A 111,874-nucleotide genomic window follows, 5' to 3' on the forward strand; every position below is an offset into this window, starting at 1 on the left:
CGCTTCCTGTTAGAAGGCTTTGTATTAGTGCGTACGCATGTTGATTTACCCGCACATGAGCGTATTGAAGACATGCTGAATTCGTTCGCACAAGCAGTGGATACCCATCGCAGCTATATCACTATTTGGTTGGAGTGGAGCGGTTTTACCAAGGGCTTTATTTGGGAGCTGTATCAGGAATTCTATACTGCGACAGTGTTGGCGCTGCGCAAACTACTATTAGAGGGCCGTGCTGACAATTCAATATCACCAAATTTGCAAGCCGCCGACGCCGCCAGAGTAGTGCTGGGTATGGCGCATACGATCGCGCATATGCGCTTTTGTGGCAGCGCGCCGAAAACTGTTCACAAAACTATTCACTCTTTGGTTTCCGGTTATATCGCCCCTTAATTTCTTTGACCTTAGCTGTTGTGTTTGCGCGGGCGCTGTTAAGTACGTCTAGCGCTTAACGGTGCGCTATTTCCTATCAGCCCCGGCCCGTCTGCGCTTCATTTAAAATGATAATGAAGCCTCGCGGCGGCGATCTTGCCGCCGGATCTAAATACCGATGTGCTGCGTACCCCCTATTAATCCGAATTAACTGCTATCTTTAGCTTGGATTGATATTCCTTGCCCGAATTACCGAGTTATTAATGAAAACAAAAATACTACTCTTGTGCTTGATTGTGTTGGGTGTTGTCGGCTTTTTTGCTGCCGATGTTGATCGCTACCTGAGTTTGGAGGGCATAAAGCCTATTCAGGCCGAGATTGCCGCACTGCGCCTAGACCGGCCGCTAGTGTTGGCAGCGGGACTGTTTGGAGCATATGTTGCGATTGCTGCATTGTCGCTGCCTGGCGCGGCGGTGATGACGCTTTTGGTGGGCGCCAGTTTTGGCTTAGGCTGGGGAATGCTGATCGCCTCCTTTGCCTCGAGTGTTGGTGCGACACTGGCCTTTTTGATGACGCGCTATATCCTGCGCGACAGCGTGCAAAAACGCTTCGGTGATCGCTTAAAAGCGATCAATGATGGTGTTGAGCGCGACGGTATTTTCTATTTGTTTAGCTTGCGCCTGGTGCCGGTTTTCCCTTTCTTTCTCATAAATATGTTGATGGCGCTAAGCCCAATTAAGGGCCGCCATTTTTATTGGGTTAGCCAGCTGGGTATGTTGCCAGGCACCTTGGTGTATGTGAATGCGGGGAGCCAGCTTAGCGACTTAAAAAGTTTGTCAGGTATTTTGTCGCCGGCATTGCTCGGCTCGTTTGTGCTGCTGGGGGTGTTTCCGTTCATTGCCAAGTGGATTTTGGATTTTATTAAAGCGCGACGGGTTTACGCGCGCTGGACGCGACCCGCGCATTTTGATCGCAACTTGATTGTGATTGGTGGTGGCGCGGCAGGCTTGGTTAGCGCCTATATTGGCGCAGCAGTAAAGGCTAGGGTGACCTTGATCGAAGCACATAAACTGGGCGGTGACTGTCTAAATTACGGCTGTGTGCCAAGTAAGGCTCTCATTAAAACCGCCAAGCTAGTTAATCAGCGGCGTCACGGCGAAATTTATGGCCTTGGTAGTGATGTGCCCGTTGTTGATTTTCGCAAGGTCATGGCCAGAATTAAAAACGTGATCGCGCAAATTGAGCCCCACGACAGTGTTGAGCGCTACACCGAGTTAGGGGTGGAGGTTATTGCTGGTTATGCCAGCTTAGTGGATCCGTGGACGGTCGATATTGCTCTAACCACCGGCGGTAGTCAGCGACTCACATCCCGTTCAATTATTATTGCCGCCGGTGCCCAGCCGGCTGTGCCGCCGCTGCCAGGGCTTGATGAGGTCGGCTATTTGAGCAGTGATACATTGTGGGATGCACTGGCCGATCAAGCTGAGCCACCGCGGCGTTTAGTGGTGCTAGGCGGTGGCCCAATTGGTTGTGAATTGGCCCAGGCCTTTGCGCGGTTGGGCTCGGCGGTGACGCAAGTGGAGATGTTACCAAGATTAATGATCCGTGAGGACGACGAGGTGGCGGCGGCAGTGGCCCGCTCGCTCGTCGCTGATGGCGTTGAGGTGCGCTGCAATAGCAAGGCGCTGCGCTGTGAACAAGACAATGGCGTAAAACAGCTCGTAGTACTGAATTCCGGCGGCGAAGAAGAGGCGATAGCCTTTGATACCCTAATTTGCGCGGTTGGCCGCAGTGCCCGCCTGACTGGCTATGGTTTGGAGGCATTGGGTATTGATACTGCGCGCACCGTTAAAACCAATGCCTACTTAGAAACCATCTACCCCAATATTCTCGCTGCGGGCGATGTGGCAGGGCCGTATCAGTTTACCCATGTCGCTGCGCACCAAGCGTGGTACGCGGCGGTAAATGGCCTGTTTGGCGGGTTTAAGAAGTTTAAGGCCGATTATTCTGTTATTCCCTGGGTAACCTATGTTGACCCCGAGGTGGCGAGGGTGGGCTTAAGTGAAGCCGAAGCGACTGAGCAGGGCATTGCCTTTGAGGTGAGCCGCTACGGGATAGATGATTTAGATCGGGCTATTTGCGACAGCCAAGCCGAGGGCTTTATTAAAGTACTTACCGTGCCGGGTAAAGATCGCATCCTTGGCGTGACTATTGTCGGTGCGCAAGCGGGTGAACTGCTTGCCGAATACGTGTTAGCGATGAAGCACGGTCTGGGCCTGAAAAAAATTCTCGGCACCATTCACAGCTATCCCAGCATGAGTGAGGCTAATAAATACGTGGCCGGTGAGTGGCAAAAAGCCCATGCGCCGGAATGGGCGTATAAATATCTACGGGCTTTTCATCAATGGCGTAGGGGGTGATATGAGGTCGCTGACACGCGTAGTTTACTTAGTATTACTAGCGGTATGCCCAGCGCTGAATGCGGCGGATGTTTCTCATAGCCAGTGGAATCAACTGCTGCAAGATCACGTGCAAATGGGACCTAAGGGGCAGCAAAGTCGGGTTGATTACGCCGGCTTTAAGAAAAATGAGGCGGCATTAAACAGCTATGTGGCGCGGCTCAGTAATGTTAGTCAGCCGAATTTTGACAGCTGGTCTGACGACGCTCAGCTCGCATTTTTAATCAACGCCTATAATGCGTGGACGGTAAAACTGATTTTGTCGCGCTATCCAAAATTAGATTCCATTAAAGACATTGGCTTTTTTTGGTCTTCGCCGTGGTCTAAACGTTTTATACCCTTGCTCGGCGAAACCCGCAGTCTTGACGATATCGAACATAACTTGATTCGCGGTACCGCCCGTTACGGAGAACCCCGTATTCATTTCGCAGTGAATTGCGCCAGTATAGGCTGTCCAGCTTTATTGAACAGGGCGTATAAAGCGGAGACCTTAGAGAGTCAGTTAGATACAGTCAGTCGCAATTTTTTAAGTGATCGGCGGCGCAATGGTGTGGTGAACGGTGTGCTGGTGGTGTCGCCGATTTTTAAATGGTATGTACAAGACTTTAGCAAAGGCTGGCAGGGAGCTACCTCCCTGCGCGCCTACTTGGCTATTTATGCTAAGGCCTTGGGCTTAAGTGATGCCGAAAAGGCACAACTTATTTCCGGGAAGCTTGCCATAGCCTACAGTGATTATGATTGGGCCCTGAACGATGTGGGTGAATAGATATGAGTTTGAGCGACTCGGATGTCGTACTTTCGGTGATCGTACCGGTACTTAATGAGGCCGGCGTCATACCAGAATTGTTAACTGAATTAATGGTGCTGTGTGAACAGAGCGAAGTCGGCGTTGAAATTATTTTTGTTGATGGTGGCAGTAGTGATAACTCAGTAGGTTTAATTGCTGCCAGTCCCTTTCGGGTGCTAGCTGGTCCGCAGGGGCGGGCACGGCAAATGAACTTTGGTGCTGCGGCCGCAGCAGGTTCTTATCTCTTGTTTTTACACGCCGACACTCAGTTGCCCGACTGGGCGTTTTCGCGAGTGATCACCGCTTTGCAAAGTGGTCTGTGGGGGCGTTTTGACGTTCGTATTCGCGGCGATGCCCCAATGTTCAAAGTTATTGCATGGTTTATGAATTGGCGTTCGCGGCTCAGTGGTATTGCGACTGGTGACCAGGGCATTTTTGTGCGCGAGACCGCCTTTATTGAAGCGGGCGGTTTTCCTGATCAGCCGCTAATGGAGGATATTGCGCTGTCTGCCTTGCTGCGGGACCGAGAGGCGCCGGTTTGTCTGCGCAATAAAGTCGAAACTTCGGGGCGGCGTTGGCAGAAGCGAGGCATTTGGCGAACCATTCTTTTAATGTGGCGACTGCGCTATCTCTATTGGCGCGGTGTTCCCGCCGAGCAATTGGCGAGTCGCTATGACTAAGATCGCGCCGTTACCGCGAATAGTGGTGCAATTATTTGCCAAGGCTCCCGTTGCCGGTCGGGTAAAAACACGTTTGATTCCCGCACTTGGCGAAGAGGCGGCAGCATCTCTAGCCGCGCAGATGTTGGCCAAAACATTGAATGAATGCCGGCAGGCGTTGGTCCAGCCCGTTGCGGACTACACATTGACCGCCGAGTTATGGGCATCGCCAAATATCGTGTCCGCAGATTGGTGTGGCGTAGATATTCCCGCCGAGATGGCCATTTTTAGGCAGTGTGAGGGGGACTTAGGAGCCCGAATGGCTACTGGTGTAAGTCATGGTCTTGAACGTGCCGATGGCGTTATTTTGATCGGAAGCGACTGCCCTGAGCTTACGGCAACAAGTTTGCATTGGGCAGCCGAGAATCTGCTTAGTCACGACAGTGTGATGATTCCCAGTGTTGACGGAGGCTATGCTTTGCTCGGTGTGCGGCGCTATTTGTCTAGTTTGTTTGCGGATATGCCGTGGAGCACGGAACGTGTGGCTAGCCTTACTCGTCAGCGTTTGGCAGCTTGCGCGATGGTTCTTGTAGAGCGGCCCGCCGTACACGACATTGATGAGGCCGCCGACCTCGCATATTTACCTGCAGATTGGCCAGAGTACCGGTCATGAATAGCGTCAATAGATACCGCCTGTGAATACCTGCGATGAATAGTCGGCGGGGTCGACTGGAGTGGATTGGTCTGCGCCCAGAGCGCAAAGCGCCAATGGTGGTGGTCGAGCAGGTCTTGGCACTGGCAGATTGGGGCTTGAAGGGTGATCGCCGAATGGTGGGTAGCAAGGGCTCCGGGCGTCAAGTGACTATTATTAGCAGCGAGTTTATCCAGTCGATCGCGGATAATCTTGGCCGCGACACCGTTTCGGTTGCGCTGTTGCGTCGAAATATCGTGGTGTCGGGGCTAAATCTTAATGCGCTGCGTCACCAGTATTTTCAAATAGGCGAGGCGGTGTTTCAGGCTACTGCCCTGTGTCCCCCTTGTTGGCAAATGGAAGCCGCCTTGGGTGCGGGCGGTATGGTGGCAATGTGTGGTTTTGGTGGGCTGTGCGCAAAAATTGTCGAGTCCGGCAATATTCGCTGCGGTGACCCTGTTGTGCATATTCCCCCTGGCGAGTATCGCGAACGCCAGCTCAGTCTCTATTAAACACAGCGCGCAGAGTATTACTTGGGTATTTGCCGCGCAAAAAAAGCCCAAATCTCTTCTGGTCCATTAATTTCCACGCTTGTTTTGCCCAGCAGTCGCATGGGGCGGTAAGCCTGTTGGGGGATCACGTGGCCACCATCGGTGATGGTGTAGAGAATAACCTCTGGATGACCGCGATCCCGCCAGGCGTAGTATTTGGTACTTGTTGGGTCGCTGGCTTGAGTGTTTTTAAAATTTTTAATTTCGGTTGGGCCACCGCTATAGCCGGCCAGATGCGCAAAATATTCAGCGCTGGTCACCGCAGACTTGACGTCACCGCGTTTGCCAAAGCCAAAAAGTGATGCTTGGCCGCCGTAGTATGGATTAATCGGATCTTCAGTGCCGTTCATGATGAGAACAGGAACGGCGACACCAGACTCGCTGCAATCGAGATTATGGGTCGCCGGTAAATTTGCGGCAATCGCGGCAATACCGGCGATACTTTGGGGGCGCTCAAGGGCTAGACGAAAACCGAGTTGGCCGCCACTTGAATAGCCTGCGACAAAGGTTTGGTTCAGGTCGGTGTTTAGCCGCTGGTGTACTTGAAGGCTGATGGCTTCAATAAAACTTATATCATCGATATGCTCGGTACGGGCCGAGTAGCTGGCAGTTTTACGGCAATCATTCCAATTGTTTTCATATCCTGCGGGATAGGCAAGTACAAAGCCGTGTTGGCTGGCGAGTTGTTCAAACTGGTAGCCACTGAACTCGCGGATATCCGCCACTGATTGCAGCGAACCGTGAAGCATGAATACCAGTGGCGCGTGGTCAGGGAGATTGGCCGGAATGTATAGGCTGTAGCTGCGTTGTAAATCGCCAATTTGAGTTTGAACTTCTTGTAACTCACCGCTTTGCTTCGGCACTGCAATTGGTGGTGAATACATGTAGTAAAATACACTGGCTAGTCCGCATAGAATAAGTAGCGTTAAGCTTAAATAGCGTATTTTGGTATTTAACAAGAGGTTTTCCTGATGATCGCTAGTGGTCTAGTTTTTAGTAACTCAGCTTCGCTGCGGGGTTAATTTCACCTAGCAGAGCTGTGCCGGCAAGTAGTAGCGAAATTATAGCCTTATATCTAAGAAGCTTGCAGGGAGTTGGGGAGTTGGGGAGTGCAGATGCAAAAAAGCCGGCGTGCAAGCCGGCTTTTTTGCTAGTGTGACTTAAGCGTCACGCCAAACTGATTTAAACCGTCTCGCGAGCGCGCGCCGCCATTGTATTCAAATTCAGGGTTTCTGAGGCAATGGTTAGTACCGCTTCGCAACCCTTAGGTTCTTTAAGATTTTTGGGATTATACCAAGGGCTAAAGGCACGTAATATGCGTGGCCCTATAAAGAAAAACATGCCTGAGTAAGACTTAAATTTACGAACGAAGCCTTTAAAGCCAGCATTAACTCGACCGGCTTTAATATCTTCTTTTAGCATGTATTCACTTAGTGGAACAGCAAAGCCGATGAGGTGCGAAGTGGCTTTAATTATGCCGCCAAGACGTCCCCAATAAGTGCCGTAAAGTGCTTCTACTACGTTAAATGCGCAGCTGCGGTGTTCGAATTCTTCTGACAAGTGCCACCGCCACAGCGACAGGGTGATTAGGTCTACATCTTGATCTTTAAGGCGCTTATTGGCCTGTACTAAAAAGTAAGACGCGAAAATTGGGCCGGCAGTTTCAAAGCCTTCGGCGTATAGCATGGCGTGGCGCAGGCCGTAATTTTTGTCAAAGCGCTCGTAGTCAGCTTTTAGGCGATCAGTATATTTATCCATTTCTGGGTAAAAGCCCGTAGCCCGCACCATATCGTTGTACTTCATATGGGTTTTAGAGTGGTTAGCTTCTTGCTGGCAAAATAATTCACAATCTGCGTACAGAGCATCGCTGCCTTCTGGAAGCATTTTTTTAGCTTTAGCAAGGGCGCGAATCAAATAACCTTCAAGCAGTGGTAACCCAATGCTTACCGCGTTCCAGAATTGCGCTAGCTCTGGATCGTTTGGGATCCAGTCAATTCGGGCGTCGGAAAAGTCGACGTCTATTTTGCGCGCTTCAGGTTTGATGTTCATGGGGCACCTCTTTATTTGATGTTGCTGTGGCGGCGAGTTTGAGTAATATACATTTTATTGATCTTGGAGTCAATAAAATGTATATCCTATTGTCTATCGAGTTAAACCTGAGGTAAAAGGGCGCTAGTACTTTGAAGCTGGGACGGAGGTGGGGCGAAAAAAAAGGGGCGTGACACTCATAATTTAAAGTGGTGTGGTATAAAAAAGCCCGCAATTGCGGGCTAGAATGTATCCATTTATATGTCTGGGTTTAGTATTCCCATTCGAGACCTACACCCCACATGCGTGGACGAGCGTAAGACTCACCAACACCAAAGTCTTGACGGAAACGCTGCATGTGACTAACTTCGTTGGTTAGGTTGGAGCCCCAGCCGTATAGCTTCATGTTTGTTTCAGAGTCTCTAATGCTAAATCTTGCATTAACCTTTGTGTACTCTTCTTCGGGTACGTTGTTTGTTGGATCAAACCAGAATCCGGAATTATAGTATGCACCCAGGCCTAATTCATTTTCAAAGCGACTAATATCGAAGCGATAACTTATATCTACTACGCCAGCGAAATCAGCTGTTCGAATGGTGGTGTTGCCAGAGCAGTCATACGTTCCCTCTAAGCCAGTTTCAGGATCGAAGTTTGTGCATTCGTAGTCATCATATGTGCCATCAAGCCAGGTGCCAGAAAAATTAACGACTAAACCATCAATCGGTGTGTTGTACGTTACTTCTAATTCACCACCGCCAATGGTGTATTCAGCTGCATTTTCAAGACGGGTTACACCACCGCTTGTTAAAGACAGAATTTGAGCATGGCCATTTTCAACAGTTGTAGAGAATAAAGCAGCATTTATCCGCAGGCTACCGTCTAACCAATCAGACTTGACGCCAATTTCGTGTGATTCAGCTTCTTCAGGTTCAATTCTCGATGGGGGCGCATTGATATTAAGTCCATTAAAGTTCCCGCTCTTAAACGCCGTGGTGTAGCTGTAATAGACCATGGCGTCGTCAGATAAATCGAAGTTTATACCAAAGCTTGGAGTGAAATCAGTCCAAGTTGCACTATCCTCGTCGTAGTCAAATGCTCTTACCCAATCAGTCGTTCCAAGAATAGGTAAATTTTGCACGCGGGCATCAACAGTAGATATCGGGATGACTCGTGTTTCATCTGAATAGCGACCACCAAACTTAACGGAGATGTAATCGGTAACGTCGATATTAAACTCCGCGAAAGCAGCTTTTGCGTCTGTTTCTACACCGCCATAAAGAAGTAGGTGTATCGGGTTTGCAGGCAGTCCAGTAAGGCCCAGCGCTCCTAGGCCTAACGATTTTACCAAGCCGTCAAGTAGGTTTGGATCTAGGCCGGCAAGTTGCTGGCCGAGTGTAAGACCATCAACGTAGATTGGAGTTGTTTGGTCTTTGTAGGTGTCCTCGATATAAATACCGCCAATCCAGCTTAACCATGATGGCCCCCAGTCGGAGCTGGTAAACGAGATATCGATTGAGTCAGTTTCAGCGGTGTTTGGGATCGCCTCAATAATTAGTAATTTTTCGTAGGCCATATCGTAATCCCAGTAAACGCCGCTTGTGGCTTCTGAGTGTCCGAAAATTGCCTTGGTATTGAAGTACTGATTTGAAATATCGAATTCAAGCTTGGATGCCTGAGACTCCATTTCTGTGTAAACTTCTGTTCCTACGCCAGTTTCCCATGGGTCTGGGTTAGCGGTCAGCACCGCCGCAAATAGCGGGGATGGTGTATCGTTGGTTAATGGGGCTGAGTCACCTGAGCTGTGGCGGATATTGTAATGGCTGGCATTAATTTCTAACCAGTCAGTAGGAGCCCAGCGAGCTTCTGCTTTAACGCCGCGATCGTCATAGTCTAAGTGCTTTTGCGAAGGGTCGGGCGTATAGATCATATACGTTTCCCGGTTGGTGTATAACCCTGAAAGTCCTAAGGCAAAATTATCGCCGACGGGGCCTGATAAATGTACCTTCCCTTTCAATAAATTATAGTTGCCACCCTCGATAGTAACATTTGATTGAACTTCTTCGAAGCTGGGCTTCTTTGTTTCCACAACGATGGCGCCGCCAACAGCATTACGCCCATACAGTGTACCTTGAGGTCCCTTTAAGACGGTTACGGACTGTACATTGCCGAGGGACTGGGCCTGATTGGAAGTTAGCGTAATGTATAGGCCATCAATGTAAGTCGCCACACTCGAGTCGATTGGACCTTGGAATGAATCGGAACCTACGCCGCGGATAAATATTAAGCTATATGCGGCCATTTCGGTAACTGTTAAAGCGGGCGTTACGTTCATTAAGTCTTTAATGTCAGAAACCCCCATAGCGTCGAGGGCTGCACCTGTGTGTGCGGTCAGGCTGGCAGAAATATCTTGAAGGTTTTCTGTTTGTTTACGAGCTGTAACTACAACTTCCTCTAGTTGCCGATTGCTCTTCTTTTTTTCGTTGGCGGGGTTGCTGTCTTGAGCATAAGCTGTTCCCCCCAATATAAACGGTAACGTCATTAAAAACGTCATTATATAATTGCTTTTCATTGTATAGAAATCCCCACTTAATGAGATTGTTATATTTAGTAACTACAAGAATTTCGCGTTTTTGCAGAACTCTCAAGCATGCCTATTGATATCTTATTTATGCTGATTCAATGAAAGCATTTATTGATCTTAGAGTCAATAGTGGTGTGTGTCAATGCAAAATGAGCGTCTGTTGTTCGAAACGTTTCAGGTGGGCTGGGTGGTTGTTCGCAAAGTATTGATATTAATATCAATACGTTGCGCCATCTTTCGTGTTCTAGTTGTCCATATGGGATTGTGATTTCTTGCTATTGAGTCTCATTCTAATAGTGGCGGGTAGGGCGTGGCGCGAACTGGATCACAAATAATAACGGTTATCTGTGGGGGTAACATTCGTTATTGACTTGGAGGTCAGTTGCTGGGTAAGCTGGCCGAGTGATGAAACTTTTGGAGTGTTTGTAATGAAAAAGAATAAGACGTTAATGCGGATTGCTGCATCAGTCCTTTTTTGTGGCTTAGCTGGGGCAGCTAGTGCACAAGAATTGCCAATTATTGGTGGTTTGCTCGGGGTTGGCGGTGGAAGTTCGATTTCGCTAATTGGTGATTTACCTGTTCTGGGCACGTTTTTGCCATTTGCGATGGGTGATTTACCTACAAGTTTAATGGCAATAAACTTACCTATTGATAAAACTTTGTCTGGTTTGGGGCAGGCGGGCGGTTTGGTTGGGCCTACTTCTGGAAACCCCGCGATACTTATTCGTCCCTTGCAGCATTTGGCTCTTCCGGTTGCTTTTGATGTCATTCCTTTGACTGAGGTGTTGTTTGATAATCCGGCAGGCTTGGTTGATTTCTTTACCAGCGGCGGTGTGTTAGTTACGCCGGATATTGCATTGATTCCTCGTATTCCGCTAGTTAATCAGCCTTTGTGAGAATGTCATGTTAGTTAGCTGTCGTGTGCTCAGCTAGCTAACATGTTGCTGGTTTTGGGTGTGTCAATATTTGTTCTTGGTTTTTTGAGAAAATGTGATCGTCATAAATTAGCGGTTGATCGGATGTTTTTCATAATTCCTATTTTGGCTAGAAATCAGCTCAATTTTGAGTGTCGTAAGTATAATTTTTTGCTGAAGGGGCCTTTTAATTGGTTTTTCTCGGTCTGATGGTTAATTTATTGCTTTATATTATGATTAGGCTATCTTGTTGTGAAAGCAATCAATAGAGCGTGCTTAATGGGAAATTCCTAAAGGTGCTGAAAGCTGTAACCGCCCTCTGCTCGGCATACCTAGTCGTAGCGCAAATGTTCTGAAAAATATATGGCACAAGGCTCTTCCGTCATTTTGCTACTAGTCAGCTTTAACTTGCAGCCGTTGTGAGAATAGCACTATACATTTAGTTTCCATATTAAGCGGGGAAACTCCGAGATCTACGTTGCAGCAACGTTGGTGTCAATTTCGTGTATTGCACTTATTGCGATTGAGTATAATAAAATCATTTTTTATCAGTAGCTTAGGTTTTCTCCTGAAGTGATTGTCGCTGAAAGAGTTGCGTAGTCGTTATTTTGGAACGTGTATCCAGTAACGCCTTGATAACAGTGAATTCTGGTTTGTTTTTGAGGTTTCCCCGTTCGCCAGCCTCGGTTACAATGAACCCAATTCTAATTTTAGTGTGATGAGTCTGAAAAAATGGTGCATAAGGCCCGCATAACACCGCTGAGTGATTGCCGTCGATGGCGATGGTAGCTATTGCAGACGCAAATTAGCCAGCCAACCCACCATTTTTAAGGAATTATCATGCAAGCCCAGCGATATAATGAACTGGCGCAGCAAAGCTATAACCGTATTCCGGTTTACCGCGATGTGCTCGCCGACCTCGATACTCCACTTAGCGCCTACCTGAAACTCGCCGCCGAGCCTTATAGTTTTCTATTTGAGTCTGTTCACGGCGGTGAAAAATGGGGGCGTTACTCCATTATCGGCCTTGGCGCTCGCACCGTATTACGGGCGGAGGGCTTAAAGGTTACGATTCACCGCGACGGTAAGCTCATTGAGTCTCACCACTGCGAAGATCCGCTGGCCTTTGTCGAAGCCTTTCAGGCGCGCTATCAAGTACCCGACTTAGATGAACTACCGGCTTTTTACGGGGGTTTGGTTGGCTACTTCGCCTACGATTGCGTGCGTTATATTGAACCCAAGTTGATGGCCACTACGCCGCCCGATGTTCTCGGTACGCCAGATATCCTATTAATGGTGTCTGAAGAACTGCTGGTTTTCGATAACCTGTCGGGCATCGTCAAAATTATTACCCATGCTGATCCTGCAGAGGGTAATGCTTACGGCAAGGCCCAGGAGCGATTGGATTCCTACGAGCAGATGCTCCGCGGTTTGTCGCCCATGCTGCCGACCTTGAACTTAGAGGCCGATGGCGTTGCTGAAACCGATTTTGTGTCGAGCTTTGGTGAGGATAAGTTTAAAGAAGTGGTCGAGAAAGTACGAGATTACGTACTGGCCGGCGACACCATGCAGGTGGTCTTGTCTCAGCGACTAAGCATTCCTTTTAATGCCTCGCCGCTGAATTTTTACCGTGCCTTGCGCCACCTTAATCCTTCGCCCTATATGTACTACCTCAATCTGGAAGATTTCCATATTGTTGGTTCTTCGCCAGAAATTTTAGCGCGACTAGAAGGCGGTGAAGTTACGGTGCGGCCCATAGCAGGCACCCGCCGCCGCGGCCATAACGATGCGGAAGATCTCGAACTCGAGAAGGAGTTGCTGGCGGACCCAAAAGAAATTGCCGAGCATTTAATGCTCATCGATTTGGGCCGCAATGATGCTGGCCGTGTCGCCAAAACCGGTACTGTTGAGCTTAGCGACAAAATGGTGGTTGAGCGCTACTCCCACGTGATGCATATCGTGTCCAATGTGCGCGCCCAGGTGCGCGATGATATTACCGCGATGGATGTGTTGCGCGCGACCCTGCCTGCGGGCACCTTGAGCGGCGCACCGAAGGTGCGGGCCATGGAAATCATCGACGAATTAGAACCCGTTAAGCGCGGCGTATATGGCGGCGCGGTGGGCTATTTAAGCTGGAACGGCAATATGGATACCGCCATCGCCATCCGTACTGCGGTTATAAAAGATGGTCAGCTTCATATTCAAGCCGGTGCCGGTATCGTTGCCGACTCCCAGCCGCGCTTGGAATGGAAAGAAACCATGAATAAGGCGCGGGCGGTATTTAAGGCGGCGTCTATGGTGCAGAGTGGTGTGGTTAATAAAGAGGAGGCGTCATAATGTTATTAATGATCGATAATTACGACTCCTTTACCTATAACGTGGTGCAATATTTTGCCGAATTGGGCGCCGAGGTCAAAGTAGTGCGCAATGACGAAGTGAATGTGGCGGATATTCGCGCCATGGCGCCTAGTCATTTGGTGATTTCTCCTGGCCCCTGTACGCCAAACGAGGCGGGTATTTCCATGGCCGCCATCGAGGCCTTTGCTGGCGAAATTCCAATTTTGGGGGTTTGCCTTGGCCATCAAAGTATTGGCCAAGTGTTCGGCGGAAAAATCGTGCGTGCGCGCCAGGTGATGCACGGCAAAACCTCGCCGATGCACCACCACAATAGCGGCGTGTTCACTGGTTTAAATAACCCCTTGGTCGCAACTCGTTACCACTCTTTGGTTATTGAAAAAGCAAGTTTGCCAGACTGCTTGGAAATCACCTCGTGGACGCAGTTAGACGATGGCAGTGTCGACGAGATTATGGGTGTGCGTCATAAAACCCTTGATATAGAGGGCGTACAATTTCATCCAGAGTCGATTTTGTCTGAGCAAGGCCACGAACTGTTTAAGAACTTTTTGGAGCGCGGCGCATGAGTATGACGATTAAAGAAGCTTTGGGTCGGGTCATTCAGCGCCTTAGTTTGACGACCGAAGAGATGGCGTCGGTTATGCGCGAAATTATGACCGGCCAGTGCAGTGACGCCCAGATTGCCGCGTTTTTGATTGCCCTGCGCATGAAGAGTGAGAGCATCGACGAAATTGAAGGCGCAGCACAAGTAATGCGCGAACTGGCTGTGCCAGTTGATATTAGCGGTCTGGATCATGTGGTGGACATTGTTGGCACCGGTGGCGACGGCGCTAATTTGTTTAATGTGTCCTCGGCCAGCACCTTTGTTATTGCCGCGGCAGGAGCGCGAGTTGCCAAGCACGGTAATCGTTCGGTTTCCTCTAAGAGCGGTAGTGCGGACTTGTTAGAGACGGCGGGAATTCAGCTCGATTTGAATGCCGAGCAAGTGGCGCGCTGTATTCGCGAGGTTGGTGTGGGCTTTATATTTGCGGTCAATCACCACAAGGCAATGAAATATGCGATTGGCGTGCGCCGAGAAATTTCCCAGCGCACTATCTTTAATATCCTTGGTCCGTTAACTAATCCTGCCGGCGTTACGCGCTTGGTGTTGGGGGTGTTTAGCTCGGAATTGTGTCGGCCCTTAGCTGAGGTGTTGAAGCGCCTTGGCGCTGAGCATGTGATGGTTGTGCATGCTAAAGACGGTTTGGATGAGATTAGCCTAGCCAGCGCCACCGAAGTTGTCGAATTAAAAGACGGCGTGATTACTGAATATTTACTAAGCCCAGAGGATGTAGGGATCGAGAGCCAGAGTTTAGTGGGTTTAGACGTGGCGGATAGCGTTGAATCACTGGCGTTGATTCGCGATGCGCTGGGTAAGCGCAGCACCGACGCGGCGAAGAAAGCGGCAGATATGATTGCCCTAAACGCCGGTGCCGCGCTGTATGTGGCGGGTGTGGCAACCAGTCTTAAAAATGGCGTCGCGCTGGCCGAAGACACCATTCACGGTGGTCAGGCACTAGAAAAAATGGGCGAGTTAGCCGCCTTTAGTCAAGGCTTGGTTGGCGGAGCACCGCAATGAGTTCAGTATTAAATACCCCCACCATTTTAAAAAAAATAATCGACCGCAAACGTGAAGAAGTTGCCGAGCGCAGCGCCAAGGTGTCGATTGCCATGCTCAAAGAGCAGATTAAAACGGCCTCTGCAGCGCGGGGGTTTGTTCGGGCGATGGAGGCTAAGTTGGCGACTGGGCAGTCGGCGGTCATTGCCGAGATTAAAAAGGCCTCGCCGTCTAAGGGCGTAATTCGCGAGGATTTCCATCCCGCTGAGATTGCGGCAAGTTATGAGCGTGGTGGCGCGGCGTGTTTGTCGGTACTCACTGATGCTGATTTTTTTCAGGGTTGCGAGGCGTATTTGCAACAGGCGCGTGCCGCGTGCTCGCTACCCGTAATACGCAAAGATTTTATTGTCGATCCCTATCAGGTCTATGAAGCGCGGGCGATTGGCGCCGATTGCATTCTGTTAATTGCTGCGGCACTGAATGATACCGATATGGCGAATTTAAATTCGCTAGCAGCTGAGCTGGGCTTGGACGTGCTGATTGAAGTACATAACGCCGAAGAGTTGGCGCGTACTTTACCGTTGGGCAATCGCTTGGTGGGCATTAATAACCGCAATTTGCATAATTTTGAAACCACCCTGCAAACTACCTTTGATTTACTGGCCGATATTGGCAGTGAGTTTATAGTGGTAACTGAGAGTAGTATTCACACGGCCGAGGATGTTGCGGCGATGCGTAGCAAAGGTGTTAATGCATTTTTGGTGGGCGAGGCATTTATGCGCGCTGAGGAGCCGGGCGTCAAATTAGCGGAGCTGTTTAGCTGATAAGCCACTGGACGCTGGATAAGAAAAGGCAGGGGGATAAGGATGCAGTTCGCACTCGCTTTTGCATCTCCCGTTTAGCATTAAGCACAGCTAGCGTGTGCCAAACACCACCATAGTTTTACCTTTCACATTGACTAGTCCCTGATCTTCTAGGGTTTTTAGTACTCTGCCCACCATTTCGCGTGAACAGCCAACAATGCGGCCGATTTCTTGGCGGGTAATTTTAATCTGCATGCCGTCGGGGTGGGTCATTGCATCGGGTTGCTTGCACAAGTCGAGTAGGGTGCGGGCCACGCGGCCGGTAACGTCGAGAAAGGCTAGGTCACCCACTTTGCGGGTAGTTAAGCGCAGGCGTTTGGCCATTTGGCGACCCAAAGCCAGTAAAATATCGGGATACTGCTCGCTGAGTTCGCGAAATTTACTGTAGCTAATTTCAGCAATTTCGCATTCGGTGCGGCTTTTCACTAATGCACTGCGGGTGCTGGGGCTGTCTTCATCAAACACACCCATTTCGCCGAAAAAATCACCTTTGTTTAAATAGGCAACGATCATTTCGCGACCTTCGTCGTCTTCAATGATTACGGTTACCGAGCCCTCGGTAATGTAAAACAGTGCGTCACTGTCGTCGCCAGCGTAGATTAGGGTGCTTTTGCTGGGGTAGCGGCGACGGTGGCAGTGGGCCAGGAAGCCTTCGAGATTTGCAATTTCAGGTTTTAGCGGGTTCAGCACGGTTGTGGGGTCTCTTGATCTAACAGAATGTCCAATGCGTGTGTAAGCAAGCTAAGTATGAACTGCTTTGCTGGCGATGGCGAGCCTGAATCCTAGGGTCTGTGGTAAGCTTATGGCAAATTTATAGTGTTGTTAAGAGGATACAATGAAAGCAACGGTTAAGTGGGTTGATGGCGCAATGTTTCTGGCAGAGTCCGGTAGTGGTCACTCGGTAGTCATGGACGGCCCAGAAGATCACGGCGGTCGCAATATGGGCGTGCGCCCTATGGAGATGTTGTTATTGGGTATGGGTGGCTGCGCCTCCTTTGATGTGATGAGTATGCTTAAAAAGTCGCGCCAAGATGTGAGTGATTGTCGCTGTGAGTTACAGGCCGAGCGCGCCGACGCTGTACCGGCAGTGTTTACCAAGATTCATCTGCATTTTGTGGTGAGTGGCAAGGGGCTGAAAGAAGCGCATGTTAAACGCGCGGTCGAACTCTCGGCTGAAAAATACTGCTCTGCCTCCATCATGATGGAGGCAGCTGGCGTGGATGTGAGTCACAGCTACGAGATTACGGGCGAGGATTAGTCATGCTAAGCCGGCCGAAAGCCCACGCAGGTTTGCGACATCTCGCGCTGTTTGTTGCGAAATTCGATGAAACCCTGCACTTTTATACCCAGCTTCTGGGCATGCGGATAGAATGGCAGCCAGACCCAGATAATATCTACCTGTGCTCCGGCTGCGACAACCTCGCTCTGCATCGCTACCAGGGCGGCGAGCGACCTATAGCGGGTCAGCGCTTGGATCATTTCGGTTTTATTATCGACAGCCCCGACGAGGTCGATGCGTGGCACGCGTTTCTACTTGAAAATGGCGTGGCAATTAAAGCCGCTCCCCGCACTCATCGCGACGGCGCGCGCAGTTTTTACTGCTTGGATCCCGACGGTAATTTGGTGCAGATGATTTATCATCCGCCGATAAGCGGCAGGGGTGCTTGACCGGAGACGGGAGACGCAAAAAATGTGGGTGTATTGTTAAGCGTTTACCGTCGCTCGTAACGCGTATCCTGGCTTTTAAACGTAATACGTACTGCCTGTCATGACCTTCGCCATTAAACTCATCGCTTTTTTCACAGGGCTTGGAAAAACCTGCCCGCCTGCGGCGATCGCCATGGTGGCGTGGGCGGCTTCATCTTCAAGCATTTGGGTGATGATAGCGCGGGATTTTACGTCATCTTCGGGTAGGGTTTCTAAGTGTTCGCGTAGGTGCGCGCAGACTTGGTCTTCGGTGGCGGCGACAAAGCCGAGGCTAATGCGGTCGCTTATCGCGCCAGCGGTAGCTCCGATGGCAAATGAGGCAATATAAAAAAGTGGATTGAGGTGGCTGGTGTGGCTGCCGAGTTCTTGTAGGCGCTGTTCACACCACGCGAGGTGGTCTATTTCTTCGTTTGCCGCCTGCTCCATCGCTATTTTGACTGCGACATTTTTGGCGCTTAGCGCTTGGCCCTGGTAGAGGGCCTGGGCGCAGACTTCACCGGTGTGATTGATGCGCATTAGCCCTGCAGCGTGGCGGCGTTGCTGATCTTCGCTCTGAACGGAATTTAGAGCGTGGCTAGGGTTGCTGCGTTTGGCGGTGGCGCTGCCTTTGGCCAGAGTCTTGAGGCTGCGATCTGCGCTCATGATGGCGCGGTCGAGCAGGGAATATTCGCGTGTCATGGTAGATCCTCCGTCAGCCATTATAACCGTATTCACTCGCTTGCAGGAGTCGTTGCCAAGCATTGAGGTTTGGATAGGCTGCGCCTAGGTTTTTTGGTGTTGGTATCCGGTCCAGCGCTTGATTGCTTCGGCCAGCTCCCAGAGACGAATCGGTTTCACTAAATGTAAATCCATGCCCGCTCTAAAATAGCTGTCGCGCTGCTCGTCAAGGCTGTTGGCGGTGAGGCCAAAAATTGGGGTGCGCTCTCGGCCCTCTTCTTCTTCAAACTGACGAATTAGGCGAGTGGCCTCGGCGCCGTCCATTATCGGCATTTCAATGTCCATAATGACAAAGTCAAAGCGGCTACGCATAAAGGTGTTTACCGCTTGTTGGCCATTTTCTACATGGTGTACTTCAATGCCAAGGCTGCTCAGCATGCGCGTTAGCACTTGCGCATTGGTTGGATTATCCTCGGCAATCAAGCATCGCAGGGACGACAGATTGAGTGCGTCAGTGCTGTATTGGTCCGGCGAACGGTGGCTAACGCTGGCGTCAAAATGGCATTCATTTAATAGGGCGCTACGCAGGGCGACGCTACTTAACGGTTTGCTAAGGACCCGACGAATACCGGCGCTATGCAATTCATCGCGCTCAAAATTGATGTTGGCGTGGGCTAGCATCAGCGTGATTGTTTGCAGATTTTGGGCCTGACTTTCTATCTGGATTCTCTTGGCCAGCTTTAAACCGCCGCTGGCGAGTGCTTGGTCAATGAGTAGAATCTCAATTGGGGCCTGCAGTAAGCTTTGATTGCGGACCAGTGCCACCGCCGCATTGTCACTATTGGCAGTGAAAACTTCCATGCCCCAATTGCTGCACTGCTTGCTGAGTACTTTGCAGAATGTCTGGTTATTATCAACCACTAACAGGCGCTTGCCATTGAGCAGCTCGGTGGCGGCAAGGTGGTTGTGCTCGTGGTTTTTGGGGGCGCCTAATTGCAGTGAAAAACTTAAAATATGTGCGCCATTTGGTGAGGTCCGAACACTCACTTGGCCGCGCATAAGGCTAATAAGCTGAGCGGCTATCGCAAAGCGCGCGTTAACGATGCTGCTATCGTCGCTAATGGATCGACTCAGCGCCTGCTTTTCTTGGGCGCTAAAGGGTTTGCCGTGGTGACTAAGGTCAAAAAACAGCAGGCCGGGTTTGGTTTCTGCGGGATAGACTTTGAGTAGGATAAAGCCGGTTTCGTAGTGTTCAAATGCGCTATTCATCGCGTGTGACAGTAGTTGGCGGATACGCGAGGGGTCGCCAATGAGTTGCTCGCTGACCATGCTGTCGATATCGCAGATTAGTTCAATGGCCTGTTCGGCGGCAATATTGCGGAAACCTGCAAGGGATTCGTCGATAATTTCCGGCAGATTTATCAGTTGATTACTCAGCTCTACATCACTTTCGCTAAACCGAGCGGCTTGGCTGGCTTCGTCGAGCAGCTGAAGTAATTCATGACTCGAGCGCTGCAAGGTACTGATGTAGTCTTCTTGGCTGGCTGTTAGGCGGGTGTCTTGTAATAGCTCTGTTACGCCAAGCATGGCGCTGAGAGGCGTGCGAATGTCGTGGGTAATTCGCGCGAGTACATCGGTTTTAGCGCGATTGACTTCGCCGAGAATGGCAATGCGCTGTTCATCCTGCATTTGCTTGCGCATGCGATAGTGGTGTCGGGCAAGTAGCAGGCTGGTGTGGCTTATACCGGTAGCGGTAGCCATGGCAACCAGGATTGTATTAACCACGCGGATATCGGTGATATTTAGGTAATAGCTCAGCAAGCTTAAAATATAAATTAAAATAATACTGCTGCGAGTGATGAGGTAGTAAAAAATTAATCGACTGTAACTCTGGAGGTAGCAATGCAGCGCCATGCCGAATAGGAGCAGGGTATTAGCGGGCACGACGAAGTGCATCAACATACTGATATTGCGACTATCGCCAATGATGGCAATAGCGATGAACAAGGTGTTGAATACCAGCATAAAGCGGGTGGCATTAAGCCAGCGACCTGGCTGGTGGGTAGGGTAAATAGGGAAATACCGAGCATAAAGCAGGTCAATAATGGCGATGCTCATTAATGCGACAATTAAGCCTGAGCCCTGCCATGGTGGCAGTAATCCCTGTGCCTCACCGATATATCCCCACGCCAATAACTGGCAAATAATAATGAGGCCACTATAGGCAGCTTGGTTGGCAAATAAGGCTTCTTTATGAAGCAGGGCGCTAATAACATTAAAAATAAGGAGGAGCGTTAGAATGCCGTAAAAGACGGCGTTGATGAATTCGCGCTTACTGATTCCACCTAGAAAACTGGCGTAGCTGTGGAGCTCGATGGCCATGCGCCGAGGGAAACTGTACTCTGCCACAAGGTAATAGCTGGCGCTGCTGTGAGCTTCAAGATTTATTGCAAACAGGGTTTCCGAGCGTATAAGTTTTGCCGTAGCAAAAGCTGCTATTGACTCATCTCCCTGGTAAAGCTGAACGAATTTCGGGTTGTCTGGCAAGACTTGCAGTAAATGCCGCTGAGTTTTGTCGCTGCTATTGTGCAAAGTGAAGCGAAACCAATAGCGGCTATTGCCCGCTAGCTGAAAGTCACCACTTTCGCTGGGGCGAAACTGAGCGTTTAGCGCTGGGCTGAGAATATCTTGGATGCGATAGATTTTGTCGGGATCGCTGAGGATGTCACTATATTGCGCAAGGTTACTGCTGTTCTGGCTTGAGTCGAGTGTCAGTACTGGCGAGGCCTGAACGGCAGCGCCGAGGCACAGCATTACTATTGCGAGTAAGACTTGCCTCAGCGATTGGCGCATTGAGCGAAATGACCGGAATTTACTTCCGGTCGATGGCGCGGTAGGCAATGTCGTTGCGATAGAAGGCATCCTGCCACTTTATCTGTTTCGCAGCAGCGTAGGCAAGCTGCTGGGCTTCGGCTACGGTGTTGGCCATGGCGGTGGCGCAAAGTACGCGGCCACCATTGGTTACCAGCTTGCCATCGGCTAAGCGGGTGCCGGCATGAAAGACCTTGCTGCAATCTGTTTCAGCTGGGATGCCGGTGATGGCTTCGCCTTTAGCGTAATCGCCGGGATAGCCGCCGGCAGCCAAGACCACCCCAACTGCTGGACGAGCGTCCCAGTCGGCGGTAACGGTGTCGAGTTTACCGGCAATGGCCGCAAGACAAAGGGCTGACAAGTCGGATTTTAAACGTAGCATAATGGGCTGAGTTTCGGGGTCGCCAAAACGGCAATTGTATTCAATGACCTTGGGTTCGCCCTGGGTATTGATCATTAAGCCGGCGTATAAAAATCCGGTGTAGCGATTGCCTTCGCTGGCCATACCGCGCACGGTGGGAATGATAACCTCATTCATTACCCGCTCGTGGATTGCTGGGGTCACGACGGGCGCTGGTGAGTAAGCGCCCATGCCGCCGGTATTGGGACCAGTGTCGCCGTCGCCAACCCGCTTGTGGTCTTGGCTGGTGGCCATAGCGAGAATGTTCTCACCGTCGACCATCACGATAAAGCTGGCTTCTTCGCCTTCTAAAAATTCCTCAATAACCACGCGGCAGCCGGCATCGCCAAAGGCATTGCCCGACAGCATGTCGCGCACGGCGTCTTCGGCTTGCGCTAAGGTTTCTGCAACGATTACGCCTTTACCCGCGGCGAGACCGTCGGCCTTGACCACAATCGGCGCTCCTTGTTCGCGCAGGTAGGCTAGTGCGGGTTCTAATTCGGTGAAGTTCTGGTAGCTGCCGGTGGGGATTTGGTGGCGAGCGAGAAAATCTTTAGTGAAGGCCTTAGAGCCTTCGAGCTGTGCGGCGCCCTTGGTGGGGCCAAAGCAAGGTAAGTTGCGAGCTTGGAAGAAATCGACAACGCCCTCGACCAGCGGCGCCTCTGGGCCAACGATGGTGAGGCCGACTTGATTGTTTTCGGCAAAGTCTGCCAATGCCGCAAAGTCGTCAATGGCAATTGCCACGTTTTCGATATTGCTATCCAAGGCAGTGCCAGCATTGCCGGGGGCAACAAATACGGTTTCAACTTGCGCTGATTGAGCAACCTTCCACGCTAGCGCATGTTCGCGGCCGCCGTTGCCAATGATGAGTACATTCATATGCTTGGGTGAACACTTGATGGGAGATGGGAGACGCAAAACTGGGTCTATCATCGCTATCGGCGTTCAAGCTCCTTTATCTGTATTTAGTTTCAAGGCTGGGTTGGGAGGCAGAGGTTTTTTGCATCCCCCGTCTCCCGTCCAGCATCTTCCGTTCGAGCAGCGCGCGATTAGTGGCGGAAGTGGCGCATACCTGTAAACGCCATCGCAATGCCGTACTCGTCGGCTGCGGCGATTACTTCTTCGTCGCGAATCGAACCGCCGGGCTGAATGACGCATTTAATACCGGCTGCGCCGGCATTGTCCAAGCCGTCCCGGAAGGGGAAGAATGCATCGGAGGCCATCACGGCACCAGCAACTTGTAAACCGGCGTGTTCGGCTTTGATCGCGGCGATGCGGGCCGAGTTAATGCGGCTCATTTGGCCGGCGCCAACGCCAATGGTCTGACGGTTTTTGGCGTAGACAATGGCATTGGATTTAACGAATTTAGCAACCTTCCATGCAAAGATCATATCGTCGATCTCGCTTGGCTCAGGCTGGCGCTTGGTCACAATTTTAAGGTCGGCAGCGGTAATCATGCCGAGATCGCGGTCTTGAACCAGCAGGCCGCCATTAACCCGTTTGTAGTCGAAGGCGGGGCTGCTCTTGTCCCACTGGCCACAGCTTAGTAGGCGCAGGTTTTTCTTTTCGGCAATGATGGCTGCGGCTTCTTCGCTAACGGTCGGCGCAATTATCACTTCAACAAACTGGCGGTCGCAAATCGCCTTGGCGGTAGCGGCGTCGAGCTCGCGGTTAAAGGCGATAATGCCGCCAAAGGCCGACTCGGGATCGGTGGCAAAAGCCAGATCATAAGCTTCGCCAATGCCGTTTAAAGAAACGGCAACGCCGCAGGGATTGGCGTGTTTAACAATAACGCAGGCCGGCTTCACAAAGGACTTAACGCATTCCAGTGCCGCATCGGTGTCGGCAATATTGTTATACGACAGCGCCTTGCCCTGCAGCTGAGTGGCGGTGGCAACTGACGCTTCGCTGGGGTGGCGCTCAACGTAAAAGGCTGAATCTTGGTGGGGGTTTTCGCCATAGCGCATGTCTTGAACTTTAATAAATTGGCTATTAAAAGTGCGCGGGAATTTCTCGGTGCCACCGGGCACGAGGCGACCAAAGTAATTGGCGATCATGCCGTCGTAAGCGGCGGTGTGCTCGTAGGCTTTAATGGCTAAGTCAAAGCGGGTGGCGAGACTGGTGCAGCCAGCATTGGCTTGCAGCTCATCCAAGATTACTTGGTAGTCAGTCGCATTAACGACTATTGCCACATCGCGGTGATTTTTAGCAGCGGCGCGAACCATGGTCGGCCCGCCAATATCAATATTTTCTACTGCATCTTCTAAGGTGCAACCGGGTTTGGCCACGGTAGCTTCAAAGGGGTAGAGATTGACGATAACCATGTCGATAGCATCTATGCCGTGCTCGGTCATAATACCGTCATCAATGCCGCGACGGCCAAGGATACCGCCGTGCACTTTGGGGTGCAGGGTTTTTACGCGGCCGTCCATCATTTCGGGGAAGCCGGTGTAATCAGATACTTCGGTAACGGTAATATCATTCTGCTTAAGCAGGGCAAAGGTTCCGCCAGTAGACAGTAATTCAACGCCCAGTTTGCGGAGTTCGCGAGCGAAATCAACAATGCCGGATTTATCAGAAACGCTGATGAGTGCGCGCTTTACGGGACGGGCCTGATTGTCAGTAGTCATGCAGAGAGAGTTACCTTAAGGTTGAAAATGGTTAATGCGTTTGTCTGGTGTTGATCACATTGCTTAAAGCAAATCGTATTGTTTGAGCTTTTTGCGCAGGGTGCCGCGATTCAGGCCCAGCATTTGTGAGGCGCGAGTCTGGTTGTTGCGGGTGTAGCGCATGACCTCTTCTAAAAGTGGCGCTTCTACTTCGGATAAGACCATATTGTAAACATCGCAAACGTCTTGGCCATCGAGATTGGTCAGATAGTTATTGAGGGCGATGGCTACGCTGTCTCGCAAGGTCTTGGCCTTGCTTATATCATCGGCAGAGGGGCTGGGGTTGGGGCTAACCTCGGCAATCACTGCGCTGTCGGTGCTCATTAAATTCATGCTGCTGCGTCCTGTAGAGTTTGGCCGTGCTGTTCAAAGTAGCGATGTACAGCATCTAGTTGTGCACTGGCCGATTCGAGGCGGTTGAATTCGCTGCGAAAGCCAGTGTTGGCGTCGTGCTCCTGCAAATACCATGCGCAATGTTTGCGCGCGATACGCAGGCCGTTCTGTTCTCCGTAAAAATGGTGTAGCGCGCTGATATGACTCAGCATTACTGCTTGTACTTCCGCTGCGGTGGCGGCGGGTGCCAAAACCCCTGTGCTGAGGTAGGCGGCAATTTCGCGAAATAGCCAAGGCTTGCCTTGGGCGCCGCGACCAATCATAACCCCGTCGGCGCCGGTGTAGTCCAATACATATTTGGCCTGTTCGGCGCTGGTGATATCACCATTGGCGAATAAGGGGATGCTGATCGCCTGCTTTATTTCGGCAATCGTATCGTACTCAGCCATGCCCAAATACCGGCATTGCCGCGTGCGGCCGTGCACTGCCAGTGAGCGAATGCCGCAGTCTTGGGCTAGCTTGGCAATGTCTACGCCGTTGCGCTGATCGGTGGACCAGCCGGTGCGAATTTTCAAACTAACCGGAATGTCGACTGCGCCGACCACGGCTTTGAGTATTTGCTCGACTAGCTCAGGCTCTTTTAGCAAGGCCGAGCCGGCGGCGCGCTTACAGACTTTTTTCGCTGGGCAGCCCATATTAATATCAATAATATCGGCGCCCATTTCCATGCAGCGCCTTGCTGCATCGGCCATCATGACTGGCTCGGCGCCGGCAATTTGCACCGCGCGGGGTGTATTGTCGTCGTGAGCCAAACGCAGATGGCTTTTGCGGGTATGCCACAGCTGTGCGTCGCTAATCACCATTTCTGACACCGTTAAACCAGCACCAAACTCTCGGCACAAACGTCGAAAAGGCAGGTCGGTGATGCCTGCCATCGGCGCCAATACGGCACGAGCAGGAAGCTTGTGAGAACCAATCTGGATCATCGCCATGCCCTGAAAAAGGGAGTTTAACAGTGGGAAAACAGGGCAGCTATGATACTCGGTAACGGACTTCACCGGAAGACTTGCGCTCAGAAAATAACCAGCTCTGAGTGTGAAAGAAGTGCAAAAATGGGGCTTTACGGCAGCAGCTGTAACTGATAGTTAACCGCCTGCGGGCCGGGATCCACGATCTCTAGGGCAACGTGCACGGGTTGCTGGCTGGGCAGTTCAGACAGGGCATTGAGTTCGCCGGCAAGGTATTCGCTAGGTCGAAATGCTCGGCTGGCGAGGGTTTGACCGCCGATGTCGCTGAAGCGTAACTGGAGGGTGGGGAAGTGACTTGCGACAGGGTCGCGGTTTAATAATATGGTGTCAACAATGAGCGCGTTGGCGCTACTAGGGTGCTTGCGGACCAAGAGGTGGGTGCTAACCACATTGCCAAGTAGGCGCTTTTCGGGGGCTTTGGTTTCGCACAGTAAGGGGTGTAGCGGGCACAGTGTGCGCAAATAGTCGCCAGCGGGGCTGGCGAATAGCAGGGGTTTTTGCGAGAGCGCAATTTGCCCAGCAAGGCCTATAAAAGCAATGAAGCTGGCTGCTAGCCAGGGCCAGCGCCGCGGCCGCTGGCGAACTTGATGATGTTCAAAATCGTGATTGAACGTGCTGAGGCCATCAAGCAGATCTAGTGGTGAGGTGTCTTTTTCATCGGTGCCTGCTTCGCTATTAAGATCGTTTTCGTCGTTTGTTGGGGTTGAATCAAGCTCTGGCTCTGTCTGCGCGATATTTGCTTCAGTGGTATTGCCAATGTCGTCGGCATGCGCAACTGCTGGGGCGGCATTGAAGATGCTCATGCATACACTGCAGCGCACCAGTCCCGCGGCTAATTTAAGTTGCTGGGCGGTAACTCGAAAACGTGTTTGGCACTGGGGGCATTGCACGTTTTCGGCGGGGTTTGCTGTAGACTCAGTCGGCATTGGCGGCGCTTATCAGTTTATCGGTTTTTGGGATTAGGGGGCGTTTTTGCTGCCATTAACGCGAACCCATTCGTCTTTGGCAGTGATCTCCAACTCATTAAACCACTGTCGGTAGCAGCTCAGCAATTCTTCGGCTTGACTGTTGAGGATACCTGACAGGCAAATCGGTGCGTCGGCGCTTAACGCTGCTGCTAAGTTAGGTGCCAGTGAAATCAACGGGCCAGCGAGAATGTTGGCAACCATTACGTCGCCATGCAAATTACTGGGTATTTGCTCGGGGAGCAGGCAGTCGATACGGTCGTCGTCGATATTGTTGCGCTGAGCATTGTCGCGGGTAGCAAGCAGTGCTTGGGGGTCGTTGTCGATGGCAATGACTTTTTTGGCGCCGAGCAATAATGCGGCAATACCTAATATGCCCGATCCGCAGCCGTAATCGATTACTGTTAGGCCATCTAGATTTTGCTGGTCTAGCCACTGCATGCACAGCCAAGTGGTGGGGTGGGTGCCGGTGCCAAAGGCAAGGCCGGGGTCGAGCAGCAGGTTCACTGCGCTGGGATCAACCGGTTCTCGCCAGCTTGGGCAAATCCACAGGCGCTCGCCACATTGAATGGGGTGGTAGCTGTCCATCCACTCGCGGACCCAGTCGCGGTCTTCCAAAATTTCACTGCGGTGGGGCGGTAGCGCCTCGCCAAATTGGGCTTCTAGGGCAATTAGAATGGCGTCCATGTCAGTGTCGGCGGTGAATAGACCCGTGACCCGAGTCTGTTGCCACATGGGGGTTTCACCCACGCCTGGTTCGTAAACGGGTTGATCTGCATTGTCTTCCATGGTCACTGCGGCGGCGCCTATTTCCAGTAGGGCATCCTCTAGCGCGGGTGCAGAGGCTGGGTTGGTGTCTAGGCGCAGTTGTAACCATGTCATAGGGCTAACTCTTTTTGAAATTTAATAAGTTTGGCAGAATGTAAAAAAGGGGCCGAAGCCCCTTTTGAGTGTGCAGTTTAAACTATTTTACAGTTTAAGCTTCTTTTCTAGGTAGTGAATACTTACGCCACCTTCGCGGAAAGCCGCATCCCTAACCAAGTCCCGATGCAAATCGGTATTGGTGCGAATGCCGTCTACTACTAACTCATCGAGTGCATTGCGCATGCGGGCAAGGGCGATTTCGCGATTATCTCCCCAAGTGATGATTTTGGCGATCATCGAATCGTAATGGGGGGGAACGGTATAGCCGCTGTACAAATGCGAGTCCACCCGCACGCCTAGGCCGCCGGGGGCATGGTAGTGCTTGATCAAGCCTGGGCAGGGCATAAAGGTTTTGGGGTCTTCGGCATTTATCCGGCACTCAAAGGCGTGACCTTTGATTTTGATGTCATCCTGAGTGATGGATAGCTTCTCGCCGCCAGCTATTAATAGCTGCTGTTTGATAAGATCAACACCAGTCACCATTTCACTAACGGGATGTTCCACCTGAATGCGGGTGTTCATCTCAATAAAGAAGAACTGACCGTTTTCGTAGAGGAACTCAAAGGTGCCGGCGCCGCGGTAATTAATGGCGATACAGGCATCAACGCAGGATTTGGCAACTTGTGCGCGAATCTCATCGGGAATGCCCGGTGCCGGCGCTTCTTCTAATACCTTCTGGTGACGACGCTGCAGTGAGCAGTCGCGGTCGCCGAGATGAACTGCGCTACCTTGGCCGTCGGCCAGAACCTGAATTTCGACGTGGCGTGGATTTTCGAGGAATTTCTCGATATACACCGTGCCATCGCCAAATGCTGAGCTCGCTTCAGACTGGGTGACGTAAACGGCGTTGAGTAGGGCGGCTTCGCTATGAACTACTCGCATGCCGCGACCACCGCCGCCAGCAGCAGCTTTTATGATCACTGGGTAGCCGATGCGCTTGGCCACTTTTAGGGTGTGTTCATTGTCATCGGTGATTGGGCCATCGGATCCGGGTACGGTGGGTACGCCGGCCTTTTTCATGGCTTTTATCGCCGAGACCTTGTCACCCATCATGCGAATAATGTCGGGGGTAGGGCCGATAAAGATAAAACCGCTTTTTTCGACTTGTTCAGCGAAATCTGCATTCTCCGCGAGGAAGCCGTAGCCGGGGTGAATGGCGACGGCGTCGGTGACTTCGGCGGCGCTGATAATCGCTGGAATATTCAGGTAGCTGGCCGGTGATGGCGCGGGGCCAATACACACTGACTCATCTGCTAGGCGGACGTGCATCAGATCGCGGTCTGCTGACGAGTGTACTGCTACCGTTTTAATACCCAATTCTTTGCAAGCGCGCAAAATCCGCAGGGCAATTTCACCACGGTTGGCAATGACGACTTTTTTAAGCATTTGGAATCAATCCCTCTTTATAGTGCTTTGATCGTGGTTTTGCCGGTGTTACACAATGGTGATCAAGGGTTGATCAAATTCCACGGGCTCAGCGTCGTCTACAAGAATCGCTTCTATGACGCCAGATTTGTCCGCTTCGATTTGGTTCATCATCTTCATAGCTTCAACGATACAGATAACATCGCCTGCTTTAACGTGCTGACCCACTTCAACAAAGGCAGGTGAAGATGGTGAAGGTGAACGGTAGAAGGTGCCTACCATAGGTGACTTGATTAAGTGACCGCTTGGGCCTTGCGCTTCAACTGGAGCTGCTGCTGCAGCAGCGGGCGCGGCGGCGGGCTGCGGCGCATATTGCATGGGCTGCTGCATATACTGTGGTGCCATCATGCCTTTGGCGGCGCTGTTGCGGCTGATGCGCACAGACTCCTCGCCCTCTTTGATCTCTAGCTCGTCGATATTTGATTCTTCGAGTAACTCAATGAGTTTTTTTACTTTTCTAATGTCCATAGTAACTCTCTTTAATGTGAGTGAATTGATAAGTGTTGTTATTCGCTTAACTGGTTTATTGCTGCTTGCAGAGCAAAGCCGTAGCCCGCAGCACCCAAGCCGCAGATCACGCCCTGAGCGATATCTGAAAAATAAGAGTGGTGGCGAAAGCTCTCTCGCGCGTGCACATTGGATAAATGCACTTCAATAAAAGGGATGTCGACCGCCAGCAGCGCGTCGCGCAGAGCAATACTGGTGTGGGTAAATGCTGCGGGATTAAAAATAATAAAATTGATGCCTTCGGGCCGTGCCAAGTGAATGCGTTCAATTAGCTCGTACTCGGCATTGCTTTGCATTGACTGCAGGTGGTGTCCTGAGGCCTTCGCAGATAGCTGTAACGTAGTGTCTATATCGGCCAAGGTCTTGCTGCCGTAAACGCCGGGCTCACGACTGCCGAGGAGGTTGAGATTGGGGCCATGAAGTACAAGTATTGACGCCATATTTTGCTTCTACGTTGCATTGCTCAGTGTATGGGCAGATTGTGCCTTATTTGTATTTATGAGTCCAACGCATACCGTGAATTTTTTAAGATAGCGTGCATTTAGCCGCAAGTTTGCAGAAGATGACCGGAATTTTGTGCCTCTCAGTGTTTTCGGTGCTAACACTGAAAGGGCGCAAAAACGTTTTAAATTGGCTCGTCGAGCAAGCTGAGCAGCATGCTCTTAGTTAATACTTGGGGTAAGACAACTGGGCTGGCAGCGAGATCGGCTGGGAAGTAGACATAGAGCGGAATACCGTTGCGCTGGTAATCAGCGAGCAGTTGGGTGATGGCTGGATCGTAGCGAGTCCAGTCCGCTGTGACATAGTGAACATTGTGCAGAATGAAGGCGGCACGTATTGCGTCGGTGTGTAATACCAGTGCCTCGTTGGCGGCGCAGGTAATACACCAATCGGCGGTAACGTCTAAAAACACATTTTGGCCGTTTTCGCGCAGGCGCTGAATTTGGCTGACGTCAAAACCGCTCGCTGCGCTGGCAGTTTCGATTGGTTTATTGAGGCCGCTGAGCATCAGGCTTAGTGCGCCAATATAAGCTGCAATCGCCAGTACTTTAGCAAGCCGTCCCAACGGGTAGAGCCACAGACCAAAGCCAATCAAGAGCCAAGCAGACAAAATAAGCGCCATGCCATTGGCGCCGGTTTGACGGCCGACCACCCAGCTCAGCCAAACTGCGGTAGCGAGCAGGGGAAAGGCAAGTAGCTGGCGCAGTGTAACCATCCACTGACCGGGTTTGGGGAGACGACGCAGCCCTGCGGGGAATAAGGTTAATAGCATTACTGGCAGGGCCATGCCAATCCCGATAAAGGCAAACACAAGCAGTGAAATGGCGGGTGTTTGGCTGGCGGCAAAGCCTACCGCGGTACCCATAAAGGGCGCTGTGCAGGGACTGGCGACCACTGTGGCGAGCACCCCAGTAAAGAAGCTGCCGCTGTAACCGGACTGGCGGCTAAGATCGCCGCCGATGTTCATCCAGCTGCCGCCAATCTCAAATAAGCCGAGTAAGTTCAGCGACAGCACAAAGAATAGGGTGGCCAATAGCGCGACAAACCACGGTGTTTGCAACTGAAAGCCCCAGCCAATTGCTTGCCCCGCTTGTTGTAGCGCGATTAATACACCGGCCACGGCAACAAAGCTCAAAACCACGCCAGCACTGTACGCCGCGCCATGGTTGGCGGGGCTGCCGCTGCGGGCATTGGCAAAACTCAATACCTTAAGACCCAGTACTGGGAACACACAAGGCATTAAATTAAGGATGGCGCCGCCTAGGGCTGCAAATATTAGGATTAGCCAAAGTGATCGAGCATCGGAGTTGGCGGTTGCGGTAGTGGTAGTGGTAGTAATCGTGGCCGCAGCCGAGCTTGCGCTTGCGGACTCTTCTATAGTCTGAGTGCTTGGATTAATGCGGTAGTGCTGGGTTTGCGGGGGGTAGCACAACCCTGCATCAGCGCAGCCCTGGGAGGTTATGCTAAGCGTAAAGGGTTGGCTGGGTATATCGCTGATCGCTATCGCTGTATTGTGGTAGTAGACTTCGGTTTCGCCAAAATAGGGATCCTGCTTTACTTTACCCGCTTCAAAGCGGGTGCTAATGGCATGGCTTATACCATTGGCGCTGGCCGTGAGCTGAAAACGCTCGCGATAAAGATAGTAGCCTTCGGCTATTTTCCAGCCGAGCAATAAATCGTCATTATTCCACAGCAGCTCCGCTTGATAGGCCTGTTCTACCGGTAAAAAACTCGGACTGCTAGTGCCAAAGTTTTGAGGCGCAGTGTTTAAGAAGTCTTGACTGTGGGCGCTGGCGCCAAAGACCAGGAGAATAAGCGATAATAAAAGCGGTTTCATAAATACAATCACTGCGGCGGTGGCGTTATGATACGTCATAATTACGTGTTTCGATGCTCAAGTATAAATTGCTAGTGAGTTTACCGGTATTGAATTGCGCTGTGGTCTTGAATGTAATAATTCAGGCAATATTATTTGAGTAATAGTGTCGCCGATAAGCAACAGGTGGCGCCTTGGAGGACTTGTGAGTTGTAAGTGGATGAGTGTTGGGGGGTTGGCCGCGCTGTTATTCAGTGCGGTGCTGCAGGCTCAGCCCGATCAAATTACGGTAGAAAATGCCTATGTGCGGGGTTTGCCGCCCAGCCAGCGCAATACGGCTGCGTTTTTTAGTGTGCAAAATCATCGCGACCGTGATGTGCAGATTGTTGCTGGCGCCAGTGACGCCGCCGAGGGTTTAGAAATACATGGTCATCAGCATCGCAATGGCATGATGTCGATGCAGCGTGAAGACGCTATTACGGTGCCCGCCGGTGGCGAGTTTATTTTTGCGCCTGGGGCCTACCATTTAATGTTGATCAATTTGACGCGGCCGCTGACTGACGGTGATCAGGTGCAATTTAACCTAAAAACCGCTGGCGGTGAGCTAATCACAGTCGACGCGCCGGTAATTAGTGTGCTCAAACCCGCGCCCACCCCGAACAACGCTGCTCGCGCCAATATGAGTCATACCGAACACAAAGGAATGCATTGATGATTGAAAAAATAAAAGACCTCGTGGCTAGGGGCAAAGAAACTGCGCAGGATTGGCTCGGCAATGGGCTCGCGCTAAAAATAGCCGCAGTGATCGTGCCTGCCTATCTTCTGGTGGTGATGATTTTTGGGGTGTATTGGAGTTTTACACCCGATATGCCCAATACCCAGTATTTGCAAAAAGACGCCAAAGTCGGCGTTATCGGCACAGCTACAAGCTCTGCCTTAATTGATGTGACTGAAACTCTGCTCGACAAGCCTGGTGGTTTTATTAGCAATGATATTAGCCCACCAGGCATTTTTATGGACGATATGCCCGCATGGGAATATGGGGTACTCATTCAGGTCAGGGATCTTAGCCGCGCTATGCGCGAAAACTTTAGCCGCTCCCAGTCGCAATCCCAAGAAGACGGAGATTTGTCTAGGGCTGAGCCGCGTTTTAACTTCTCTAATAATAGTTGGGCGGTGCCAGCTTCAGAGTCGGAATACCGTCAAGGTATTAAGTTTCTTAAAGCCTATCGCAGTCGTCTTGCTGATGTTGATCAGCCTCAGGCCCAATTTTACGCCCGCGCCGATAACTTGCGTTACTGGTTGGCGGGGGTGGAATCGCGCTTAGGGAGTTTGTCGCAGCGCCTGAGTGCCAGTGTTGGCCGGCCGCGCTTGAACACCGATCTGGCTAACGACGCCAATGCGCGGCAGTCTACCCCAGCCTCAAGCGAGGTTCAGGTTAAAACGCCATGGTTAGAAATCGACAATGTATTTTACGAATCTCGCGGCACGGCTTGGGCCTTGATTTGCTTCCTGAAGGCGGTAGAGGTGGATTTTGCCGATGTATTGGCCAATAAAAATGCCAGCGTGAGTTTGCGACAAATAATTCGTGAGCTAGAGGGAACCCAGCAGGCAATGTTCAGCCCAATGGTCTTAAATGGCAGTGGTTTTGGTTTTTTAGCCAACCATTCACTGGTGATGGCGTCTTATATTAGCCGCGCTAATGGTGCTATAACTGATTTACGTGACTTGTTATCTCAAGGATAAATGATGGTTTACTCAACTTTACTTAAAACCTGTGTGCTCGCCGCCAGCGTGTGGCTTACCGCCTGCGCCTCTAGTCCGCAAGCGATTAAATTGGCGCCACAGTTTGCAGCCCCTAGTAGTCAAAATGGCAATAATAGTCCAGTGCATGTCAGGGTTAGCGATCAGCGCCAGAATAAAGTCTTGGGCAGTCGCGGTGGCACCTACCGCGATACCTCGGTAGTGACCATTAGTAATGATTTGTCTCTAGCTGTAGAGAAGCCCTTGGCAGCCCATATGGCGGCGATGGGGTACGACACGGACAGCCTCAGAGCTGATACAGTCGACTTGCATGTGATTTTCGACTCGCTGGTATATAACCACCCTAAAGAGGATGGCGTTGGTTACGATATGGACATGCTCGCCACCGTCAATGTGGTAGCCAGCCGCGGCAATGAACACTACGAGGGCCGCTATCGAGTAAAGCGCAAACAGAAATTCTTCAATGCGCCCAGCGAATCTCACAATACCGAGATGGTTAACGGCCTTGTGGTAGAGGTGTTAAATAGCATGTTTGATGACCCAAAATTAGTGGGCTTCTTACGGAAAAACTAGCGCGAATTGGCTAGTGAGAGGAAGGCGGATGCGTTAGGCGCACCGCCTTTTTTGTGCCTGAAATACTACGGGAGGATGCGTCCGCCGCGGGATAAATTACAATATTGCATAGATATCAACCATGAAATGCCAGCGTAGATTACGGACGATAGCTAGATTCCGCATCTTGCATTTTCACGCGACCGACCTCGATGAGCTTATGGCCTTTTGTAATATTGGACTCACCCTCGGCAATGCGGCTATTTCCACGCTTAATTAAGTCTCGTCCTTTAACGATATTTTTCTCTCCTTCCTCCCAGGAAACCGCATATTTTTTAAGTTTGTAAACGCGATCAGCTGCGGTATCAACATCTGCGGTGCTTTGTGCTATTTGAGCAAGTGCTTGAAAGGCTTGCCGATTGGTTTCTACAGCAATATTTCCAGCTATTATAAGTTGCTCGCCATCTCGCAGATCTGCGCGGCCATTGGCGACAGTTTTATGCGCTTCTTTGACTTGTTTTTCACCTTTCTTTACCAAGTTTTCCCCTTCTTCCCATTGTTCTGCAATGGCGACGGTTGATTCGCCGTCGGCCTTTATACGATCGCCGAAAGTCGGCGCACTTGTCGCGCAGCCCGATATCGCGATAGCAGAGGTTGCTAAAAGTAAAAAGATTATTTTTTTCATTGATGAATTCCAGTCATGTCGTGAAGCTTAATGGACGGCAGGTAGTTGTGCGTAAGATAGTGAGTAAAAAATAGGAGGTTCTTGATCGCTTGTTTCAGCCCGATAGGCCTTTCACTGCCTCTGATGGCAAGAGCATGTTTATCATAAAGCTGAAGTCGCAGGACTTATGTACGTATTAATACAGGGGCGCGATAAGCCCGCGGATCTTGAGCCCTGATATCAGATAGAATAGTACGGTTTTTGCTTGGAATATCCCGCTAAATTAATTGTGTAGACCGCCGAGTTGCTGTTCTAGCCACTGCTTAAATTGCCCTTTGGGCAAGGCGCCAGATAGGCGCGTAATTTCTCGCCCGCGATGAAACAATATCATGGTTGGGATGGAGCGAATTTGAAATTGTGCGGCAGTGTTTTGATTGGCCTCAGTATCTAACTTAATAAAACTGGCGCGGCTCGGCATCTCACTGGCAAGCTCGCTGTACACCGGTGCGAATGAGCGGCAGGGGCCGCACCACGGTGCCCAAAAATCCACAAGCACAGGCAGGCCGCTTTGTTGAATATAGCGATTGAAGTTAGCGTCGCTGGCGTTGATGACCTTGCCATCGAGCAATAACTGCTTGCACTTGCCGCATACTGGCGCATCGCTAATGCGTGTTTCGGGTACGCGGTTAATCGCGGCGCAGCTAGGGCAAATCAGTTGTAGCGAAGGGCTGGTGCTCATGGGGCGTCCTAATTACAGCAAGTCATACTACTGATATGCGGCCTGAGGGCGGGGATTTCAAGGAGTTGGCGATGGGTAGCGGGAGGCAAGGTCTTCTCGGCACTGATGCGCGCGGGAAAACCTTGCCAGACATTCCTTAAAGCTTTAGCTCTTTAAGTAATGTTTGATGCCGGGGCCCTTGCAGGCGCGGGCCATATTGCGATACGACTTCGGCGGCGGCGCGGCTGGCTAAGGCGCCGGCCTGAGCATAGCTGTAGCCATGGGTTATGCCGTAGAGAAAGGCGCCGGCAAACATATCGCCTGCGCCATTAGTGTCTATGGCTTTTACTGGGTGGCCAGCAATGTTGTGTAGCTGTTCGCCGTCAAATACCAGTGCGCCTTTGGCGCCGAGGGTGATGGCGAAGCTTGTGGCAACTTGTTTCAGTGCGATAACGGCTTCATTAATCGATTCGCTGTTTGCCCAGCCTAGCGCTTCAGCTTCGTTGCAGAAGATAAGGTCTACGCCGTTGCCAAGCATGTCGTTCAAACCATCGCGGAAGAAACTCACCATGCCTGGGTCTGAGAAGCTTAGTGCGGTTTTAACACCGCTGCGCTCAGCGAGTTCACGGCCGGCGATGGCGGCGGCGCGGCCAGAATCAGAGGTAACCAAATAGCCTTCGGCGTAAAAGTACTCCGAGTTGGCGAGAGCCTCGGCATTGATTTCGGCCACCGACAATGTTTCGCTAATGCCCAAGTGGGTGTTCATGCTGCGCTCGGCGTCGGGGCTGATCAGCACTAGGCATTTACCGGTGGTGCCGGCAGCTTTGTCGCCGTCAAAATCGGCATCGACTCCGGCTGCCTTAATGTCGTTCATAAAAAAGTGGCCGTGTTCGTCGTTTGCCACTTTGCAGGAATAGTAATTGCTGGCACCAAAGTAGCCGGCGGCAACAATGCTATTGCAGGCCGAGCCGCCGCTGGCGAGTTTGGCGTGAACCATATGGCCGCTGAGCTTGTCCAAGAGTTCCTGTTGACGGGCGGCATCGACGAGGGTCATCAGGCCTTTTTCCACGCCAAGGGATTTCAGTTCTGCGTCGTTGATTTCGATTTCGGTATCGACCAAGGCGGCGCCAATTCCATAGAGGTGGTATTTTTTCATCTGATTTGCCAGTCACTTGCGGTAAAGTGCCGCTATTATCCGGTTTGAATTCTGATTTGCAATGTATCTGGTCGTATTGAATGGTTAAGAAAGCGTCTAAGGGAAGTGGCTCTCCCACAGTAGTATTTTCGTGGTGGGGCTTGTTCGCCAAGCTGAGTTTGGTGTTTGTGGTCGTTATGTTGATTTTTTTCGCGTACTGCGATGCCAAGGTGCGCGGCGCCTTTGATCGTCAACGCTATGAGCAACCGGCCAAGGTTTACGCTCGGCCACTGGTATTGGCAACCGGTGCCATTCTAACGGCTTATGAACTTGAGTCTGAATTGGGGGAGCTGGGCTATAGTAGCCGTCGTTTGGTAGACCAGCCGGGTAGTTACTACCGCCAAGGCGATCATTTTACCATCTACCTTCGGCCATTCTCCTTTGCCGATGGCGCGCAGCCGGCGCGCAAGATAGAAGTCGACATGAACGGCACAACGGTGGGGGTAGTGCGCAATAAATTGGGCGACCGCATCGCCGAGGAGCAGCTCGATCCGATGGTGATTGGCGGGGTGTATCCCGGTCGTCATGAAGACCGGTTGATGATGAGTCTTGCAGAGGCCCCGCAAATGCTGATTGAAACCTTGGTGCAGGTCGAGGATCAGCATTTTTACAGCCACTTTGGTATTTCACCGCGTAGTATTGCGCGGGCCATGCTCGTTAATATTAAAGCTGGTCGCACCGTGCAGGGCGGCAGTACTCTGACCCAGCAATTGGTTAAAAACACCATTCTCAGTAATGAGCGCAGCTTGTGGCGCAAGGCCAAAGAAGCGGTGATGTCGATTTTAACCGAGCTGCATTACAGCAAAGACCGCATACTTGAAGCGTATATCAACGAAGTTTATCTGGGGCAGGAAGGCAATCGCGCCATTCATGGTTTTGGCTTAGCGGCGCGCCACTATTACAACCGACCCTTGGAAGAACTGAATTTGGGGCAGATTGCAACACTGGTCGGCCTTGTTAAAGGCCCCTCGTATTACGACCCGTGGCGTCATCCCGAGCGCGCCAAAACCCGCCGCAATATTGTGCTTGGCGAGCTGGAGGAAGAGGGCTGGCTTACCACGCAGCAACTGGCCGCTTGGCAAAAAGAGCCTTTAGACCTAGCCAAAACCTCGGCGCTGGCTGGGGTTTACCCCGCTTATGTCGATTTAGTGCGTCGCCAGCTCAGTCGTGATTATCAGAGTAAAGAGCTGCAAACCAGTGGCCTGCGAATCTTCACGCCCTTTGATCCGGTCTTACAACGCCGCGCGGAGAAGGCCACAGTTAAATCTTTAAAGCGGCTCGAGGCGCGGCAAAAAGACTTAGAAGTTGCCATGGTGGTTACCAAGGTAAACAGTGGCGACGTGGTTGCGGTTATCGGCGGGAAACGGCCTAAATATGCCGGCTTTAACCGCGCCTTAGATGCACTGCGGCCGATTGGCTCCTTAGCGAAACCGGCGGTGTTTCTGGCTGCACTAAATCAACCTAATCGCTATAACTTGCTGACCAAAGTGTCGGATGAGCCGGTGTCGATTAGTAATGCCAACGGTAGTCAGTGGACACCCTCGAATTACGACCGTAAATCCCACGGCGATGTACCGCTGCACACCGCTTTGGCGCATTCTTATAATATAGCCACCGCCAGATTGGGTATGCAGGTTGGCTTGGATAAGGTTATGGCCATGTTCCAGCGCCTTGGTGTACAGCGGCCATTGTTGGAAGTGCCATCGATGTTGCTGGGCTCGGCGGAATTGGCGCCGATCGAAGTGGCGGCGATGTATCAGACCTTGGCGGCGGACGGCCGTTACACGCCGCTGCGTACCATTTATGCGATTACCGATAACAAGGGCGAATTGTTAGCGCGTTATCCCCAAAAGCCTAGGCAAGTCATTAGCTCTGCCGCTGTGCATCTGCTGCAGTACGCGATGTTAGAAACTGTGCGTGAAGGGACGGGTAAAGGGGTTTACCAATTGTTGCCCAAGGACTATCGGGTGGCGGGTAAAACCGGCACCAGCAACGACACCCGCGATTCGTGGTTTGCCGGTTTTGCGGGTGATTATATGGCAGTGGTGTGGATGGGCTTAGACAATAACACCTCTACCGGCTTAACGGGTGCTAGCGGCGCCTTAACCGTGTGGCGGCAGTTTATGGCCGAGGCCAGCACCGAGCAAATGCCATTCTCGCCGGTAGACGGCGTGGAGTACGAATGGGTAGATGGCGTTAGCGGTCAACTCAGTCAGTCATGGTGTGAGAATGCTCGCTATATGCCCTTTATGAGTGGCAGCGCCCCTCGTGAGCGCGGTGGCTGCGCCCCAGAGCCGGAGAAGGTCTGGGGTTGGTTTCGCAGTGTTTTCGATTAAATCAATTTACGGAATTAGGCCTCGCGGATTTGGGAGGTATAGCCGCCCTGCGCAGCGGGGACTAAATCCATAAATTGATTGATACACTCGGGCAGTTCTTCGCTGCGATGGCTAACAAACAAAATACGGGTTTGGCCGTGGGCGGCAATTTGGTCTACCGCACCGAGCAGTCGGGATTTTTGATCGTTGTCCAAGCCAATGCAGGGCTCATCTAAAATTAAGATACGGGGCGACTTGACCATGGCTCTAGCCAGTAAGACCATGCGCTGTTCACCAAACGATAGCCGGTCGAAACGCTGCTCCTTGAGGGGCAGCAGCTCAAGCGCGTCTAGCCACGCAACTAACATCTGGCGTTGAGATTCGCTGTAGTCAGTGTATAAACCTACCGAATCAAATAAGCCAGACGCTACCACGTCGATCACCTTGGTGCGTTTTAAATTATTCATTTGCATGCTGGTATTAAGCAGGCCAAATTGGGCTTTAACTTCCCAAATACTTTCGCCGCTGCCGCGACGCTTGCCGAATAGGTACACCTCTTGGCCGTAGGCCTTATCGTTCTCGCCGCAGAGCAGGCCGAGCAAGGTCGACTTGCCGGCGCCGTTAGGGCCGCTAATACAGCAGTGCTGGTTGGGCATCAAGGTCCAGTTGATGTCGCTGAGCACCTGATTACCACGGAAATTTACATTGATATTACGTAGTTCTAGTAGCGCGGTGTCGGCGGGGTGGGCTGGTGCCTCGGCAATGGGCAGCGGTTTAGCATAGTGATGCAGAGCTTGACTGGCCTGCTTGGCGGCGGCCGCACTGCATTCACCTAGCATTTTGCCGTGGGCCATTTGATATACGGTGTCGATGCAGTCGGGAATATCGTTGGCATCTTTAGTTAGCAGAATCAGCGGCGTTGGCGAGGTGAGTAACTCGTCGAGCATGGCGCGCATTTCGGCTTGCGCCTTAACGTCTAAGCCTTCAAAGGGATTGTCTAAAATCAGTGCGGCGGGTTTGGCTAACAGGGCGCGGGCGAGCAGGGTTTTGCGACTTTCACCGGTGGAGATAAAGCGGATGCCCTGATCTAAGATATGGCAAATGCCCAGCCTGCTGCACAGACTGTCGAATTCCGCGCTGGCGGGCTTACCCTGCAAAATAATGGCGCGCACGGGGGTGCCAACGTCAAAAGCGTCGTCGCGGGTTTCGCTGTCGTCAAAGCGGCGGTCGTGCTCCATCAGTTCGCGGTGTAAATCGAAGGAGATGTGGGCGATATCATCGGGGCCAATATTGGGCGCGTAATGCATATCGCCGGCATTAGGCCGCAGCTGGTCGGTAATTAATTTGGCGAGGGTGGTTTTACCTGCGCCGTTACCGCCCAAAATGGCGAGATGCTGCCCAGCGGGCCATTGCCAGCTAAAGTTATCGAGAATGGGGTCTAGCTGATAGGCAAAGCGAATGGCGTCAAATCGAATAATAGGGGTGGACATGGGCAACCGTCTTAACAAAAAGTAATCGGCCACTATAGCATATTTGCCCTGAGTTTCTTGGGGCTCCTTGGTGTTGCTAGCGGGTGTTCGCTGTGGGAAATACATGCCCAGCAGCGAATTAGCGTAAGGTTTTTAGCAGCGAATACACTCACCGGGACTGAGCTGATAAAAATCGACAATGTGCTGCCATGCTTGTTCGGCGGTATCTACGACATTAATCATATTGACATCTTCGGGGCTGATAACACCCTCGTCGCGGAGAAACTCCAGGTTGATTGCCTGTCGCCAAAATTCGTGGCCGATAAGAATGATTGGCACCCGCCGCGACTTGCCGGTTTGAATTAGGGTTAGGGCCTCGAACAATTCATCGAAGGTACCAAAGCCGCCGGGGCAGACCACCACTGCTTTAGCACGCAGCATAAAGTGCATTTTGCGAATGCCGAAGTAGTGAAAGCGAAAACAAAACTCTGGGCTGATGTAGGGGTTGGGTTCTTGCTCATGGGGCAGCACAATATTCAGGCCAATCGATTTGCCGCCGGCGTCACTGGCGCCGCGGTTGGCGGCTTCCATAATGCCAGGACCGCCGCCGGTGACCACATAAAGTTGCTCGTTGGGATCGCAGTTGGTCGAATGCGTAGTAATAAGTTCGCCTAGGCGCCGAGCTTGTTCATAGTGATGGCTGTTGCGTTGGTCGCGTTTGGCGGCCCTTACTTTGGCTGGGTCGCCGCTGCTTTGTGCTATCACTAAGGCGGCGTCGGCCTCCTCGGGCGAGGGGAAGCGGGCGCTGCCGAAAATCACGATTGTGGATTCAACCCCGTGCTCTTTTAGCGTCATCTCGGGTTTTTGCAATTCTAAGTGAAAGCGCAGGCCGCGCAGCTCCTCGCGCAGCAAGAAGTCTTGATCGGTATAGGCCAGCCGGTAGGCGGGCGGGTGGTCTTGCTGGTTACTAGGTAACTCGTCCCGAGCAGAGGGAAAGTTAGCGCCGCGTAATTTAGACTTGTCGGTCATTTATTATTTCCTGATCGTTTGTACTTTTGAGTTAGTCTTGTCTTTAGCATAGCGCTGAAATGCGACAAATGCACAGCGCCAAAACTCTCGAGAAAACATTGTGTTGTCGGCCCCAGTAGGTATGATCTTGAGGTGGCCTCGGCGGGTATAGCTGCTGTTGGTAATTCCTTCTAAGTATTGAAAGGTATGTATGTCCCAATCAGATTCGTCGTATGTACAGCATTTTTTTAAACTAGAGTCCGCTGGTGGAATATTGTTGGTGATGGCCAGTGCCCTTGCTATGGTGTTGGCCAATAGCCCGTTAGTGGGTGTTTATAATCTTTTGATTGATACTCCGGTAGTGGTGCAGGTTGGCGCGCTTAAACTGGCCAAACCACTATTGATGTGGGTGAACGACGGCCTTATGGCGGTGTTCTTCCTGATGGTGGGCTTGGAACTCAAGCGCGAATTTATGGAAGGGGAGCTTGCTGAGTTAAACAAAATTATTCTACCCGGCCTTGGCGCCATTGGCGGTATGGTGGTGCCAGCAGGTATCTATTTGGCACTGAATCGCGGTGATGCGATTGCAGCGCAGGGCTGGGCAATACCAACTGCCACCGATATTGCCTTTGCCTTAGGGGTATTAAGTTTGTTGGGGCCGCGGGTGCCCATTGCCTTAAAAGTGTTTTTAACCTCGCTGGCAATATTCGACGATGTTGGCGCTATTCTAATTATCGCGTTTTTCTACACCAGCAAGATCTCATTATTCGCCATTGTGGTGGCGGGCGCCTGTGTACTGGTGCTGGCGTATATGAATCGCCGCGGCGTATCCGAAAAAAGCCCTTATTTACTGATTGGCCTGGTTATGTGGGTGGCGTTAGTGAAGTCTGGGGTACACGCGACTTTGGCGGGGGTGGTACTGGCGATGTTTATTCCGATGCGGGCTAAAGAGTCAAGTAAGGAGTCGCCCGCAAAATCCTTAGAACACGATCTTCACGCGGCGGTTGCCTTTGTGATTTTACCGGTGTTTGCATTCTGTAACTCGGGCATTAGTTTTAGCGGTGTGGGCTTAGATCATATACTGCACGGCGTGCCGCTTGGTATAGCGCTAGGGCTGTTTGTGGGTAAGCAGGTCGGCGTGTTTGGTTTTTGTTGGTTAGGCGTGAAGCTTAAATTCACCAAGTTGCCAGAGGAAATCTCCTGGCTATCGCTGTATGGCACAGCGCTGCTTTGCGGTATAGGTTTTACGATGAGTTTATTTGTGGGTTCGCTAGCCTTTGAAGAGTCAGGGGTGAACCAACTGTTCGACGAGCGACTGGGCATTATTATTGGTTCCTTATTGTCCGGTATTGTTGGTTATTTAATATTGAATCAAAGCCTTAAAAAAACGATAGATAATGAGGCTGCAGTAAAGCCTTTAAATTAGCTCTAATTCTACGTTTGGATGGGTCGCTGATGAAGAAACCTGCGCAAAAGGCGTTGTTGGCAGTATTCGTGATGCTTGCGGTGGGGGTGTTAATCGCATTGCTAGCGGGCCAGGGGCTGCCACGGTATCGCGGGCTGCCACTGCCTCTGTGGTCTCTGTTAATCGCCGTTGCTGTGCAATGGTTGGTATTTGCTCATGCTTATCGGCACCAGACCGAACGCTTTTATGATTTAACCGGCGCCGCCACCAATATTGGACTGGTGATTTTCGCTTTGAATTATAGTACTGGAACATCGCGCGATTATCTATTGGCTAGCTGTATCGTGCTTTGGGCTCTGCGCTTAGGGATTTTTTTATTTTGGCGGGTGACCGTCGATGGCGGTGATACGCGCTTCGCTAAGATCAAACCGAATTTTTTCCGATTTTTGCTGACATGGACCTTGCAAGCCTTGTGGATTTTCTTGATTTTGCTCTGCGCAATTTTGGCGATGGCCGCTGAAAATCCTAAGCCGCTTGGATTAGTGACGGTGTTTGGCTTTGCCTGCTGGTTGCTAGGTATGGTGATAGAGTCAATTGCCGATGTTCAAAAGCGACAGTTTCGGGCTGACCCAAACAATGCGGGGCAGTTTATCCATCAAGGCCTATGGGCTTGGTCTAGGCATCCCAATTATTTTGGTGAAATATTAGTGTGGCTCGGGGTGAGCATCATTGCCTTGCCCGTATTAAGCGGCTGGCAGTATTTAGGTTTGTTGTCGCCCTTGTTTGTTATTCTAGTACTGACAAAAGTAAGTGGTGTTCCGCTACTTGAGGCAAGTGCTGATCGGCGCTGGGGAGGTGACTTAAGCTATGAACAATATAAAGCGCAAACCCCAGTGCTTATACCGCGTCCGCCACGTCTTTGACGGCGGACTCGTCTAATTATGTTTTGATGAGTGAGTTGTAATGATTGAACCCATACTAGTCGGACTTGCCTTTATAGCCGGCTTGGTATTTAAACGCCTTGGTATGCCACCTTTACTTGGTTATTTGGTGGCAGGATTTTTTGCGGGTGGCTTGCAACTGGGCGATGCCGAGGTGATTCACTCGCTAGCTGAGCTGGGCATTATTTTACTGCTGTTTACGATTGGTCTGAAACTCAATGTGCGGGAATTACTGGCGCCGCAAATCTGGGCTACAGCGACGTTGCACAGCGCGGTGGTGATACCGTTAACGGTATTGGTTTTGTTGAGCCTGCATTGGCTGATTCCCGGTGTAGAGGAAGTTGAAACGCCAGTGGCGTGGATGCTGGCCTTTGCGCTGTCGTTTTCCAGTACCGTGTTTGCGGTCAAAATATTCGATGAGCGCGGTGAGGGCGCTGCGCTGCATGCCAAGCTCGCCATAGGTATTTTAATTGTTCAAGACATCTTCGCGGTAAGCTATTTGGTGTTCTCTGCCGAACACGCACCCTCGCCATGGGCTTTTGCATTACTGGGTTTGCCATTGTTGCGGCCTCTATTGGCGGCGCTGCTTAAGCAGGCTGGACACGGCGAACTATTAGTTCTATTCGGAATAGGTACTGCCCTTGGCGCTGCGGCGCTATTCGAGGCAGTGCACCTAGAGGGCGGTTTGGGGGCCTTGCTGTTTGGCGTATTGCTGTCTAAATGCAGTAAAACCGTGGAACTGTATAAAAGTCTGATTAACTTCAAGGATATTTTCCTTACTGCATTTTTCTTAAGCATTGGTTACGAGGGCATGCCCAGCGGTGCGATGCTGATTGTGGCGCTGGCCTTGGCCGGGTTGATTTTCCTACGGCCGCTGATTTATTTCTTGCTATTGCTGCTCTTTCGCTTGCGGGCGCGCACTTCGCTTCTGGTTGGCTTGTCGCTGTTTAATTACAGTGAATTTGGTCTAATCGTTGCTGCAATGGCGGTTAAGGCTGGCTCCCTGCCGTCGGAGTGGTTGACGACCTTGGCGGTGGCCATGGCCTTATCGCTGTTTATTGCGGTGCCCTTTAATACCCATGTACACAGTTTGTATGCCCGCATTGCAGACCGTCTGCAAAAGCTGGAGCGCGGTCAATTGCTGATGCAGGAGCGGCCGGTCAATATGGGTGAAGCAGAAATTATTATCTTTGGCATGGGGCGGATCGGCGGCGGCGCATACGACTATCTTAGTCAGCACTATCCCGAGAATATCGTGGGGGTTGAGGAAAGCGCGGATAAAGCCGTGCAACTGAAATTGGCGGGTATTAACTGTGTGGCGGGGGATGCCAGTGACCGCGACTTTTTGGAGCGAGCCGACTTGCAGCGGCGCCGAATGATTTTAGTGAGCCTCAGTAATCACGAAGAAAATATTGAAGTAGTTAAATTGCTTAATCAGCTCAATTATCAGGGCAAAATTGCTGTGGTATCGCGGTTTCCAGACCAGCACGACGAGCTGTTGCGCATGGGTTGCGTCACTTTTAACCTGTATGCTGAGGCCGGTCACGGCTTTGCCGAGCGGGTTTTGGAAGAGCTTGCCTAGGGGGCGCGGCCCCCTGATTCTGATAATTGTTGATCTACATCACTTTTCTAAAATTAATCCCTCTTTCTTAAAACCATTTAGTAATACCTCTCGTAAGGCTGATTGAATGCGTGGCACCGCTGCGCCTATTCAACGCCATTAATCGGTGCTGCCGGTTAATTTTTCAGTACACAGGATTTGTAGCTACCTCACTTAAAGGTATTTTGCGTATGAATATTTCAAACAATAATTCTCAACAAAATTTCTATTCTATGCCACGACGTCGCACCGCGCTGGCCGCGGCAGTGATTATTGCCGTAATGGGGCTGACAGCTTGTGGTGGCGATGATGGCCGCGACGGCAGTCCCGGCGCTATGGGGGTGGCTGGCACGGATGGCACTAACGGTACAAATGGAACTAATGGCAGTAATGGAGCCAATGGCAGTAACGGGGTCGATGGCGCCAACGGTGTAAATGGCAGCAATGGTGTGGACGGGGCGCCGGCCTTTCCAGCAGCCACTATTTTGATAGCCAGCAATGGCGGCGGCGATACCAATGTCCGCGTGCGCAATGAATCGCTGGGTTTGCTGAATACATACAACAGCGGTGGTAATGAAGGTTTGTTGGTGGATAGTGCGGGTCATTTGGTGCAGGCCCAAGACGCGGTGGCGCCGGCAAGTATTGTGACGGCGTGCAATGCTGTTGCCCGCAAAACCGGCGAGGCGAGTCGCGCGCTGACTGGGCCGAGCACTGGCCTGGCCACGCCCAAGGGTATTGCAAAAATAGCGAGTGCGGGCCTCGTTGTGGTTGCCAATGTTGGCGCTAATAATTTGTTGGTATTTGGCGCGGCGGCAGGGGGTGACCAAGCACCGTTGGCGACGGTAAGTCTCGGTACTAATGCTTGGGATATTGCCTACGATGACATCGCAGATCGCTTATTTGTGGCGCAAACCAATGGTTCGGTCGCGGTTTTTGATAGTTTTTCTACCGATCTCGGGGCGATGGCACCGCGTATATTCACCTCGGCAACCGCCGGCGCGACCACAAATTTTCACGGTATCGATTACGATCAAGCAGGGGACCGCTTAGTGGTCAGCGATGTTGGTTCTGCCACAGATGCTAGCGACGGCCGCCTCTATGTGTTTGACAACGCCAGTACAGCCACGGGTAGTGTAACGCCGAGCGTTAGCATTTTTGGTCCCACCACGCTGCTTGGCAACCCAGTTGATGTGCAGTTAGATGGCAGTGATGTGCGTATTGCCGAAAAGTCGAACGATGCCATTTTGGTTTACCGTAATATCTTTGAGAGCGCGGGTGGCGATGTTGCTGCAGACGTGGTCTTTGCCACCACGAAACCTGAATCTATTGCTGTGTTGGCGGCGACAGGGCCGAGGGCTGGCGCCACCGATATCACTGATCCAAATACGGCTTATACGCTGCTGACAACTAGTAATCCAGCGGGCGGGCCGGCAGGTTTACTCTTCAAAACTTCGCGTAATTTGGGTGCGCCGGCGCAAACCTTCAATGCTTCTGGCGCCGCGGCTGGTTTAACCGGTATCGAGAATGTGGTGCTAGACCGCAACGGCGATGCCTATATTGCATTTGATGCCGGTGCTGCGCCGGGTATTGCGGTAGTTAGTGCCCTCGATGGCCGTAGCGCTGGATCGTTTAATGCTTCGCGCGATCGCATAATTTCTGGTGCAGCAACGACCTTGCTCACTCCCAAAGGTGTCGAAATAGCCGATGATCTGGGCTTAATCTTGGTAGCAGATACCGGCGCGAGCGCAATTTTAGTCTTTAGCAGTTGCGCAGCGGGTGATGCCGCGCCGCTGGCAACACTGTCTGGCACGGGCACGCCCTGGGACAGTGATTACGATCCTCTCAACGATACGCTCTATGTTGCCCAGACCAATGGCAGTGTCGATGCCTACGACAACTTTTCGATTGATCTTGGTGCCAATGGTGCGTCGCGCACTATTACCCTTAGTCCTGCGGCTACTAATTTACACAGTGTCCGCTACGACCAGCGCTCAGATACCTTGATTCTGGCCGACGTGGGCTCTGGTGTGGATGCGACTGATGGTGCTCTACTTACTCTGGAGTTCGCCTCAACTGCCAACGGCTCAACGCCGGTGAGCAAAAGCGTGTCAGGGCCACTAACCGGCTTGGGCAACCCGGTAGACATCGCCTTTGATGGTGTTGATTTGTATGTCGCCGAAAAAGCTAACGGCGGTGGTGCGATTCAGGTGTGGCGCAATTTTCTAACTAATACCGCTTTGGCGGGCAGTGTGGCGCCCAGCAGTTCGGTGGCGGCAGTGAACCCCGAGTCGATTGTGTTGATGCCTAAGCGTTAAAGCCTAAGTTTGTTGCCAGCACTTATCGCTGGTAACACGCTCGTCAAGCCCGCGGTGTTGTCACTGCGGGTTTTTTTTATCCCCTTCTCTGTGTTTATGCGCAGTTCCATGCCGTGCCCCATTATAAATAGTCTGTGCTGCGCCTCGCTGGCCCTTTCGGCTGGGCTAGCAAATGCCCATAATGGTTTTGCAGGGAACCATTTTGCGGAGTAACAGATCTATCTGTCCGGCAAATTAATCGCTAGCGGGAGCTGTATGGAAAACAATAATCCTTGGTTGCGGGCTGAAATAGCGCAATGGCTCAGGGAAGGCACTATTAACGACGAGCAGGCTAAAGTGCTGTACGCCCGTTACCCCGCGGTGGTGTACCCGGGTCGAACGAGCGGCGGTGCGCGCAGTGTTGGCGCCGGCGGTAATTGGGGTAAGGTGATTTTCGCTGCGCTTGGTGTAGCTGTTTTTGGCATGGGTGTGGTGCTACTGTTTGCCTATAACTGGGGCGAGATGCATCGCTATCTCAAACTTGCGGTGATTGGCCTGTCGATTTTACTCGCTCACGGTGTGGGTATGGCTATGTTTCGCAGCGACGGTCCGCGTCGTCGTGTCGGTGAGAGCCTACACTTGCTGGGGACCATATTGTTTGGTGCCGGTATTTGGCTGGTAGCGCAAATTTATCATTTCGATGCTCATTATCCCGACGGATTTTTGCTGTGGTGTTTAGCCGCCATGAGTATGGCGTGGGCCTTGCCCTCGGCGGCGCATGGCATTCTCGCGGCGGTATTATTGCTACTGTGGAGTGGTTTAGAAACCTTTGAATTTCAGCAGGCGATGCCTCAGGCGAGCTGGATTTTGTTGTTGGGTTTGTTGCCGCTGGCGTGGTGGCAGCGCTCTGCAAGTTTGCTGACTGTGGTCTTGGTGAGTTTGCCATTGGCCTATATTGTTGGGGTGTGGACTTATGGCGAGCAGTTTTTGGCGCCGTTATTACTGTTGTTATGCGCTAGCTACTTTGCCTTTGCGCGCTTATCACATTCCCTTGGTAACCCTGCAGCTGGGTCGGTGTTTCGCAGTGTTGGCATTGTGCTGTGGCTGCCCTTGATCTTTATTGGCACCTTTATCGGACTGCCATCGCAAACAGGTATGTCGGCGGTCCCGGGTTTTGGACTGTTGCAATTACTTTTTCCGCTATTACTCGCAATTGGGCTTTGGCTTTGGGTATTAATAAGTGCCAAAAGCCGGCCACAAGGCCTAGAAGCATGGCTGGAGAGTGGCTTAGTGCTCGCGGTACTCATGATTGCGGTGTTGCCCGCCATGCTTGGTGAAAATATGGAGGGTGTTGGTAGGCTGATATTTAATCTGGTGTTTTTAATTTACAGCTTGCTCTACGTTTACCGCGGTACCGAGTACGGCCGAGGCAAAATTTTGGCCTTGGGCTGTGTCATGATCAGTGTGCTGGCCTTGGCAAGATTTACCGATTTATTCCACAGTTTGTTGGCTCGCTCCAGTGTATTCCTTATTCTGGGTGTGGTGCTGTTTGTGATTGGTCAGCGCTACGCCAAGCAAAATACCCGTCGTAAATTGGAGAAGCCCCGTGCGTAAAGCCTTGATAATAGCACTGGTAGTGGGCCAGTTTGGGGTGCTTGCCTATATGGCCGGACAGCGCGAGTGGATTCGTCACCGCGGTGAAAATATCTATTTGCGCACCGCGCCGGTCGACCCTCGCGACCCGATGCGGGGTGATTACGTACAGCTCAGCTACGGCATCAATAACGTGGATGTTAGTCATTATCGCGGCCGGAAAGCTGCGTCGGCTTTGTCCCGCGGTGCTGCGCTATACGCGGTGCTTAAAGCGGGGTCAGTGGATGTGTATGAATTAGATTACCTGAGCGATCAGGCGCCGGTCTCTGGTCTGTTCTTGCGCGGTCGCTTGAATAGAGAGATGAGTGCAGGGCAAATATCGGTGAGCTACGGTATTGAACAGTATTTTGTAGAGCAGGGCAGTGGCCGTGCCATCGAGACTAAGCAGGGTGGTGTAGACGGAGTTCAAGTTCCCTTGGAGGTGGCTGTGGCGGTGGGCGGCAATGGCCGAGCAGTGCTAACGGGTTACCGCTGGAGCCGTCTGGGAATCCGCTTGGAGCAGATTAATCCCGTTGCCGAGACCAGTAATACACTGACGTGGGACAGCGCAACTATTGCGCAGCGCAGCCCGGTGATCGTCCTCAGCTTGCAAAATGTGTCTGATACGGCGCTAAAAATTGCCGACAACGATAAACATTGTGGTTTTTACCTGCAATCCTTAGGGGATACCGGTCGCAACTTTAGCTCGGCAGATAAGAGCTGTTCGCCCTATGTGCTGCGTGAAGCGGATATCATTAATCTCGAGCCAGGCGAGGTGTATCGGGTTGAGTTAAATATGGGTCAACCGCGCTGGTATGTTTTAGAGCGCGGTGCAATTGGCTCGTCGGCAATGGTGGTGAATGCGGCGAATGAGCGGTTTAGGTTGGTTTATCAAACGCCGCTGCTGTTGCCCGGAATGGAAAGCCCTGCGTTATGGCAGGGCCGCTTGGTATCCCCCGCGTTCAGCGTGCGAGGGCGAGTGGATTAGCGGGCATTTTATTTAGCTGTAAAAAAAGGCGCTTGCGCGCCTTTTGTAGAAAAAATCAGAGTGTTTAAGCCATTTGTACGCTGAGCATTTGCAGGCGTTTGCGCTGCATTTTTAAGGCGTACTCCAGTTCTTTCAGGCGGGTACGCAAAGTGGCGTGCTCCCAAGCATTATGCAAGTTGAGCTGCAATTGCTCTTTTCTGTCGGTAAAGTTTTCCTGCAATGCGTCTTTCTGAGCGCTCAGGGCATCGCGTTTGGCCTCCATCCAGCGCTGGCTAACTGCATTCCAGTCGTTGAGATGCTCGCAGAACTGCTGATATTCCTGCTCAAGAAATGCACCGAATTGCTTAGTGTCGGCGCCTTTGCGACCGCGCAGGGCCTGCTCGGCTTTTTTGAATTGCATGGTGAGCACGGCGCGCTGAATTTTAAAGTCGGGTACTTTGCGCAAGTCCCACGTTAGGCCCAGCCATGAGGCTGATTTGATTAGCCACTTGGTTGGGTCGTAATGCCACCAGCGGATGCCATTGCGGTAGTCATTTTGGAAAATGTGGTGGTAATTGTGATAGCCCTCGCCGTAGGTGAGTAAGGCCAAGAAGTCGTTGTCGCGGGCAGTGTTTTCGTCGGTATAGGGGCGGCGACCCCAAAAGTGAGCCAGCGAGTTGATGAAGAATGTGGTGTGGTGACTTACAACGAGGCGAAGCACCCCTGCGAGTAGGAGGTTCTCCAGCATATTGCCGGTGATAAAGCCTAGGATAACAGCTGGGGCAATATTCATGGTGAGCACAAGGGCAAGGTAATTGCGGTGCTGCCACATAACGATTTTATCGCGTTGTAGATCTTTGGCATTAGAGAAGTCTTCGCTGCTCGCTTTGTAGTCGCGTAGCATCCAGCCGATGTGGGAATACCACAAACCTTTTTTTGCTGAATAGGGGTCGTGATCTACATCGTCTACGTGGCGGTGGTGCCGACGGTGGCCAGAGGCCCATACTAAGATACTGTTTTGGGTTGCGGCGGCGCCGAACAGGGCAAATAGTAGTTTTAGCAAGGGGTGGGCTTTATAGCTATTGTGAGCCCACAGCCGGTGGTAACCCGCTGTAATGGACATACCATTGGCGCCCAGCACCACAAAAAAGGCCAGCCAGCCGCTCCAGCTAAAGCCTTGACTAAAGCCGTACCAAGGCACCCCAATAAGGGCAATTAGTAGGGTGCTTGAAAATAAAATACTCTGCATCATCAGCAGTGGTGGCTTTTGCTCTGATTTTAATGGCTCGGATTGGCGCTGTTCAGACATAGGAGGAGCGGCCTCGGTAATTAAATATAGGTGTTAATGTGTGCATTTTATAGAAAGCCTCCCGCCTTTGACAGTGACGACTTGATGACAAAAGCGTAATTGCCTCAGGACGTGACGGCTTAGCTGTTTTTTTAGCTTAAATTGTCTTGTGGCTCAATACTATGCGCACTTTCCGTGATGCCTTAATCGCTCACTGAAAGCGCTAGCCTATGGTATTGTTACGCATATTAGAGCATCGATTATATTTGCTCAGGGAGTAGGCGAAGTACCATGCCCAGATTGGCAGTATCCCCAGAAAACAATTTTCTTCAGCGTAGGCAAATTCGGGTGCCCCAGTGTTATGGCCGTAGGCTTACGCCATTTTGTATGCTTATTGCTGGTGCCTTTATCAGTGATAGCAGTTTAGCGGCGGGCATGAGTCGGCTCGAAGAAGTGGTGGTTAGCGCCCGCAAAAAGCCTGAATCCCTGCAAGATACCCCCATTTCGCTAACGGTGTTCAGTGAAGAGCGCTTAAAGGTAGAAGGTATTAGTGGTTTGGCCGACATCGCCAGTAAAGTACCGGGTTTAACCATTGAGCCGTTTCCCATTAATGGCGGTAGTTTACGCATTTACATTCGCGGTATTGGCTTGGGCGATATTCAAGTTACCCAAGACACGCCGGTGGCGGTGTATTTGGATGGGGTGTATATCGCGAGATCCAGCGGCACCGCAATGGACGTGGCAGAATTGATGCGCGTGGAAATTCTGCGTGGCCCACAGGGCACCCTTTACGGTCGCAATACGACCGGTGGCGCGATCAATTTAGTGACCCGTCGACCAAGTGTAGAAGCACTGGTATTTAATCAGAGCTTTGGGGTTGGCAACCGCGCTTTTTTTCGGAGTAAAACGAATCTCAACCTGCCATTGACCGACAGTTTGGCAATGAAATTGGCCTACCTCACTGAAAGCCGCGACGGGTTTATGGAAAACTCTGGGCCTGGTGGTGATTTCGGCGATCGTGAAGTGCAGGGGTTTAGATTTGACTTGGCGTGGGACATCAGCGCGAAGCTGCGTTTGGATTACAGCTATGATCGCTCTGAAATGGAGTTTTACAATTACATGTTTCAGGCGATTAATCCGCCGGCGGAAGACGGCGATAAAGGCCAAGCCGACGCCATAAAGCGCAGTGCCCAGGCCAGAACCGTATACGGCCAGCATCGCTTGAGTTCAATGGCGACTAGTGCGCCGCTGGAGGCTTCAAATAGCGAAGTAGAGGGACATGCACTGGTTGTTCATGCTGACTCCCGTCTAGGCGAGCTTAAGTATATTGCTGCGTATCGGGAGCTCCTGGACTCGGCCTATACCGATCTTGGCGGGGGCCTAGGCGCGCCGGACTATCGCCTAGACACGCATCGCTACGATGGCGCGGCGGCAGAGACCGCAAACGGTGGGCCAACGCCCTTGGTTAAACCGACCATCACGCACAGGCAGCAATCACACGAGCTGCAGTTTAGCGGCGAGATTGCCGGCTATGGTCTAGAGTATTTACTTGGCGGCTACTATTTTGAGGAGCAGGGGATTGAAGACAATAGTCCACTCCATCTGCAATTGTATTCATTGGTCGACGGCACCGAAGATGTCTATATCGTGAATTTACTCAGTCAAAAATACGAGGTTGATAATCAGGCCGCGGCGGTTTTTGGCCAATTGCGATGGACCCCGCCGATCTTAGACGATGCTATGCATATCACCGTAGGCGCACGTCACTCTAGGGACCAGCGTTACGCGCTGAAAAATCAGCAGGATGAGGTGTATTTTGAATACCATCCTGGTCTAGCTACTCCCCAAGTTTTCTCGCTGACGACTTTTGCTGAAAACGCTCTACTTGGCGCGGTAATTAACCCGTTGCTCGATCAAGGTGGGCTGCCGGGCGATCGACGCTTCGATAATGTCGCAGGCCAGCGCCGTTTTAAAGATGACTCCTTTAGTTTAATGTTGGAATACGAATTTAACGACGATGTTAATTTGTATGCCAAGGGCGTCGAGGCCTATAAAAGCGGTGGCTTTAACACCCGGGACCCGCAGTTAGATGGTAAGCAGGGCCCTGCCACCGATGGTATTGATTATGGCGTTGGATTTGCCGACGGCTTTGGCGAAGAGAAGGCTCTTAGCGTTGAGGTGGGTGTTAAAAGTGAGTGGCTAAATGGCCGCTTGCGGCTGAACGCCGATGTTTACCAAACCGATTTCGACGATATGCAAATTAACTTTTTATTGAACGGCACGGTGGCTGATACCAAGGTATTGAATGCAGGTCAGGCGAGCATGCGTGGCTTTGAGTTTGATGCCCTAGCTCTGTTGGGCGACTTTGTAGTGGCGAGCCTCGAGTACGTCTATCTCGATGCAGAAATAACCGAAGTAAAAGATAGCTTTGGCAATGACGTCACGCATCGTTACGCCTTTTCTGCTGCGCCTATAAATAGCTTTACGGCTGGGCTAGATTGGCTTATGTGGCAGGGCAATACTGCTAAATTGCAATTGAATGTAAATACCAGCTTTATGGATACTAAACTTGGTGGCGGTGATGTGCAGAAGGCCTTGACGATTATGCCGTCTTATCAGCTGTGGAATGCGCACCTTAGTTTGGAAAAAGTGCCGTTTGCGCAAGGTGAGTTCAGTGTAGCGCTTTGGGCTAAAAATATATTGGATAAAGAGTACGAGGTTTACGCAATTGATAACCTACCGCAGGCCGATCGCGCGGTGGTGTGGGGCGAACCCCGAAGTTTTGGCGTGGAGTTGGCTTACCATTTTGAATGATTGACTGCAGTGACTCAGCCTTGTTAATTTAGTTAATAAATGACGAAATCAAAATAAAAATATTGGGATGTAAATGAGCTTGCGAATTGGAATTGTCGGCGCGGGTAGCATCGGCTGCTATATTGGCGGAGCCTTGCAAATGGGTGGCGCCGAAGTTTGCTTTTTAGGGCGTGAGCGCATGGCGAGCGAACTTGCCGAACACGGTCTACATATCAGTGACTTTCGGGGTATGAAATATTCGCTGCCGGCATCGGCGCTGCATTTTCATACTGAGTTTAGGAGCCTGCCGGAGTTAGATTTTATTATTGTCACAGTTAAGTCGGGTGACACTGCTGCGATAGCGGAGCAATTGGCCGTTGTAGGCACCGGCGGGGCAACGATAATTAGTCTTCAAAATGGCGTAGCGAATGCAGCCTTGCTGAGTCAAGCCATGCCTAGCGCTTTAGTGCTGTCTGGCATGATTGCTTTTAATGTCTTACAGCGCGGCGAGGGTCGATTTCACGCGGGCACCGACGGTGCGGTCATTGTGCAGGCTGCACCTAGGCTGGATAAAATCGGCACTGCACTGGTTGCCAGCGGCACGCCATTTGAAACCCATCGCGATATGCGCTCGGTGCTGTGGTCTAAATTATTACTAAACTTGAATAACCCGATTAATGCGCTGTCGAATTTGCCCCTGAAAACCGAGCTATCCCAACGTGCTTATCGGCGCTGCCTAGCGCTGCTGCAGCGCGAGGCGCTGGCGGCAATTACCGCCGCCGATATTCCCGTGCAACGCTTGACTGCCGTGCCGGCAAGTATGCTGCCGTATATTTTAAATCTGCCCGATTTTTTGTTTACCCGCTTGGCGCAACCCATGTTGGCCATGGATCCTTTGGCGCGCTCTTCAATGTGGGAAGATCTCGAGCGTGGCCGTAAAACGGAGGTTGAGTGGCTAAACGGTGAGGTAATTTCCCTAGCCCGTGAGCACGGCTTAAACGCGCCGGTGAATAGTCGTTTAAAAGCTTTAGTACATGCAGCAGAACAGGGCGGGCGTCGCGATTACAGCGGCGAGGAATTGCTGGCGTTGATTAGCGCTTAACACCAGCATCTGTAGCCGTTTTAATTAGAGCGGGATACGATTTAAAAGTAGGTCTTTGGCCATGACCCAATCGCCAATAAAACTGTAAAGCGGATGCTTAAAGGTGGCCGGTTTGTTTTTTTCAAAGAAAAAATGCCCAACCCAAGCAAAGCCGTAACCTATTATGGGCAGCGCCCAGAGCAATACCCAGTGCTGGGTGAGTACCGCAGTGAATAGCACGCAAAGAACTAAAATACTGCCAACTAAATGCAAGCGGCGGCAGGTTTTGTTGCAGTGTTCTTGTAGATAATAGGGATAAAATTCGGCAAAACTTGTGAAGGATGTTTGTGCTTCAGTGTGCTCGTTCATGATGTTCCCTCTGTTGAATGGCTAATTTAGTCGGCGTAGCCTGGGTTCTGACGCTCAAGTTTGCGCAGCAGTCCTGGCCACGCTAGCCCGCCAAATAAACCACCGGTCACAATTTTAGCAGCTTCTTTCACGCCCTCGACAATTGCTGGATTAATTGGTGTTAGGTCGCGATTGCCTGCCAGTGCGCGCACCTGAATCATACAGCTAGCTTCGAAGATGTACATGGCTAAAAAGGCGTCAGCGGGACTAGCGCCAACGGTGAGCAAACCGTGATTGCGCAACATCAAAAAAGTATTGTCGGCGAGATTGCTGACCAGCCGCGGCTTCTCGTCTTCGTTGAGGGCTATGCCCTCGTAGTCGTGGTAGCCAAGGCTGGCTAACACCAAGGTCGACTGCTGTGAGAGGGCTAAAACGCCGTCGCGCTGGGCAGATACTGCCACGCCATTTAAGGAATGGGTGTGCATAACACATTGGGCGTCTTCTCGGGCTTGGTGAATGGCGCTGTGAATGGTAAAACCAGCGGGGTTAACGGGGTAGGGAGAGTCGGCTACTTTTTCGCCATTGAGGTCAATTTTCACCAGCGACGACGCGGTGATCTCCTCGAACATCATACCATATGGGTTGATTAAAAAATGGTGTTCGGGGCCGGGAATACGCGCGGAAATATGGGTGAAGACCAAATCGTCCCAGCCAAACATGGCCACCAGCCGGTAAGCTGCGGCAAGGTCGACCCGCAACTGCCATTCTGATTCCGAAACCTGATCTTTGAGTGATATTGTCATATTGCGTGTGTCCTCGTTATTCTATTTGGCAATACATGGGCTGTTGTTAAGCTATAGCCCATTCTGGCGGCAGGGTGCTAGAGAATCTGTCACTTAGGCGACAATGTTACTGATATTGGAGAAAATATGGTGCTACGTGAACGGATGGTGTTGTGATTGATAAACGACAGATTCTAACGGCCAATCCTTTGTTGTCGGGCTTACCCAGCGATGTGGTCGAGCAATTGATGGCGGTGAGCGTGGTGCGCGAGTTGCTAGACAGCGAGCGGCTCTATTCCCAAGGCGATAACGGCGACGGTTTGTTTGGCGTGATCCAAGGGCGTATTCGCCTGAGTAATTGCAGTAAAGAGGGAAAAGAGTTGCTGGTGATGTTGGTCGAGCCCGGTGATTGGATTGGTGAAATTTCTCTGCTCGATGGTCTACCGCGTAGCCACGATGCGGTAGCCGTGGGTGATAGTGCGGTGTTGTTTTTGCCTCGTGCAAAATTCGATGCCCTGCTTAAGGCGCGACCCGAATTGTATCAATTTTTTATTCCCATGCTGTGTCGTAAGCTGCGTTTGGCACTGAGCTACGTTGAAGGGGCCGCTTTATTTTCGCTTACTGAACGCTTAGCGCAGCGTATTTTAGAACTACTTAAATTTTATGGTGTAGACGACGGTGGTAAAGGCACGCTGATCAATGTGCATTTACCCCAAGAAGATCTCGCGAAAATGCTGGGGGTGTCGCGACAGGCGATTAGTCGGGAATTAAAGCGTTTGGAGAACGATGGTGTTATTGAGTTGGCCTACGGCAAGTTGCGGGTGATGGACCCGCACGCGTTAGAGCGTGCCTTGGTTTAATAAATACGAGATTAAAACAATAACGGCGCCACTAGGGCGCCGTTATTGTTACTGCGTAATGGATTTAGAAGTTGTAGACCAAGGTCACGGCTGTTTCACGGTCCATGTGCACGGTATCGGTGGGCACAGTTTCGTTATAAGTCATGGTATAGCTGAGTTTAAGCCCCAGTCCGCCGACAATTTTAGTTTTTAATGAGGTAATAGATTTGGTGACGGTGTTTTCTTCGCCAGATTCCACCGTGAGCTTTTGCTCAAAGGTCGCGGTCTCAGAAACAGCTGCCGAGAAGTCGGTAGATAAACGCAAGATCGCCTCTGAAACTTGACCGTCGCCAGCGGGACTGTCGGTTTCAAATTCGCTAATCCTAAAACCGGGGCCGATTTCAGCGTCCCAAGTCATTTTTGGGGTTTTTAATAGGCGCCGACCGTAACCCGCTGCTACGGTAGCCTGATATACATAGCCACTAAAGCGATCTTTTGTAGCAGATGCATAGCCAAAGCTATAGTTAAACTCACTGAAATCGTAAGCAAGGCGATTGTTTAGCGCGTATTTCTCTGCGGAGCGCACACCTGCCGCTTCACTGTTTTGGGCTTCCGCAGCAATATCGTAAGTCCATTGGCCACTGACCCGTTTACCATTGGTTTTAGCAATGGCGCTGGATTCTTTGCTATTGCCTTCAAGCTGAAAGTAGCCGAACTCGACATCGCCTTTCCAGCTTGGTGGATTAGATTGCGCATAGGCGCTGCTGGCGCTAAAAGCGGCGGCTAATGCAGCCGCCAAGGTGGTTTTGCTGTACGTCATTGTGGTCCTTAATACTAAGTTAAAGTGTTGCCGATCAAGATTCTTTATGGAAATGCACATCCATTTGGGGGTAGGGAATACCGATACCTGCGGCGTCAAAGGCATTCTTAAGGTCTTCTACCAATTTCCAGCGCGTAGGCCAGTAATCTGACGTGGCTACCCATGGACGGCATACTAAGTTCACTGAAGAATCACCCAGCTCAGCGACCGCAATTGTCGGCGCCGGATCTTTGAGTATACGGGCTTCAGCCTCAACCAGTTTTTGTAGAATCTCCTTGGCCTGACGCATATCGGCGTCATAAGAAATACCAACAATTAAATCGATGCGGCGGCGGGGCATAACGCTGTAGTTAGTAATCGCGTCGGACATCACCTTGGAATTAGGGATAATAATCCGTTTGAAATCACCAGTGAGCAGAATGGTTGAAAATAGACTAATGCTTTCAACGGTGCCTGAACAACCGCCTGCATCAACCCAATCGCCAACTTTGCAGGGCCGAAATGCTATTAGAAGTACGCCGGCGGCGAAGTTGGCCAGTGAGCCTTGCAGAGCCAAGCCCACGGCTAAACCAGCGGCACCCAAGGCTGCAATAACCGAGGCGGTTTGAATGCCTGCGTGGGCAAGGGCGGGGATAGCGGTTAGTGCAAAGAGAATTGAAAAAACCAGTTTGCTAATGAAGTTAGTTAAGGTGGAGTCAATACTGCGTTTGCCCATGGCGGTTTTGATTATGCCTGATACAAATTTGGCGACCCAATATCCGATTAAGATCATTGCCAGTGCACCGGCAATGCGAAGGCCGACCGAGGTAATCTCGGGGCCGTATTGTTCTATAAGTAACTGAATTTCTTTAGAGTCCATAAATCTTCGCCTGATCTCTGATGAATGTGGCCACAATTATAAACATGGACCGGAGTGTTACCACAATGGCGCTGGCACCAAAGCCTAAGGCGTTGCGCAGATACCTTCTCATTTAAGTACTTTTTCTATTTAAATGATAATGATTATCATTTAGTATTGGGTCTGCGCTTGGTTTTATGAAAAGGAGAGTGACCATGACGATGCGTTTTTTGTGTGAGACCCACCGCCAGCAGTTGCTGCGGAGTCAGGCGGTGGCAGAAATACGGTGGGACGAGTGGATGGAGGCGGGACGGGAGGCACTTAGCCAAAAGGACTGGCGAGCAGCGCTGAAGTATTTAGGCTCTAGCTATGAGCTGAGTGAATTACTGCTGGCACAGTGTTCTGTGCCAGAATTATCTTATTTAGACCGCTACATGGTCTCCGGCCACTTTTTGGCGGAATGTTTACGCCACTGCGGTGAGCATCAGTTGCAAAGACATTGTTTGCTTGAGGTTCATTATCGTCTACTCGCAATCCTGCGCAGCCCCCAAGGCCAAGGCTTGCCCTTGCAGCGCAATATTGAAATTTCCCTACAGATGTTAACCCGTCATTACGACGCTACCGGCGAGGTCGATTCTTTCCTTGCCTGTCGGGCCGAAACACAGCGCTTGCTGCAACGCAGTGTTCATTAGAATTGTCATTAGATAGTTTTGCGGGCAACAGCGGTGTTCTGCCGCTTGCAATATGGCTCCATTAGACTATTTCTTATATTAGTTTTCGCTATCGAAATGAGCCTACTTGAGCCGGCGTTGGTAGCGATATCATCGCGTTCAGTTCAGTAGATGTGTGAGTGTTCGCATTAAGTTGGTATGCTGAGTTGATTGATAGGGAGAAGTGTATGGATCCGAAACAATTGCATGAGCAGTTACAGCGCCTGCAAACAGAAATTGATGGTTTAACTGTTGATCAAGACAATCGCGCAAAGCTACATGCCTTGGTCGACGATATTGACCGCGAATTAGGTGTTGGCCCTCAGTTTGTATTGGAAGACAGTAGTTTACAGGATCGTTTAGAAGAGCTTGTTTCTAGTTTTGAGGTTGAGCACCCCACTGTGGCCGGAATTTTAAAAGATATCATGGTTAAGCTCGCCAGTATTGGCGTGTAATTTCGGCGTATTCTGCCGGTGAATGTATGGCGTGATAGCCGAGGTTTTCCTCCTAGATAAACACCTTTGTACGGTTAAATACCGCGACTTTAGTTTACGGTTCGTTCGCCCAGCTCCGTTTAACCGAAGTATTGCCGCATTGTGTGGTGCTACTCTTGGGTTGAGCTGCCGCTAAGATTTATTTTTTGGCCAATGTTTTTGTGCTTTGGGTCGTAGTAGTGTCGTGGTTGGTCACCGCATGTGATATGTGGCTTTAACGACGGAAAACTGGCGAGAGAAGCACATGGTGAATAAAGATCGTAAAGCATTGGGTGACATCCTCGGGGCGGGGCGCTTAACCATAGATGCGATTGCTGGAGTCACCGACATCGCCGAAGGCCTGCACCACGCTATTCTCAGTTTTGGCGGTGTTCTTGACGGCGGTGATGCCGAACGTGAAGACGCTCAGCGCGTGGACGAGAACGCCAAACAGTTAAACAACAAGCGCACCACAGGCGTTAGCGGCTTGGTGTATCGCAGTATCCGGCACATCAATACTTGGCTTGGTATTGGCCTCGATGCCTTAATTCAGCGTTTAACCAATACTATTGCCAATAACCAAGCTTCGCCAGGGCGGGCGGCGGTGGTGTCGGCGCTCAATGGCATATTAGGCGATCATCTGCAGCGCAAGGGCAACCCACTTGCGATCACCATGGCTTTTTGTCGCGATGGCAATGCCCTCAATGCCACTGAGCTTGTGGCCTTACTGGCCGAGCACAAAGAAATTGCGTTATTTGTTCACGGCCTGTGTATGAATGATCAGCAGTGGACGCGACGGGGTCACAATCATGGTGAATTGCTTGCTACCGAACTGGGCTTTACGCCCTTGTATCTGCGTTACAACACCGGTTTACACACCTCAGAAAATGGCCGCGCGCTCGCGGAGTTAATGGACATGCTCGGCGGCTGCGGCGGCCCCGACACGGCGTTTTATATTGTCGCTCACAGCATGGGCGGCTTGGTGTCGCGCAGCGCCTATCATTACGGCACCGCGCAGGGGCAGCGCTGGCCAGAACAGCTACGGAAAATCGTTTTTTTGGGTACGCCCCATCACGGCGCGGCTTTGGAGAGAGGCGGCAATTGGATTAACGTATTGCTCGACAGCAATCCCTATAGTTCACCCTTTTCGCGCTTGGCTAAAATCCGCAGCAGCGGCATCACCGATCTGCGTTATGGCAATGTGCTCGACGAGGACTGGGCTATTGGCGACCGCTTTGCAATGGCTGGCGATCAGCGGCGCGCGTTGTCTTTACCTAAATTGGTAGATTGTTATGCCATTGCGGCGACGACCTCGCTAGACACCTACCCAGTACTAAATAATATGCTCGGCGATGGCTTGGTGTCGGTGACTAGCGCACTGGGCCAGCACCGTGACTCGCGCTTTAATTTGAATTTTTATCCTGACCGGCAGTGGTTGGGGCGAGGCCTGCATCATATGGATTTGCTGAACGACGCGGGCGTTTATTCTGTGCTGAAGTCGTTTCTTGAGGTGGCCGAATCTGAATTCAGGGTCATAGAATAGCAAGCGTGATTAGCTAATGGATGGGGCTTATGGCGACGTTTCATATTGTAGAGGGTGATATTTGCACAATGGCAGTGGACGCCATTGTTAATGCCGCCAACAACAGCTTGTTAGGTGGCGGTGGCGTAGACGGGGCAATTCATCGCGCTGCCGGCCCCGAATTACTGGCCTATTGCCGCCAATTACAAGGCTGTGAAACCGGCGATGCCAAACTCAGCCCAGCATTTTTACTGCCGGCTAAGGCGGTAATTCACACCGTTGGGCCAGTTTGGCGCGGGGGCGCGCACGGCGAGGCAGCCCTACTGGCTTCTTGCTACCGGCGTTGCATTGAAGTTGCCGATGCCGAGGGTTTTCGGTCTATTGCCTTTCCGGCAATAAGCTGTGGGGTTTACGCTTATCCCAATGGCCCCGCGACTGAGATCGCGGTGGCCGCGCTGCGGCGCTGGGCGGCAAATAGCTCGGTAGAGGACATTTACTTGCTTGCCTTTAGTACTGAAATGCGCGGCCACTGGGCGGCTGCCATCGCCGCTACAGAGGCTTAAAAAGCTTAATTCGCGCTGTTTGATTTCTGCTTGGCGGCTTCGATAGCTGCGCCGAGGGTTTGCGCGGTTTGTGGTCCCATTAGGCTGGCCACCAGTTTGCCGTCGGGGCTGATGACTAAGGTGGTCGGTAGTACTTGGGGACGCGGAATACCGAACGTAGGGGCTGGGTCGGCGCTTAAAGATGAAAACTCGATACCCATGTCGGCAATGGCGGCGGTCAGCGCGTCACCCTCTAAACCGTCGTAGTTAATACCGTAAATACGGATGTCGGCATGGTTTTTGGCAAAATCATTTAGCTCGGGAATCTCGTCGCGGCAGGGGCCGCACCATGTTGCCCAATAATTTATAAACTGCCACTGGCCCTGTGCGAATTGGCCGCTATCGCCGTTAACCGTGGTGAAATCGGGTTTGCTACAGGCGCTTAAACATAAAAACAGCGTGCCAAGGAGTGTGCGAATTGAATTTGTCGTCATGGATGTACTCAATGCTGGTCCTGCCTAGGGGGCGGGCGGTGTATAATGCCCGCTGTTAAAATGTGAAATTATTACGCGGGGAGCCAATGTCCGATTACACAATTTACCACAATCCACGGTGTTCAAAGTCGAGACAAACACTGCAGCTATTGATTGATCGCGGCATTGAGCCGCAAATTATAGCGTATTTAGACACCCCACCGTCTAAAACCGAGCTTAAAGACCTAATCGCTAAGTTGGGTGTAAAGCCCCGGGCTTTACTTCGCAAAGGCGAAGATGCCTATAAAACACTGGGTTTAGCCGATACCAGTAAAACCGATGCGCAATTGATGGCGGCAATGCTGCAAGAGCCAAAGTTAATTGAGCGGCCAATTGTAGTCAGCGGTGAGCGTGCAGTATTGGGGCGGCCGCCAGAAAATGTATTGGCGTTGATTGATTAATTAGATGCAGTTGGAAATTGTAGAGGGCAGTGTTGTTGAGCAGTGAATCTTATGTATTGGTATTGTATTACAGCCGTCACGGCGCTACTGAGCGCTTGGCTCAGCAAATAGCGCGCGGAGTGGAGCAAGCGGGGGTGGAGGCGAGAATTCGCACTGTGCCCGCGGTGTCTGCGGTGTGCGAGGCGACTGCCGACGATATTCCCGACAGCGGCCATCTCTACGCGAGCGAAGACGATCTGCGCAATTGTGCGGGTTTAGTGATGGGTAGCCCCACTCGCTTTGGCAATATGGCCGCAGCACTGAAATATTTCCTCGACGGCAGTTCCAGCTTGTGGATGAGCGGCGCGCTCATTGGCAAGCCGGCGGCGGTATTTACCTCGAGCGCGAGCCTGCACGGTGGCCAAGAAACTACCTTATTGAGCATGATGCTGCCACTATTGCACCACGGCATGGTGATTGCTGGCCTGCCCTATAGTGAGGCGGCGTTAACAACTACCCAAACGGGTGGCACACCTTATGGCGCCTCGCATGTGGCGGGGCAAGACGGCCGCGCGGTGGATGACACTGAGCTAGAATTAGCGGCAGCACTGGGTCGGCGTGTAGCACTTTTAAGTAAAAAACTGCAACCCTGAGGTAGTAATGACGGCAATTGAAAAACGTGCGGCACTGGCAGCATGGGTAATGAAAATTAGTTACATCGCTTTTTTATTGAGTCTGAGCTTGGGAACATGGGTTTGGGTTCAGGAGGGCCGCCAGCCCAGCATTACTATTTGGCTAATTCGGGTGGTGCCCATATTGTTGTTTGCCTACGGGGTTTTTAAACACCAGCTGCGCAGTATTGCTTGGCTGTGTTTTGCTATTTTATTGTATTTTGCCATGGCGGTAACCGAGGCGATGTCGCCTTATGTGATCTGGTTTAACTATATTGAGTTGGCGGTGGTGGTAATGTTGTTTTGCAGTGCGACGATATTTATTCGCTGGCAGGCACAAATGCTGAAAGCTAAGCATATAGAAAAGGTGTCGGGCGAATGACAGTGACCAAAAAACGTGGGTTCTTCTCACGCGTGGGCGGCGCTATTGACGCTACTCGGCGCTGGACCATTAATATTGTGTTTTTGCTGTTTGTTGGCCTTGTGCTCATGGCGGTGTTCAGCACCGAGCGGCTTACCGTTCCGGATGGCGGGGTATTGATTGTGGCGCCGCAAGGGGTGGTGGTAGATCAAATCACCGCCGTTGACGCCTTAACTCAGTTGAGTGCCGAGGGTTTGCCTAGCGAAACTTTGCTTAGTGACTTAACCGAAACCATTGAGCTGGCCACCGATGATCCGCGCATTGAAGTAATGCTACTGCAACTGGATGAGCTTGATCATATTGGTTTGAGTAAAACCTTAGAGCTGTCGGAGTCAATAAATCGCTTCCGCGACAGTGGCAAGACCGTGGTTGCTTCCGCCAGCCACTATGACCAAGATCAGTATTTGTTGGCCAGTTTTGCCGACCAGATTTTTGTACACAATATGGGCGGCGTGGGCATTGAAGGTTTTGCGGTAATCCGCAATTATTTTTTGGATGCCATTAATAAGCTGAAAATTCGTTTTCATGTTTTTAAGGTGGGTAGTTTTAAGTCGGCAGTTGAGCCACTGCTTCGCAACGACATGTCGGATGCGGCAAAAGAATCGAATAAAGCTTGGCTTGATCAGTTGTGGACGGTGTACAGCAATACCGTTACCGCACGACGGGGAATTAGCGCTCAGCGCCTTGATTACTATGTAAACCATATCGACGATGTGATGGCCAAGGTCGATGGTGATGCCGCCCAAGCAGCGCTTGATTATGGCTTGGTCGACGGTATTGTCAGCCGGCCAACCCTGCGCAGTATGCTCGCTGAGCGGGTGGGTGAAGATAAAGACGGTATTTATAAACATATTTTCTATCGTGATTATTTGGCGCTGAGCAAAGGTCTGCGGCCACTTAAAACAGCGGCCGTGGGCATTATTGTGGCCAGTGGCAATATTGTTGACGGCAGTCAACCCGCAGGCACGATCGGCGGTGATAGCTTAGCTAGCCTGATTCGTGACGCGCGGAAAGATGACGAAATAAAGGCGGTGGTGCTGCGTATCGACAGCGGCGGCGGTTCGGCCTTTGCTTCGGAAGTGATTCGCGCCGAGCTGGTCCAATTGCAGGAAGCTGGTAAACCGCTGGTTGTCTCTATGGGTAGTATGGCTGCTTCTGGCGGTTATTGGATTGCCGCTGGTGCGGATGAAATTTGGGCAACTCCGGCAACCCTTACCGGTTCAATTGGAATTTTTGGCGCTTTTCCTACTGTAGATGAGATGTTGAGCGGGCTTGGTATCAGCGCCGATGGTATTGGCACCAGTGCAGTAGCCGGTAAATTGCGTCCGGATATTCCCCTCGACCCAATTTTAGCGCGGGCGATTCAATCGGGTATTGAGCACGGTTACCGACGATTTATTAATATTGTTGCCGATGGCAGAAACAAGCTTGTAGAGCAGGTCGAGCCAATCGCTGAGGGGCGGGTGTGGAGTGGCATAGATGCCCAGCAGCTGGGCTTGGTTGATCAATTGGGCGGGCTTAAACAAGCCGTGGCCTCGGCGGCGGCGCTAGCGGGTTTACCCGATGCGAATAGTCGTGTACTGCAGCTGCCACTAAGCCCAGAAGAAGAGCTGATGAAGCTGTTGCTGGGTTCGGGTATGGTTAAGCAATTGCTGCAAACCTCGTCGCCGCTGCTGAGTACGCTAAATAGCGTGTTGCCGGCGTGGTCTTCTATGCTGCAATTGCGCGATAGTCGCGGTGTATATGCTTACTGCATATTGTGCGTTGCGCCCTAGGGAATGATTAATCGAGCACAGTGGCTAATACGGCCGCTGTGCCTTAACTGGCTACGGTATTTTGTGGGTAGAGCTGGCGCCACAATTCAAAGCCGCCATCCATGCTGTAAACCTCGGTAAAGTCTTTTTCTACAAAATACTGGGCCGCACTTTGGCTGCTGTTGCCGTGGTAGCAGTAAATAATGAGCGCTTGATCTGGGTCGGCAGCTTCAATAAATTGCTGCAGACTTTGATTGTCTAAATGGCTGGCCTGAGGGATATGGGCGGCGCTGAATGATTGCTCATCACGAACGTCGGCGACTTGGCAGTTGCCGGCTTTGAGCATCGCGTGGGCGTCTTGGGGCGAAATATGTTTAAACATAGGCATAGTACTTATCTGTTCTGTAAATAGAGGCTTATAGTACCGCGATGAGAACAAAAACAGAACGGCGCCGGCGTGGCGGCCAATTTTCTTTATTAGATCGCTTTAGCAGCTTGCGCGATGCCCTCAATGGTTTGGGCATTTTAATTGTTGAACAGCACAATGCCCGCATTCATTTGGTGGTTGCTATTTGTGTGCTGGCGCTGGGCTTATTAACGGGCTTAAATGGGCTGGAGTGGCTTTTGATATTTGCCGCCATTAGCTTGGTGTGGATGGCCGAGGCCTTTAATAGCGCCTTGGAGTATGTGTGCGACGCCGCGGTGCCGGAAGCCCATGAGTTGATCGGTAAGGCTAAAGACGTGGCGGCGGCCGGCGTTTTAATTTGTAGTGTCTTTGCCGTATTGGTCGGCGTCTGGGTGTTTGTGCCAGGTTTGCTGCGCTAACTCAAGTCACACATTTTAAATTATAACTCCGATGCTAATTCTCGGCGGGATTTAGATCCCGCCAGCCCGCGCGCGTCCTCTAGTACCATATACATACACGGAATGAGTATCAGAGTAATGACGGTGGCAAATATAATGCCGAAGCCGAGAGATACCGCCATGGGAATCACGAATTGAGCCTGCAGGCTCTCTTCGAGCAGCATGGGTAGCAGGCCAAAAAAAGTTGTTAGAGATGTTAGCAGTATTGCCCTAAAGCGCAGGCAACCTGAATCAACCACCGCATCTAATAGCCGCTCACCGCGAGCCAGCGCCGAGTTAATAAAATCGACCATAATTAAGCTGTCGTTGACGACCACCCCAGACAGGGCAATAACCCCAAAAAACGACATCATGCTAAAGGATAAATCGAGCACGATGTGGCCAACCACCGCGCCGATAATGCCAAAGGGTATAACGCCCATAATAATAAACGGCTGGGCGTAGGAGCGAAGAGGCACTGCTAGTAGTGCATATATGCCAAATAGGGCGACCACAAAGCCAATGCCTAGACTTTTCATTAAGGTGCCCATTTCCTCACTTTCACCGCTGAACTGTACTTTAACAGCGGGATAGCGACCGGCAAATTTGGCTTTAATCAGATTCTCCATTATGTCGGAAGTTACTTTGCTGGGGCTGGTGAACTCTTTGTCTACCTGGGAGCTGACATTGATTGAGCGCTCGCCGTCGATACGTTTGCGCTGACTGAAGCCCGGTTCAATTTTAATGTCGGCCACACTACTCAGCGGCACATAGGCTTGGTCTGCAGAGCGAATATACATGTTTTGCAGGTCAGAGACGGCTTCACGCTCATTGCGGGGGTAGCGCACCATGACTTTTACTTCGTCGTTGCCGCGCTGTATGCGCTGGGCTTCGGCGCCGTAGAAGGTGTCGCGTAACTGCCGGCCCAAGGATGCCGAGGTGATTCCTAAGACTTCGGCGCTAGGTTTAATCTCTAAGACAATCTCGTCCTGAATTGCGCTGGCGCCATTGCGAATGTCGAATACGCCTTTGTAGTGGCTTAGCGCCTCTTCTAAATCCTTTGCGGCGGCTTCTAGCTGGCTGTCGGAATTGCTGCTCAATTTAAAGGAAATAGCGGGGCCCGAACTTTGGTCGGCACTGCTCACTGACATGATTTTAGCACCGGGCACTTCGCCGATTTTTTCACGCCAGCGGCGGGAAATTTCATTGCCGTCGATATCGCGTTGCTCATTTTTGGTGAGCTCCACCATAAATGTCACTGTCCTGCCAGACGAGCCAAAGGCGACCACGTGGCTGACGAGGCGCTTGTTGGCGTCGGCGGGGTGCTGGTTTTGGTATTCGGTGTCAATGTCGTGCAGAGCCTTGTCCATTTGTTCAAAGGCCAATCGAGTTTGGGCTTCGGGCGTGCCTTCTGTCATTTCTAAATTGGCTTTAATAAAATCGCTGGGAACTTCGGGGATCAATACAAAACGGATAACGCCGCCGCTGATAAGGCCAACGGTAATAATCAGCAGGGCAAGGAAGCTCGCACCGGTGATATAGCGCTTGGCGATGGCAAGGTGGATAAAGGGGCGATAATGATTTTCCACAAAAGCGGTGAGCATTTTGTTGGAGTAGCGCGGTATACGGTTGAGCTTTTGCCAGATACCGCCGGTACTCGGTTTACTGTGGGCCAAGTGAGCTGGCAGTATCCATTTAGACTCAATCAATGAAAAACACAGACATAATATAACCACCCAACCCACGGATTCTGGGAAGGGCGAGAATGAACCCTCGGTAAATAAGGTGGGTGAAAATGCCATGATGGTTGTAAGTACACCGAAGGTCGCGGGGGTTGCAACCCGTAACGCGCCGGTTATTACCGTATCAATAGAGTGGCCTTTGCTCTCGGCTTCTGCGTAAGCACTTTCGCCAATAATAATGGCGTCGTCGACGACAATGCCCAGCACTAAAATAAAGCCAAACAGACTGAGCATATTTAGGCTAATACCAACGATAGGCATCATCGCAAAGGTGCCTAAAAAGCATATCGGTAGACCAACCATCACCCAAAAGGCGAGCTTCACGTCGAGGAATAGCCCGAGCACGATAAACACCAGCAGGGCGCCCATCCCTAGGTTTTTCAACATCATGTCCATACGGCCTTCGAGGTAGAAGGTGATGTCGGCCCAACTGGTGATATTGACCCCGTCTGGGAGGGTGTCGCGCTTCTGGGCTACGTATTTTTTAGCGGCATCGGCAACGGTAATAATGTCTTGTTTACCAACCGCAAAGACCTGCAGGCCGATACTGGCTTGGCTGTCGAAAAACGAGAAGCCGTCTTGCTCTACAAAGCCGTCGCGAATGGTGGCGATGTCACCTAGGGTCAGCCGAGTGCCATCGGGATTAGTGATTAGGACTAGGCGTTCAAATTCGTGCTGGTGGCGGGCTTGACCCCGGGTGCGCAGCATAATGTCGCCATTGCTGGTTTTAATCGAACCGCCAGGAAGGTCGAGGGATGAGCGCCGGATCGACTCCGCAACATCACTGAGGCTGAGTCCGTATTGGAGTAAAGTGTGCTCGGGAATTTCAATGCTAATTTCAAAATCGCGGGCGCCGTTAATTTGTACAAAGGCGATATCGTCGTCGAGCATTAATTCTTGCTTAACCTGTTCGGCCAATTCCTTGAGGCCGCGCTCGTTGATATTGCCATAGAGCTGGATATTCACTGCGTGATTGTTGAAATCGATACGTTTTATAACGGGTCGTTCGGCTTGCTCTGGAAAGCTGACGATGCCGTCGACCGCGCTTTTAATTTCGTCCATTACTGCCAGGGTATCGTAGCCATCGAATATTTCCACGGTGAAGCTGGCGGCGGATTCATTGGCGGTGGACTCAATGCTTTCGATGGACTCAATGTCTTTGAGTGCTTCTTCTATTTTGAGAACTACACCTTTCTCTACCTCGTCTGGGGTGGCGCCGGGATAAGGTACGATGATGCTAACGAGATTTAATTCAAAATCTGGCTGAAGCGTACGCTGAATACTCAGTGCTGAGCCAATACCTATACCAATAATAATAATCATCAGTAAGTTGGCTGCCACTGAATTACGGGCAAACCACGGAATTGTGCCTTTGTGGGTGTCGAACTCGGGAGTTAAACTCATAGCGGCGAACGCTCGCTGTGAAGAACGGCAATACTATTGTGCGCAGCTGGTGATTTAATCAGAGTGCTGGTTTTACTTTGGTGATTGATTTTAACCTTGGTGCCAGCAATGGCATTGGGAATGGTCGACAGGCAAATTACGTCACCGTCGCTGAGGCCTTCGTAGACATAGACTAGCGAGCCCTCGGTGCGCAGGGTTTTAACATCGCGACTGCTTAATTTTTGCTCGCTGTCGAGCACCCATACTTTATTGCCGGTGCGTAAAATATAGCGGGGGATGGCAATGAGTTGATCGATTTGCTTACCGCTGATCTCAGCTTTGACGAAGCTGCCCATCATCAAGATGTCACCCTCGCTGTCGAGGCGGTAGGGGTCGTTGATTTCGGCAACCGCGAATAATACGCGGCTGCGCTCATCGAGTACGCCTTCGGTACGCACGATATTACCTTGCCAGTGTTGGCCTAAGTCGTTTTCTATACTCACCGTGGGCGCGGCATTTGGTTGGCTGCTATTGGGCAGATCCAAGTAGCGCAGGCGGTCGGCGGGAATTGGCAGGCGAATTTCGGCGCGGTCAATCGCAAAAATTTGGCCGAGCTGGCTGCCGGTGGTGACATATTGACCGAGGTCGACGTTGCGGCTTTTTATCATGCCGCGGTAGGGCGCCCTAATTTCGGTACGGCTGAGGTTATTTTTGGCAAAGCTGACGTCTGCTAACGCAGCTTGTAGTTTTGCTTCGGCTTCTTTTAGCTGGGGTTCGCGTAGCGCTAGGCTTAGGGCGTCTTGGCTGGCATGTTTGCGTGGGTATTTTTGGAGGTCGGTGCGCGCAGCTGCGGCCAAGCCCTTTTCATGAAGCAGGTTGCTCTCGGCGCTGGCGAGATTGGCTTCGGCGCGCTTTAGGTCAACCTGATAGTTGCGGTCATCAATGGCAAGTAATAGCGCGTCTTTTTCAACCAGGCCACCGCTTTCAAATTGCTGGGCAACCTTCACGACCTTACCCGAAACTTCTGAAACGAGGCTGGTCTGGGTGCGCGGCAGAACATTACCCTGGGAGTTCACCGCAATGGACAGGGTTTGCTTTTCGGCGATGGCAACGTCAACAATCAGCTCTGGGGGAACAATCGTGATGGTTTCAGCCGGGGGCTTCATTGCGTAAAAACCACCGGCAATAACACCTGCAAGGATAAGTATGATCACCACGATGACGGCTTGATTAGACTGTTTCAACACACGAATGGTCTCTTTGGGGCGTAATGGTATTCGTCACTGTGACTGACGCGAGCGTTTGCTACTTGGCGGCAAGGCGTTATGTATAGCACGCCAAGTAACATAGTCGCTGCATTGTATCGTTATAACGGCGGCGATGGTGTGACAAAGTTTTAATCCGTGCGTATCCAGTTTTCGCCGGTGTCAGCTTCGCGGGGAAGGGGAATGCTTGGTTTCCAATCCAGCCAGTTTGGCTCTGGGTTTTGGAACAGCGGAAATACTTTGCCGGAGCTGACCTGTGGGGCCAGAGGTTTAGTGTCGGGGGTTGCAAAGGCAATGCCGCCCTCTAGTAAGGATTCGATGGATTTGCTGCGGATCGTGGCGCCGCTGAATAAGCCGAATTTCACAGCGATACCACTGGAGTTCCAAAACACCGTTTTTTCTCGGACTAAGCCCGCATAGCGCGCTTCGATATTGATATGAATTAAGGTTTGGCTAGCGTCCTCGGCTAACTCGTAACCAAATACCTCTCCCACCGGAATGTCGCGGTAAAAGACTTTTATGCCTTCTTTGATCGAGCCGCGCTGGGGTGAGGTCACTATTAAATTAAGTCCGCTGCTGGGCTTGCTCAGCGGTGGTGGCTTATCCAGCGCTGCAAATTTGGTTTGCGGCGTGCCGTAGCCAGGCCGAACGCTGATATAGCTGCCGGTGACGAGGGTTTCTAAATTTCGGGTGCCGATCAGACCGAGTTGGGGCTTAACTACCCAGAATTGACTGCCGGTGCGTGCCAGTGCCTTGGCCGACGGCGCAAGGCGCGCGCTTACCTTGACCCCCTCCATATTAGTGTCGAGCTCCACGGCAATGACTTCGCCAATTTTGATGCCCTGATATTTGATTTCAGTGCCCTTGTTAATACTGCTACCACTATTGAAGTATAAGAAAATATCGCGGCCCTTATCGGCGAAGGTGCTTTGATAGTCGGGGTGTAAGGTGTAACGCAGGCCCTCCCACGCGAGTTGTGGTTTTTTGACCTCCGGGGTGTGGAAGGCAATGCCGCCCGCGACGATGGTGGCGAGGGAGTCGGCCTGGATATCTAAGCCGCTGAGACCGCCGCTGATGCTAATGCCACTGGCATTCCAAAACTGCGATTCGCGATGAACCAGCCTGGCGTAACGCTGGTGAATGAACACGCCAATACTGACCCCCTCGGCATCTAAGTCGACACTTTCTACTTGGCCAACGGCAATTTTGCGATAGTAAACTTTACTGCCGATACTCACCGAGCTGAGTTCATCGCTGCGTAGCTTGAGGCGCAGCCCTGGCTGCTGAATGCGACTGTCTGGGGCTTTACTTAAGGCGGTGTAGCGTTTGGCGATAGTGCCACCCTTGCCGGAAACCTGCATAGCAATGTAAGGACCGCCGACTAAGGCATCTAAGCCGCTTACGCCGCTGCTGGAAACTTCGGGTTTGACCAGCCAAAACTGGGTGTCAGTATTTAAATACTGGTGATGGGGCGCGCTAATCGCCACCTTAACAATGGTGCCAAGATTGGGGTTGTTGTCGACAAAACTTAGCGACTCGACCTTGCCAATGTCCATGCCCAATAAACGCACATTGCTCCCTGCATTAAGCCCCTCCGCGCTGCGGAAATACACTTCAATAAATTTGCTACCCTTGGCGCGCTCTTTACTGGTAAACAGTGGGAAGCGGCTGTCGTTATCGATTGCCTCGGCATTGCTGTTTGGCGTGTCAAAGGCGATACCTCCCGCCAAAATGCTGGCAAAGGAACCGGCATCAATATCTATGCCCTGCAGGCCAGCGTTAACCTTGAGGCCACTCTGCTGCCAAAACCGCGAACTGCTGTTTACTAAGTGTTGGTGTTGAGGGTCGATACGCAGATTGATCTCAATCCCAGTTTTGCTGAGTTGATAGCTCTCAATATCGCCGACATCAATTTGTTGATACAAAATGGGGGCGCCGACAGACAGTGAGCCGAGGCTGTCGGCGTCTAAGTGCAGACGTAGGCCGGGTAAGTTGCTGTCTAGCGGCGGGGGTTCAATTAAGGCGGTAAAACGCTCAGCGGCTTTGCCGTCGCCGGGCTTAAAGCTAATGTAATTACCTGCCACTAAAGTGTCTAAGCCCGATACCCCAGACAGAGAAATTTGTGGCTTTACTAGCCAAAAACGGGTGTTTTCACGAATGAGTGGTGCTACCTGCTGGCTGAGTTCGAGGGTGGCAGTGACGCCTTCAAGGTCGTCGTCGAGCTGAAGACTTTTAACGTGACCAACGTTGATGCCCTGGTAGATCACCGGCGTTTTACCAACGCTGATACCGCTGCCGTTATTGAAGGCAACGGTGATGCTTAAACCGCTGTCATTGACGTTTTTGTAAAGCAGCCAGCCAGCAACTGCGAGGGCAATGATGGGTAGTAGCCAAATGGCGGACAAGCCCCGCTTGGGCGCAGAGATGGCGGGCTTGATGGTATTTTCAGTCATTGTCCAAATCCCATAATAAACGCGGGTCAAAACTATTGGCGGCAAACAGGGTGAGCACCACCACGGCGGCAAAGGCGGTGGCCGCAGGGCCGCTCTCTACCGTGGCAATATTGCCGAGGTGGACCAAGGTGACGAGTATGGAAATCATAAATAGATCCAGCATCGACCAGCGCCCGATAAAGTGAATAAAGCGATATAGCACGGTGCACTGCTGTTTACTCAGCGATAAGCGCAGCTGCACTACTAAAATTAAAATTACTATAATCAATAATTTGATAACTGGCACTGCGATGCTCGCGATAAAAACAATGGCAGCAATTGCCTGTAGGTCCGCCTGCCATAATTTTACAACCCCAGACATGATGGTGTCTGGGTCGCCTTTGCCAAAACTGATTACCGTTAGTATTGGCAATATATTGGCTGGAATCATTAAAAACGTCGCAGCCAAGGTGTAAGCCCAGCTGCGTTGTAGACTGTGCGGGCGCCGAAAACTCAAGGGCGCGCTGCAGCGCGGACAGTGCTGGGCGTGGTTGGCCGCAGCTAAGCGGCTAAGTTTGCCGCATTCTAGGCAGCGGGCGATGCCGCGTTGTTGAGCGGTAACTGTCATTGGCTTTTACCTTGCTCCCAGTACTGCCAGGCTTGTTCTTCGTGAAAATATTGGCTGCACAAAATAACGCATAGGAGCAGACCGACCAGGCAATAGGTGCCGCTGGCAACGCTGACCTCGCCGGGGTCCATCATTTTTACATAGGCGACGATGATACCCATGGCGTAGACCTCTAGCATGCTCCAGCCCTGCATCCAGACCTTGGCTTTGAGCCACATTGGATAGTGGCGGGGGTGGGCTTTGAAACGCTGTGTAAGGCCGATCATTACGGTTAACAGTAAATGCATTAGCGGCGCGAATAGCGAACACAGCAAGATTAGAATGGCGAGCAAGGGTTCGTCTTCACGCCAGAGTCGCCACACACCGCCAGCAAGGGAGTTGCTGCCGAGTTGGCCGACCATGTCGAGCTTTAAGATGGGTAGGCTCACCGCAGGGATAAACAGCAGCAGGCCGCTGATGGCGCTGGCGAGGTCGATGTCGGCGGTAGAGCTACTGGCGCCCCACAGCTGTGCCGAACAACGCGGGCACAGACCTTGCTGGCGGTGATCGCTGTCATCGGTGTGCAGCAATAAGTCGCAATCTGGGCAGGCGGTCAGGTCTTTGGGGATTTGGCTTACCACTGTCATGTGGAGCTATTGTAAAGGGGCAAAAAGGTAGGCGCAGCGACTTAGTAGCCGGCGGCCGAGGGACCACTTGGCTGCGTCGCGGGGGAGTAGTTGTACGCATTGCTGAAAATCGGTGTTAAGCATGGCTTCCATTTGCTGAGCAAGTTTGCGGTCGTGATTGATCACGCAGATTTCAAAATTGAGACGAAACGAGCGATTGTCGAGGTTGGCGGTACCTACGACGCTAATATCATCATCTACCAGCATTACTTTCTCATGCAAGAAACCGTCTTGGTAGTAATAAAACTGTACGCCTCTCGCGAGGGTCTCCTTAATGGCGGTATAAGACGACAGTTGGATCATGATTTTATCGGGCTTGGCCGGTAGCATTATGCGCACATCAACCCCGCGCATGGCAGCCAATTGCAGGGCGTGGATTACCGGCGCGTCCGGTACAAAATAGGGGCTGACTATCCACAGCCGAGTTCTGGCTTGGTTGATCATATTGAGAAAGTACAGTGCGCAGCTGTCGGTGTTATCTGCGGGTCCCGTCGCCAGCACCAGCGTGTTGATATTAGCCGTTGTTGCTGCGCGAACCTCCCAGTTAAGCTCGGGAAGTGATTCTGTGGCCCAAAACCAGTCCTCAGCAAAGGCCAGCTGCGCAGCTTGTACTGCTGGGCCAACGAGTGTTAAGCCGGTATCTCGCCACGGCGTTAAGACGGGGTGCATGTCGCGGTATTCGTCGCCAATATTCATGCCGCCAATCAGGCAGTAATCGCCATCGCAGACCACGATTTTTCGATGATTGCGGAAATTCAATTGCAAGCGATTACCAAAACCCTTAGTACTGTTAAATGGGCGGATATCGACGCCGCCATTGCGAAGCCTGCGCAAGTAGCTGCCCGCTAGCTGGATGCTGCCTATCTCATCGTAAATACAATAAACCGCTACACCGTCGCGTACTTTACGCAGCAGTAGCTCCGCGAGTTCACGGCCAATGCCATCGTCGCGGATAATATAAAATTCGAGCAATACGTAGTGTTTGGCGGCGTCGATACGGCTGAACATTTCACTGAATGCGTGTTTGCCGTTAATCAGTAATCGGCATTCATTAGCGTGGCTAAAGGGCAGGGTGGCAAGTTGTTCTAGGGCGATAAACCGAGGGTCATCGCTGCTGGCTCTGGTGCTGTAGCTACTTAGTTTTGTCGATAGCTCGGCCGCTATGCGGTCGATATCGCGATGTTTGTTGGTTCTCGCAAGCGCGTAGCCGCGAAATTTACGGCGGCCAAATATCCAATACAGCGGTACAAACACCCACGGTAGGCCAATGAGGACAATAGCCCATGCCACTGCGCCCTGCGCGGTGCGGGATTTGAGTATGGCTTCTAATGCCGACAACAGGCCCAGTGCAAAAAAAGTGGCGGCAAACAGTGCGGTGATGGCAGCAATATTACTGATTAGCCAAGACGAGAGTGCGGTAAGCGTGTCGGCTTGCATGCGTTTATGGGTGTCCTCGCGGTGAGTCGTACTAGAATAGATTTTGTTACTGTTATAAATGTCTTGGTGGTGAGTGTAGCTGTATTTTTTTAGATTAGTTCTAAGTGTCATAGACACGATTTACGGCAAAAAGTGCCGTTATGGAGTTTTGTCGTGCGCGGCGATCATGTGGTCGCGATCATGCCTGGTATGGAACGTCGTTATTTTGACGGTTGGAGTGTTTCTAAAATTGTGAACAAGCTTGCGCTGGTGCTTAGCTTGCGAAAATAGCTCCTAATACTATTTTGTTATTATAAGCGTTGAAATTGGTCTTGATTGGTCTACGGCCCAGTAAGGGATTTACTGTAAACTATGCTATAACTAACTTGGTTAGTGGTATTTTTGCTATCAGGAAAAGTACTTATATAATAACTTTATAATTAACACGGAGTCTGTCAATGGATTTGACGCATGGCAGTGTACTGCTTGGTGATAGGGAGCTGTTAGCCGATGTTCCCATGTATATAAACGCCGGTGGTAAATATGTGCGCTGGGGTGGCTGTTTGCATCTGAATAAGCAGATCAGCGAGTTACTCAATGGCAGCGATTACAGTATCCGGCTTCGCGACGGGCGACTGGGGGATATTCGGATCCGCAAGGTGGTGAATACCAATGGCGCTCTGCACGTAGAAATCTTATTTGAGGGCCTTGGTGAGCTTACTGCGAGCCAGCAGAATAGTGCCTAACTAAATCTCACTACTTCGTGAATGTTGCCTGTCGCTCGATTGCATTTGGGGCTTCTGTTTCTGGGCCTGTTTTACAACCAGAATGATATGGCGCTTTTGCGCACTCTATGTATCCTAAAAAAGATAAAGGCTCGCGCAGTTGCCCGAATTGGGTAATAGTGCGCGCCTTGTAATCTTGTTTTTTGGCGGTATTTGCATCGTGTACAAAGGTGAACGTTTCAATAGTTATTCTCACTTGCTTGGGGCATTTGCGGCGATTATCGGCAGTTTAGCCTTGTTGTGGCCCGCCATTCAGTCTGGGGCGGGATGGAAAATACTGGCGTTTTCGGTATATGGCGTCTCGCTGATTGCCCTCTATGGGTTTTCGACTCTCTATCACTGCAGCCGCGGGCCGCGTAAAGTACTGTTTCGCCAGCTTGATCATTTGGCGATTTATTTGCTTATCGCCGGTACTTACACTCCCTTCCTAATCGTTACGCTGCGTGAGACGGGTGGTTGGTGGATGTTTGCGCTGATATGGTCGCTGGCGGCGGTGGGTATGATTTTGGAAGGTATCCCCAAAGCCAGTCGACGCTTTTGGTCGATTGCGGTGTATCTCTTGATGGGCTGGTTAGCCTTGTTTTTGGTTAAGCCATTGGCGGCGGTGCTGCCAGGGGCAGGCTTCAACTGGCTATTGGCAGGGGGCGTCGCTTATACCGCAGGTATCATCTTTTATGTTTTTGATAAGAAGATTGTGCATTTTCATGGCATTTGGCATCTTTTTGTCTTGGCGGGAAGTGTTTGCCATTACTGCAGTATTTATTACTATGTCGCCTGATTTACACGAGTATAGGGCAGCATATGCTGGGTATTAAATTATTGGTCGCATTTGGCTTGGTGAATTTATTGGCTGTTGTTGTAGCAATTGTTCAGCCTATTGATATCAGTAATCAACTTTATGGTTGGCCGGAAGCGGCAGTGTTGCTCGTTCTGCAAGCCGTGGTGAGCTTGGCGATGATTTACGCCGCCGTGCAAAAAATACAGCGGGCTGAAATAGCGATTAAAGCCTTGCCTGCCGCGCTAGTAGCTTATGTGCTGTGGGCTTGTATGGTTTGGCGTTGGCTGGGCCAGTAGTGAGCGTAGCCGCTTAAACAAGAGAGAATTAAATGCTGTTGTATGACATTAGCCCGCGATTTTGCGAAACCGATGCAATGGGGCATATAAATAATACCGTCCTGCCGATGTGGTTTGAGGCTGCGCGGGGCGCAATATTCGAATTGTTTAATCCGGGCCAAGACTTAAGTAAGTGGAATTTGATTTTGCGCAAAATAGATGTCGACTACTTGGCGCAGACCTCCTATGAGCACCCAGCTCAAGTGCGGACTCGCATTGGCCATGTCGGTAGCTCCTCATTTGTGGTTGAACATGAACTTTGGCAGGAGGGGGAATTGACAGTAAGGGGCTCAGCCGTCATGATTTTCTACGACTATGGTGCTCAGCAAAAGCGCACTATTCCACCGGAAATTAGGGCGGAACTACAAAAGCTGGGCTAATATTTCACCGTCGCGATTAGCCTATCTCTCGCACTAATGCCAAAAAAGGCCAAAGGTTTCAGGGCAATTGTTGTCTCTTGCCGGTATAATGCCGCCTCAACGCCATTGGCTGCGTTCGGCCGAGTGGGGTCAAATGTTGCGGCGACTCTTGATTCCTACGGTAGCGATTATGCCCTCAGATACACCCGCGGCAGCGGATACTCTTACTTTTGATGACTTAGGCCTTGCGCCTCTAATACTGGCTGCGGTTAAAGCAGTTGGTTACGAAATACCCTCGCCAATTCAAGCGGCGACCATCCCCCTTATTCTTGCCGGCAGAGACGTTGTTGGCCAAGCGCAAACTGGTACTGGCAAAACGGCAGCTTTTGCCCTGCCTCTGCTCTCGCGTTTAGATGTAAACAGTCGACGTACCCAAGCGCTTATTTTGGCACCAACCCGCGAATTGGCGATTCAGGTGGCTGAAGCGCTGCAAAGCTACGCTTCGCATTTACCTGGTTTCAACGTGCTGCCCATTTACGGCGGCCAGGATTACCGTGGTCAACTGGCGGCGTTGAAACGCGGCGTACAGGTTGTTGTTGGCACCCCAGGTCGCGTTATGGATCACATGCGTCGCGGCACCCTAAAATTGGATGATTTAACCCATCTAGTTTTGGACGAAGCCGACGAAATGCTGCGCATGGGCTTTATCGACGATGTGGAATGGGTTATGTCGCAAATGCCAGTTAAACGGCAGATAGCGCTGTTTTCAGCGACTATGCCTCCGGCAATTCGACGTATTGCGACCACGTATTTGAATAACCCTGAACAGGTTACTATTCAGACTAAAACCTCAACGGCGATTACAATTCGTCAGCGCTACTGGATGGCGCGTGGTTTGAATAAACTGGATGCCTTAACCCGTATCTTAGAAGCCGAACCCTTTGACGGCATGATTATTTTTGTGCGCACCAAATTGGTAACCACTGAACTCGCTGAAAAGCTTCAGGCGCGTGGCTATGCCGCCGCTGCCCTGAATGGCGATATAGCCCAGGCTCAGCGTGAGCGCACCGTAGAGCAGCTTAAAAATGGCCGCTTAGACATTGTTATTGCCACCGACGTTGCCGCGCGCGGCCTCGACGTTGAGCGTATTAGCCATGTTATAAACTACGATATTCCCCACGACACCGAAGCCTATGTACACCGTATTGGTCGTACTGGCCGCGCGGGTCGTAGCGGTGATGCCATTTTGTTTGTGGCACCTCGTGAAAAACGCATGTTGCAGGCTATTGAACGCGCAACACGGCAGTCTATTGAAGAAATGGGCTTGCCTACTGCCGAAAACATTAATGCACTGCGGGTTGACCGCTTTATGCAAAAGATCACCGATACCCTCGCCGGTACCGATCTGAGCTTTTTCCGTAAAATGCTGCAGGAATATGTTACTAAGCACGACGTCTCTGAAATAGACGTTGCAGCGGCCTTAGCCAGCCAGTTACAGGGCGACAAGCCGCTGTTGGTAAAAGATGCGCCGAAATTAATGACCGAAGGTCGGGTGCCTCCGAGCCGCGACAAGCCGGGCGGCGCCTCGCGCGGGCCAGAAACCGGCATGCAGCGCTACCGCTTGGAAGTGGGACGTCAGCACGGTGTTAGTGCCGGCAATATTGTTGGCGCCATCGCCAATGAAGCCAATATCGACAGCGCCAACATTGGTCGTATCTCGATTTACCCCGAGTTTACTACCGTAGATCTGCCTGCAGAGTTGCCTGAGGATGTACTCCAGTGCTTGCGTACCACGCGGGTTGCTGGTCAGCCGCTGAGTATTTCTGTGCACGAAGGCGGCGATATGCCGATTGATGATCGTGAGCGTCCTCGTAAGCCACGGAGCAAGTCCAGTGGTGATAAGGCGGGCCGCAAGCCTGTTAAGGCTAAGCCGAGAGTCTCTAACGCAGTAAAGCCGAGCGGCACCAAACCCAGCTCAGCTAAGCCCACAATTACCGGCAGCAGAGAAAAGCGCGGTAAGGTGTAAGCTTTAACGGTAATAATTTAGACTCTCTGACTTCGAGCGTTCTGTTAGCGGTCAGAGAGTCTAAACGTGGTTTTTCAAGTCTTTTTAAACTTCCTTTATCTCGGTTGTATCAGCTTTGGCGGCCCCGCGGCCCATATAGGCTATTTTCGGCGCGTGTTTGTTGAACAGAAAGCCTGGCTCAGTGAACAGGATTTTGCCGCGCACCTTGCCCTTAGTCAGTTTCTTCCCGGCCCGTCCTCGAGTCAGCTCGGCTTTGCCATTGGCTGTCAGCGCGGTGGCGCCCTTGGTGGTGTCGCCGCGTTTCTTGGTTTTACCTTACCCTCGTTCCTGCTAATGCTTGGCCTGGCTGTGTGGCAGACCAATTTAAGCCACGGCAGTTGGCAGTATGGCTTGGTTAGCGGTTTAAAGTTGTTGGCCTTGGTGGTGGTGGCCGACGCGGTGTGGGGTATGGCTCGCCAGTTCTGCCGGCAGCCAAGCACCATCGTGATCAGTATTGTGAGCGGCGCTATTTTGTTGTTGGCAATGACGCCGCTGCGCCAGTTCGCCCTGCTGCTTGGCGCAGCGCTGTGGATGGCGTGGCGGGCGGCACCCGTTGAAGTTGCCGGGAAAATAAAACTGAGCCAAGCGGCGATGGTTTGTTTAGCCAGTTTTGCGGGCTTATTACTGCTTAGCCTGGTTTATCCCAACACTGTGTTTGGCATTTTTTATCGGGCGGGGAGTTTTGTGTTTGGCGGTGGCCATGTGGTGCTGCCCTTATTGGAGTCGTTTATAGGCGATGGCCTAAGCAAAGACCGCTTTTTATTGGGTTATGCGGCGGCGCAGGCGGTGCCAGGACCGATGTTTTCTTTTAGTAGTTACCTAGGTGCAACGTTGCGGCCAGAAACGGCCTCGCTGGGCGCGGGCCTAGCTACTGTGGCGGTGTTCCTGCCTGGGTTTTTGTTGGTGGGTGGTTTTAATGGCCTGTGGCAACAATTGGCTCAGCATGGCCGCGTAGTGGCCGCTATTGCTGGGGTCAATGCGGTGGCGGTTGGTATGTTGGCGGCGGCCTGGGTCAACCCGGTGCTGAGCAATGCACCCCACGACATCCTCTCATTGACGCTGGCGCTCCTGGGCTTTATTGGCCTGCGCAGTCAGCGACTGCCTATTTATTGGCTTATTCCCGCATTTACAGTGTACGGCTGGCTGCTTCTGTAAGTTATATCGCCCATATAAACTGCCGGCTTTTTGGCCGATTGATTAAAACCACTGCATCAAACAGACCGCCAATATTAAACCCAAGGTGGGAATTGCAATGGTCAGCGCGGCAATAGGCCAGTACGCGCTTTTATGGGTTTCGCCGCAAATGGCGCGCACGGTGGTGACGATATAGCCATTGTGGGGCAGTGAATCGAGGGCACCAGAAGCAATAGACGAAATCCGGTGCAAGTGGTCGGGGTTCACCCCTAAATCGGTATAGTGGGGCGCGAGTACCGGCAGGGCGATGGACAAGCCGCCAGACGCGGAGCCAGTTAAACCGGCAATAGTAGTCACCGCCAGCGCAGCGCCAATTAATTCATTACCGGGAATCGCGGTCATCGCTTCGATCGCCACAGCGAAGGCCGGCGACGCTTTCGCGACGGTGCCAAACCCCACCACGGCAGCGGTATTGCCGATCGCAATTAGCGCGCCGGTGGTGCCCTCGTTAATCGCTTTATTAATATTGTGAAAATGCCGAAAATTTAACAGGCTCAGGCTAATACAGCCGCCTAATAGCGCTAGGATGAGCGCGTATTGCTGAAATTGTTCGTGGCAAAAATACGAAATGCTGAGTACCACCAGCAGCGGAACCAAGCCGCTAATGGGGTTGGGGTAATCCCGTTCTGGAATAGCGGGGTCGGTGGCGCGGTGTTCAAAGCGCTCGCCGTTGGCGACGGCTTTGCGCACCATGCGATTTATCCAGAAAAAGCCCAGTACGGCCATAAATATGGCTACCGTGAAACTGATTTCCCATGCCGCGTAAGGGCTGGTGTGCAGAAATTTAACCGGTATCCAGTTTTGAATTTCTGGCGAGCCCGCGGTGGTCATGGTGAAGGTCACTGAGCCAAAGGCCAGCGCGCCTGGAATAAAGCGTCTTGGTAGATTGGCGTCTTTAAACAGGCCCAAGGCCATAGGGTAAACTGAGAACGCCACAATAAATACGCTAACACCGCCGTAGGTCAGTACCGCGCAGGCGAGAATAACGGCTGCCACTGCGTGTTTAACGCCGATTTTACTAATAATCCAGCGCGCGAGACTGTCGGCGGTGCCGGTGTCTTCCATGAACTTGCCGAATAGGCTGCCGAGTAAAAACATCAGAAACCAGGCGCTAATAAAGCTGGCAAAGCCGTTCATATAGGTAGTGACGAAAGCCACGGATTCAGTGCCGGGGAATACCGGAATACCACCGCTAATGCCCACAACTAGGGCGCACAGCGGCGCGGCAATAAATAGGTTCCAGCCCCGCAAGGCCAGTGTGGTGAGTAATAACAGGCCGCCGATTAAGCCGATCATACTAACCATTGTATGCTCCAAATCTGTATTTTTTGTGGTGGTAAAGGCTTGAGTAGCTAATCCTAACTGAGGAGGGCGTTAGCATGCTAATAAAAGGCGCCGTGATTATATGTGTTTGTGAACTTAATTTCGAATCGCTGGGCGTTGCAGGTTTGTGATGCGGGTGCTTGATACCGCGAGGGACAATCGGTTTTAGCGTGTTAGGCGGGGGTAAACTGGAGGACTATGCGATAGGGTTTTCCCTATCGCATAGTGGCAAACAACTTAAACGTGAATACCTTTGAGCACCGCGGCCAGTGCCATTTGCTCAGTTGACACCTCGGGGCTGGCGGCATCGCCTTCACCTTTGGCGGCAGATGAGTCTGGGAAGGTGCGGAATACCGTGTTCATGGTGATTTCCACGGCCTTGGGCATGATGGCGTTGAGCACCTGTGCGGTAATTCCTAGGCCTGTGGCAATACGCTTAGGACGGCGAATAATCGCGTCGCAAATCATATCGGCCGCTTCTTCTGGCGATAAGGTCGGTACCGAGTTGTAGATTGAGGTTGGCCCAATCATCGGCGTTCTTACCAGCGGCATATTAATGGTGGTAAAGGCAATATTGCGATCCGAGAACTCGGCGGCAGCGCTGCGCGAGAAGGCATCCAGTGCCGACTTAGACGCCGCGTAAGCCGAGAAACGTGGCGATGTGCCAACGATTACGGCGATTGACGAAATATTAATAACGTGACCAGCTCTGCGTTCCAGCATTGATGGTGCCAAGCCCATAATCAAGCGGATAGCGCCAAAGTAATTGAGCTGCATGGTGCGCTCAAAGTCATGAAAGCGGTCGAAGGTTAGCTCTAGTGAGCGGCGGATCGAGCGACCGGCATTGTTAACCAGCACATCTACCTGCCCATGATTCTCGATCAAAGTAGCTACAAGTTGGTCGCAGGAACTCAAATCTGATACGTCGCAGCTATAAGCAAAGCTGGTGCCGCCTTTTTCAGCAATTTCTTTCTGAGTTTCTTCGAGCTTTTCAAGCGAGCGGGCAACTAAGATAACTTTGGCACCTGCCGTGGCTAATTTTAGCGATGCCGCTTTGCCGATACCGGACGAGGCGCCGGTAATAACAATAACTTTGTCTTTGACATTGCCCCGCAGTGAGCGGTCTTTAAATAGGTCTGGGTCGAGATTGCGCTCCCAGTAATCCCAAATTTTGGCAGCGTAATCTTCCAGTGCTGGCGGCTCAATTCCGCTACCTTTGAGGGCCTTTAGGGTGTCGCGGGTGTCAAAGCGGGTAGGCATATTCATAAAGCTTACCGCGTCGCGGGGAATACCGTAGTCGGCCAATACCGCATTGATAATCCGGCGCACCGGCGGTAGGCCTTTGACCAAGCCTAGAATTGATGCGGGAATAAAGGCAAACATCCGCATATCAATACGTAGGGCAAAGCGTGGCGCGTGGGCGGCTTTAGAGAAGATGTTGAGCACTTCGCCAACCTGCTGGGATTCGGGGTTAACCAAATGGAAGCAGCGTCCATCCATGCCGGCTTTATGTGACAGAAAATCCATTGCATCGGCAACATAGTCCACCGGCACAATATTCATTTGACCGCCTTCAATGCCGATTAATGGCAGCCACTGGGGTAGACGGTTTCTGAGGGATTGCAGTAATTTAAAGAAGTAGTAAGGGCCGTCGATTTTGTCGATCTCGCCGGTCTTAGAGTCGCCAACCACCATCGCTGGGCGATAAATGCGGTAGGGGATTTTACACTCGTTGCGCACAAGGCCTTCAGAGAGGTGTTTGGTGCGGAAGTAGGCGTGCTCTAAACCGCGCGCTTCTTCAAACATATCTTCGCGGAATACGCCGCGGTATAGGCCTGCTGCAGCGATGGAACTGGCGAGGTGGAAACACTTGGCTTCCATTGTTTCAGCAGCGGCGATGGCATTTTTAGTGCCTTCAATATTAGCGATTTCTTGGCTTTCGGCGTCAGCTTTTAAATCGTAGATGGCAGCTAGGTGGTAAAAGTGTTTGACCGAGCCTTTTAAAGTGGCGAGGTCTTTACTGCTAATCCCGAGTTTAGGTTTAGACAAGTCGCCATTAATTGCCACCAAGCGATCGCTGCTCAGTCCAGTTCGCTGCAGAAGGTCTTTGTATTTTTGTTTGGAGCCGCGGCGCACTAGAACGTATATGGTGCCTTTGCGCTTAGCGAGGCGTTCAATTAGAAAGCGGCCGATGAAACCGGTACCGCCGGTAACAAAATAACTCATAGGTGAATCTCCAGGTCTTATGAATTCTATAGTGCTCAGGATCTATTATTTTTGGCTTTATTTTCCTCTGCTAGGGGATACCGCCTCTTCGAGATCGTCAAATGCATCGTGAATGTAATCACTGAGAATATCAAGGTTTGGCATGGCTTGGCTGGCAACTAAGCCAAATTGCAAGCGGCCGTCGTAACTGTATAGCGTAATATTGAGGTGGTTGCTCGGCGTCAAGGCGCTGATCGGGTACATTTCTTCTAGTTTAGCGCCCTTCAGGTAGAGGGCTTTGGCTGGGCCTGGCACGTTAGACACCAAGGTATTACCCAGCGGCGGCAGCACATCGCCGAGTTTCAGCGCTTCGCCGATAAGTGAAATACTGCCCAGTAATACCGTGTAGGCCATCACTGAGGCCGGTGGTACACCGTCTATCTGATAGCGCACATTGCGCAAGGTGAAACCAATTTCCCGCAGGCGCTCGTAGGGGTCGGTGGTTTTACTGGCCAATTCAACGAGGACAATACCAATTTTATTGCCAAAGCTATCGTCATCACTGCGCCGTAAATTGACCGGCATTTGAATGGTAATAGGCTCATTGATATCGGCATCGCAATCTTGTAAATAGCGGTGCAGAGCGCCGTCAATGCAGGTTAGGGCAATATGGTTGAGGGTAGATCTGGTCTGTTGGCGGAGTTTGGTAACGCGGCTCATGTCGACCGCCGCTGTGGCAATTTGCCGGCCCGCGCTGACTTGGCCGGTGAGTGGTGTGTTCGGGTTGGCTTTAAAGGGAACCGCCACTGCATTTTTAGTCAGGTGTAAGGTTTCCAGCGCCAGTTGTGCGCTAAGTTTAGATAAGCCGGTAACGGCTTTAAGGTAGTCGCTAGAGCGACCACCCAGCTGGGTGAGCACTTTCATAATTGAGATGCTATCGGCGGTGTTTTGCAGGCGTTTCTGGGGGAGAACCGACCAGATGGGAGTGACCGCCTTAGAGCGCGCCGATTTGCTCAAGCTGTTTACCAGCCACGACGACATAGTAACGCCGTCGGCGTAAGCGTGATGGAGCTTGGTGTAGATGGCGAAGCGCTGGTCGTCGATGCCTTGAATTACGTGCATCTCCCACATTGGCCGTGTTCTATCCATGCGGATACTGTGTAGCTCGCCAACTAGATCGTAGAGGCTTTGGCGAAAATCGTCGCCGCCGATGGTGTGGAAAAAGACGTGATTTTCTATATTAAAATTGGCGTCTACCTGCCATTGCGGGGCGGTGAAAGCGCCGAACTTGATAATCTGATTAAATGGCGCGCGAATTTCGTTAATATTGCCGGCGTATTCGGCCACCACGGTTTCAACATAATCGGCAGCGGCTTTCGCGGGCTTGCGGAACATTAAGAGCCCGCCGACGTGTTTGGGGCTCGCGTCGGTTTCGGTAAGGAAGAAGGCCAAATCCATTATTGAAAGTTTTGCCATAACTGTATTCACACCCTGTGTTTGCAAGTAAATGGTAGCCTAGCGCTTAGTATTTCGACGTTAACATACCGCTACGCCTGTTAATTTATTTGAATACGGTATTAGTCTATGTCCTAATGTTTTGCTTGGCTATTGCCGGTTTTTCGGCAAACTATTATTTTAGGTCAATGCTCGACGCGTGCTAAATATAGGTTATTTGGCTGTGCGATGCATGATGTGATTTGGGATAGTTCCTATTCCTATCGATGCTCGGCATGTGGTCTTCGTACTATTTGTCAGTGCGTCGCTAATCATTAAGTTTTCTGTAAGTTAGCCCACAATAGGAACATTTAATAGCATACTAAGAGGCAAGTCGGTGAATAGTCGGAATAATAAGAAATGATAAAGACGGTAGTGACTCTCGTAAAGCGCTGGTATGCAATTCCTTATTTGTTGCTGTGTACACTCGTTTCGGTACAAAGCGTGTTGTATTTACTGGGTGGTAATGACTTTAGTTTTTCGTGGCTGGGTTCTGCGGTGGCTTTGGTGCCGCTGGTGATTTTTATCGGGATTGTTTATTTTTTGCCCTGGCTTGGTATTGCCCACTTTATTGCTATTCCAGTGGTCACCGTTTTATTGGGGTCTTTTCTGGCGATCATTGAAATGCGCGCCGTGCCGACTTTTTACACCCTGTTCTTTGGTTTAGGCGGGGTTTTGGCGTATATATTTTGGTATTCCTATTTAGATCGCGGTGACAATCAGCTGCTGCGAATTGGCGCAAAATTGCCAGAATTTAGTGTGCGCACCCTCGACGGGCAATTACTGCATTCCAGCGCTTTTCTCGGTCGCAAAACCCTGATGGTATTTTATCGCGGCAATTGGTGTCCTGCCTGCCAAGTACAGTTGCGCGAATTGGCCGCCGAATTTGAAGAAATTCAGCGGCGTGGCGTCGCGGTGGTGTTAATTAGTCCGCAGACGCCAGAGCGCAGCGCTGAGCAAGCACAGCGATTTAATGTGGGTATGCAATTTTGTATCGATGAAGGCAATCTCGCCGCTCGGAGCTTGGGTATTGCTCACCGCTACGGCGTGCCGCTGGGGATTCTTGGTTACGGCCAAGACACGGTATTGCCGACGGCCTTGATCGTCGATGAAAACGGGAAAATAGTGTATGCGGATCTGACCGAAAATTTCCGGGTGCGCCCAAAAACAAAGACCTTAATCAGTGCCTTAGATAGCGTTTGGATGTAACTGCTTGAGACCCTAAAATTTTGGATGTGACTAATGAATACCGAAATTAGAACGGCGGCTACGGCCGTGATTATTCGCGACGGCGACGCCGGCCTTGAAACTTTGTTACTGCGGCGTCACCAACAACTTAAAGTTAGCGGCGGGCACTGGGTATTTCCTGGCGGTGGAATAGATCCAGATGACTATCTTGGCGGCACTGACGACGAACTGGCCGCGCGAGTGGCGGCAGTGCGTGAAACTCACGAAGAGGCCAGCGTTGTACTGGATCCAGAATCCCTACAGTTTTTGTCACACTGGACAACCCCACCCACCATGGGGCGTCGTTTTGCTACCTGGTTTTATTTGGCGGTAGCGGGGCCAGAGCACAGTGAGGTGGTGGTAGATGGCGAAGAAATGGATGATTTTAGTTGGGCGACTCCTGAGCTTTTTTTAGACCAGCATCGCAGTGGTGAAATAGCCTTGTTGCCACCAACTGTAGTGACCCTGACCGAGCTGGCGCGCTGCGCTCGTGCCGCTGAGGCTCAGCGCTTTTATCGCGAACGTGAGGTGCCATTTATAGCCCCGCGAATTTCAAAATATAATGAAGTGGTGTGTATGCTTTACGACGGTGATGCGGGTTTTGATGCCATTGATCCGAACATCGAAGGCCCTAAAAACCGCTGCTATTTAGAAGCCGGAGTATGGCGTTACGAATTTGCTAGCGAGTAAGCGATTATTGTAAACCGCTACTCAGCCTGCCTATTGCCTTCACAAAGCCGCTGCTGGTCTGTAGTTTGCGCGGAATTTTGTTCTCGTGCCTATTCTTAGTTGTTCAAAATATATTCGTCAGATGATTTTTTTACTTGTGTGAACGTAAGTAGCGAGGGATTTTTCGGCCCGCGGTGTTTAATCAATACGGCCGTTACATTACTCAACTTTATTAAGGGAACGCAACTTATGAACACCAAACAATTACTGATCGGTGGGCTTATCGCCATGGGCGCTATGTCGGTTCACGCGGGTGACGGCAAAGAGCATCACCCTCGCCCAGACCTCAATAACGATGGTGTGGTGACCAGCGCAGAAATGCTAGAGCATCGCCAAAAACTCTTTAGCAAGATAGACGCAAATAAAGATGGTTTCCTAACCAAGCAAGAGGGCGAAGCCTTTAAAGCGCAAATGGAAGCTAAACACAAAATGATGCGCGAAGCGAAAGCTCAGGAGCGTTTTATTAAGGCCGACAGCAATGGTGACGGCAAGGTGTCGGCAGAAGAGTTTGCAGCACAAGCTCAAGCCCAGATTGCAGAGATGGACGCCGATGGCAATGGCGAGCTCAGCCGCCGCGAAATGCGCAAGGGTACGCGTGAAGGTGGCCGCAAACATGGCTGCGACGGCGGCCATGAGAAACATGGCGAGTAGGGCGGGTATTAATATTAGCCCAGAAATGATTAGCTACTAAATGCTAGACGATGACGTGAGCTTGATGCGCCGGCTTGCCAGTGGCGACCAGCAGGCATTTACTTGTCTGCTGGAGCGTCATAGCAAGCTGGTACTCAATGTTCTATACCGCATTGTGTTATCTCGAGATGACGCTGAAGATTTGTGTCAGGAGGTGTTTGAGCGGCTGTGGGTGAACGCACCCCAGTGGCGCGACGACGCGAAAATTACCACCTGGTTGTACCGAGTAGCCAATAATTTAGCCATTAATTTTCGCCAGCGCGTGCAGCAGCGCTACGTATTGGATTTAGATGAAAGCTCGCTTGCCGAGGGTGGCGTCGATGAGCTAGCAGCGGCGAGTAGCCCCGCAGACGATATTGCTGATCAAAGCTTAGTGCAGGCATTGGCGCGTTTGCCAGAAAATCAGCGAGCGGTTTTGGCCTTCCGCTTTTATCGAGATTTGCCAGTAAAAGATATTGCAGAAATTATGGGCTTGTCGGCCAAGGCTGTCGAGTCACTGTTAGGCCGAGCTAAAACTCAGCTCCGACAGAATTTAGGAGGTGGCGAGTGAATATATCGCAAACGTTGTTTGGCAGAGCTATTCAGCATTACGGCGCACAGCTTGGCGGTTGGCCGCGAATGTTGTGGCCGCTTTTGGGACTGTTATTGCTGTGTAGTCGCCGTCGTCGGCAACAGTGGCAGCTGGCGCAGCGCGAAGCTGAGGTCGAAAATTCCAATTTACTGCAAGACTACGCCGATGGTATGTCGGAGCTTAGCCCCAGTGATACTTTACAGCGGCGCCTACAAGCTATTGCCGCCCACCCCCAGCTGCGCAGTGCAAAAGCGCCCAATCCTTTGCCGTTTTGGCGAATTAGCCTTGCCTCAGCCATGGCCTCGGCGCTATTGGGTTTGGTCTTGGGCGCGGGCGGTATGCTTGATGAATTTAGTGATAGCGACAGCGTCTATCTGGAGAGTGCAATGAACTACGAAGTTAGTAATTGGCTAGCAGGTGATATCCAATGACATCGCGTAATGGGATTTTAATCGCCTTGTTGGCATCGGTAATCATCAATGGCGCCTTAATCGGTTTGATTGTTGGTCATCGCATGGAAGGCGAAGAGCGCCGCGCTATGCACGGTATGACTCGCCAGCTACTACGTGACGAGCCTAGCGAATTTGCCGAGCCAATGCGTCTTGCTATGGAGGCTCACCGCAGTGAAATGCGCAGTGCTTTTCGGGAAATGCGCAACGCGCGGCGGGATATGTTTAAAGTCCTGAAAATGCCAGAGGCGAGCACCGCCGATATAAGCCAGAGCTTGACACGTATCCGCGAGACTGAGATGAACTTGAAATCAGTTAGTCACCAAGTGCTCGCTGAGGTATTGCCGAGCATGCCGGTAGAGCAGCGCCTGCATTTTGCGAAAGCCGATATGATGCGCCGCCACGGTGGCAAAGATCACGGCGGTGAACGGCCCGTTCACTAGCGGGGTGGCATTCAGCTGCTGATGGTCACTAATAAAAATGGGAGCCAAGTGGCTCCCATTTTTTAATGCACACATCGTTGCACGGTATTTTGTATAGCCTATGGCGCGGGCTGGTTTACCGTATTTTGGTCTAGGGTAACGGCAGTCTGTGCTAACAGTCGGCCATTAATATTGGCGCCAGTGTTAACGGTAATGCCTTTTGCCGCTAGCGCTATGCCTGCAAAGTGGGCGTCGGTGCCAACAGCAACGCCAGTGCCACCGCCGACCTGCCAAAAGATATTCTTGGCCAGTGCGCCGCCATCTAGAATAATGCTGCTGTCATTGGCTTGGGTGATATCGCCAGCTACCTGAAATATCCACACATCATTAGAGCCGCCAGAAAGTGTGACATCTGTTGATATCAAAACACTTGTGCCCCATTTATATAGACCAGGAACTAGTGTTTGGCCGCTAATATCCCCAGCGTGCAATTCGGTAAAATCAGGCGTCGTACGGCCTGCCGCATCGTTATAAGCGCTTCCCATATCGAGCACAGCATTGGCAACTAGCGTGTTGTCTGGCGCATTGCCTGCAAAGCAGCCGGTGTCGCTACTACCGGTATAGGCGGCATCGGAGCCGTAGATTGTGCCAGTGATCTCTGAACAGAAAACATTGTCCATTGCCGCAGCGGTGATTGGACTTGCGCCAATATTGCCGCTAATTGCCGATGTTGGCACATTGGTGATGCCGGATTTACTCAGAATCACAAAGTCGGCTGCGGTTCTAAGATTGACTGCTGCGGGGCCTGCAGCAACTGCCGTGCCGGTCGTAAAGCTCCACATAAGATCGGTCGCTAGTGGATTGCCGGCAAGGTCGGTAATTGCGGTTGTTAAGGTAGCTGTGTATACCGTGTTGGGCGAGAGGTTGCCGCTTGGCGAAAAGCTCGCGACTCTATTGTCGTAGCCTACGGTGCCGGTAACAAGGCTAAGACTAAGGCCGGTGCGCAAGGTGAAGCTCGAAGTATTAACCGTGCGTGGATCGAGCGCTTCGTTAAAATTGGCACTAATAATACTGTTAAGTGCAGCTCCATTAGCCAAATTGCGTGGTTTGTTACTGCTTTTAGTGGGCGGGCTGCTGTCTTCGGTGGCGCCGCTGGTAAAGCTCCAGACATAGTCGGCAGCTAGTGGCCTAGCTGATGTGTTTTTAATAGTGCGGTTTAGGGTGGCGGTGTAAACCGTGTCGGCTGTTAAATTGCGGTCGGGGCTAAATATTGCGGAATTCGACCCCGCATCAAGATTCACCACGCCCGTTAAGCCAGCCTCGTTAGCACCGATAAGTGTAAAACTATCAGTGCTTATACTTGCGGCATCCATCTCTTCGCTAAACGTGGCCGCGATTTTTTGGTTAATTGCCACATCGACATCGGCGTCGGCTGGGCTGGTTGCGACGACGGAGGCGCCAATTACAGCCGAGTTATCACTGTTGTTATCACTACCGCATGCAGTCATTAATATGGGTAGCAGGCACGCCAGCCAGAGGCTTGGTCCATTGTGTTTTTTACTTAACTTCATGGTATTTTCCTAAGGAAATTGTTTTGTTTTGGGCGAGTAGAAGCCACTTTTTCACGATATTTTTCGTCAAGTTACGTGAGGCGAGATTTTGTCGTTTGTTATATGCGCTTGCTTAAGATTGATATTGGAGACTTGCTTCCGCCTAGTACTAGGGCCTTAGGCGGGGAAGGGTGGCAGCCATCATGCGCCTTTAATGTGTAAATAGGTGGATTATTTTCTAACACCTACTATTATTTGGGGTGTTGCGCTGTGCGATTGTGCTAGCTGTGAGGCGTTGTTGTTCGTGTGTTTCTAGTTGAATGTGGAGTCGTTTGGTCACGTAATTAAATGGAATTTACCTAGGGGATGGAGCAATGATTTTCTACTTGATTTACGTTAGTTCAGCCATCAGGCAGATGCCAGAAGAAGACCTGTTAATACTTTTACGGCAGTCTCAGGCAAAGAACTGTGATCTCGATATTAGCGGTATGCTGCTTTATAAAGGTGGTAATTTTATGCAGATGCTTGAGGGTGAAGAGAAAACAGTTCGTGAACTCTACGCAACCATCAAAAATGATGAGCGCCACAAAAATGTGCTGACGATCATTACTGGAAACCTTAAAGAGCGCAATTTTATTGGTTGGTCAATGGGCTTTCAAAATATGGATAAGGTTGCTGATCTGCAGACGTATGATAATTATATTAAAGATAATCTCACTTTGTATTCATTTAAGGACGATGCCGAACAAGCCTATGAATTTATTACCCACTTTAATGCGAGTAATCGCTAGCTGCAGATAGCCAAGCCCTAGAATCCGGAACTGGCTGTTACTTATGTAGCGCGTGGCGCAAACATAATAATGGCCATGCCCAATAGTGCGACGCTAGAACCCAATATATCCCATGTGCTTGGGCGAATACCCTCAATAGCCCACAGCCACAAAATCGCCATGCAAATATACACGCCGCCATAGGCCGCATAGACCCGGCCAGCGGCTGCCGCTGCGGGGTGCAAAGTGAGTAACCACGCAAATATCCCTAAGCTCAATGCGGCAGGAATGAGGAGTAGGATTGATTTCCCTTCGCGCAGCCAAAGATAGGGCAGGTAGCAGCCGATAATCTCAGCGAGTGCGGTGATGAAGAAAAGGATGACAGTCTTAAGTTCCGGCAAGATTAAGGATTCCTTTGAGTTGGCGCAGAGCAAAGTACCCAAGCGTGAAGTACTGAGAATAACTTTTAGCTAATTGATAATTACGATACTGTCTGCGGCGGGCGTTTAGAGTTTATATGCTCTGTCTGTCTGCTTGAATGCAGTAACACTATTTAATTAAAACTCAATTCCCCATTGTACCAATGCTTGCGCCAGCGGCTGAATACCCGCTCTGGGTACCAGTGTTTGCCGAGGCTGCCGTTGTAGCGGGCAAGGGCGCGGTGGAGATTGCCTTTTTCTTTATCTAGATAGAATTTTAATATGTGGCAGCCGTAACGTAGATTGGTGTCGGGCTCGGTGAGGTTGTCTTCGGGGCGGCCAATTTCCTTTTTCCAAAAGGGCATAACTTGCATCAGGCCTTGAGCGCCAACGCGAGACACGGCATAGCGGTCAAAGTAGCTTTCTACCTCTATTAAGGCGAGGACGAGTTCGGGGCTTAAGTCAGCGGCGCTGGCTTCGCGGTGAACACTGCGCAAAAAGCTGAGGCGCTCCGCGGGGTCTTTTATAAAGCGGCTCATGCGGCTCGACATGTCGAATAGCCACACTTCGGCGTCGAAGCGGTCTTCAAAGCTGTCGGCTTCGGCGATAGCGAGTTGCAAGTATTGGCGCAGTTCGTCGCGGTCCTTTACGTCGTCTCCGGTCGCCGCCCAAGAGGGCGCGGCGAGTAGGCAGAGCGTCAAGCAAGCTGAAACAAGGCTGCGCCAGATCATGTTAACGAGGCAGTTGCTGTTGAATAAAGTTGACGACATCGTCAATAGCAATGTCTTCATTGTCACTGGCACGGCGATTTTTGTATTCAAGCATGCCGTTGTCTAAACCTCGGTCGCCAATCACGATACGGTGAGGAATACCGATTAACTCCATGTCGGCAAACTTAACCCCTGGGCGTTCGTTGCGGTCGTCGAGCAGCACGTCGTAACCTAGGTCGCGCAAGGTGTTGTAAAGATTCTCGGCTTGCTCGCGAACTCGCTCCGACTTTTGCATGTTCAGCGGTACAATCGCAACTTCAAAGGGCGCGATGCTGGCGGGCCAAAGTATGCCTTTATCGTCGTTGTTTTGCTCAATGGCTGAGGCAACTACGCGGGTAACGCCTATGCCGTAGCAGCCCATGGTCATGATTTGGTCTTTGCCATTTTCGTTTAGCACGCTGGCTTTGAGCGCTTCTGAATACTTGGTGCCGAGCTGGAAAATATGACCAACTTCAATGCCGCGTTTAATGAGTAAGCTGCCTTTGCCGTCGGGGCTGGGGTCACCTTCTACGACATTGCGGATGTCGGCTGTTTCAGAGAAGGCGGCGTCGCGATCCCAGTTGCTGCCGGTAAGATGGAAACCATCTTCGTTGGCACCACAAACAAAGTCGCTGCTGTGGGCTGCGCTGCGGTCGGCAATAACGCGAATTTTTAAACCGGCTGGGCCAATTGAGCCAGGCTTGCAGCCCAGTGTCGCGACAATGTCCTCTTCTGCCGCGAAGGAGAGTGGCGAGGCGACGCCGGCTATTTTTTCAGCCTTGATCTCGTTGAGCTGGTGATCACCACGCAAGACCAGTGCGATTAAGTCTTGTTTGCCATGTTCATCTTCTTCACCGTAAACGATGAGGGTTTTTAACACCTGCTCGGCGCTCAGCTTGAGTAGGGCGCTGACTTCGTCAATAGTGTGGGTGTTAGGCGTGGCGACTTTCGTCGTTGCTTGGCTAGGCGCAGGGCGTTCACCGGCGGGGGCGATGGCTTCGGCCATTTCCACGTTGGCGGCATAGTCTGAGGTGTCAGAAAAGGCGATATCGTCTTCGCCAGACGAGGCCAATACGTGAAACTCGTGGGAACCGCTGCCGCCAATAGAGCCGGTGTCGGCAATGACAGGGCGGAAATCCAAGCCTAAACGCGTGAAAATGCGCGAGTAAGCGGCGTGCATCACGTCGTAGGTCGCTTGTAGGGATTCTTGGTCATTATGAAAAGAGTAGGCATCTTTCATAATGAATTCCCGCGAGCGCATTACGCCAAAGCGCGGGCGAATCTCGTCGCGGAATTTGGTTTGCACCTGGTAAAAGGTCGCCGGCAGTTGCTTGTAACTTTTAATTTCGTTGCGAATAAGGTCGGTTATGACTTCTTCGTGGGTTGGACCTAGGCAAAAATCTCGGCCGTGGCGGTCGTTAAAACGCAGGAGCTCGGCACCGTATTGTTCCCAGCGGCCAGACTCCTGCCATAATTCGGCGGGCTGGGCGACCGGCATCAGTACTTCCATGGCGCCGCTGTTGTCCATTTCGTCGCGAATTATGGCTTCGACTTTGCGCAGCACTCGCAGGCCCATTGGCAGCCAAGTGTAGAGGCCGGTGGCGAGCTTGCGTATCATGCCCGCCCGCAGCATTAGCTGGTGGCTGATGACTTCGGCATCGGCGGGGGTTTCTTTAATGGTGGCAATTAGGAATTGGCTAGCGCGCATGATGTAATTCTGGCCTTGTTTATCAGAGTGTGCGCATTTTACGATTGATCGGCAGCGCGGTACAGCCGCAGGAGGTAGTGATGTTCGAATTACATGAGGCTTTGGCCAGAGATTGCGAATTTTTGGGTGATTTACCCCTGTGCAGGCTGCTGTTAATGAACGACAGCCAGTATCCCTGGTTGATTTTGGTGCCGCGCCGTGCAGATTTGCGCGAGCAATGTGACTTAAACAGCGACGATCAACTGCTGTATTTGCAGGAATCGAATATTAGCTGTGCGGTGCTGCGTAGTGAATTTGGCGCCGAAAAGCTCAATGTGGCGGCTCTGGGTAATATGGTTCCGCAGTTGCATATCCATCATATTGCGCGGTTTAACACCGACGCGACATGGCCCAAACCGGTTTGGGGGCAGCTCCCCGCACAAGCCTATACGGACGCTAAATTAGCGGCACTTGTAGTGCAGTTGCGCAAGGCTTTTAGGGCGCGTATTGAACTTAAATATTAGGGTTTGGCGGGGGTTGTTAGCGCTAGGTTAGGCTTTTTGTCGGCCCAGCTGTTTTGGTTGTTAATTGTGCTGAATTCTGCAAAAAAGGCCTTTTTTGCAGTGTTTTGCGCTTAAATGGCACCCTATATCTTGTATTGCGTAAAACAATCGACTATAGGTAGTCGCATGCACTTTTCTGATGAAAGACGCTAAGGCAGGTACAGTGGTCTTTGCCTTGGTTTAGCTGTTGAGTGCTAGGGATTTAATTGGGCAAGAAAAATTCAACGTGAGATATAGGAATAATCATAATGGCGATAAAAAAAGCTGCTCCAAAAAAAGCTGCCGCTAAGGCAAAAGTTAGCGCACCAGCAAGCGCGGCACCTAAGCGTAAAACAACAGCAATCAGCGAGAAAATGACCAAAACTCAGATTCTGACTGAGATTGCTGAAAACACCAATTTGAGCCGTAAGCAGGTTGGCGATGTTATGGCTGAGCTGGAAATTTTGATTGAGCGCAGCATCAAAAAGCGTGCGCTAGGTGAGTTTACTATTCCCGGTTTGATGAAAATCACCACGGTGAAGAAGCCAGCAACTAAGGCGCGCAAGGGTATTAACCCTTTTACCGGTGAAGAAACCACCTTTAAAGCCAAGCCTGCCAGCGTGGCAGTAAAGGTTCGCCCACTGAAAAAGCTCAAAGATTTCGCTGTTTAAGCGTAAATCGACCACTCCAAGGTGGTATTTACACCACTTTGGAGTTTAATCCACCGCTTTACCGTTTATTTCCTCTCTGATATTGGCTCCTGCATTTATTGCTGGCGGCGCTTTGCGTTATAATCCCGCTCCTTTTGAGCCGTTTGGCCCTTAATGACTTCATTGGTTTGTTTTGAATTGGGGATATTTTCCTATGCCTATCTACGAATATGTGTGTCGGGCCTGCGAACATGAGTTTGAAGCCTTGCAAAAAATGAGTGATCCAGTTCTAACTGATTGCCCGGAATGTAAGGCTGTGGAGCTGGCTAAAAAGGTTTCGGCAGCGGGTTTTCGCCTAAAAGGTGGCGGCTGGTATGAAACCGATTTTAAATCTGGCGGCAAAAAGAAAAATTTGGCGGGTGACAGTGCCTCTAGCGGCGCCGCACCTACGTCTTCATCCTCCGACTAAACCTCGGATTTTGACTTAATAAACTCGATATAGCGGGACAGAATTCATGCGCAGTCATTATTGCGGCAGCTTGGGTAGTGAAAACATTGATCAAGAAGTGACCTTGTGTGGTTGGGTAGACCGCCGTCGAGATCATGGTGGGGTTATCTTTCTCGACATGCGTGACCGCGAGGGCATTGTGCAGGTCGTGTTTGATCCAGACACCGAAGAACACTTCCGCACTGCCGACAGGGTGCGCGGTGAATATGTGCTGCGTATTCGTGGCCGCGTTCGCGCCCGGGCCGAGGCGACCGTTAACGCCAATATGAAAACTGGCGCCATTGAAGTGCTGGGTAAAGAGCTGGAAATTCTGAATGAGTCAGAAACCCCTCCGTTCCAGTTGGATGATCACACAAATGTTGGCGAAGATGTGCGTTTGCGCTATCGCTACCTAGATCTGCGTCGCCCGCAAATTGCCGACAAGCTGCGCTTGCGCGCGCGGATTACCTCGGTGCTGCGCCGCTATTTAGATGGCCAGAACTTCTTGGATATCGAAACGCCGATTTTGACTCGTGCTACGCCAGAAGGCGCTCGGGATTATTTGGTGCCTAGCCGTACTCACGCTGGCAAATTCTTTGCGTTGCCCCAATCGCCTCAGCTCTTTAAACAGCTGCTGATGGTGTCGGGTTTTGACCGCTATTATCAAATCGCCAAGTGCTTTCGCGACGAAGATCTGCGCGCCGACCGTCAGCCAGAATTTACCCAGATCGATATTGAAACGTCTTTTATGGACGACAAGCAAATCATGGCCGTTACTGAGGGCATGATTAGCGATCTGTTTAAAGAAGTGATGAATATTGACCTTGGTAGCTTCCCAACCATGAAGTACGCCGAGGCCATGTCGCGTTTTGGTAGCGACAAACCCGACATGCGGATTCCGCTCGAGATGGTCGACGTTGGCGATCTGATGCAAGACGTGGAGTTTAAAGTCTTCTCTGGTCCAGCCAAAAGCCCAGAAGGCCGCGTAGCTGCTTTAAAAGTACCTGGTGGTAACGAGGCGCTGACCCGCAAGCAAATTGACGAATACACTAAGTTCGTTGGTATCTACGGTGCCAAAGGCTTGGCGTACATTAAGGTAAATGACAAGTCTGATCTGGAGAATGGCCTGCAGTCTCCTATTGTTAAGTTCTTGCCCGAGCCAGTGCGCGCCGCAATTTTGGAGCGTTTGGCCGCTGAAAATGGCGATTTGATCTTCTTCGGCGCAGATAGCGCCAAAGTAGTGAACGAAGCGCTTGGCGCGCTGCGCTGTAAATTGGGTGAAGATCTTAACTTGTACACCTGCGAGTGGGCGCCACTGTGGGTTGTTGACTTCCCAATGTTTGAGAAAGATGGCAGTGGCAACTGGACCTCACTACACCACCCCTTCACTGCACCGTCGTGCAGCCCAGAAGAGCTTGAAAAAGCACCTGGCTCAGCCCTGTCAATTGCCTACGATATGGTGCTTAACGGCACTGAGCTTGGTGGTGGTTCGGTTCGTATTCATCGCTCAGATATGCAACAAGCGGTATTCCGCGTATTGGGTATTGGCCCAGAAGAAGCTGACGAGAAATTTGGTTTCTTGTTAGATGCCCTCAAATACGGCGCGCCACCGCACGGCGGTTTGGCTTTTGGTTTGGATCGTTTAGTGATGTTAATGACCGGTGCGAAGTCGATTCGCGACGTTATTGCTTTCCCTAAAACCCAGAGCGCGGCCTGCGTGATGACCGATGCACCAGGTACGGTTGAGAGCAAGCAGTTAACCGAGCTGAATATTCGTTTGCGCAAATTAGAAGAAGATAAATAATTGAGCTAAGCGCTCAATAGGTTTTACCGTTCGATCTAGATGAGCCTCGCAATGCGGGGCTCGTTTCTGTCAGGAGGCTATATGGCGGGTCACAGCAAGTGGGCCAATATTAAGCATCGCAAAGCTGGGCAAGATGCCAAGCGCGGCAAAATATTCACCAAACTGATTCGAGAAATTGTGGTAGCTGCCAAAGCCGGCGGCCCTGCGCCTGAAGATAATCCGCGCTTGCGTGCGGTGGTCGACAAGGCGCTGACCGCGAATATGAAACGCGACACTATCGACAAAGCCATCGCGCGAGGCGCGGGTAATGCCGAGAGCGACAATTATGAAGAAGTGACTTACGAAGGTTATGGCGCGGGTGGCGTGGCGATTCTGGTTGAATGCATGACCGATAACCGCAATCGCACGGTGGCTGACGTTAGGCACGCCTTTAATAAGCGTGGCGGTAATTTGGGTACTGATGGTTCGGTTGCCTATTTGTTTAATCGCCTTGGTCAAATGGTTTTTGAGCCGGGCCAAGAAGAAGATGCTGTGCTGGAGGCGGCTTTAGAGGCCGGCGCCGAAGACGTGCAATTTGGCGACGACGGGTCGATTGAGGTGTTAACCGCCTTTGCTGACTTTATGGCAGTGAAAGAGGCAATGGCGGCAGCGGGCTTTGCGCCGGATCACGCCGAAATCGTCATGCAGCCATCAATGGCAGTTGCGCTGGATCAAAATGGCGCCGAGGCATTGCTGGCACTTGTCGATATGTTGGAAGATCTCGACGACGTCCAGAGTGTGCACACCAATGCTGATATCCCCGAAGAGGTTCTTGCTGCACTGGCGGATTTGGTTTGATCTTTAGCGCCGTCGATGTCGGCGTGTCATTATCTATGAAAATCTGTGCATAATAAGTCAGACTCGCCGCGCTCAGCGTATGCTCGTGCGTAGCCATATTGCTTCCTTTTTTCATTTGCAGGCGCCATGACCATAATTTTGGGGGTAGACCCCGGATCACATAAAACCGGCTTTGGCGTAATAGAAGTGCTGGGTAACCAACACCGTTACGTAACCAGCGGTGTGATTCGCCTGCCGCAGGGTGCGTTGCCAGCGCGCTTGGATATTATTTTTAAAAGTTTGTGCACCATTATTAATGAATACTCACCCGATGAAGCGGCCGTAGAAGAGGTATTTATGGCTAAGAGCGCGGGCTCTGCCTTAAAACTTGGGCAGGCGCGGGGGGCGGCCGTGGTGGCCTGTGTGAGTGAGGGCTTGTTGGTTGCTGAATATACCGCCAGACAAATAAAAAAAGCGGTGGTAGGCACCGGCGCTGCAGATAAAGAGCAGATCCAGCACATGGTGAAAATCTTACTGAAACTCCCCGCTGCGCCGCAGGAAGATGCGGCAGATGCCTTGGCGGCGGCAATTTGCCATGCCAATTCTCGGCAGGGCTTGTTGAGTATGTCTGGGCCACACGGCGGCGCGCGCATGCGCCGTGGTCGCCTTTCTTAGCTGCTATACCTGAATAACGATGCATAAGAACGAATACACACCGATGAAAGTTAATATGAAGACGGAGCACAAATGATAGGTCGTTTGCGGGGGGTGCTAATAGAAAAGCAGGCGCCGGAGATTGTTATTGAGGTGAATGGCGTGGGCTACGAAGTGCTGGTGCCAATGACCACGCTTTATAATTTGCCTACGCTGGGCCAAGAAGTGTCGCTTTACACCCAGTTTATAGTTCGCGAAGATGCTCAACAGTTATATGGTTTTAGCGATGTTCGTGCGCGGCGCCTGTTTCGCGATTTGATCAAGGTTAACGGGGTTGGCCCTAAGATGGCCTTGGCGATTATGTCCGGCATCGACAGCGACGAGTTTGTGCGCTGCGTGCAAGACGGTAATACCGCTGCGTTAGTGCGCTTGCCGGGGGTGGGTAAGAAGACCGCTGAGCGCCTGGTTATTGAAATGCGCGACCGCCTTAAAGATTGGGCGCCAGAGCTGGGCAGTGTTAGTACGCCAACGCCGCAAACGCTGGGCCGTGTGAATATTGCAGAAGCTGAAGCAGCGCTGGTGGCGCTGGGTTATAAACCCCAAGAGGCGAGCAAGGCCATTAGTGCCTTAAAACTGGATGATGCCAGTAGCGAGGAATTGATCCGCGCTGCCTTAAAAAACATGATTAAGTAATGAGCAAAGCCCTGTGATAGAAATAGACCGCCTAGTGGCACCGGAGCTCGGCGAGCCAGCTGAAGAACGCTTCGATCGAGCGATACGGCCTAAAAGCCTTGCCGATTATATTGGTCAGCCAGCGGTGCGCGAGCAAATGGGGATCTTTGTGAGCGCAGCGCGGATGCGCAATGAACCGCTGGATCACACCCTGATTTTTGGCCCGCCAGGCTTGGGCAAAACCACCTTGGCAAATATCTTGGCCAATGAAATGGGGGTGTCGCTCAAAACGACCTCGGGGCCGGTATTGGAAAAAGCGGGTGACCTTGCTGCTCTGCTGACCAATCTCGATGCTGGCGATGTGCTGTTTATTGACGAGATTCATCGTCTCAGCCCCAATATTGAAGAAATTTTGTATCCGGCGATGGAAGACTATCAGCTGGATATTATGATTGGCGATGGCCCAGCCGCACGCTCCATTAAATTGGATTTACCGCCGTTCACCCTAGTTGGTGCCACCACTCGGGCGGGCTTGTTAACGTCACCGCTGCGGGACCGCTTCGGTATTGTCCAGCGCTTGGAATTTTATGGGGTGAAGGATCTTACCACCATTGTTAGCCGTAGCGCGGGCATTCTCGGTATGCGCCTCGATGACGCAGGTGCCCATGAAATTGCACTGCGCTCTAGGGGCACGCCACGCATTGCCAACCGGCTATTGCGGCGGGTTCGGGATTACGCTGAAGTTAAGTCAGACGGTTTTGTGAGCGCCGAAATCGCCGATCAGGCATTAAATATGCTTAATGTCGACAGCAGTGGCTTTGATCACCAGGATCGGCGTCTACTATTAGCGATGATCGAGCGTTTTGATGGTGGTCCTGTGGGCGTAGATAGCCTCGCCGCCGCGATTAGTGAGGAGCGCGGCACCATAGAGGATGTACTTGAACCTTATTTAATTCAGCAGGGCTATATTATGCGCACACCTCGGGGCCGGGTCGTTACTAATCAGGCGTATCGTCATTTTGGCTTGGAAATGCCCAAAAATGGGGATATTACCGAAAACGGTGGTGCATCCTGATGGAATTCAGTCTACCGCTGCGAGTCTATATTGAAGACACCGACGCGGGTGGCATAGTTTACTATGTGAACTACCTCAAATTTATGGAGCGTGCGCGTACCGAATATATGCGGGCACAGGGATTTTCTAAAGCGGCAATCATGAATGATGCGCTAATGTTTGTTGTTAGTGCACTGCAAACAAAATATTTACGTCCGGCACGATTAGATGAGCAACTAAATGTAACCGCCAGAGTCATAGCGGCGGCTCGAGTAAGCTTGTGTTTTGAACAACGGGTTTACCGAGGCGAAGAATTGTTGTGCGAGGCCGAGATAACAGTGGCTTGTGTTGACAGTAATACGCTAAAGCTAAAACGAATACCAACGGAGCTGCTTGCAGCACTGAAGCATTAATACAAAAAATCAGGAGTGAACTGTGGGACAAGAGCTTTCCATTTGGCAACTAGTGAGTTCGGCCAGCTTATTTGTGCAGCTGATAATGATGGTTCTATTGCTTGCCTCGGTAGTGTCCTGGTATCAAATTGCCAACCGAGTTATGTATTTCAATCAAGCGCAGGGCGAGATGAATCGCTTTGAAGCGCGGTTTTGGTCGGGAACGGATCTTCATACTCTTTATAAAGAAGGTGATGAGAAACATGTGGTCGTTGGTATGGAGAGCGTGTTTCGGGCGGGCTACAAAGAGTTTACTCGGCTAGCCAAAAAGCGTCTCGACTCCGACGCCATGATGGAGGCCTGTCAGCGCTCAATGCGCGTAGCCTTGTCTCGGGAAGAAGAGGCGATGGAGCATAGTCTTCCATTTTTGGCGACGGTGGGTTCAACCAGCCCTTATGTGGGGCTGCTCGGTACCGTGTGGGGGATCATGGGTTCTTTCCACGGCTTAGGTCAGGTTCAGCAAGCGACCTTGGCCACAGTGGCACCGGGTATCTCTGAGGCTCTGGTTGCAACAGCTATGGGTTTGATAGCTGCGATACCGGCGGTGGTTTCCTATAACCGCTTTTCCTCCAAGGTCGATTCTTTTGCTGGCAAATACGACACTTTCTCTGAAGAGTTCTCCAGTATTTTACACCGCCAAATTCACTCGCGGGATTAAGGGGAACGGCTATGTCGCGACGAAATAAGCGTAAGCCGATGTCCGACATTAATGTGGTTCCCTACATTGATGTGATGTTGGTGCTATTAATAGTATTTATGGTAACGGCGCCAATGCTGGTGCAAGGTGTGCAAGTGGAACTGCCGCAGGCATCTACCGAGCCAGTGCCGCCTACTGACGATGATCCTATTGTGGTCTCGGTGGATAAGCAGGGTAAGTACTATGTGACCTTGGGCGACCCAAGTAAGCAGGGCGAGCCGGCAGAGTTGGCTGATATCGGCGACAAGATCAGTAAAATTTTGCGCAATAAGCCCAAAACGCCAGTAATGGTAAAGGGTGACGGCGCAGTAGATTATTCGGCTGTGGTAGCTGCGATGGCGGTCTTGCAGGGTGCAGGCGCAACGTCGATAGGTTTGATTACCGAGGAACCTAAATCGCGCAGTGGAGCGAAGTAAGCGCGATGAGTGATATAAAGCTGGTTCCGGCAGCGGTAACGCTAAGCATGCATGCGGGGGTGATAGCGCTCTTGCTGTTTGGTATACCGACCATGCAGGACACAAAGCCCTTGGAGGCGCGGCCGCTGGCAATACAGGCAAAATTGGTGATTGAAAAGCCGGTAAGTCGGCCGGCGCCAGCAAAGCCGGTGGCGAAACCAAGCCCGAAGCCTGTGGTCAAACCGGCGCCTAAGCCCGAGCCGGTTAAAAAGCCTGAGCCTAAGCCGACACCGCCGCCACCGAAACCAAAGCCCGTGCCGCAGGTAAAAAAGCCCGAACCAAAAGGGCCGACGCCGGAGGAGATTCGCAAGCAGAAAGAGCAGGAAAAGGCTCGTGAGGCAGCTAAGCAGCAGGCCCTGCAAGAGGAGATTCGTCGCGAGCAGCAAAAAGAGCTTGCCGATGCGCTTGCCTCTGAAGATGAGTTGGTGGAGGACGGTGAATTAGCCTCTACTTATGCCGATTTAATTACGGCATTGATTTCAAATAATTGGACGCGGCCGCTGTCTGCCCGAAACGGTATGCAGGCGACGATCCAAATTATGACCACGCCTACTGGCGAGATAGTTGGTCATTCGATTATTAAGGGCAGCGGCGATAGCGCCTTTGATATATCGATAACCCGGGCGGTGACTCGTTTGGGCAAGATAGAAGAGCTGGCTGAGTTGGCTCGCAAAGATCCGTCGGCGTACGAAAAAAACTTCCGACGTTTTACGATTAATTTTTCACCCCAAGATTTGAGGCGGTAATGTTTAAACAGATTGTTACAGTGTTAGCCTTGGTGCTCGCCGGTAATTTCGCAGTGGCCGATCTCACCATTGAAATTAATAAGGGCAAGGACGATCCTGTGCCTATTGCGATTGTGCCCTTTGGTTGGCAGCCCGGTGTGGCTGTTGCTGAGGATATAGCGTCTATTGTTGAAATGGATTTACATCGCAGCGGCCAATTTGCACCTTTGAGCCGCGGCGACATGCTGGGCCGCCCGCGCAATGCCAGTGAAGTTTATTACCGAGACTGGAAAAGCTTGGGGGTAGACTACGTGGTGGTGGGCACGCTCACGCAGCCGATGCCAGGTACGTTAATGGCAAATTACGAACTGCTAGATGTCAATACGCAGCGCGTGGTACTTACTGGCTCGGAATCGGTGAGCTCAGAGAAGCCGCGCTACCTCGCGCACACAGTTAGCGACAAAATATATGAAAAACTCACAAATATTCGCGGTGCATTTAGGACGCAACTGCTTTATGTTTCCGCTGTTCGCGAAGGGGGCAATCGAACCCGCTTCCGGTTGCTGAAAAGCGACATCGATGGGGCCAATGAATCGGTACTTTTTGACAGTCGAGAGCCAATTATGGCGCCGACTTGGTCCCCAGACGGCAAGAAAATCGCATACGTTTCCTTTGAAAGTAGCAGGCCTGCAATATACATGCAGGACCTACTGACGGGTGTGCGTAAGCAGTTAACAGCGTTCCGTGGTTTAAACAGCTCGCCAGCGTTTTCACCTGATGGCACAAAAATGGCGATGGTATTGTCAAAGGATGGCAGTCCCGATGTGTATGTGATGGATTTGGCCAGCGGCAGTTTAGAGCAGGTAACCAATCACTTTGCTATCGATACTGAACCGGCCTGGTTACCAGACGGAAAATCGTTAATATTCACGTCCGACCGAGGCGGTAAACCGCAGATTTATAAGGTCCAACTGGGTAGTGGAGCGGTAGAAAGAATTACATTTATAGGTGACTATAATGCTAGGGCGAGAGTTCTGGCAGATGGTCTGGGTCTGGTGCTAGTGCATCGCAGCAACGGCAATTTTCATATCGCAGTGCAGGATTTGAAACGTAACCGTGTTGAGATTCTAACCAGTACCAATTTGGACGAGTCACCTAGTGTGGCGCCAAACGCCAGTATGCTATTGTATGCAACACAGTATGATGGCAAGGGTGTTTTGGCGGCAGTATCGATAGACGGTGGAGTGAAGTATCGCTTGCCGTCGCGATTCGGGGATGTGCGCGAACCGGCTTGGTCGCCTTTTCTTCAATGAAGTAGTAGCCGGGAAAGAAAGACCGAACATACAAAATTAATTGTGTGTCCGGAAGTGTGTAATCAAAACTTGACGGGAAAATGCCATGAAATACCAAGCAAAAAATATGTTTTTGGGTGTAGCTTTCTTCAGCGTACTGTTGGCCGGTTGTGCATCAACTGACACCGATAGCAGTGGCCAAGAAGGTGCTGACACAGTTAGCACTTACACAGAGTCTGCCGATGCAAATGCCTCAGCTTACGATGCCCAAGACATGATGAATCTCGAAACGGTTTTCCATTTCGAATTCGACCAAGCCACTTTGACTGCTAAGGCTCGTAAAGCTCTGGACGCACAAATTGTTCGTCTGAAGAAAACTACTGGTCCTGTGCGTCTGGAAGGTCATGCTGACGAGCGCGGTACCCGTGAATACAACATCGCTCTCGGTGAGCGTCGTGCTATTGCTGTAGCAGATTACATGGCAATTAATGGCATTCCGCGCTACCGTATTGAGACTGTTAGCTACGGCGAAGAGCGTCCAGTTGCATTCGGCCAGTCTGAATCAACTTACTCTCAGAACCGTCGCGTTGAACTGAAGTAATTTAAAGGCGTACTGATGCAGTTTACAAAACCACTGTTCTTGCTGCTGCCGGCAGCGTGTTTGTCGGCACAGTTGTGGGCGCAAGCCCCAGTTGTAGATATGAACTCACCCCGACAGGGTGCTGAATCCGGTCGCAGTATTCAGGGCGAGATCTATCAGCAGCTTCAGCAACTTCGTCAAGAAATGATGACGCTGCGGGGAATAGTGGAGGAGCAAGAGCATCAGATCAGTCAGCTAAAACAGCAGGGCCTAGATCGCTATATTGATTTAGACCGCCGTTTGGGTTCGCTAACCACTGGCGCCGCTGGCGCGGTGGTTGGCAGCTCTAGCGCGGAGGCGGGTATAACAGCAGGCGCAGACAGCGGTGAAATACCGTCTGCCAGTGACGTGCCAGCAGTTGCCGCAGCTACTTCTGTGACCGCAAGTCCCTCAGTTTCTGGTCCGGTTCCGGCTGTGGCGAGTTCTGGGAATGATTCTTCCGACTATACCGATGCTTACGCCTTGGTTAGAAGTGGCAATTACGATCAAGCCATCACTGCATTTCTAGCATATGTAGAGCGCTACCCCTCAGGTCGCTACACGCCTAATGCGTGGTATTGGTTGGGCGAACTCTATGTTGCAGTTAAGCCCCAGAATTTAAAAGGCGCAACCGAGGCCTTTCAGTATTTGCTAAGCAAATATCCTGACCACGATAAAGTCCCCGCTGCCATGTACAAATTGGGCACGGTCTACTTCTTGAATGGTAATAAGCAAAAATCCCAAGAATTACTGACACATGTCATTGACCGCTACGGCAGTACCGGCAACTCTGCAGTAAATAAATCGCGGGAATTTCTCCGTAAGAATTTCTGATTGTTCGCGGAGCAAAGCTTGCGCGGCTGGTCTCCGGAAACAATCCAGTATCCGGTAACTGGCGTCAATGAAAGCTAACACCCTTCGTATTACAGAAATATTCTATTCCCTGCAGGGCGAGTCCCGTACCTTGGGCTTGCCCACCGTGTTTGTGCGCCTTACGGGTTGTCCCCTGCGGTGCGTGTACTGCGATACCGAATACGCCTTTCATGGCGGTGAGCGCCGTGAACTAGACGATATTCTCGCGGAAGTGGCAAAGTATTCTCCTCGCTATATCTGCGTCACTGGTGGTGAACCGCTTGCGCAACCTGAATGCTTAGGCCTGCTTACCGCACTCTGTGATGCGGGTTATGAGGTGTCCTTAGAAACCAGTGGCGCATTGCCTATCGAAAAGGTGGATTCACGGGTTTCACGAGTTGTCGATCTAAAAACGCCGGCTTCGGGTGAAATGCATCGCAATCTTATGGATAATATCCCTTTTCTCACCGCGCACGATCAAGTTAAGTTTGTGCTGTGTAATCGTGAAGATTACGACTGGGCGAGATTTCAGCTCGATAGCCACCAGCTAAATAAGCGCGCCGGTGAAGTTTTGTTTTCACCCAGCTTTGGTCAGCTAAGCGCGACTGATTTGGCAAACTGGATAGTGGCAGACAACCTCCCTGTGCGTTTCCAGATGCAATTACACAAGATATTGTGGAATGACGCCGCAGGGCATTAGAAAAGAGGATGTGTTTTGCAAAAGAAAGCAGTCGTACTGGTTTCCGGTGGCTTAGACAGCGCTACGGTATTGGCCCAGGCAACAACCGCAGGTTACGAGTGTTATGCCCTAGCATTTGACTACGGCCAGCGTCACCGCGCCGAATTAGTCGCCGCCAAGCGCGTTGCAGAAAGTGGCGGTGCCAAAGAATTTAAAATTATTAAATTAGATTTAAGCAGTATTGGTGGCTCAGCCTTAACCGATATGAAAATCGATGTTCCCGATGCGGGCGCAGTGGGTATTCCAGTTACCTATGTGCCAGCGCGCAATACCGTGTTTTTGTCGATTGCCTTGGGCTGGGCGGAAGTCCTAGATGCCGACGATATATTTATCGGCGTGAACGCAGTGGACTACTCAGGCTACCCCGACTGCCGCCCCGCATTTATTGAAGCCTTCGAGACCCTCGCCAATGTCGCTACCAAGGCGGGCGTAGAAGGGCATGGCATGCACATCCACACCCCCCTAATGACCCTCAGCAAAGCGGATATCATCAAGCAAGGGGTGATTCTAGGCGTGGATTACGCGCAGACTGTGTCCTGCTACCAAGCCAATAGTGATGGCGAAGCCTGTGGCCGCTGCGATAGTTGCCACCTGCGCCGCGAAGGTTTTCAGCGGGCGGGTGTTACAGATCCTACCCGATATCGGAAACTGTAATAAAACTGCATTTTTTAACACTCTATGGTTGTTTTTTCTTTTGAAATCCGTATTATAGGCGCCTCTTTCGGGGTCACTGAAAAGACGCACTTTTAGCGAATAATCAGTGATTTAGCTCTAGTAAATAATACTGGATTCATTCGGAAGATAGCTTTACAATGCGGCCCCCGGAACACGCGGGTAGCAAAAAAGAGAATTTGGGCCGTTAGCTCAGTGGTAGAGCAGTTGGCTTTTAACCAATTGGTCGATGGTTCGAATCCATCACGGCCCACCATCAAATTCCGAAGAAAATCAAAGCGTTGCAGATGTGCAGCGCTTTTTTTTCGTCTGGACTTTTCCTCTGTGACCACCTTAGTGCCCATTCTGTGCCCAAATCGCGCCCATTCTGTGCCCAAAGGCTGATTCAAAATAAGTGAAAAATCAGCCGAAATGACCAGTTAGTCTACCTTGGGCACTGGCTCTGGAAGGTGTACTAACAGGTCTTCAACACGGCATTCAAAGTAATTACACAGTGCGTCAATATTATCAGTTCCGGTATTGCATCCTTTTTCATTTGCAATCTTGGAAAGAGTTGCTCGGTGTATGCCGGTCGCCTTGGATACCTCATTTAGAGTAATAACCCGGCCGTCGTGAAACTCCTTTTCGGCTAACACTTCTTTTAATCGTATCCTAATCAAAATAGACATCCGTCAATTATAATCGACATTTATTGTTGATTGTCGATATTTGTCGTGGTATAAAATAACCAGGCGTCGCACAAACTCGACGTGAGGCATTAAAAATCGACTTGCGATGAAGGAAATATACATGAGTTATACATACCTTACTACTGATGGCCTATCTGAGCGGATTCATTATGAGCCTACAACTATTCGTAGCGTATTGAAGGATTCAGTTTTGTTTGAAGGCACACACTACATCCGCCCGTTTGGTGGGCGGAAAATTCTATACATTTGGGAGAATATTGAGAGGGACATGGGGTTATCTCAAAACGATAGCATTGCTATTCCTTTAGCTTCAGGGGGCAAGTGTTATGGGTAAGATTAGATCTCGTGAAGAAACAGGATGTTTGTTTTTCGATTTCAGGGTTAATGGCGCTCGCTGCCGTGAACAAACTACTCTGAAAGATACAAAAGCTAATCGCCGTAAAATGGAAAAAGTCCTCGAGCGTATTGAGCGTGAAATCGTGGCGGGTACTTTTGATTACGGTACGTTCTTTCCAGGTAGCGGCAGGGCAAGCCAATTCGAAAGCCGCCCATCGACTCCCTCAGTCGGTGTGACACCTAGTGTGGGTAGCGTTGATATGGCTGCGGCTCCAGTGCCGCCAGCGGTAATAGAGCGTGCGACGCCAACATTTTCTGAATTCACCGAAGTTTGGTTAACGGAAAATGACGCTGTCTGGCGCAGGAACACCATGATCTCCACAAAGGTGCATGTTAATGGATACTTGCTACCACGTTTCGCTGATAAGCAGATACACCAAATCCTGAAAGCAGACTGTTTAGCGTTTCGGGCTGATATCGCTAAGACAGGTGGCAGTATGAAGAAGCGAACGCTTTCTGCAAAAACCGTCAATGAGATTATGCAGATACTAGGAGCGATTCTCGCGGAAGGTGCTGACCGCTATGAATTTCCTAACCCTATGCAAAACGTAAAGCGGCTTAAAACGCAGAAGGTGCATATCGACCCACTGTCCTTTGATGAAGTTGAGAAGTTCATAGCTAATGTTCGGCCAGATTATAAACCGTACTTTACTGTCCGTTTTTTTACAGGATTGAGAACAGGGGAGGTGCACGGTCTTCAGTGGCGCTATATCGATTTCGAGCGGCGTGAAATTTTAGTTCGGGAAACCTATAGCCATTTAGGTCGTGAATACACCAAGAACGATGGCTCGCAGCGCGAAGTGCGTATGTCAGAGCCAGTCTATCAGGCGTTAAAAGCGCAATACGAAGCATCCGGTACTCTGAGTGAGTATGTGTTCTGTACTAGTGTAGGTACGCCGATTGATCCACTCAATGTAAACAAACGGGTTTGGAAGCCCACATTGAAATTACTCGGGATGAAAGACCGCCGTTTTTATCAAACCCGCCATACCGCAGCGACACTATGGCTGGCCTCCGGTGAGGCACCAGAATGGATCGCTAGACAGATGGGACATACCAGCACGGAGATGCTGTTTAAAGTCTACTCACGCTACGTTCCCAATCTAACCCGTCAAGATGGATCAGCTTTTGAGCGATTGCTTTTACAGCGAATGGGAGGGGGAGTGGAATAATGAAATCATTAACAAAAGAAACGGCAGGTTCATTGGCAAAAGTACTTGATAGTCGACTATCGACGATTCATGGCGATGATATGGTCGCTATTCTTGGTGTTGGACGTGAGTCCAGTAATGAGAAGGCCATTCAGTCATGGTTGATGTCTCGTTTTACCGATATCGGCGTTTTTCAAGGTAGTTGTCGCCTCAGATTGATTTATGCCGCCTTGTTTTTCTCGTCCACGACCGCTGGCTTTTCCGGGTTAAGATAAACGTCTTTTATCGGTTCCCAGTTTCTAATA

At 51.2% G+C, this 111,874-nt stretch carries 109 protein-coding genes and 1 tRNA gene (1 of these 110 cut by a window edge); 68 read left to right on the forward strand and 42 right to left on the reverse strand.

The window, feature by feature from the left end; genetic code table 11:
- From AB4876_RS08585 to AB4876_RS08610, 6 genes are all read left to right on the forward strand, one after another.
- Window positions 1–390, forward strand: the 3' portion of a protein-coding gene (locus AB4876_RS08585) for a TetR/AcrR family transcriptional regulator (RefSeq protein WP_368381234.1). It extends 243 nt beyond the left edge of the window; 390 of the gene's 633 nt are visible here — the last part of the coding sequence; the start codon falls outside the window, past its left edge; its stop codon occupies window positions 388–390.
- Window positions 391–632: 242 nt separating this feature from the next.
- Window positions 633–2,789: a dihydrolipoyl dehydrogenase family protein gene (locus AB4876_RS08590; protein WP_368381235.1), complete on the forward strand. Its 2,157-nt coding sequence runs from the start codon at window positions 633–635 to the stop codon at window positions 2,787–2,789.
- A 1-nt stretch (window position 2,790) separates the two neighbouring features.
- A complete protein-coding gene (locus AB4876_RS08595) occupies window positions 2,791–3,594 on the forward strand; it encodes a DUF547 domain-containing protein (RefSeq protein WP_368381236.1) in 804 nt (267 codons plus the stop codon).
- Window positions 3,595–3,596: 2 nt separating this feature from the next.
- The gene (locus tag AB4876_RS08600) at window positions 3,597–4,295 is read left to right on the forward strand and encodes a TIGR04283 family arsenosugar biosynthesis glycosyltransferase (RefSeq protein WP_368381237.1); all 699 of its coding nucleotides are present in this window, start codon (window positions 3,597–3,599) and stop codon (window positions 4,293–4,295) included.
- Window positions 4,288–4,947: a TIGR04282 family arsenosugar biosynthesis glycosyltransferase gene (locus tag AB4876_RS08605; RefSeq protein ID WP_368381238.1), complete on the forward strand. Its 660-nt coding sequence runs from the start codon at window positions 4,288–4,290 to the stop codon at window positions 4,945–4,947. The genes AB4876_RS08600 and AB4876_RS08605 overlap by 8 nt, the downstream gene beginning before the upstream one ends.
- Before the next feature lie 35 nt (window positions 4,948–4,982).
- On the forward strand, window positions 4,983–5,477 hold the full coding sequence (locus tag AB4876_RS08610) for an MOSC domain-containing protein (protein WP_368381239.1): 495 nt from the start codon (window positions 4,983–4,985) through the stop codon (window positions 5,475–5,477).
- 17 nt (window positions 5,478–5,494) lie between these two features.
- Here the strand turns inward: AB4876_RS08610 and AB4876_RS08615 are convergent, their stop codons facing one another.
- From AB4876_RS08615 to AB4876_RS08625, 3 genes are all read right to left on the reverse strand, one after another.
- The gene (locus AB4876_RS08615; RefSeq protein ID WP_368381240.1) at window positions 5,495–6,475 is read right to left on the reverse strand and encodes a CE1 family esterase; all 981 of its coding nucleotides are present in this window, start codon (window positions 6,473–6,475) and stop codon (window positions 5,495–5,497) included.
- A 223-nt stretch (window positions 6,476–6,698) separates the two neighbouring features.
- Window positions 6,699–7,565: a metal-dependent hydrolase gene (locus AB4876_RS08620; protein WP_368381241.1), complete on the reverse strand. Its 867-nt coding sequence runs from the start codon at window positions 7,563–7,565 to the stop codon at window positions 6,699–6,701.
- 250 nt (window positions 7,566–7,815) lie between these two features.
- On the reverse strand, window positions 7,816–10,113 hold the full coding sequence (locus AB4876_RS08625; RefSeq protein ID WP_368381242.1) for a TonB-dependent receptor: 2,298 nt from the start codon (window positions 10,111–10,113) through the stop codon (window positions 7,816–7,818).
- 440 nt (window positions 10,114–10,553) lie between these two features.
- Here AB4876_RS08625 and AB4876_RS08630 point away from each other — a divergent pair, with 440 nt between their 5' ends.
- From AB4876_RS08630 to trpC, 5 genes are all read left to right on the forward strand, one after another.
- A complete protein-coding gene (locus AB4876_RS08630) occupies window positions 10,554–11,021 on the forward strand; it encodes a hypothetical protein (protein WP_368381243.1) in 468 nt (155 codons plus the stop codon).
- An 858-nt stretch (window positions 11,022–11,879) separates the two neighbouring features.
- Complete coding sequence (trpE, locus tag AB4876_RS08635; protein WP_368381244.1) at window positions 11,880–13,376, forward strand: anthranilate synthase component I; 1,497 nt, start codon at window positions 11,880–11,882, stop codon at window positions 13,374–13,376.
- A complete protein-coding gene (locus AB4876_RS08640) occupies window positions 13,376–13,960 on the forward strand; it encodes an aminodeoxychorismate/anthranilate synthase component II (protein WP_368381245.1) in 585 nt (194 codons plus the stop codon). The genes trpE and AB4876_RS08640 overlap by 1 nt, the downstream gene beginning before the upstream one ends.
- A gap of 2 nt (window positions 13,961–13,962) precedes the next feature.
- Window positions 13,963–15,012 carry an anthranilate phosphoribosyltransferase gene (gene trpD / locus AB4876_RS08645; protein WP_368381346.1) on the forward strand — a complete coding sequence of 350 codons (1,050 nt, stop codon included), beginning with the start codon at window positions 13,963–13,965 and terminating at the stop codon, window positions 15,010–15,012.
- Window positions 15,009–15,815: an indole-3-glycerol phosphate synthase TrpC gene (gene trpC / locus AB4876_RS08650; RefSeq protein WP_368381246.1), complete on the forward strand. Its 807-nt coding sequence runs from the start codon at window positions 15,009–15,011 to the stop codon at window positions 15,813–15,815. Before trpD ends, trpC begins: the two co-directional genes overlap by 4 nt.
- 90 nt (window positions 15,816–15,905) lie before the next feature.
- On the opposite strand, the gene crp is transcribed toward trpC, so the two are convergent.
- Window positions 15,906–16,544 carry a cAMP-activated global transcriptional regulator CRP gene (crp, locus tag AB4876_RS08655; RefSeq protein ID WP_368381247.1) on the reverse strand — a complete coding sequence of 213 codons (639 nt, stop codon included), beginning with the start codon at window positions 16,542–16,544 and terminating at the stop codon, window positions 15,906–15,908.
- A 145-nt stretch (window positions 16,545–16,689) separates the two neighbouring features.
- On the opposite strand from crp, the gene AB4876_RS08660 reads away from it, so the two are divergent.
- On the forward strand, window positions 16,690–17,112 hold the full coding sequence (locus tag AB4876_RS08660) for an OsmC family protein (RefSeq protein WP_368381248.1): 423 nt from the start codon (window positions 16,690–16,692) through the stop codon (window positions 17,110–17,112).
- A gap of 2 nt (window positions 17,113–17,114) precedes the next feature.
- The gene (locus tag AB4876_RS08665; RefSeq protein WP_368381250.1) at window positions 17,115–17,522 is read left to right on the forward strand and encodes a VOC family protein; all 408 of its coding nucleotides are present in this window, start codon (window positions 17,115–17,117) and stop codon (window positions 17,520–17,522) included.
- Between the two features lie 75 nt (window positions 17,523–17,597).
- On the opposite strand, the gene coq7 is transcribed toward AB4876_RS08665, so the two are convergent.
- From coq7 to AB4876_RS08725, 12 genes are all read right to left on the reverse strand, one after another.
- Window positions 17,598–18,239, reverse strand: a complete 642-nt coding sequence (gene coq7, locus AB4876_RS08670; RefSeq protein ID WP_368381251.1) for a 2-polyprenyl-3-methyl-6-methoxy-1,4-benzoquinone monooxygenase — start codon at window positions 18,237–18,239, stop codon at window positions 17,598–17,600.
- A gap of 84 nt (window positions 18,240–18,323) precedes the next feature.
- Window positions 18,324–21,032 carry a response regulator gene (locus AB4876_RS08675; RefSeq protein ID WP_368381252.1) on the reverse strand — a complete coding sequence of 903 codons (2,709 nt, stop codon included), beginning with the start codon at window positions 21,030–21,032 and terminating at the stop codon, window positions 18,324–18,326.
- A gap of 58 nt (window positions 21,033–21,090) precedes the next feature.
- Complete coding sequence (gene purD, locus AB4876_RS08680; protein ID WP_368381253.1) at window positions 21,091–22,368, reverse strand: phosphoribosylamine--glycine ligase; 1,278 nt, start codon at window positions 22,366–22,368, stop codon at window positions 21,091–21,093.
- A gap of 170 nt (window positions 22,369–22,538) precedes the next feature.
- Window positions 22,539–24,119 (reverse strand): bifunctional phosphoribosylaminoimidazolecarboxamide formyltransferase/IMP cyclohydrolase, encoded by a 1,581-nt coding sequence (gene purH / locus AB4876_RS08685; protein ID WP_368381254.1) that lies wholly within the window; start codon window positions 24,117–24,119, stop codon window positions 22,539–22,541.
- 63 nt (window positions 24,120–24,182) lie between these two features.
- Complete coding sequence (gene fis, locus AB4876_RS08690; RefSeq protein ID WP_438273405.1) at window positions 24,183–24,491, reverse strand: DNA-binding transcriptional regulator Fis; 309 nt, start codon at window positions 24,489–24,491, stop codon at window positions 24,183–24,185.
- Window positions 24,488–25,477: a tRNA dihydrouridine synthase DusB gene (gene dusB, locus AB4876_RS08695; RefSeq protein WP_438273406.1), complete on the reverse strand. Its 990-nt coding sequence runs from the start codon at window positions 25,475–25,477 to the stop codon at window positions 24,488–24,490. The genes fis and dusB overlap by 4 nt, the downstream gene beginning before the upstream one ends.
- 134 nt (window positions 25,478–25,611) lie before the next feature.
- Complete coding sequence (locus AB4876_RS08700) at window positions 25,612–26,445, reverse strand: zinc-ribbon and DUF3426 domain-containing protein (RefSeq protein WP_368381255.1); 834 nt, start codon at window positions 26,443–26,445, stop codon at window positions 25,612–25,614.
- Between the two features lie 33 nt (window positions 26,446–26,478).
- A complete protein-coding gene (prmA, locus tag AB4876_RS08705; RefSeq protein ID WP_368381256.1) occupies window positions 26,479–27,366 on the reverse strand; it encodes a 50S ribosomal protein L11 methyltransferase in 888 nt (295 codons plus the stop codon).
- Window positions 27,367–27,453: 87 nt separating this feature from the next.
- A complete protein-coding gene (gene accC / locus AB4876_RS08710; RefSeq protein WP_368381257.1) occupies window positions 27,454–28,794 on the reverse strand; it encodes an acetyl-CoA carboxylase biotin carboxylase subunit in 1,341 nt (446 codons plus the stop codon).
- Window positions 28,795–28,842: 48 nt separating this feature from the next.
- Entirely contained in the window at window positions 28,843–29,301 is a 459-nt protein-coding gene (gene accB / locus AB4876_RS08715; protein ID WP_368381258.1) for an acetyl-CoA carboxylase biotin carboxyl carrier protein, read from the reverse strand.
- Window positions 29,302–29,339: 38 nt separating this feature from the next.
- Window positions 29,340–29,780: a type II 3-dehydroquinate dehydratase gene (gene aroQ / locus AB4876_RS08720; RefSeq protein ID WP_368381259.1), complete on the reverse strand. Its 441-nt coding sequence runs from the start codon at window positions 29,778–29,780 to the stop codon at window positions 29,340–29,342.
- A 185-nt stretch (window positions 29,781–29,965) separates the two neighbouring features.
- Window positions 29,966–31,678 (reverse strand): protein-disulfide reductase DsbD family protein, encoded by a 1,713-nt coding sequence (locus AB4876_RS08725; protein WP_368381260.1) that lies wholly within the window; start codon window positions 31,676–31,678, stop codon window positions 29,966–29,968.
- Window positions 31,679–31,862: 184 nt separating this feature from the next.
- Between AB4876_RS08725 and AB4876_RS08730 the strand changes: the two genes are divergently transcribed.
- The 3 genes from AB4876_RS08730 to AB4876_RS08740 are packed head-to-tail and all read left to right on the forward strand — an operon-like array spanning window position 31,863 to window position 33,994.
- Window positions 31,863–32,369, forward strand: a complete 507-nt coding sequence (locus tag AB4876_RS08730; RefSeq protein ID WP_368381261.1) for a copper chaperone PCu(A)C — start codon at window positions 31,863–31,865, stop codon at window positions 32,367–32,369.
- Window positions 32,369–33,403 (forward strand): DUF2333 family protein, encoded by a 1,035-nt coding sequence (locus tag AB4876_RS08735; RefSeq protein ID WP_368381262.1) that lies wholly within the window; start codon window positions 32,369–32,371, stop codon window positions 33,401–33,403. The genes AB4876_RS08730 and AB4876_RS08735 overlap by 1 nt, the downstream gene beginning before the upstream one ends.
- A gap of 3 nt (window positions 33,404–33,406) precedes the next feature.
- Window positions 33,407–33,994: a YajG family lipoprotein gene (locus tag AB4876_RS08740; RefSeq protein WP_368381263.1), complete on the forward strand. Its 588-nt coding sequence runs from the start codon at window positions 33,407–33,409 to the stop codon at window positions 33,992–33,994.
- A gap of 139 nt (window positions 33,995–34,133) precedes the next feature.
- Here the strand turns inward: AB4876_RS08740 and AB4876_RS08745 are convergent, their stop codons facing one another.
- From AB4876_RS08745 to AB4876_RS08755, 3 genes are all read right to left on the reverse strand, one after another.
- Entirely contained in the window at window positions 34,134–34,658 is a 525-nt protein-coding gene (locus AB4876_RS08745; RefSeq protein WP_368381264.1) for a hypothetical protein, read from the reverse strand.
- 262 nt (window positions 34,659–34,920) lie between these two features.
- On the reverse strand, window positions 34,921–35,376 hold the full coding sequence (gene trxC, locus AB4876_RS08750) for a thioredoxin TrxC (protein ID WP_368381265.1): 456 nt from the start codon (window positions 35,374–35,376) through the stop codon (window positions 34,921–34,923).
- 136 nt (window positions 35,377–35,512) lie between these two features.
- Window positions 35,513–36,511 carry an adenosine kinase gene (locus tag AB4876_RS08755; protein ID WP_368381266.1) on the reverse strand — a complete coding sequence of 333 codons (999 nt, stop codon included), beginning with the start codon at window positions 36,509–36,511 and terminating at the stop codon, window positions 35,513–35,515.
- Window positions 36,512–36,591: 80 nt separating this feature from the next.
- Between AB4876_RS08755 and mrcB the strand changes: the two genes are divergently transcribed.
- Complete coding sequence (gene mrcB, locus AB4876_RS08760) at window positions 36,592–38,886, forward strand: penicillin-binding protein 1B (protein WP_368381267.1); 2,295 nt, start codon at window positions 36,592–36,594, stop codon at window positions 38,884–38,886.
- A 14-nt stretch (window positions 38,887–38,900) separates the two neighbouring features.
- Here mrcB and AB4876_RS08765 read toward each other — a convergent pair whose 3' ends face one another.
- Entirely contained in the window at window positions 38,901–40,355 is a 1,455-nt protein-coding gene (locus tag AB4876_RS08765; RefSeq protein ID WP_368381268.1) for an ATP-binding cassette domain-containing protein, read from the reverse strand.
- 132 nt (window positions 40,356–40,487) lie between these two features.
- Window positions 40,488–41,363 (reverse strand): TIGR00730 family Rossman fold protein, encoded by an 876-nt coding sequence (locus AB4876_RS08770; RefSeq protein ID WP_368381269.1) that lies wholly within the window; start codon window positions 41,361–41,363, stop codon window positions 40,488–40,490.
- Between the two features lie 190 nt (window positions 41,364–41,553).
- On the opposite strand from AB4876_RS08770, the gene nhaA reads away from it, so the two are divergent.
- The 6 genes from nhaA to AB4876_RS08800 all read left to right on the forward strand — a co-directional run bounded on the left by nhaA (window position 41,554) and on the right by AB4876_RS08800 (window position 50,202).
- Window positions 41,554–42,768 carry a Na+/H+ antiporter NhaA gene (gene nhaA, locus AB4876_RS08775; protein WP_368381270.1) on the forward strand — a complete coding sequence of 405 codons (1,215 nt, stop codon included), beginning with the start codon at window positions 41,554–41,556 and terminating at the stop codon, window positions 42,766–42,768.
- Between the two features lie 29 nt (window positions 42,769–42,797).
- The gene (locus AB4876_RS08780; protein ID WP_368381271.1) at window positions 42,798–43,670 is read left to right on the forward strand and encodes a DUF1295 domain-containing protein; all 873 of its coding nucleotides are present in this window, start codon (window positions 42,798–42,800) and stop codon (window positions 43,668–43,670) included.
- A gap of 40 nt (window positions 43,671–43,710) precedes the next feature.
- Window positions 43,711–45,270: a cation:proton antiporter domain-containing protein gene (locus AB4876_RS08785; protein ID WP_368381272.1), complete on the forward strand. Its 1,560-nt coding sequence runs from the start codon at window positions 43,711–43,713 to the stop codon at window positions 45,268–45,270.
- Window positions 45,271–45,479: 209 nt separating this feature from the next.
- Window positions 45,480–47,603: a hypothetical protein gene (locus tag AB4876_RS08790; protein ID WP_368381273.1), complete on the forward strand. Its 2,124-nt coding sequence runs from the start codon at window positions 45,480–45,482 to the stop codon at window positions 47,601–47,603.
- A 255-nt stretch (window positions 47,604–47,858) separates the two neighbouring features.
- Window positions 47,859–49,196 carry a DUF2157 domain-containing protein gene (locus AB4876_RS08795; protein WP_368381274.1) on the forward strand — a complete coding sequence of 446 codons (1,338 nt, stop codon included), beginning with the start codon at window positions 47,859–47,861 and terminating at the stop codon, window positions 49,194–49,196.
- Entirely contained in the window at window positions 49,189–50,202 is a 1,014-nt protein-coding gene (locus AB4876_RS08800; RefSeq protein ID WP_368381275.1) for a GDYXXLXY domain-containing protein, read from the forward strand. Before AB4876_RS08795 ends, AB4876_RS08800 begins: the two co-directional genes overlap by 8 nt.
- Before the next feature lie 64 nt (window positions 50,203–50,266).
- Here the strand turns inward: AB4876_RS08800 and AB4876_RS08805 are convergent, their stop codons facing one another.
- Window positions 50,267–51,490 (reverse strand): acyl-CoA desaturase, encoded by a 1,224-nt coding sequence (locus AB4876_RS08805; RefSeq protein WP_368381276.1) that lies wholly within the window; start codon window positions 51,488–51,490, stop codon window positions 50,267–50,269.
- Between the two features lie 270 nt (window positions 51,491–51,760).
- On the opposite strand from AB4876_RS08805, the gene AB4876_RS08810 reads away from it, so the two are divergent.
- Window positions 51,761–54,283 carry a TonB-dependent receptor gene (locus tag AB4876_RS08810; protein ID WP_368381277.1) on the forward strand — a complete coding sequence of 841 codons (2,523 nt, stop codon included), beginning with the start codon at window positions 51,761–51,763 and terminating at the stop codon, window positions 54,281–54,283.
- A gap of 73 nt (window positions 54,284–54,356) precedes the next feature.
- Window positions 54,357–55,364, forward strand: a complete 1,008-nt coding sequence (locus AB4876_RS08815) for a 2-dehydropantoate 2-reductase (protein ID WP_368381278.1) — start codon at window positions 54,357–54,359, stop codon at window positions 55,362–55,364.
- 24 nt (window positions 55,365–55,388) lie between these two features.
- Here AB4876_RS08815 and AB4876_RS08820 read toward each other — a convergent pair whose 3' ends face one another.
- Both AB4876_RS08820 and AB4876_RS08825 read right to left on the reverse strand, forming a co-directional pair.
- The gene (locus AB4876_RS08820) at window positions 55,389–55,712 is read right to left on the reverse strand and encodes an Mpo1-like protein (protein WP_368381279.1); all 324 of its coding nucleotides are present in this window, start codon (window positions 55,710–55,712) and stop codon (window positions 55,389–55,391) included.
- A gap of 26 nt (window positions 55,713–55,738) precedes the next feature.
- Window positions 55,739–56,494 carry a class II aldolase/adducin family protein gene (locus AB4876_RS08825; RefSeq protein WP_368381280.1) on the reverse strand — a complete coding sequence of 252 codons (756 nt, stop codon included), beginning with the start codon at window positions 56,492–56,494 and terminating at the stop codon, window positions 55,739–55,741.
- Between the two features lie 152 nt (window positions 56,495–56,646).
- Between AB4876_RS08825 and AB4876_RS08830 the strand changes: the two genes are divergently transcribed.
- Window positions 56,647–57,333 carry a Crp/Fnr family transcriptional regulator gene (locus AB4876_RS08830; protein WP_368381281.1) on the forward strand — a complete coding sequence of 229 codons (687 nt, stop codon included), beginning with the start codon at window positions 56,647–56,649 and terminating at the stop codon, window positions 57,331–57,333.
- A 64-nt stretch (window positions 57,334–57,397) separates the two neighbouring features.
- Here the strand turns inward: AB4876_RS08830 and AB4876_RS08835 are convergent, their stop codons facing one another.
- Together AB4876_RS08835 and AB4876_RS08840 are read right to left on the reverse strand one after the other, a co-directional pair.
- Entirely contained in the window at window positions 57,398–58,132 is a 735-nt protein-coding gene (locus AB4876_RS08835) for a DUF481 domain-containing protein (protein WP_368381282.1), read from the reverse strand.
- Window positions 58,133–58,166: 34 nt separating this feature from the next.
- Window positions 58,167–58,991, reverse strand: a complete 825-nt coding sequence (locus tag AB4876_RS08840; protein ID WP_368381283.1) for a mechanosensitive ion channel family protein — start codon at window positions 58,989–58,991, stop codon at window positions 58,167–58,169.
- Window positions 58,992–59,185: 194 nt separating this feature from the next.
- On the opposite strand from AB4876_RS08840, the gene AB4876_RS08845 reads away from it, so the two are divergent.
- From AB4876_RS08845 to AB4876_RS08860, 4 genes are all read left to right on the forward strand, one after another.
- A complete protein-coding gene (locus AB4876_RS08845) occupies window positions 59,186–59,662 on the forward strand; it encodes a hypothetical protein (RefSeq protein WP_368381284.1) in 477 nt (158 codons plus the stop codon).
- Window positions 59,663–59,868: 206 nt separating this feature from the next.
- Window positions 59,869–60,135, forward strand: coding sequence for a DUF4404 family protein (locus AB4876_RS08850; RefSeq protein ID WP_301027728.1), 267 nt, complete (start codon window positions 59,869–59,871; stop codon window positions 60,133–60,135).
- Window positions 60,136–60,418: 283 nt separating this feature from the next.
- A complete protein-coding gene (locus AB4876_RS08855; protein WP_301027730.1) occupies window positions 60,419–61,696 on the forward strand; it encodes a PGAP1-like alpha/beta domain-containing protein in 1,278 nt (425 codons plus the stop codon).
- A gap of 29 nt (window positions 61,697–61,725) precedes the next feature.
- Window positions 61,726–62,238, forward strand: a complete 513-nt coding sequence (locus AB4876_RS08860) for an O-acetyl-ADP-ribose deacetylase (protein ID WP_368381285.1) — start codon at window positions 61,726–61,728, stop codon at window positions 62,236–62,238.
- A 5-nt stretch (window positions 62,239–62,243) separates the two neighbouring features.
- Here the strand turns inward: AB4876_RS08860 and AB4876_RS08865 are convergent, their stop codons facing one another.
- A complete protein-coding gene (locus tag AB4876_RS08865) occupies window positions 62,244–62,711 on the reverse strand; it encodes a TlpA family protein disulfide reductase (RefSeq protein WP_368381286.1) in 468 nt (155 codons plus the stop codon).
- An 86-nt stretch (window positions 62,712–62,797) separates the two neighbouring features.
- On the opposite strand from AB4876_RS08865, the gene arsC reads away from it, so the two are divergent.
- Genes arsC through sppA form a run of 4 tightly spaced genes read left to right on the forward strand, consistent with a single transcriptional unit; the run spans window position 62,798 to window position 65,997 of the window.
- On the forward strand, window positions 62,798–63,151 hold the full coding sequence (arsC, locus tag AB4876_RS08870) for an arsenate reductase (glutaredoxin) (protein ID WP_368381287.1): 354 nt from the start codon (window positions 62,798–62,800) through the stop codon (window positions 63,149–63,151).
- 35 nt (window positions 63,152–63,186) lie between these two features.
- Window positions 63,187–63,783 (forward strand): NAD(P)H:quinone oxidoreductase, encoded by a 597-nt coding sequence (gene wrbA, locus AB4876_RS08875; RefSeq protein WP_368381288.1) that lies wholly within the window; start codon window positions 63,187–63,189, stop codon window positions 63,781–63,783.
- A gap of 7 nt (window positions 63,784–63,790) precedes the next feature.
- Window positions 63,791–64,183, forward strand: coding sequence for a DUF2069 domain-containing protein (locus AB4876_RS08880; RefSeq protein ID WP_368381290.1), 393 nt, complete (start codon window positions 63,791–63,793; stop codon window positions 64,181–64,183).
- Window positions 64,180–65,997, forward strand: a complete 1,818-nt coding sequence (gene sppA, locus AB4876_RS08885; RefSeq protein ID WP_368381291.1) for a signal peptide peptidase SppA — start codon at window positions 64,180–64,182, stop codon at window positions 65,995–65,997. The genes AB4876_RS08880 and sppA overlap by 4 nt, the downstream gene beginning before the upstream one ends.
- 43 nt (window positions 65,998–66,040) lie before the next feature.
- On the opposite strand, the gene glpE is transcribed toward sppA, so the two are convergent.
- A complete protein-coding gene (gene glpE, locus AB4876_RS08890) occupies window positions 66,041–66,364 on the reverse strand; it encodes a thiosulfate sulfurtransferase GlpE (RefSeq protein WP_368381292.1) in 324 nt (107 codons plus the stop codon).
- Between the two features lie 41 nt (window positions 66,365–66,405).
- Here glpE and AB4876_RS08895 point away from each other — a divergent pair, with 41 nt between their 5' ends.
- A complete protein-coding gene (locus tag AB4876_RS08895; protein ID WP_368381293.1) occupies window positions 66,406–66,801 on the forward strand; it encodes a diacylglycerol kinase family protein in 396 nt (131 codons plus the stop codon).
- A gap of 20 nt (window positions 66,802–66,821) precedes the next feature.
- Here the strand turns inward: AB4876_RS08895 and AB4876_RS08900 are convergent, their stop codons facing one another.
- From AB4876_RS08900 to cls, 6 genes are all read right to left on the reverse strand, one after another.
- A complete protein-coding gene (locus AB4876_RS08900) occupies window positions 66,822–69,965 on the reverse strand; it encodes an efflux RND transporter permease subunit (protein WP_368381294.1) in 3,144 nt (1,047 codons plus the stop codon).
- Window positions 69,962–71,191: an efflux RND transporter periplasmic adaptor subunit gene (locus AB4876_RS08905; protein ID WP_368381296.1), complete on the reverse strand. Its 1,230-nt coding sequence runs from the start codon at window positions 71,189–71,191 to the stop codon at window positions 69,962–69,964. Before AB4876_RS08905 ends, AB4876_RS08900 begins: the two co-directional genes overlap by 4 nt.
- A gap of 149 nt (window positions 71,192–71,340) precedes the next feature.
- On the reverse strand, window positions 71,341–73,662 hold the full coding sequence (locus AB4876_RS08910; RefSeq protein WP_368381298.1) for a PqiB family protein: 2,322 nt from the start codon (window positions 73,660–73,662) through the stop codon (window positions 71,341–71,343).
- Window positions 73,655–74,269 carry a paraquat-inducible protein A gene (locus tag AB4876_RS08915; protein ID WP_368381299.1) on the reverse strand — a complete coding sequence of 205 codons (615 nt, stop codon included), beginning with the start codon at window positions 74,267–74,269 and terminating at the stop codon, window positions 73,655–73,657. Before AB4876_RS08915 ends, AB4876_RS08910 begins: the two co-directional genes overlap by 8 nt.
- A complete protein-coding gene (locus AB4876_RS08920) occupies window positions 74,266–74,895 on the reverse strand; it encodes a paraquat-inducible protein A (RefSeq protein WP_368381300.1) in 630 nt (209 codons plus the stop codon). Before AB4876_RS08920 ends, AB4876_RS08915 begins: the two co-directional genes overlap by 4 nt.
- Before the next feature lie 6 nt (window positions 74,896–74,901).
- Window positions 74,902–76,371, reverse strand: coding sequence for a cardiolipin synthase (cls, locus tag AB4876_RS08925; RefSeq protein WP_368381302.1), 1,470 nt, complete (start codon window positions 76,369–76,371; stop codon window positions 74,902–74,904).
- Between the two features lie 437 nt (window positions 76,372–76,808).
- Here cls and AB4876_RS08930 point away from each other — a divergent pair, with 437 nt between their 5' ends.
- The 6 genes from AB4876_RS08930 (at window position 76,809) to chrA (ending at window position 81,827) form a co-directional block, all read left to right on the forward strand.
- On the forward strand, window positions 76,809–77,096 hold the full coding sequence (locus AB4876_RS08930) for a hypothetical protein (protein WP_368381303.1): 288 nt from the start codon (window positions 76,809–76,811) through the stop codon (window positions 77,094–77,096).
- Between the two features lie 199 nt (window positions 77,097–77,295).
- Window positions 77,296–77,913, forward strand: a complete 618-nt coding sequence (trhA, locus tag AB4876_RS08935) for a PAQR family membrane homeostasis protein TrhA (protein ID WP_368381304.1) — start codon at window positions 77,296–77,298, stop codon at window positions 77,911–77,913.
- A gap of 23 nt (window positions 77,914–77,936) precedes the next feature.
- A complete protein-coding gene (locus AB4876_RS08940) occupies window positions 77,937–78,209 on the forward strand; it encodes a hypothetical protein (RefSeq protein ID WP_368381305.1) in 273 nt (90 codons plus the stop codon).
- 32 nt (window positions 78,210–78,241) lie between these two features.
- Complete coding sequence (locus tag AB4876_RS08945) at window positions 78,242–78,628, forward strand: acyl-CoA thioesterase (RefSeq protein WP_301027752.1); 387 nt, start codon at window positions 78,242–78,244, stop codon at window positions 78,626–78,628.
- A gap of 169 nt (window positions 78,629–78,797) precedes the next feature.
- Entirely contained in the window at window positions 78,798–80,633 is a 1,836-nt protein-coding gene (locus tag AB4876_RS08950; protein ID WP_368381306.1) for a DEAD/DEAH box helicase, read from the forward strand.
- 66 nt (window positions 80,634–80,699) lie between these two features.
- Window positions 80,700–81,827: a chromate efflux transporter gene (chrA, locus tag AB4876_RS08955; protein ID WP_368381307.1), complete on the forward strand. Its 1,128-nt coding sequence runs from the start codon at window positions 80,700–80,702 to the stop codon at window positions 81,825–81,827.
- 42 nt (window positions 81,828–81,869) lie between these two features.
- On the opposite strand, the gene AB4876_RS08960 is transcribed toward chrA, so the two are convergent.
- From AB4876_RS08960 to AB4876_RS08970, 3 genes are all read right to left on the reverse strand, one after another.
- On the reverse strand, window positions 81,870–83,171 hold the full coding sequence (locus tag AB4876_RS08960; RefSeq protein WP_368381308.1) for a GntP family permease: 1,302 nt from the start codon (window positions 83,169–83,171) through the stop codon (window positions 81,870–81,872).
- Window positions 83,172–83,426: 255 nt separating this feature from the next.
- A complete protein-coding gene (locus AB4876_RS08965; RefSeq protein ID WP_368381309.1) occupies window positions 83,427–85,415 on the reverse strand; it encodes an SDR family oxidoreductase in 1,989 nt (662 codons plus the stop codon).
- A 57-nt stretch (window positions 85,416–85,472) separates the two neighbouring features.
- A complete protein-coding gene (locus AB4876_RS08970) occupies window positions 85,473–86,870 on the reverse strand; it encodes a wax ester/triacylglycerol synthase family O-acyltransferase (protein WP_368381310.1) in 1,398 nt (465 codons plus the stop codon).
- Between the two features lie 378 nt (window positions 86,871–87,248).
- On the opposite strand from AB4876_RS08970, the gene AB4876_RS08975 reads away from it, so the two are divergent.
- The 6 genes from AB4876_RS08975 to AB4876_RS09000 all read left to right on the forward strand — a co-directional run bounded on the left by AB4876_RS08975 (window position 87,249) and on the right by AB4876_RS09000 (window position 90,997).
- A complete protein-coding gene (locus tag AB4876_RS08975; RefSeq protein WP_368381311.1) occupies window positions 87,249–88,097 on the forward strand; it encodes a peroxiredoxin family protein in 849 nt (282 codons plus the stop codon).
- A 33-nt stretch (window positions 88,098–88,130) separates the two neighbouring features.
- On the forward strand, window positions 88,131–88,805 hold the full coding sequence (locus AB4876_RS08980) for an NUDIX hydrolase (protein ID WP_368381312.1): 675 nt from the start codon (window positions 88,131–88,133) through the stop codon (window positions 88,803–88,805).
- A gap of 228 nt (window positions 88,806–89,033) precedes the next feature.
- Window positions 89,034–89,495, forward strand: coding sequence for an EF-hand domain-containing protein (locus AB4876_RS08985; protein ID WP_368381313.1), 462 nt, complete (start codon window positions 89,034–89,036; stop codon window positions 89,493–89,495).
- A 40-nt stretch (window positions 89,496–89,535) separates the two neighbouring features.
- A complete protein-coding gene (locus AB4876_RS08990) occupies window positions 89,536–90,084 on the forward strand; it encodes an RNA polymerase sigma factor (RefSeq protein ID WP_368381314.1) in 549 nt (182 codons plus the stop codon).
- Window positions 90,081–90,536 carry a hypothetical protein gene (locus AB4876_RS08995; RefSeq protein WP_368381315.1) on the forward strand — a complete coding sequence of 152 codons (456 nt, stop codon included), beginning with the start codon at window positions 90,081–90,083 and terminating at the stop codon, window positions 90,534–90,536. Before AB4876_RS08990 ends, AB4876_RS08995 begins: the two co-directional genes overlap by 4 nt.
- Window positions 90,533–90,997: a periplasmic heavy metal sensor gene (locus AB4876_RS09000; protein ID WP_368381316.1), complete on the forward strand. Its 465-nt coding sequence runs from the start codon at window positions 90,533–90,535 to the stop codon at window positions 90,995–90,997. The genes AB4876_RS08995 and AB4876_RS09000 overlap by 4 nt, the downstream gene beginning before the upstream one ends.
- A gap of 98 nt (window positions 90,998–91,095) precedes the next feature.
- On the opposite strand, the gene AB4876_RS09005 is transcribed toward AB4876_RS09000, so the two are convergent.
- The gene (locus tag AB4876_RS09005) at window positions 91,096–92,547 is read right to left on the reverse strand and encodes an ice-binding family protein (RefSeq protein ID WP_368381317.1); all 1,452 of its coding nucleotides are present in this window, start codon (window positions 92,545–92,547) and stop codon (window positions 91,096–91,098) included.
- A 353-nt stretch (window positions 92,548–92,900) separates the two neighbouring features.
- On the opposite strand from AB4876_RS09005, the gene AB4876_RS09010 reads away from it, so the two are divergent.
- Window positions 92,901–93,317, forward strand: a complete 417-nt coding sequence (locus AB4876_RS09010) for a BLUF domain-containing protein (RefSeq protein ID WP_368381318.1) — start codon at window positions 92,901–92,903, stop codon at window positions 93,315–93,317.
- A gap of 41 nt (window positions 93,318–93,358) precedes the next feature.
- On the opposite strand, the gene AB4876_RS09015 is transcribed toward AB4876_RS09010, so the two are convergent.
- The 3 genes from AB4876_RS09015 to AB4876_RS09025 form a co-directional block, all read right to left on the reverse strand.
- Window positions 93,359–93,697, reverse strand: a complete 339-nt coding sequence (locus AB4876_RS09015; protein ID WP_368381319.1) for a YnfA family protein — start codon at window positions 93,695–93,697, stop codon at window positions 93,359–93,361.
- A 152-nt stretch (window positions 93,698–93,849) separates the two neighbouring features.
- Window positions 93,850–94,446, reverse strand: a complete 597-nt coding sequence (locus AB4876_RS09020; RefSeq protein ID WP_438273407.1) for a lytic transglycosylase domain-containing protein — start codon at window positions 94,444–94,446, stop codon at window positions 93,850–93,852.
- A gap of 1 nt (window position 94,447) precedes the next feature.
- A complete protein-coding gene (locus tag AB4876_RS09025) occupies window positions 94,448–96,172 on the reverse strand; it encodes a proline--tRNA ligase (protein WP_368381321.1) in 1,725 nt (574 codons plus the stop codon).
- Window positions 96,173–96,252: 80 nt separating this feature from the next.
- On the opposite strand from AB4876_RS09025, the gene AB4876_RS09030 reads away from it, so the two are divergent.
- The 18 genes from AB4876_RS09030 to AB4876_RS09115 all read left to right on the forward strand — a co-directional run bounded on the left by AB4876_RS09030 (window position 96,253) and on the right by AB4876_RS09115 (window position 109,589).
- Window positions 96,253–96,675 carry an HIT domain-containing protein gene (locus tag AB4876_RS09030; RefSeq protein WP_368381322.1) on the forward strand — a complete coding sequence of 141 codons (423 nt, stop codon included), beginning with the start codon at window positions 96,253–96,255 and terminating at the stop codon, window positions 96,673–96,675.
- A 287-nt stretch (window positions 96,676–96,962) separates the two neighbouring features.
- Window positions 96,963–97,364: an HU family DNA-binding protein gene (locus AB4876_RS09035; RefSeq protein WP_368381324.1), complete on the forward strand. Its 402-nt coding sequence runs from the start codon at window positions 96,963–96,965 to the stop codon at window positions 97,362–97,364.
- A gap of 193 nt (window positions 97,365–97,557) precedes the next feature.
- Window positions 97,558–97,812 carry an FmdB family zinc ribbon protein gene (locus tag AB4876_RS09040; RefSeq protein ID WP_368381325.1) on the forward strand — a complete coding sequence of 85 codons (255 nt, stop codon included), beginning with the start codon at window positions 97,558–97,560 and terminating at the stop codon, window positions 97,810–97,812.
- Window positions 97,813–97,858: 46 nt separating this feature from the next.
- Entirely contained in the window at window positions 97,859–99,634 is a 1,776-nt protein-coding gene (aspS, locus tag AB4876_RS09045) for an aspartate--tRNA ligase (protein WP_368381326.1), read from the forward strand.
- Between the two features lie 81 nt (window positions 99,635–99,715).
- Window positions 99,716–100,471 carry a YebC/PmpR family DNA-binding transcriptional regulator gene (locus AB4876_RS09050; RefSeq protein ID WP_368381327.1) on the forward strand — a complete coding sequence of 252 codons (756 nt, stop codon included), beginning with the start codon at window positions 99,716–99,718 and terminating at the stop codon, window positions 100,469–100,471.
- 126 nt (window positions 100,472–100,597) lie between these two features.
- Window positions 100,598–101,125, forward strand: a complete 528-nt coding sequence (gene ruvC / locus AB4876_RS09055; RefSeq protein ID WP_368381328.1) for a crossover junction endodeoxyribonuclease RuvC — start codon at window positions 100,598–100,600, stop codon at window positions 101,123–101,125.
- Window positions 101,126–101,197: 72 nt separating this feature from the next.
- On the forward strand, window positions 101,198–101,797 hold the full coding sequence (ruvA, locus tag AB4876_RS09060; protein ID WP_368381329.1) for a Holliday junction branch migration protein RuvA: 600 nt from the start codon (window positions 101,198–101,200) through the stop codon (window positions 101,795–101,797).
- 13 nt (window positions 101,798–101,810) lie between these two features.
- Complete coding sequence (gene ruvB / locus AB4876_RS09065; protein ID WP_368381331.1) at window positions 101,811–102,851, forward strand: Holliday junction branch migration DNA helicase RuvB; 1,041 nt, start codon at window positions 101,811–101,813, stop codon at window positions 102,849–102,851.
- Window positions 102,851–103,243, forward strand: coding sequence for a tol-pal system-associated acyl-CoA thioesterase (gene ybgC, locus AB4876_RS09070; protein WP_368381332.1), 393 nt, complete (start codon window positions 102,851–102,853; stop codon window positions 103,241–103,243). Before ruvB ends, ybgC begins: the two co-directional genes overlap by 1 nt.
- Before the next feature lie 22 nt (window positions 103,244–103,265).
- Window positions 103,266–103,940, forward strand: a complete 675-nt coding sequence (gene tolQ, locus AB4876_RS09075; protein WP_368381333.1) for a protein TolQ — start codon at window positions 103,266–103,268, stop codon at window positions 103,938–103,940.
- Between the two features lie 11 nt (window positions 103,941–103,951).
- Window positions 103,952–104,395, forward strand: coding sequence for a protein TolR (tolR, locus tag AB4876_RS09080; protein WP_368381334.1), 444 nt, complete (start codon window positions 103,952–103,954; stop codon window positions 104,393–104,395).
- Between the two features lie 5 nt (window positions 104,396–104,400).
- Window positions 104,401–105,180, forward strand: a complete 780-nt coding sequence (locus tag AB4876_RS09085; protein WP_368381335.1) for an energy transducer TonB — start codon at window positions 104,401–104,403, stop codon at window positions 105,178–105,180.
- On the forward strand, window positions 105,180–106,472 hold the full coding sequence (tolB, locus tag AB4876_RS09090) for a Tol-Pal system beta propeller repeat protein TolB (protein ID WP_368381336.1): 1,293 nt from the start codon (window positions 105,180–105,182) through the stop codon (window positions 106,470–106,472). Before AB4876_RS09085 ends, tolB begins: the two co-directional genes overlap by 1 nt.
- Before the next feature lie 85 nt (window positions 106,473–106,557).
- On the forward strand, window positions 106,558–107,052 hold the full coding sequence (locus AB4876_RS09095) for an OmpA family protein (protein ID WP_368381337.1): 495 nt from the start codon (window positions 106,558–106,560) through the stop codon (window positions 107,050–107,052).
- Window positions 107,053–107,067: 15 nt separating this feature from the next.
- A complete protein-coding gene (ybgF, locus tag AB4876_RS09100) occupies window positions 107,068–107,904 on the forward strand; it encodes a tol-pal system protein YbgF (protein ID WP_368381338.1) in 837 nt (278 codons plus the stop codon).
- 67 nt (window positions 107,905–107,971) lie between these two features.
- Window positions 107,972–108,622, forward strand: a complete 651-nt coding sequence (gene queE / locus AB4876_RS09105; RefSeq protein WP_368381339.1) for a 7-carboxy-7-deazaguanine synthase QueE — start codon at window positions 107,972–107,974, stop codon at window positions 108,620–108,622.
- Between the two features lie 15 nt (window positions 108,623–108,637).
- Window positions 108,638–109,315, forward strand: coding sequence for a 7-cyano-7-deazaguanine synthase QueC (gene queC / locus AB4876_RS09110; RefSeq protein ID WP_368381340.1), 678 nt, complete (start codon window positions 108,638–108,640; stop codon window positions 109,313–109,315).
- 199 nt (window positions 109,316–109,514) lie between these two features.
- Window positions 109,515–109,589: transfer RNA gene (locus tag AB4876_RS09115), tRNA-Lys, on the forward strand.
- Window positions 109,590–109,752: 163 nt separating this feature from the next.
- Here the strand turns inward: AB4876_RS09115 and AB4876_RS09120 are convergent.
- Window positions 109,753–109,992 (reverse strand): helix-turn-helix domain-containing protein, encoded by a 240-nt coding sequence (locus tag AB4876_RS09120; protein ID WP_368381341.1) that lies wholly within the window; start codon window positions 109,990–109,992, stop codon window positions 109,753–109,755.
- Window positions 109,993–110,348: 356 nt separating this feature from the next.
- On the opposite strand from AB4876_RS09120, the gene AB4876_RS09130 reads away from it, so the two are divergent.
- The gene (locus AB4876_RS09130) at window positions 110,349–111,590 is read left to right on the forward strand and encodes an Arm DNA-binding domain-containing protein (protein WP_368381342.1); all 1,242 of its coding nucleotides are present in this window, start codon (window positions 110,349–110,351) and stop codon (window positions 111,588–111,590) included.
- Entirely contained in the window at window positions 111,590–111,844 is a 255-nt protein-coding gene (locus AB4876_RS09135; protein ID WP_368381343.1) for a hypothetical protein, read from the forward strand. Before AB4876_RS09130 ends, AB4876_RS09135 begins: the two co-directional genes overlap by 1 nt.
- Window positions 111,845–111,874: the final 30 nt, after the last annotated feature.

Origin of the sequence: Zhongshania guokunii, assembly GCF_040892635.1 — a bacterium.
Taxonomy (GTDB): Bacteria; Pseudomonadota; Gammaproteobacteria; order Pseudomonadales; family Spongiibacteraceae; genus Spongiibacter; species Spongiibacter guokunii.

What these genes read in the sequence shown, in the direction of transcription:
- AB4876_RS08590 (WP_368381235.1), top strand. Translation starts at nt 633, where the DNA reads ATGAAAACAAAAATACTACTCTTGTGCTTGATTGTGTTGGGTGTTGTC.
- AB4876_RS08595 (WP_368381236.1), top strand. Translation starts at nt 2,791, where the DNA reads ATGAGGTCGCTGACACGCGTAGTTTACTTAGTATTACTAGCGGTATGC.
- AB4876_RS08600 (WP_368381237.1), top strand. Translation starts at nt 3,597, where the DNA reads ATGAGTTTGAGCGACTCGGATGTCGTACTTTCGGTGATCGTACCGGTA.
- AB4876_RS08605 (WP_368381238.1), top strand. Translation starts at nt 4,288, where the DNA reads ATGACTAAGATCGCGCCGTTACCGCGAATAGTGGTGCAATTATTTGCC.
- AB4876_RS08610 (WP_368381239.1), top strand. Translation starts at nt 4,983, where the DNA reads ATGAATAGTCGGCGGGGTCGACTGGAGTGGATTGGTCTGCGCCCAGAG.
- AB4876_RS08620 (WP_368381241.1), bottom strand. Translation starts at nt 7,565, where the DNA reads ATGAACATCAAACCTGAAGCGCGCAAAATAGACGTCGACTTTTCCGAC.
- AB4876_RS08625 (WP_368381242.1), bottom strand. Translation starts at nt 10,113, where the DNA reads ATGAAAAGCAATTATATAATGACGTTTTTAATGACGTTACCGTTTATA.
- AB4876_RS08630 (WP_368381243.1), top strand. Translation starts at nt 10,554, where the DNA reads ATGAAAAAGAATAAGACGTTAATGCGGATTGCTGCATCAGTCCTTTTT.
- trpE (WP_368381244.1), top strand. Translation starts at nt 11,880, where the DNA reads ATGCAAGCCCAGCGATATAATGAACTGGCGCAGCAAAGCTATAACCGT.
- AB4876_RS08640 (WP_368381245.1), top strand. Translation starts at nt 13,376, where the DNA reads ATGTTATTAATGATCGATAATTACGACTCCTTTACCTATAACGTGGTG.
- trpD (WP_368381346.1), top strand. Translation starts at nt 13,963, where the DNA reads ATGACGATTAAAGAAGCTTTGGGTCGGGTCATTCAGCGCCTTAGTTTG.
- trpC (WP_368381246.1), top strand. Translation starts at nt 15,009, where the DNA reads ATGAGTTCAGTATTAAATACCCCCACCATTTTAAAAAAAATAATCGAC.
- AB4876_RS08660 (WP_368381248.1), top strand. Translation starts at nt 16,690, where the DNA reads ATGAAAGCAACGGTTAAGTGGGTTGATGGCGCAATGTTTCTGGCAGAG.
- AB4876_RS08665 (WP_368381250.1), top strand. Translation starts at nt 17,115, where the DNA reads ATGCTAAGCCGGCCGAAAGCCCACGCAGGTTTGCGACATCTCGCGCTG.
- coq7 (WP_368381251.1), bottom strand. Translation starts at nt 18,239, where the DNA reads ATGACACGCGAATATTCCCTGCTCGACCGCGCCATCATGAGCGCAGAT.
- AB4876_RS08675 (WP_368381252.1), bottom strand. Translation starts at nt 21,032, where the DNA reads ATGCTGTGCCTCGGCGCTGCCGTTCAGGCCTCGCCAGTACTGACACTC.
- purD (WP_368381253.1), bottom strand. Translation starts at nt 22,368, where the DNA reads ATGAATGTACTCATCATTGGCAACGGCGGCCGCGAACATGCGCTAGCG.
- purH (WP_368381254.1), bottom strand. Translation starts at nt 24,119, where the DNA reads ATGACTACTGACAATCAGGCCCGTCCCGTAAAGCGCGCACTCATCAGC.
- fis (WP_438273405.1), bottom strand. Translation starts at nt 24,491, where the DNA reads ATGAATTTAATGAGCACCGACAGCGCAGTGATTGCCGAGGTTAGCCCC.
- dusB (WP_438273406.1), bottom strand. Translation starts at nt 25,477, where the DNA reads ATGATCCAGATTGGTTCTCACAAGCTTCCTGCTCGTGCCGTATTGGCG.
- AB4876_RS08700 (WP_368381255.1), bottom strand. Translation starts at nt 26,445, where the DNA reads ATGCCGACTGAGTCTACAGCAAACCCCGCCGAAAACGTGCAATGCCCC.
- prmA (WP_368381256.1), bottom strand. Translation starts at nt 27,366, where the DNA reads ATGACATGGTTACAACTGCGCCTAGACACCAACCCAGCCTCTGCACCC.
- accC (WP_368381257.1), bottom strand. Translation starts at nt 28,794, where the DNA reads ATGCTTAAAAAAGTCGTCATTGCCAACCGTGGTGAAATTGCCCTGCGG.
- accB (WP_368381258.1), bottom strand. Translation starts at nt 29,301, where the DNA reads ATGGACATTAGAAAAGTAAAAAAACTCATTGAGTTACTCGAAGAATCA.
- aroQ (WP_368381259.1), bottom strand. Translation starts at nt 29,780, where the DNA reads ATGGCGTCAATACTTGTACTTCATGGCCCCAATCTCAACCTCCTCGGC.
- AB4876_RS08725 (WP_368381260.1), bottom strand. Translation starts at nt 31,678, where the DNA reads ATGAAACCGCTTTTATTATCGCTTATTCTCCTGGTCTTTGGCGCCAGC.
- AB4876_RS08735 (WP_368381262.1), top strand. Translation starts at nt 32,369, where the DNA reads ATGATTGAAAAAATAAAAGACCTCGTGGCTAGGGGCAAAGAAACTGCG.
- AB4876_RS08740 (WP_368381263.1), top strand. Translation starts at nt 33,407, where the DNA reads ATGGTTTACTCAACTTTACTTAAAACCTGTGTGCTCGCCGCCAGCGTG.
- AB4876_RS08745 (WP_368381264.1), bottom strand. Translation starts at nt 34,658, where the DNA reads ATGAAAAAAATAATCTTTTTACTTTTAGCAACCTCTGCTATCGCGATA.
- trxC (WP_368381265.1), bottom strand. Translation starts at nt 35,376, where the DNA reads ATGAGCACCAGCCCTTCGCTACAACTGATTTGCCCTAGCTGCGCCGCG.
- AB4876_RS08755 (WP_368381266.1), bottom strand. Translation starts at nt 36,511, where the DNA reads ATGAAAAAATACCACCTCTATGGAATTGGCGCCGCCTTGGTCGATACC.
- mrcB (WP_368381267.1), top strand. Translation starts at nt 36,592, where the DNA reads ATGGTTAAGAAAGCGTCTAAGGGAAGTGGCTCTCCCACAGTAGTATTT.
- AB4876_RS08765 (WP_368381268.1), bottom strand. Translation starts at nt 40,355, where the DNA reads ATGTCCACCCCTATTATTCGATTTGACGCCATTCGCTTTGCCTATCAG.
- AB4876_RS08770 (WP_368381269.1), bottom strand. Translation starts at nt 41,363, where the DNA reads ATGACCGACAAGTCTAAATTACGCGGCGCTAACTTTCCCTCTGCTCGG.
- nhaA (WP_368381270.1), top strand. Translation starts at nt 41,554, where the DNA reads ATGTCCCAATCAGATTCGTCGTATGTACAGCATTTTTTTAAACTAGAG.
- AB4876_RS08780 (WP_368381271.1), top strand. Translation starts at nt 42,798, where the DNA reads ATGAAGAAACCTGCGCAAAAGGCGTTGTTGGCAGTATTCGTGATGCTT.
- AB4876_RS08785 (WP_368381272.1), top strand. Translation starts at nt 43,711, where the DNA reads ATGATTGAACCCATACTAGTCGGACTTGCCTTTATAGCCGGCTTGGTA.
- AB4876_RS08790 (WP_368381273.1), top strand. Translation starts at nt 45,480, where the DNA reads ATGAATATTTCAAACAATAATTCTCAACAAAATTTCTATTCTATGCCA.
- AB4876_RS08795 (WP_368381274.1), top strand. Translation starts at nt 47,859, where the DNA reads ATGGAAAACAATAATCCTTGGTTGCGGGCTGAAATAGCGCAATGGCTC.
- AB4876_RS08805 (WP_368381276.1), bottom strand. Translation starts at nt 51,490, where the DNA reads ATGTCTGAACAGCGCCAATCCGAGCCATTAAAATCAGAGCAAAAGCCA.
- AB4876_RS08810 (WP_368381277.1), top strand. Translation starts at nt 51,761, where the DNA reads ATGCCCAGATTGGCAGTATCCCCAGAAAACAATTTTCTTCAGCGTAGG.
- AB4876_RS08815 (WP_368381278.1), top strand. Translation starts at nt 54,357, where the DNA reads ATGAGCTTGCGAATTGGAATTGTCGGCGCGGGTAGCATCGGCTGCTAT.
- AB4876_RS08820 (WP_368381279.1), bottom strand. Translation starts at nt 55,712, where the DNA reads ATGAACGAGCACACTGAAGCACAAACATCCTTCACAAGTTTTGCCGAA.
- AB4876_RS08825 (WP_368381280.1), bottom strand. Translation starts at nt 56,494, where the DNA reads ATGACAATATCACTCAAAGATCAGGTTTCGGAATCAGAATGGCAGTTG.
- AB4876_RS08835 (WP_368381282.1), bottom strand. Translation starts at nt 58,132, where the DNA reads ATGACGTACAGCAAAACCACCTTGGCGGCTGCATTAGCCGCCGCTTTT.
- AB4876_RS08840 (WP_368381283.1), bottom strand. Translation starts at nt 58,991, where the DNA reads ATGGACTCTAAAGAAATTCAGTTACTTATAGAACAATACGGCCCCGAG.
- AB4876_RS08845 (WP_368381284.1), top strand. Translation starts at nt 59,186, where the DNA reads ATGACGATGCGTTTTTTGTGTGAGACCCACCGCCAGCAGTTGCTGCGG.
- AB4876_RS08850 (WP_301027728.1), top strand. Translation starts at nt 59,869, where the DNA reads ATGGATCCGAAACAATTGCATGAGCAGTTACAGCGCCTGCAAACAGAA.
- AB4876_RS08855 (WP_301027730.1), top strand. Translation starts at nt 60,419, where the DNA reads ATGGTGAATAAAGATCGTAAAGCATTGGGTGACATCCTCGGGGCGGGG.
- AB4876_RS08860 (WP_368381285.1), top strand. Translation starts at nt 61,726, where the DNA reads ATGGCGACGTTTCATATTGTAGAGGGTGATATTTGCACAATGGCAGTG.
- AB4876_RS08865 (WP_368381286.1), bottom strand. Translation starts at nt 62,711, where the DNA reads ATGACGACAAATTCAATTCGCACACTCCTTGGCACGCTGTTTTTATGT.
- arsC (WP_368381287.1), top strand. Translation starts at nt 62,798, where the DNA reads ATGTCCGATTACACAATTTACCACAATCCACGGTGTTCAAAGTCGAGA.
- AB4876_RS08880 (WP_368381290.1), top strand. Translation starts at nt 63,791, where the DNA reads ATGACGGCAATTGAAAAACGTGCGGCACTGGCAGCATGGGTAATGAAA.
- sppA (WP_368381291.1), top strand. Translation starts at nt 64,180, where the DNA reads ATGACAGTGACCAAAAAACGTGGGTTCTTCTCACGCGTGGGCGGCGCT.
- glpE (WP_368381292.1), bottom strand. Translation starts at nt 66,364, where the DNA reads ATGCCTATGTTTAAACATATTTCGCCCCAAGACGCCCACGCGATGCTC.
- AB4876_RS08895 (WP_368381293.1), top strand. Translation starts at nt 66,406, where the DNA reads ATGAGAACAAAAACAGAACGGCGCCGGCGTGGCGGCCAATTTTCTTTA.
- AB4876_RS08900 (WP_368381294.1), bottom strand. Translation starts at nt 69,965, where the DNA reads ATGAGTTTAACTCCCGAGTTCGACACCCACAAAGGCACAATTCCGTGG.
- AB4876_RS08910 (WP_368381298.1), bottom strand. Translation starts at nt 73,662, where the DNA reads ATGACTGAAAATACCATCAAGCCCGCCATCTCTGCGCCCAAGCGGGGC.
- AB4876_RS08915 (WP_368381299.1), bottom strand. Translation starts at nt 74,269, where the DNA reads ATGACAGTTACCGCTCAACAACGCGGCATCGCCCGCTGCCTAGAATGC.
- AB4876_RS08920 (WP_368381300.1), bottom strand. Translation starts at nt 74,895, where the DNA reads ATGACAGTGGTAAGCCAAATCCCCAAAGACCTGACCGCCTGCCCAGAT.
- cls (WP_368381302.1), bottom strand. Translation starts at nt 76,371, where the DNA reads ATGCAAGCCGACACGCTTACCGCACTCTCGTCTTGGCTAATCAGTAAT.
- AB4876_RS08930 (WP_368381303.1), top strand. Translation starts at nt 76,809, where the DNA reads ATGGATTTGACGCATGGCAGTGTACTGCTTGGTGATAGGGAGCTGTTA.
- AB4876_RS08940 (WP_368381305.1), top strand. Translation starts at nt 77,937, where the DNA reads ATGCTGGGTATTAAATTATTGGTCGCATTTGGCTTGGTGAATTTATTG.
- AB4876_RS08945 (WP_301027752.1), top strand. Translation starts at nt 78,242, where the DNA reads ATGCTGTTGTATGACATTAGCCCGCGATTTTGCGAAACCGATGCAATG.
- AB4876_RS08950 (WP_368381306.1), top strand. Translation starts at nt 78,798, where the DNA reads ATGCCCTCAGATACACCCGCGGCAGCGGATACTCTTACTTTTGATGAC.
- AB4876_RS08960 (WP_368381308.1), bottom strand. Translation starts at nt 83,171, where the DNA reads ATGGTTAGTATGATCGGCTTAATCGGCGGCCTGTTATTACTCACCACA.
- AB4876_RS08965 (WP_368381309.1), bottom strand. Translation starts at nt 85,415, where the DNA reads ATGAGTTATTTTGTTACCGGCGGTACCGGTTTCATCGGCCGCTTTCTA.
- AB4876_RS08970 (WP_368381310.1), bottom strand. Translation starts at nt 86,870, where the DNA reads ATGGCAAAACTTTCAATAATGGATTTGGCCTTCTTCCTTACCGAAACC.
- AB4876_RS08975 (WP_368381311.1), top strand. Translation starts at nt 87,249, where the DNA reads ATGATAAAGACGGTAGTGACTCTCGTAAAGCGCTGGTATGCAATTCCT.
- AB4876_RS08980 (WP_368381312.1), top strand. Translation starts at nt 88,131, where the DNA reads ATGAATACCGAAATTAGAACGGCGGCTACGGCCGTGATTATTCGCGAC.
- AB4876_RS08985 (WP_368381313.1), top strand. Translation starts at nt 89,034, where the DNA reads ATGAACACCAAACAATTACTGATCGGTGGGCTTATCGCCATGGGCGCT.
- AB4876_RS08990 (WP_368381314.1), top strand. Translation starts at nt 89,536, where the DNA reads ATGCTAGACGATGACGTGAGCTTGATGCGCCGGCTTGCCAGTGGCGAC.
- AB4876_RS09000 (WP_368381316.1), top strand. Translation starts at nt 90,533, where the DNA reads ATGACATCGCGTAATGGGATTTTAATCGCCTTGTTGGCATCGGTAATC.
- AB4876_RS09005 (WP_368381317.1), bottom strand. Translation starts at nt 92,547, where the DNA reads ATGAAGTTAAGTAAAAAACACAATGGACCAAGCCTCTGGCTGGCGTGC.
- AB4876_RS09010 (WP_368381318.1), top strand. Translation starts at nt 92,901, where the DNA reads ATGATTTTCTACTTGATTTACGTTAGTTCAGCCATCAGGCAGATGCCA.
- AB4876_RS09020 (WP_438273407.1), bottom strand. Translation starts at nt 94,446, where the DNA reads ATGATCTGGCGCAGCCTTGTTTCAGCTTGCTTGACGCTCTGCCTACTC.
- AB4876_RS09025 (WP_368381321.1), bottom strand. Translation starts at nt 96,172, where the DNA reads ATGCGCGCTAGCCAATTCCTAATTGCCACCATTAAAGAAACCCCCGCC.
- AB4876_RS09030 (WP_368381322.1), top strand. Translation starts at nt 96,253, where the DNA reads ATGTTCGAATTACATGAGGCTTTGGCCAGAGATTGCGAATTTTTGGGT.
- AB4876_RS09035 (WP_368381324.1), top strand. Translation starts at nt 96,963, where the DNA reads ATGGCGATAAAAAAAGCTGCTCCAAAAAAAGCTGCCGCTAAGGCAAAA.
- AB4876_RS09040 (WP_368381325.1), top strand. Translation starts at nt 97,558, where the DNA reads ATGCCTATCTACGAATATGTGTGTCGGGCCTGCGAACATGAGTTTGAA.
- aspS (WP_368381326.1), top strand. Translation starts at nt 97,859, where the DNA reads ATGCGCAGTCATTATTGCGGCAGCTTGGGTAGTGAAAACATTGATCAA.
- AB4876_RS09050 (WP_368381327.1), top strand. Translation starts at nt 99,716, where the DNA reads ATGGCGGGTCACAGCAAGTGGGCCAATATTAAGCATCGCAAAGCTGGG.
- ruvC (WP_368381328.1), top strand. Translation starts at nt 100,598, where the DNA reads ATGACCATAATTTTGGGGGTAGACCCCGGATCACATAAAACCGGCTTT.
- ruvA (WP_368381329.1), top strand. Translation starts at nt 101,198, where the DNA reads ATGATAGGTCGTTTGCGGGGGGTGCTAATAGAAAAGCAGGCGCCGGAG.
- ybgC (WP_368381332.1), top strand. Translation starts at nt 102,851, where the DNA reads ATGGAATTCAGTCTACCGCTGCGAGTCTATATTGAAGACACCGACGCG.
- tolR (WP_368381334.1), top strand. Translation starts at nt 103,952, where the DNA reads ATGTCGCGACGAAATAAGCGTAAGCCGATGTCCGACATTAATGTGGTT.
- AB4876_RS09085 (WP_368381335.1), top strand. Translation starts at nt 104,401, where the DNA reads ATGAGTGATATAAAGCTGGTTCCGGCAGCGGTAACGCTAAGCATGCAT.
- tolB (WP_368381336.1), top strand. Translation starts at nt 105,180, where the DNA reads ATGTTTAAACAGATTGTTACAGTGTTAGCCTTGGTGCTCGCCGGTAAT.
- AB4876_RS09095 (WP_368381337.1), top strand. Translation starts at nt 106,558, where the DNA reads ATGAAATACCAAGCAAAAAATATGTTTTTGGGTGTAGCTTTCTTCAGC.
- ybgF (WP_368381338.1), top strand. Translation starts at nt 107,068, where the DNA reads ATGCAGTTTACAAAACCACTGTTCTTGCTGCTGCCGGCAGCGTGTTTG.
- queE (WP_368381339.1), top strand. Translation starts at nt 107,972, where the DNA reads ATGAAAGCTAACACCCTTCGTATTACAGAAATATTCTATTCCCTGCAG.
- AB4876_RS09130 (WP_368381342.1), top strand. Translation starts at nt 110,349, where the DNA reads ATGGGTAAGATTAGATCTCGTGAAGAAACAGGATGTTTGTTTTTCGAT.
- AB4876_RS09135 (WP_368381343.1), top strand. Translation starts at nt 111,590, where the DNA reads ATGAAATCATTAACAAAAGAAACGGCAGGTTCATTGGCAAAAGTACTT.